Here is a 101,123-nt window from a genome sequence, read left to right as displayed (position 1 = left end):
GTCGGCGACCGGCACGCCCTGCGGGTTCTATCCGCGCTTGCGGAACATCGAGATCACCGCCAGCACCAGGAAGATCACGAACAGGATCCAGGCGATGTTGCTGGCGGCACCGGCGATGCCGGAGAAGCCGAGCACGGCGGCGATGATGGCGATGACGAAAAAGATGACGGCGTAATGCAGCATGGCGCTCCTCGCAGATGTCCGGGCCGTTGGATGGCGTGGGTCCATCCTCCCGATCTGGCGGTGTGCAACCAGTGATGGCGACCTATGCGGCAGATGAAGCCTTCAGCCTGCGCAGCCCTTCCTCGATGCTGACCTGCGGCACGTAGCCGAAGTCGCGGCGCGCCGGTTCCATGCTGTACCAGTGCGGCGTGCACAGCTGCTCGGCCAGGAAGCGGGTCAGCGGCGGTTCGCCGCGCAGGCGCAGCAGCGGCCACAGGCGCTCGCAGACAGCGCCGATGCGATAGGCGGTCCTGAAACTGATCGCCTTGTCCACCGTCGGCGCCCCCACCGCCTGCAGCAGCTTGTTGACCAGCTCGCGCATCGGCAGCGGCTCACCGTTGGAGATGAAGTAGGCCTTGCCTGCACATGCAGCGCCCGGAGCCAGTGCCTCGAAGGCGAGGAAGTGCGCGAGCGCGGCGTTGTCGATGTAGGTGGTATCGACCTTGTTGTTGCCATCGCCCACCAGGCGCAGGCGGCCCTGCCGTGCACGTTCGGCCAGGCGCGGCACCAGCTGCTGGTCGCCCGGGCCCCAGATCAGACGCGGGCGCAGCGCCACCGTCGCCAGCGAGACATCGTTGGCGGCCAGCACGCGCTGTTCGGCAATCGCCTTGGTCGCCGCATACGGTGCCTGGAAATCCTCGCCGTAAGGCACTTCGTCGGCGCCGAGGCCTTCCACCGGATGAGTGGCGCGGTGCGTCACGCTGGGCGTGGAGGTGTAGACCAGCCGGCTGATGCCATGCGCACGGCAGGCGGCGATCACATTGTCGGTGCCGACCACGTTGGCCTGGTGGTAGCTGTCATAGCTGCCCCAGGCACCGGCCTTGGCACCGTTGTGGAACACCGCATCGACGCCGGCCACCGCGTGCAGCACCGCTTGCGGATCAGCCAGGTCGCCACGGATCTGGCCCACGCCCAACGCCTGCAGTTGCGGGTAGTGGCTGCGGTTGAACGCCAGCACCTGGTGGCCACGTTCGACCAGCCCACGGCACAGTGCCTGGCCGAGGAAACCACCACCACCGGTGACCAGGATCTTCATGCGCGCTTCTCCAGTTCGGCGCTGGCCCAGACGGCGAGCTTCTCGCGGCCGATCTTGGCGTTGTGACGGATATCGACGGGGAACGCTGGGTGTACCAGGAAGTGCTGCAGGCTGGCCTCAGGCGTGCGCGCTGCGGCATGCGCACGCAGCGCTTCCTGCAGTGCCGGGCTGTCGGATTGGCCACGCTGCAGCTCTACGCACAACACCGGTACCTGCGCCCCGGCCACGCCGACGCCGACCAGCGCGGTGCGCGCCACGCCTGCGACGGTGTTGAACACCGGCTCGACCTGTTCGGTGTACAGCGGTCCGCGCGCGGTCTCCACGCGCTGCGTCTTGCGTCCACAGAACCACAGGCGGCCCTGCGCATCGAAGTAGCCCACGTCGCCCATGCGATGGACGATGCGGGTGCTGCCATCGGCCAGCGTCTCGCGGATCTTCGCTGCGGCCGTGGCCTGCGGGCGGTTGAAGTAGCTGTCGGTGGCGGTCGGCCCAGCCACGGTGATCTCGCCTACCTCGCCGGTGGCCAGCACGCGTGCCTGCGACCAGTCCGGCAACGGTGCGTCATCGATGGCGATGATGCGCACTTCGTTCGGTTCAACCACGCTGCCCACGCAGGTCCCGGCACCCGCCTCGGTGGCGGCGCGCGTACGCTCCAGTTCGCGGCCTTCAACCACCGCCACCGGCAGGCACTCGGTGGCGCCATACGGCGTCCAGAACTGCGCATTGGCGGGCAGCAGGCTGCGGATGATGGCGACCACGTCCGGCGGCACCGGCGCACCCGCCGAGGTCACCCGGGTGACCGTCGGCAGCGGCCGGCCATGCTTCGCCAGCACCCGCATCAGCGCCGGCGAGCCGAACAGCTGGGTCACGCCGAAACGCTGGATGGCGTCGTGCAGGCGCGCCGGGTCGGCCTGCGCCGGCCGGGTCGGGTCCATGTCCGGAATGACCGAGGTCAGCCCCAGCGCAGGGTCGAACAGCGCGAACGGCGGAAAGGTCGGCAGGTCCACCCCACCCGCTTCCATGCCGAAGGCACTGCCCAGCAGCTGGATCTGGCCAACGAAGTGGCGGTGCCGGTAGACCACGCCCTTGGGCACGCCGGTGGAGCCGCTGGTGAACAGGATCGCGGCCATGTCCTCGCCGTCGGTGGCGGCCAGCATCGGCCCACCGCTTGCGCCAGCGCGCTCCAGCGCAGCCAGGGTGGTCCCGCCCCAGCCGAGGCGGCGGCCGACGGTCACCAGACGGGTGGCTGACGGCGCCCAGCGCAGCACCAGCCGCGCCACATGCGCCAGCGGGATGCCGATGAAGGCCTCCGGCTGCGCCTCGTCCAGGCACTGCTTCAGCGCGCGCCTGTCGATGCCCGGGTCGACCAGCACCGGCACCGCGCCCAGCTTGAACAGGGCAAACATCAGCAGGAAAAACTCTGGCGACGGCCGCACCATCACCACCGTGCGCACCCCGCGGCCGATTCCGTAGCCGGCCAGGCCGGCCGCCATGGCGTCGCTGCGGGCGTCCAGCTGGCGGTAATCCAGGGTCACGTCGTAGGCGGCCATGCCGTTGCCGGCGCCACGGCGGCCAGGGCAGCGGATGGCGATCTGGTCTGGCCGTTCACGCGCCAGTTCAGGCAAGCGGGCGGCAATATTGCAGGGTCGGTTCATCCGTTCATTGTCGCCGCTTACGGAATTTCTTGCGCGGCGGCCCACTTCGTGGAAAATCCGCACCCTCGTTCCTGATTCCGACTGCCGCCCGAGGCGGCTTGCCCATGCAACATCCCTGCATGACCTGCGGCGCCTGCTGCACCCAGTACCGCGTGGCCTTCCACTGGATGGAATCGGACGAGGTCACCCCCGGCGGCGTACCGCACCAGCTGACCGAGGTGCTCGACCCGCATCGCCTGTGCATGCGCGGCACCCACTCCAAGCCGGTGCGCTGCGTGGCGCTGGATGCGCAGATCGGCGTGTATTCACGCTGCACCATCCACCCCAACCGGCCCAGCGTGTGCCGCGAGGTGGACGCGTCGTGGGAGTACGGCAAGGCCAGCCCGCAGTGCGACAAGGCGCGCATCGCCTATGGCCTGGATCCGTTGACGCTGGCCGACTGGCGCTGGCGCGATGACGCCGACAATGACGACGACCATCCGGACGACAACGGCAACAGCCCGTCCTCGCCGCCGCAGGCGCCGGTTGCCGCGTAGTGGTAATGCCGGCCGCTGGCCGGCAACCTCATGAACCCGTCCAGTGTGCCGACCAACGGTCGGCACCTACCCAATCCTTCTCCCGGTGGGTGCCGACCGTTGGTCGGCACGCCCCTCAGAGCGGGTTGGCGTCCAGGAACGCGCGGATCTCCGGCACCAGCACTTCGTGCTTGTCTTCCAGCACGTAGTGGCCGGCGTCCTCGAAGGCATGCACCTGGGCCTGCGGCAGCGCGGCCTGGAAGCCCTTCAGGAAATAATGGTCGAACACGAAGTCGCGCAGGCCCCAGCCGAGGAAGGCCGGGCGGTCGGCGAACGACGGCAGCGCCTTGCCGGCACGTTCCAGCAGCGACCACGCCTTGTCGGCCGGCGACAGCGGGATGTCCTGCATGAAGCGGATGGTGCTGATGCGGTTGGCGTAGCTGTTGTACGGCGATACATAGGCGCGGCGCACGTTGGCCGGCATCTTCCGCTCCACGCCCAGCCACGAGGCACCGGACGAGAACGCATTGAAGGTGCGGATGATCCACTCGCCGATCTTCCAGTGGCGGCCCAGCGCGATCTGCCACGGCATCTTCTTCGCTGCCGGCATCGGGAAGGCGGCGGTGTTGAGCACCACCAGGCGCTTCACCTGGTCGTGGTGCGACAGCGCCCAGCCGAAACCGATCATGCCGCCCCAGTCGTGCACGGCCAGGGTCACCGGGCCGGTGATGCCCAGGTGCTTCAGCAGCGCATCAAGATCGTCCACGCGCGACTGCAGCGTGTACTCATAGCCGCTGTCGTCCGGCTTGTCCGACAGCCCCATGCCGATGTGGTCCGGCACGATGCAGCGGTACCTGTCCGACAGGCCGGCCACCAGCGTGCGCCAGTAGTAGCTCCACGACGGGTTGCCGTGCACCATCACCACCACCTCGCCGTCGCGCGGGCCTTCGTCGAGATAGTTCATCGACAGGCCGGGGCGCACTTCGAAGCGCTGCGGGTGGGCGGGGTAACCGGGGAGATCGCGCATGCGGAGCACCTAAGGAGAATCGCGGCGCGGTGTAGAGCCGAGCCGATGCTCGGCTGCTCTCCGGTCCGCTGCGGAAGAGCCGCGCTGCGCGCGTGAGCCGAGCATGGCTCGGCTCTACAGGAGGTCTTACCAGACCACTTCAGCCATCGAACAGTTCAGGCCCGAGCCGATGCCCAGAAGCGCGATGCGATCGCCCTTCTTCAGCTTGCCCAGCTGCTTGAGCTTGCTCAGCACGATCGGCACCGAGGCCGGGCCGATGTTGCCGTGCTCGCCGAAGATGGTCATGACCTTCTTCGGGTCGATGCCGAAGTTCTTGATGAACGCGGCAGTGTGCGGCTGGCTGACCTGGTGGATCACGAACTGGTCCAACTCTTCCACGGCCCAGCCCAGGGCGATCTTGGCGGCGGTGAAGGTCTTCTGCGCCAGCTTGATGCCTTCGATCAACAGCAGGCGGGTGTCGGTGACCATGCGGTCCAGGTTGCCCAGGCACAGCTGGTTCCACTCGGTGGCCGAGCGGGTCACGCCGCCCTTGTAGCGCGGAGCATCCGGCACCAGCTCCGAACGCGCCATCACCATCGCGGCGGCGCCCGAACCGGTGGTCAGCGCCGCCAGCTCGTTGCGGAAATCGTCGGCGGTGACGTCCGGCGCGGTCATGCGCTCCAGGGTCTTTTCGTACACCAGGTTGGCAGTCTCGCCATCCACCACCAGCGCATAGTCGATGTCACCGCGCTCGATCATGCGCGCGGCGATATCCATGCCGTTGATGAAGGCCAGGCAGGCATTTGCAACGTCGAAGGTCATGCACTCGTCGCTGACGCCGAGGTTGCCCGACACGATGGAAGCCGTGGACGGCTCCAGGTAGTCGCGGCTGACCGAGGTGTTGACCAGCAGGCCGACCTGCGTCGCATTGATGCCTGCGTCTTCCAGTGCCTTGCGGCCCGCCATGGTCGCGGCATCGGACGCCAGCACGCCGTTGTCCCACAGGCGGCGCGCATGGATGCCGGCGATGTCGCCAAGCACATCGGTACGGATGCCCAGGCGATCCAACGTCGGCTGCAGGCGTTCGTTGATTTCCTTGGTCGTCAGCGTGTGCGGCGCGTCGACGTGTGCCAGGCCGGCGATCGAGACATTCTTGAAGAGCATCGAGGTTAGCGCCAAGGCTCAGGCAAAAGGGGGCGCTATTCTATAACCCCCCGGGCCTTCACCGCATCTTTACGAATTCAGCCTTGGCCGTATGGTGAAGCGTTCAGCGCGGCGGGCACTGGAACGCGGCAAAGCGCTGGCTGCCATCGGCGGGGGCCGCAGCGGCCTGCACGGCATTGGCGCCGGCGCTCGGGGCCTCGTTGCGGGCCAGGGTTTCCAGCTCTTCCTGTACGCGCAGCGGGTTGCGGTTGTAGAAGCCGACCTTGCTCTTCACGGTCACCACCACCTCGCCCTTGGCGATGCAGCCAGCCGGAACCGGTCCTGCCGGCAGCACGCGGGTCGCCTTGCCGGCCGGTTCGATCGGCACCCAGGTACAGGCGGTGACGGTGAGCAGCAGGGAGGAAAGCAGCAGAACGCGCATGGGCAGATCCTGGAGGGGTATGGGGGGATTCTGCCTGAACAGCCTGAATCGGGGGTAGCCGGGGCCTGGGTCGGCAGAGGGGTCGGAGCCCCCGCAGGGGGCTCTGACCCCGTCTTCGGGTCACCAGGTTGCCGGCCAGCGGCCGGCGCTACCGGGGAGGCCTGCCCGCCGTGGCGGGCAGGCAGCTCCCTTATTTCTTCACCGGATTGCCTTCGGCGTCGATCACCGTCACCTCGCCCAGGTTCAGCGCGCGTACGGCCGCTTCGGTCTGCTTGAGGTCACCCACCACCACCCAGGTCAGGGCCTGCGGCTTGATCTCGGCGGCGGCCTGCTGCACCTGTGCCGGGGTCATCGCCTCGATCTCGGCCTTGCGGCGCAGCACGTAGTCGTCCGGGCGCTTGAACTGCACGATCGAACCGATGGTCGAGGCCACCGCGCTGGCGGTCTCGTAGGCACCGGGCAGGCTGAGGGTCTGGATGTTGCGGATGCGGTTGACCTCGACGGCGGTGGCCGGCTTGCTGCCATCAGCGAACGCGGCGATTTCCTTGCGCATTTCCGCCATGGCCGGGCCGGTCTTGTCGATCTGTACCGGCGCACTGGCCATCCACGGGCGCTGGCCCACCGAGTTGATCGCGCTGCTGCGCGCACCGTACGACCAGTGCTTGTCCTCGCGCAGGTTCATGTTCAGGCGCGAGGTGAAATCGCCACCGATCACGCCGTTGGCGATGTCGAAGCGGGTCGAGCTGGTGGCGCTGGAGGGCGCCACCACCTGGCCAGCGAACAGGTTGGCCTGCACTGCGCCCGGCTGGTCGATCAGGAACACGCGCGGGACCTTCGGCAACGCCACGTCGGTGGCCGCCTTCACCTGCGGAGCCTCACCACTGGCCTTCCAGTCGCCCAGCTGCTTGTCCAGCAGCGGCACGATCTCGGCCAGGGTGGTGTCACCGACCACGATCAGGGTGCCGTTCTGCGGGCGCAGCCAGTCGTTGTGGAAGTCGACCAGGTCTTCGCGGGTCAGGCTGTTGATCGCCGCCTCGTCGCCGCTGCCGGTGAACGGAATGGCGTACGGGTGGCCCTTGCCGTACAGCAGCGGCGGCAGCACGCGCATCGCCACGGCACCCGGGTTGACCTTCTCCTGCTGGATGCCGGCAATCCAGCTGGCCTTGACCCGGTCGATCTCGCCCTGCTCGAAGCGTGGTTCGCGCAGCAGGTCGCGATACAGCGCCAGCGACGGTGCCAGGTTTTCCTTCAGTGCCGACAGGTCCACGCTCATCGAGTCCAGGCCGGCCGAAGCATCCAGGCTGGCACCCAATGCGTCGGCGGCATCGGCGAAAGCCAGCGAACCCAGCTTGCCGGCGCCTTCGCTCATCAGGCTCATGGTGAAGTTGGCGGTGCCCGGCTTGCGGCCCTGGTCGGCGCTGAAGCCGCCCGGGAACTGGTAGCTGAACTGCACCACGGGAATCTCATGGCGCTCGGCCAGGATCACCTGGGTACCGTTCTTCAGCGTGGCGCGCTGCAGCGCCGGGAATTTCAGCTGCGGGAACTCGCGGGTCTGCGGTACGCCGGCCTTGCGGTCCACCTGCTCCGGCAGGGTGCTGTACTTCGGGTCCACCGCCGGCACGTTGAACGGCTTCGGCGCCTGGCTGGGGTCTTCCTTCAGCGCCACGCGCTCGCCCGGGGCGATCACCAGGGTGTGGCTGCCCTTGTCCAGCCACTGCGCACCCAGCCGGCTCAGATCAGCAGCACTGGCCTTCTCGATGTTGGCCAGCGAGGTACGGAAGCAGCCCGGATCGCCGGTGAACACCGCGCATTCGGCCAGCGCGTCGGCCTTGCCACCGAAGCCGCCGATGCGCTCGATGCCACGGATGAAGCCGGCGCGTGCACCGGTCTTGGCGCGTTCCAGCTCAGCGGCGGTCGGGCCCTGCTTGATCAGCCGGTCCAGTTCCTCGTCGATGATCTTCTCGACCTTGGCCGGGTCTTGGCCCTGCTTGACCGTGGCCATGATCACGAAGTTGGAGCCCAGCTGCGACGCCGACAGGCCGGAAGCAATGCTGTCCACCAGCTTGTCCTGGTGCTGCAGGCGCTGGCTCAGGCGCGATGACTTGGCGCCACCCAGCACCTGCGCGAACAGCTGCAACTGATCGATATCAGCAGTGCCGACCTGCGGCACGTTCCAGGCGCGGTAGATGCGCGCCTGCGGCACCTTGTCGGTCATCGTCTCGCGGGTGTCGGCGCTGCGCTTGGCCACGTTCACCGCCGGCTGCGCCATGGTCGGGCCGGCCGGGATGCTGCCGAAGTACCGGGCGACTTTTTCCTTGGCGGTGGCCAGGTCGATGTCACCGGCCAGCACCAGCACCGCGTTGTTCGGGCCATACCAGGTACGGAACCAGTTCTTCACGTCGTCCAGCGACGCGGCGTTCAGATCGTTCATCGAACCGATCACGCCGTGGTGGTAGGGGTGGCCGACCGGGTACAGCGCCTTGTTGAGCTGGTCCCAGGCCTGGCCGTAAGGCTGGTTCTCGCCCTGGCGCTTCTCGTTCTGCACCACGCCACGCTGCTCGTCCAGCGCCGCCTGGTCGATCGCACCGACCAGATGGCCCATGCGGTCCGATTCCATCCACAGCGCCATGTCCAGTGCGGTGGTGGGCACGTTCTCGAAATAGTTGGTGCGGTCGGTGTTGGTCGTGCCGTTCTGGTTGGTGGCACCCACCTGTTTGAACGGCTCGAAGAACTCGCCGTCGTGGTTCTCGCTGCCCTGGAACATCAGGTGTTCAAACAGGTGCGCGAAGCCGGTGCGGCCGGCCGGTTCGTCCTTGCTGCCCACGTGGTACCAGACGTTGACCGCGACGATCGGCGCCTTGCGATCGGTATGCACGATCACGCGCAGGCCATTGGGCAGCGTGAACTGCTCATACGGAATATCGACCTTGGCCGGCGCGGCCGGCTTGGCCGCCAGCGCATGGGAAGGCACAAGCGTGCCCAGGGCGGTGCTGAGGGCGACGGCCAGCAGTGCAGCGCGCGGGCGAAGGGCGAGAGACATATCCGGGTCCTTGGTCACATAGGTGAACTCCGATCCTAGCGTGCGCACGCCATGGCAGGAATCGGTCGCCAGTCACTGGGGGTGTTTGCCCCTGTGCGCCATCCGCCTGGCCTTCCCAGGCCGGCGTGGGCAGTCACATGCGCCCGCAGCAGGCGTCCGGACAGTGTCCGCGGCGCATCGAATGGACAGGTGTCCGCCCACCGGACACTTTCCGACCCAAACAAAACCCTTTCAAATCAATGACTAAAAGTTGGCACAGGGATTGCTTGGTACTTCCTGCGCCAGGAAGGGCTTCAGACGAAAGCTGACTGAAGACTGAACAAATGCAGGGAATCCAAAATTTTCCTTGCGTGCCCAGAATTGGTGTAATACATTACTACCACACCACTGCTCACCAACACTAAACAGGCCCCGTCATGAACGCCAAGACCATTGCCATCGCCATCGCCCTGATCGCCGGCACCGCGGTTGTTTCGTCGGTGCAGGCCTCCGAATCCATCAAGACGCTGTCCACCGTGCAGGTCCGCCCGGCCGCCGACCAGCTGGCCCAGCAGGCCTGGGAACAGGCCAGCGGCATCCCGACCCTGGCCACCGTGGAAGTGCGCCCGAGCGCCGACCAGCTGGCCGAGCGCAACAGCTACGTGGCCGCCCCGGTTGCTGCCGCAATGCCGATCACCACCCTGGCCTCGGTGGAAGTGCGCCCGAGCCTGGAACAGCGCGTCGCTCTGGCCGCCGAACTGGAAGCCCAGCGCTACGCCGCCACTCTGGCCGCCGCTGCCACCAACGTCGCCCACTCGGTCATCGTCAACCTGCCGGCACTGCAGGTGCGCCCCAGCGCTGCCGACCTGCAGGCCCTGGCCACCGAAACCGCCCAGGTCCTGCTGCGCCCGTAACCGGTGCCGCCCTGCCTCGCGCAGGGCGTGCGCCGTAAAGGCGGCGGCCGTCGCAGGTACACTGCGCCGATGAATGCCGCGCCCCAGTTCCACGTGATCCTGTTCCAACCGGAAATCCCGCCCAACACGGGCAATGTGATCCGGCTCTGTGCCAACACCGGCGCGCAGCTGCACCTGGTCGAGCCGCTCGGCTTCGCACTGGAAGACAAGCAGCTCAAGCGCGCCGGCCTGGACTACCACGAGTACTCGCGCCTGCAGGTGCACCCCGACCTGGATACCGCGCTGGCGCGGATCGCACCGAAGCGGTTGTTCGCACTCAGTACGCGTGCCAGCGTCCGTTATGACAGCGTGGCGTTCGAAGACGGTGATGCGTTCCTGTTCGGCCCGGAAAGCCGCGGCCTGCCGCAGGACGTGCTCGATGCCCTGCCCGATGGCCGCCGCCTGCGCCTGCCGATGCGGCCGGACAACCGCAGCCTCAATCTTTCCAACACCGTTGCCGTGGTGATGTACGAAGCGTGGCGGCAGCATGGGTTCGCCGGGGGCGCGTAACGCCGCAGACCGCTGGTGGTGGGTGCGGACCGCCCTTGGTGGGTGCGGACCTTGGTCCGCACGGATGCATGTCCGCGCGCTGAAGGAATGTGCCAACCAAGGTTGGCACCTACCAAAAGCAGGTCAAGGTCACCGCAGAGATTCATGGAGCGATGTGCCAACCCAGGTTGGCACCCACCGGAACCAGGTTTCAGAACGCGTTGATGCCGGTCAGCTCACGGCCGATCACCAGCTGGTGCACGGTCTCGGTGCCTTCATAGGTGATCACCGACTCCAGGTTCAGCGCGTGTCGGATCGCCACGTGCTCGGTGGTGATGCCGGCGCCGCCCAGCAGATCGCGGCACTCGCGGGCGATGTCGATGGCCATGCGGCAGTTGTTCCACTTGGCCAGGCTGACCTGCTGCGGTTGCAGCTGGCCGGCTTCCTTCAACCGCCCCAGCTGCAGCGCAAGCAGCTGCGCAGTGGTGATGCGGCGGGCCATCTCGGCCAGCTTGATCTGCGCGCTCTGCGTGGCCGCCAGCGGGCGGCCGAACAGCACACGCTCCTTGGCATAGCCCAGCGCTTCATCCAGGCAGGCAATCGCCGCGCCGATCGGGCCCCAGCTGATGCCGTAGCGGGCCTGGGTCAGGCAACCCAACGGCCCCTTCAAGCCCCTCACGTTCGGCAGGCGGTGGCTGTCGGGCACACGCACGTCGTCGAAGAACAGCGCACCGGTCAGCGAGGCGCGCAGGCTCATCTTGTGCTTGATTTCCTGCGTGGTGAAACCGGCCATGCCCTTTTCCAGCACGAAGCCCTGGATGCCGTCCTCGGTCTGCGCCCATACGATGGCCAGATCGGCCACCGGGCCGCTGGTGATCCACATCTTGCTGCCGCTGATGCGCCAGTCGCTGCCGTCGCGCACCGCGCGGGTCTTCATGCTGGCCGGATCGGAACCGCCGTGCGCCTCGGTCAGGCCGAAGCAACCGATCAACTCGCCGCGCGCCATCGCCGGCAACCACTGCTGGCGCTGCTCCTCGCTGCCGTATGCGTAGATCGGGTACATGCACAGCGAGCTCTGCACCGACACGAAGCTGCGCAGGCCCGAATCGCCGCGCTCCAATTCCTGGCAGATCAGGCCATAGCTGACCGCGCCGAGGCCACCGCCACCGTACTCGGTCGGCAGGGTCGCACCGAGCAGGCCCAGTGACGCGATCTCCGGCACCAGTTCGTCGGGGAAACGCGCCTGGTCGAAGGCATCGCCGATGATCGGCAGCACCCGCTCATTGGTGAAGCGGGCGACGCTCTCCTGTACGGCGCGCTCTTCCTCGTTGAGCAGGGAACGGACATCGAACAGATCGTACGGATGCAAAGCCATGGCACTCACACGCAGTCAGGACCCGGCCATTGTCGGTCATCCGGGCAGAGCGTGCCGACCAATGTCGGCACCCACCCGGCTGCGGACGTACGCTGCACTGCAGCAATCATGAGGTGAACATCGCCGATCTAGCTCGATCACGCGCGGCCCGGTACCCTGACACATTCAAACAACCGTTTCGCTCGTGGCTGCACGCGCGATTCCCAGGCAACCGCCGGTGGCCCCGATGCCGGCACTACCCACGAGTCATGCAATCGATGAGCGCTGAAGCCAACGCCCTGCCCCCGCGTGAAGTAATGGAGTTCGACGTGGTGATCGTCGGCGCCGGCCCCGCCGGCCTGGCCACCGCGATCCGCCTGCGCCAGCGCGCGATCGAAGCCGGCCGCGAACTGTCGGTGTGCGTGCTGGAGAAGGGCTCCGAACCGGGCGCGCACGTCCTTTCCGGCGCCGTGATGGATCCGCGCGCACTGACCGAACTGTTCCCGGACTGGGCCGAGCGCGGCGCACCGCTGAAGCAGAAGGTCACCCGCGACGAATTCCTGTTCCTCAGCGAAACCGGCGCACGCAGCACGCCCAATGCGCTGCTGCCGGAGTGCTTCCACAACGAAGGCAACTACATCATCAGCCTGGGTGAAGTGACCCGCTGGCTGGCGCAGCAGGCCGAAGCGCTGGAAGTGGCGATCTTCCCCGGCTTCGCCGCAGCCGAGGTGCTGTACGGCGACAACGGTGAAGTGATCGGCGTGGCCACCGGCGACATGGGCATCGAGAAGGACGGCAGCATCGGCCCGGCCTTCGAACGCGGCATGGCACTGCAGGCCAAGTACACGATCTTCGCCGAGGGCGCACGCGGCCACCTCGGCCGCCAGCTGATCGCGCGCTACAAGCTCGATGAAGGCAAGGACCCGCAGGCCTACGGCATCGGCATCAAGGAACTGTGGCAGATCGACCCGGCCAAGCATGAGCCGGGCCTGGTGGTGCACGCCGCTGGCTGGCCGCTGGACAGCGATACCTACGGCGGTGCGTTCCTGTACCACGCCGACAGCGGCAAGGTCGCCATCGGCTACGTGGTCGGCCTGGATTACAAAAATCCGTGGCTGAGCCCGTTCGAGGAATTCCAGCGCTTCAAGACCCATCCGTCCATCCGCAAGCACCTGGAAGGCGGCACCCGCATCGGCTACGGCGCACGCGCGATCACCGCCGGTGGTCTGCTGTCGCTGCCCAAGACCGTGTTCCCGGGTGGCGCACTGGTCGGCTGCGAGGCCGGCTACCTCAACGCCAGCCGCATCAAGGGCAGCCACGCGGCGATCAAGACTGGCATGCTGTGCGCCGACGCCGCGTTCGACGCGCTCGCCGCCGACCGCCAGCACGATGAGCTGAGCGCCTACCCGAAGGCCTTCGAAGCCAGCTGGCTGTTCACCGAACTGCAGCAGGCCAAGAACTTCAAGCAGTGGTTCAAGAAGGGCCAGACCGTGGCCACGCTGATGACCGGCGTGGAGCAATGGCTGCTGCCCAAGCTGGGCGTGCGCAACCCGCCGTGGACGCTGCACCGCACCCAGCCGGACCACGTCTGCCTGGAACCGGCGTCGAAGCACACCCGCATCGCCTACCCCAAGCCCGATGGCGTGCTGACCTTCGATCGTCTCAGTTCGGTGTTCCTGAGCAGCACCAACCATGACGAGAACCAGCCCAGCCACCTGACGCTGAAGGACCCGAGCATTCCAGTGAAGGTGAACCTGGCCGAGTACGCCGGCCCGGAAGCCCGCTACTGCCCGGCCGGTGTATACGAGTTCGTCGGCGAGGCGGACAACGCGCGGCTGCAGATCAACGCGCAGAACTGCGTGCACTGCAAGACCTGCGACATCAAGGACCCGACCCAGAACATCGTCTGGGTGACCCCGCAGGGCGGTGGCGGCCCGAACTACTCGGGCATGTGATTGCTCCGGGCTGCGACGGCGTGTCGCAGCCCGCCTGCCCCGCTGCGTCGCTATCCTGCCCGCCCATGCGCGCTTTCTGCCTGCCCATCACCGTTGTCGTGGCCCTGGCGGCCACGGCCTGCCAGCGCCCGCCTGCAGCGCCCGCCACGCCGGAACAGGCGCACCAGCAGGCCATGCAACGCGCGTTCGAGTTGTGTGCCGGCTGCCACACCGTGCAGCCTGGCGGCATCCACCGCTTCGGCCCGAACCTGCACGGCGTGATCGGCCGTCGCGCCGGCAGCCTGCCCGACTACGGCTATTCCGACGGCATGCGCCGCGCCGACATCACCTGGTCCGCGCAGACCCTGGATGCGTTCCTGCAGTCGCCTACCCATGTGGTACCCGGCACCCGCATGTACAACGCTTTTCCCAGCGCCGAACGCCGTGCGCTGGTGATCGCCTACCTGCAGCAGCAGTCGGCTCAGTGAGCCAGGCGCTGCAGTTGCTGCTGCAGCCGCGCCACGAACGCCGCCACCGCCGCGAACAACGGCGCCGGATCGGTCTCGGCGGCATCCTGCAGGCGCTCGACCAGTGCATTGGCCTGCCCGGCCAGTGCCGTCGCCCCCACCGCACCCAGTCCACCTGCCTGGCGATGCAGGTGCAGCGCGGCGGCGGCGCGGTCGCCGGCCTGCAACGCGCCTTGCACGGCAGCCAGGTCACTTTCACTGGCCTGCAGCAGGCTGTCACGCAGCTGCTCGGCCACGACACGCGAGCCGAAGCGTTGCTGCAGGGCTGCCAGATCGGGCACAGCGTCGGCATCGTCGGCTACGCTCTCCGGTACCGGCGCCTCGAACACCTGTCCCTGCGCCTGCGGCAACCAGCGCAGCAGTGCCGCGCGCAGCGTGGCCAGTGACAACGGCTTGGCCAGCACTTCGTCCATCCCGGCTTCGCGGCAACGACGCGCATCGTCATCCAGCACGCTGGCGGTCAGCGCCAGCACGGTCAGCCGTGGCTGACCGGTGCGCCCCTCCCGCTCGCGCAGCAGGCGGGTGAAGGCAAAACCGTCCAGCACCGGCATCCGGCAATCGGTAATGACCAGATCGAAGTGCTCCGATGCCAGCCGATCCAGGCCCTGCTGGCCGTCCCCCACCAGCACATGCGGCACCCCCAGCTGCTGCAGGCGCCAGGCCATCATCGCCTGGTTGGTCGGATGGTCTTCGATCACCAGCACGCACGCCTGGCGCAGTGCCGCAGGCAGCAGCGCGGCCTGTTCCTGTTCGGCGGCCAACGCTTCCACGTCGCCGCTGCCCGCTTCCACCAGCGACAGCCGCACCTCGGCGCGGGTGCCCTCGCCCAGCGTGCTGTGCAGCGACAGATCGCCGTCCATCATCTGCACCAGGCGCTGGCTGATGCTCAGGCCCAGGCCGGTACCGCCGTGGTCGCGCTGGATGTAGGCACCGGCCTGGGTGAAGGGCGCGAACAGGTGCTGCAGCTGTTCCGGCGCGATACCGATGCCGGTGTCGGTGACGCTCAGGCACAGTGCTTGGCTGCCATCTTCGGCGGTCGGGCCCAGCACCTCCAGCTGCAGGCGCACCTCGCCCTGCGTGGTGAACTTGATGGCGTTGCTGAGCAGGTTGAAGACAATCTGGCGCAGGCGCACGCCGTCCACTTCATGCGCCGGTGCCAGCTGCGGATCGATCTGCACATGCAGGGCAAGGCCGCGTGCGCTGGCCTGTGCGGAAAGCAGGCGACACACACTTTCCAGCAGGGGCCGCAGCGGCTGCGGCACCGGCTCCAGGCGCATTGCGCCGGCTTCCAGCCGCGAGTAGTCGAGGATGTCGTCGAGGATCTGCCGCAGCATCTGCGCCGAGTCCTCGATCACTCCCAGGATGCGCTGCTGCTCGGCATCCAGCGGCGAATGTGCCAGCACTTCCAGCATGCCCAGCACGCCGCTCATCGGCGTGCGGATCTCATGGCTCATGGTGGCCAGGAAGCGCGATTTCGCCTCGGCGGCCTGTTCGGCCTCGGCTTTTGCCGTGGTCAGGGCATCGGCCTGTGCCCGGGCTTCGCTGGCGTCCACCCAGTAGCCACTCCAGGTCACTACGCCGGCCTCGGCGGCATAGGGTTGCGCCTGGGTACGCACCCAGCGCGGGCCTGCGCCATCGCCACGCAGGCGGAATTCCAGCACGAGCGGTGCGAACTGGTGCGCGGCCTGTTCGACGGCCTGCAGGATGCGGCCGCGATCATCCTCTTCAACACGTTCCAGAAGCATCCTGCCGTCCTGCTCGGCCTGTTGCCGGGTGATCCCGAACAGGGCCTGCAGGTCACCGGCAATGAACGGGAAGCTGAGTCTGCCATCGGCGTCGCGGCGGGCCTGGTACACCACAGCAGGCAGGTTGTCGGTCACTTCGGCCAGGCGCTGCTCCAGCTGGCGCCGCCCGGCCACTTCACGGCGCAGGCGCCAGTAGCCGATGCCATGCACCAGCAGCGCGGTCAGCAGCACCAGCAGCAGTGGCACGCCCCAGCGCAGCGCACTGCTCCAGTCGATGCCGTTGCGATACTCGACCGCCAGCCAGTCACCGCGCAGCGCCTCGCGCTCGCGTGCGGTCATCTGCAGCAGCAGCCGGTCGAAGGTGGTGGCCAGGGCGGCATGGCGGCGCTCCACCGCCAGCACCAGCTGGTCGTTGAAGCCCGCCGGCGCAGCCACCTGCAGGCGGCCCGGGAAGCGGTCGCGCAGCAGATGATCAACCACGGCCAGATTGCCCACGTAGGCGTCGGCCTCGCCATCGATCAGTCGCTGCAGCGCCTGTTCCGCACTGCGCGCGGCGATGATCCTGGCCTGTGGCGCCTGCTGCAGCACGTAGCCACGCACGCGCTCGGGATCAGAAAGCAGCACGCGCTTGCCCTGCAGGTCCGACAGGCCCAGCAGCGCCGCCCCGTCGTGGCGGCTGACGATTACGTTGGGCACGCTGATGAAGGGCTGGCTGAACACCCACTCCGGGCCCAGGTAGCGTGAATCGGCCGGAATGCCCATCACAGCCTGCACCTCGCCACGGCGCGCCTTCTCGCGCACCTCGAACCAGTCATGGCTGTTCTGCGGCTGCAGATTGGCACCGGCCTGCGTCAGCCGCTGCAGGTATTCGCTGGCCAGGCCACTGGGCCTGCCCTTCTCATCGGCGAACGACAGCGGCGCTGCGTTCGGTGCAAAACCGACCTTCAACGGCGTCTCCAGCACCCGCTGCTCGGCCTGGCTCAGTGCCAGCTGTGCCGATGCCGACCACTGTGGCGGAGGCAGCCAGCGCTGTGCCAACGCGTCGCGCTGGGCCTGGCTGGTCGCGGCCAGGGCGACATCCAGCGCTTCGGCCAACGGCTGCTTGCCGTTGGGAACCCCGAAATGCAGCCGCTCGGGAGGCAGATCACTGGGCCTCAGCAGCACCACACCCTGCAGACGCTCACGCGCAATCAGTTCGTTGGCGACATAGGCGTTGCCGATATAGACGTCAGCTTTGTCGTCTCTGACCATCTCCAATGCCGCAAGCGAGCTGTTTGCGACAAGCTGCCGCGCGCGCGGGAAACGCGCGCGCACCTGCGGACCGGTCAGGAAATCCTGCTCGATCACTACCCGCAGGCCATCCAGATCGGGGGTGTCGGAGGCACGCAGATCGTCCGGCCGCCCCACCAGGGCCAGCGGCGACTCGCCATAGGCGGCGGTGTAGACCATGCAACGGGTACGGTCGGCGCTCAGAGCGACGTTCATGACTACATCGATCTCGCCACGGCATGCCGCATCCAGCACGGACGTCCAATCGGGGTAGCGACGGGCTTCGACCTTCACACCCAGATGATGGGCAAGAAGCGACAGATAGTCCGGGCCCAGGCCGACCTGCTGGCCATCCCGGAGGAACTCAAACGGTGGCCAGCCGCTGTCATACTGGCCCACGACGATGCTCGGATGGGCGGCAAGGTACTCGCGCTGCGGGGGGCTGAGCGGCAGCAGCCCCGGCGCTGCCTGCGCCAAGGCCACTGGCGGCACCAGTGCGGCCAGCAGCAGGACCAGCCCGCGAACAGCCCAGCTACGCATCGGCGACGATCTCCTAGAATCCTGCCAGGGTCCGCGATGGTCGCGGTCCGGCCTGCCCGGTAGCCATACTAGAGCATGAGCTTGCGCATCATCATCGCAGACGACCACCCGGTGGTCCGTATCGGTACCCGCGCCGTCATCGAATCGAGCGGGGTCGGCCGCGTGGTGGGTGAGGCCGACAGCGCGCAGGCGCTGATGGCCCTGCTCGGCAGCCAGCCCTGCGACCTGCTGGTGACCGACTACTCCATGCCGGGCAGCCCACAGGCCGACGGCTTCGCCATGATCGGCATGATCCGCCGCCGCTACCCGGACCTGCCGGTGCTGATGCTCAGCGTCTCCAGCAACCTGGCAATCCTGCGCATGGTGCTCGACAGCGGTGTGCTCGGCCTGGTCGACAAGAGCTCGTCGATGGACGAACTGCCGCAGGCGATCCAGTCGGTCTACCGGGGCCAGCCCTACATCAGCCGCAGCCTGCGCGAGCGGGTTGAGGCCGCGGGCAGCTGGCGCATGCGCGAGGGCGATGGCAAGCCCCTGTCACCACGCGAAGTGGAAGTGCTGCGGCTGCTCGGCACCGGCATGACGGTGAAGGAAATCTCGCTGCAGCTGCACAAGAGCGTCAGCACCATCAGCCGCCAGAAGGGCGACGCCATGCTCAAGCTGGGCCTGAAGGGTGACGCCGAGCTGTTCGACTACCTGCGCGACGGCAAAATCTGAACCCCGTCCATCGGGCGAATGAACTTTCAGCCTTGCTTCATGCCGCCTGCCGCTAGATGAATGCGCAAGCCGCACGGTGGACCAGGCAATGTTCCGGCAATGTTGGAACGCCAGCGTGGACATCACGGCAGCCGGGGCGCCCGCGCCCTCCCTGCCCAGCGTGGCATGCACCTCACAGGAGAACGAACATGCTCAGTACTTCCACACTCAGCTTCCGTGGTCTGGCGATGGCCCTGGCACTGGTGGCCGGTGTTGCCGTGGTCAGCGATGCCAGCGCGATGTCGAGGAAGGACAAGCGCACCCTGGTCGGCGCCGTGGTCGGTGGCGTTGCCGGCAACCTGCTCTCCAACGGCGATCCTGCCGCCACCGTCGGTGGCGCCGTGGCTGGTGGTGCGATCGGCAACCTGACCACCTCCGACCGCCACGACCGTCGTTACTACGACAATCGCCGTTATGACAACCGCTACGACCGCCGCTACGATCGCGGCTACTACCGCAGCGGCTACTACGACCGCGGTGACGACCGCCGCTGGCAGCGCCAGCGCTACTACGACAACCGCTATTACCACGATCGCGGCCGCCATCGCGGCTGGTAGGCAGCGCGGCTGCATCACCGCAGCGGATGCAGGGACGGGCGGGTCGATGACCTGCCCGTTTGCGTTGGCCGCGGTCATGGCGTTGAATGCGCATCCTTGGATGTGACTTTCCCCTTTCGGGCTGCGGCATGACGTCTTCCTCCCACCGCGTGCAGGGCCTCAACAACGACGAGGTTGCTGCCGACTGGCCACCGATCAGCACGCAGGACATTGACTGGCTGCGCCAGCGCTACCCGCAGCTGGACGCGCGCAGCCGCCCCCGATGGCACAGCCCGCGGCCACTGTCGGCCGCCGCCATCGTCAACGGCGTGGACGGCGCGGTGTTCATCAAGCGTCATCACCACAGCGTGCGCAGCGCGGCGTGCCTGCAAGAGGAGCACCGCTTCATCGCCCATCTCGCCGCTGGCGGCGTGCCGGTGGTGCAGGTACTGCCGGCAACCGATGGCCACACCGCCATTGAACGCGGCGACTGGACCTTTGAACTGCACGCCGTCGGTGCCGGTGACGACCTGTACCGCGACGCCGTGTCGTGGTCGCTGCTGACCGATGTCGCACAGGCCCGCGAAGCGGGCCGCATGCTGGCCACGCTGCACCGCGCCGCCGCCAGCTACCACGCCCCACAGCGCAGCACCTACCTGCTGGTTGCGCGCGATGACCTGATCCGCGCCGACGATCCGATCGCGGCGATCAAGGCCGATCTGCCTTCACGCCCGGGGCTGGCCCGCTACCTCGCCCGCATTCCATGGGAAGCGCAGCTGCAACGCGACGTGCTGCCGTGGCATGCCGGCCTGGCCGCGCGGCTGCGCGACGAGCCACGGCTGTGGGCACACAACGACTGGCATGTTTCGAATCTGCTGTGGCACGAAGGGCAGGTCAGCACCGTGCTGGACTTCGGCCTGGCCTCGCCCACCAGTGCACTGTTCGACCTCGCCACCGCGATCGAGCGCAACGCGGTGGCGTGGCTGGAACTGGAGCGCGGCATGGAGGCGGTGCGCATCGATATCGCGCTGGCGCTGCTCGAGGGCTACCGCCAGCTGCTGCCGCTGTCGGCCGCCCGCGTGCACCTGCTGGCCGACCTGCTGCCGATGGTCCATTTCGACTTCGCACTGTCCGAAGTGGAGTACTTCGAAGGCATCACCGGCTCGACCGCGAATGCGGACGTGGCCTGGCAACCCTTCATGCTGGGCCATCCGATGTGGTTCCACAGCACCCCCGGAAAGGCACTGCTGCAGGCCCTGCACGCGGCAGCCTGAAGGACACCGGCTCGCAAATCCGTACCATTTGTAGTGAAATGGTCACCTGAAGCGGGGGTGCCTGGATCTGCCAGGCTGAGAGAGTCCCTTGGAACCTGATCCGGTTTGCACCGGCGTAGGGAGCTTTGAGCCGCAGCCACACCCCCGTCATGGGCCGGTGCACCTGCGCGCCGTCGCTTCGTCTCCCTTGTTGTCCGAAGACGAACCGAATGAACCGCTGCCTGCGCCCCACCCTGCTCTCCCTCGCCCTCTGCGCCGCGCTGCCGCTGCATGCCAGCGAGGCCGAGGCATCCCCCGATGCGGCTGCCACCGGCGCCGAACGCTCGCCAACTGAACTGGCAGCGGTGCGCGTGCAGGCCGGTAAACCGAAGACCGACACCTCCCACGTGAATGCCTTCGGTGGCGGCAGCTGGAAGGACACACCGGCCTCGGTGAACGTGCTCGAGCGCGATTACCTCGATCGCCGCCAGGTGCGTTCGCTGTCCGAACTGGCCAGCAGCGATGCCTCGCTGGGCGACGCCTATGCGCCGGTGGGCTACTACCAGAACATCGCCATCCGCGGCTTCGCGCTGGACGCGGCTACCGGCTACCGCTTCAACGGCCTGTCCATCGCCGGCGAGCAGCGCCTGGCGCTGGAGAACGTGCAGTCGGTTGAGATCCTGAAGGGCGAGGCCGGCCTGGCCGCAGGCGTGATGGCGCCGGGCGGCATCATCAACTACATCGGCAAGCGCCCGGCCGAAGTGCGCACCGCCACGCTCGGCACCGATTCGGAAGGTTCGCGCTACGTCGCCGTCGATGTCGGCCACTGGATCACCCCGCGCCTCGGCCTGCGCCTGAATGCCGCGTGGGATTCCAGCAATTCCTATGTCGAGCACGCCGATGGCCGTCGCAACTTCTACTCGCTGGCCGCCGACTGGCTGATCGGCGAACGCGGCAAGCTGGAGGTGGATGCCAACTACCAGACCAGCTCGCAGCGTTCGGTGTCCGGCTACCAGCTGCTGGGCGCACGCGACTTGCCGCGCGGCGTCGACCGCGAGCACCTGCTCGGCTACCAGCCATGGCAGCGCCCGGTGGATATCGCCAGCACCAACATCACCGCGCTGCACACCTACGATTTCAACGACGCCTGGCAGTCGCGCGTCTCGGTCGGCCACAGCCGTTCGGTGATCGATGACAATGTCGCCTTCGCCTACGGCTGCTACTACGCCGCGCAATGCGCCGATGGCAGCGTGCCGGGCAACTACTTCGCGCCCAACGGCGACTACGACATCTACGACTACCGCAGCCCGGATGACACCCGCCGCAACCAGCAGGCGCGTGCCGAACTGCGTGGCCGCTTCGAGACCGGCAGCGTCGGCCACCAGCTGACCCTCGGTGCCGACTACTTCCGCCGCACCGTGGACAAGCGCCCGAGCGTCAACGAGTACGTGGGCACCAGCAACATCCACGAAGCACCGGTGCCGGTGTTCGAGCCGTCGCCAAAGATGCCGGGCCCGTCCGCACACCGCCTGGACAGCCGCCAGACCGCGTTCTTCGCGCTGGACCGGATGAGCTTCGGTGACGACTGGCAGTGGCTGGCCGGTGGCCGCTTCGTGCGCCTCAATGAGCGCGCCTATGACAAGCGCGGCACTCCGCAGCGGCACAGCCGCCTGTCGCGCTTCCTGCCACAGACCGCGGTAGTGTGGAAGGCTACCGACCAGCTCAACGCCTACGCGAGCTACGTGCGCGGCATTTCACTGGGCCAGGAAGCGCCGTTCTGGACCAGCAACGCCGATACGTTCCTGCCGTCGGTGCAGTCGCGGCAGCTGGAGGTGGGCGTCAAGTACGTGCCGGTCGAGGCGCTGACCCTGGCTGCGGCCGTGTTCCGCATTTCGCAGCCGTACCAGTACGCCAAGCCGGACAACAGCGACGTGGGCTACACCTTCGTCGAGGAAGGCACGCAGACCCACACCGGCCTGGAACTGACCGCCAACGGCCAGCTGACAGACGCGCTGCAGATCGTGGCCAGCGCCAGCGTGCTGCAGGCGCGTGCGCGCGATACCGGCACGCCGGCCTACGAGGGCCACCAGCTGGTGAACGTGCCGAAGGTGCGCGCCAGCGTGCACGTGGCCTACGCACTGCCGTTCGTGCAGGGCCTGGACGTGACCGGTGGCTGGCGCTATGCCGGTGCCAACGTGGCCCGTGCCGATGGCGGCGTGCGCGCGCCCGACTACTCGGTGTTCGACGCCGGCCTGCGTTTCCAGCATCGCCTGAACGAGCGGTCGGTGACCTGGAACCTGTCGGTGGACAACGTGTTCAACCGCTTCTACTGGCGTGATACCGGCAGCAGCGGCGGTGACTACTACCTGTTCCCCGGCGCACCGCGACAGGCCCGCCTGTCGGTGACGTTCGCGCTGTGAGCGGGATCGTGCTCGAGTGGACCGCTGCACTGTGCAGCGTGCTCGGCGTCTGGCTGATGGCCCGGCGCCGCTTGTCGGCGTGGCCGGTGGGCCTGCTGTCGGTCACGCTGTACGGACTGGTGTTCGCCGAGGCCAAGCTGTACTCGGACACCCTGTTGCAGGTCGCCTTCGGCGGCTTCCTGGTCTACGGCTGGCTCAACTGGCGCCAGCACGCCGCCGATGAGGGCAGCATCCGCATCGTGCCGCTGGCGCGCGGCAAGCTGATGCGTGACCTGGCCATCGGCCTGTGCGGTGGCGTGGCGCTGGGAGCCGGCATGCACAGCTTCACCGACGCCGCGCTGCCGTGGCTGGACGCGATGCTGACCGCGCTGAGCCTGGTCGGCCAGTGGTGGCAGGCACGCCGCCACGTGGCCTGTTGGTGGGTGTGGATCGCGGTGGACGTGGTCTACGTGGGCGCGTACCTGTTCAAGTCGCTGCACGTGACTGCCGCGCTGTACGTGTTCTTCCTGGGCCTGGCCGTGTTCGGCCTGCGCGCATGGAGCGCGGCCGCGCGTGAACCACAGATGGCAACGCAGTAGAGCCAGGCCATGCGTGGCTGGGGCTTACCGGTAGTCGCCAACCTTGGTTGGCGCGCGTGCCGACCAGGGTCGGCATCTACCCAGCACATCAACGCATGGCGTGGATCTACCGGGTAAGCAGCAGGCCCAGCCGCAGCGGCTGGCGCATGTCCGCCGGCGGGGCTGCCTGCAAAGGTGCCGCCTGCAGCGTCGCGCGCAGGTCTGCGTCAACCTGGGCATCACCCAGGCTGTCGAATTCCAGCTTCGAGATGCGGCCATCCGCCGCGATCCACACGCTCACCGGCAGCGGCGTCGGTGCGTCCGGATGTGCCTGCAGCCATTCCAGCACGCGCTGCGCCTGCGGGTCCTGCTCCTGCTGCAGGCGCTGCTGCAACTGCCCCCCCACGGCGGCGGCATAGGCCATCCAGTGTGCAGGGGCTTCCTGCGCGGACGCCGCGGCGCTCCCCAGTGCCAGCGCACCGAACAACGCGGCCAGCGGCCGCCACCAGCGGCGTGCGTCGGTCCTGTTTCTGGTCTTGACCATCGCCTGCCTCCTGCACTCCCATCCAGCGCGCCATGGTCGGCGCCATAGATGACAGGCAGATGGCGGGCCGTGATGGCCCGGCGCGATCAATCGCCCAGGTCGGCCAGCACCTTGCGCGAGGGCGCGAAGAAGGTCACGCCGGTGGTGGCGGTGGAGAAATCCAAGATGCGGTCGTGCAGCGGCGCAGGATTGCCGATGAACATGCGCTCGAGCATCTTCTCGATGACCCACAGGCGGCGCGTGTAGCCGATGAAGTAGGTGCCGTACTCGCCACGGCCCGGATTGGCGAAGGGCATGTTGTCGCGCAGGATCTCGTGCTCGCCGTCGGCGTCTTCGATGGTGCACAAGGTCTTGTGCGACTTCTGCGCATCCGCCGGTGCGTCATCCAGCTCGATGTTGTCGTGCTTGGTGCGGCCGATGATGGCTTCCTGCGCCTCGGTCTTCTGTGCGCGCCACGCATCAAGGTTGTGCAGATATTTCTGCACCACCACGTAGCTGCCGCCGGCGTGGTCCGGATCCTCGTCGCCGACAATCGTGGCTTCCGGCAGCGACAGCCCTTCAGGGTTCGCAGTGCCATCGACGAAATCGAGCAGGTCGCGGCCATCGAAGTAGCGGAAGCCGGCCACGTCATCGACCGTCTCCACCGCATCGCCGTAGGCCATCAACAGGTTGCGCTCGAACGCCACGATCAGGTCCATCGTGCGTGCACGGATGTGGTACAGCAGGTCACCCGGGGTGGACACAGCGGTATGGGTCGCGCCCTTGATCTCGCGGAACGGCTTGAGCTCGCGCGGCGGCGTGGTGCCCACCAGCGGCTGCCACACGCGGTGGCCGATGGCCACGTTGCAGGTGAAGGTGCGCTCGATCTCGCGGATGGCGGTGTTCTTGATCAGGTCATCGGTGCTGGCCAGCACCTCGCGTGCCTTGGCGATCGACGCTTCGTCATCCTTCACCTTCAGCACCAGGAACGCCGCCGAATGGGTCAGCGGCGCGGTGATCTGCTGCGGCTCGTTGTCGAGCGTGTGATTGAGGGCGGTGATCGGTGCGGGCTGGGAGTTCACGGCGGTTCCTGCTGGCTTGAGGCGGGCGCATCGCGTGGCGATGTGCGGGCGATCATAGCGGAACCGCCTGACCGGGGACGGAGCGGTTCTCGTTCCGTCCACCAGCGAAGGTACGAAGACCTCAATCCACATCACTCCAGACCGCCAACTCGTAGCCATCCAGATCGCGGAACTGGAAGCGGCGGCCACCGGGGAACGCAAACGCCGCCTGCACTACCTGGCCACCGGCGGCGAGCACGCGCTGCTGGGCATCGGCAAGGTCCGCGCAGTAGAGGATCACCAGCGGACCACCCTGTGCGCGCACCGGCGCGTCGGCGGCGAATCCCCCTTTCAGGCGGCCGTCGTCGAACTCGGTGTAGGCCGGGCCATAGTCGGTGAAGTGCCAGCCGAACACCTCACCGTAGAAGCGTTTGCTGCGCGCGATGTCAGCGACGTTGAATTCGATGTTGTCGATGCAACGTTCGGCATCGTGGGTTGTTGCGGGATTCATGGCGTAGCTCCGTGGTGGGAGCCTAGTGTCGATCAATGCGGCACGGCGGTCTTGAACGAAACGGCCATCATTGGCCCCACTCCAGACGCAGTTCGCGTGCGGTCATGCCACTCAGCTCACGCGCCTCGCGACTGAGATGGGCCTGGTCGGCATAGCCGGTCTCGGCGGCCAGCATCGCCAGCGAGTGCTGCGGTTGCGCGCGGCTGTGGCGCAGGAAGCGTTGCAGGCGCAGGATCCGCTCCAGCGTCTTGGCCCCGTAGCCGAACTGCCACTGGCTGAAACGTCGCAGGCTGCGCGGGCTCAGGCTCAAGTGCGCCGCCAGCGTATCCAGCGTGGCGTCACTGGCGGCCAGCGCCCGGAACAGGACATGTGCACGCTGCGCCGGGGTATCGAGCGCGGACGCACCCATATGCTGCTGCAGGCAGTGCGCCATTCGCTGCAGGCGTTGCGCAGGTGCGGTGTCACCAATGGAGGCCGCCGCCTTGCTCGCCCACGCTCCCTTCAGATCAGCCAGCGGCACCGCCTGGCCGATGATCTCGGCCAAGGGCAGGCCCAGCGCCGCCAACGCCTGGCCGGGGCGGAAGCGCGCGCCCAGCACCTGCGCGCCCGGTGCCAACGCCGGGTGCGCGGCCACACGGTCCGGGCCAACCACGAACAACGCACCGTCGCGCCAGAGGATATCCACGCAGCCATCGGGCAGTACGGTGATGTGCCCATCGGTATCGGCAGGAAGCTGGCTCTGCCACAGCTGACCAAAGTGGCCGCGCAGCGGCGCAGGCGCCGGATGCTCCTGGTAGGCCGTGCCAGTACCTGCGAGGGGGGAAGGGTCGCCCATACCGCATTGTGGCGCCACAGGGCCCATAAAAGTGAAGCCCGGCGCGAGGCCGGGCTTCGGTTGGCGTGTGGGAGAGAGAGAGAGAGTCACACGCCAGCACAACACGCACTAACGACAGGCGTTTGTTACCAGGTGAAGCGCGGGCCCACGAACCACTCGCGGTCGCCGGCCTTGGCCAGCTTCACTTCGCCGCTCAGGCCCCAGTTCTGGTTGAACTTGGCGGTGGCGCCGACACGGCCGTAGAACTCGCCGTCCGGGTTGTAACCGTGCTTCTTGCTGAAATCTTCGTAGCCGGCCATCACGTAGCCTTCCACGTACGGGTTGAACGCGGTACGCACGCCCACTTCAGTGGAGTAGCCGTTGAAGTCCAGGCCGCGCTTCTCGTCGTACTTCTGGTACGCAACACGGGCCACCAGGTCGGTGTTCGGTGCGATGCCATAGTTGTAGCCGACACCCAGGCGCCACTGGTCGACGTCATTCTTGAACTTGTCGGTTTCCTGGGCGCTGTAGTCGCCGAAGACATGGAAGTTCGGGTGCACCGCAACGGAACCCTTCACCTTCCAGCCATCGGCGTCGCCGCCCTTGGCATCGGTGTTCACGTAGCCGCCTTCAACGTAGTTGTACGACAGGCCGTCGGTTGCCGATGCAGCGAACGGCAGGGCAGCCAGAAGACCCAGGGCAAGCAGCGAATTCTTGTTCATCGGGACACACCTTTAATTATTTTGGTTTCGTCGACCGCCTCCCGGGAGGGGGAGAGAGAGGAGGCGGTCGACAGGTGTGAATTATCCGTTAGGGGGTCTAATCGACCCTGAATATTGAACTGACTGGTATATAAATATGGTTCCCGTTCAGGGAACTCAGCGCGGGCCAGGTAGAACTCCAGCGCGACACCGGCGCGCTATCGTGGTCGTCTGTGCTTGGGGTTGGGGAACCTGATGAAGCCGTCATCCGTTGCATCGCACGTTGCGCCGCGCCGCCTCTTCGGACTCCTGCAGGTATTGCTGCCCTTGTTCCTGCTTGCTTCTACACTGCCCGCGCAAGCCGCCGCGCGCACGCCTGCCGCAGAACAGGTGGTCATCCAGACCGAGGATGTCACACGCTTCTTCGAGGTGCTCGATGCCAACCAGGGACGGCCGAGCGCGCAGGATCTGCAGCGCCACTACCTGGATCCGGGCAGCAATGCATTGCACGGTTTCACCGCAAGCCGCATCGGTTCGATGGAACGGTTGGCGCGCGCCATCCAGGACAGGCCGGCGTTGTTCGAGAAGGCACGCCGCTGCGCGACCGCCCTGCCCACCATCCGCACCCGCGTCGCCGATGCCCTCGGCCGGCTGGGTACGCTGCTGCCGGATGCACGGTTCCCAGCGGTGACGGTGCTGGTGGGCCGCGGCAACAGCGGCGGCGTCACTACGGCCACCGGCGTAGTCATCGGACTGGAAGCGCTGTGCAACGCCGACTGGATGCAGGCTGATGTGAGCGATCGCTTCGTGCACCTGATCGCCCATGAATATGTGCACATCCAGCAGCCGGGCGCGGAGACGGAGGTAGCACAGCCGACCCTGCTCTATCAGACGCTGCTGGAAGGAGGCGCCGAGTACGTGGCCGAGCTGATCTCCGGGCAGCCGGCCAACGCGCATCTGCGCCGCTGGACACAGGGCCGGGAATGCGCGTTGGAGCTTCAGTTCGCACAGGACAGCACCGGCACCGATCTTTCGCAATGGCTGTACAACGGCCCAGGCGATGAAGTGCGTCGCGGCGATCTTGGCTACTGGATCGGCTACCTCATTGCCGCTGCCTACGTTGCACGCGCCGCCGACAGACGCAGGGCCATTGCCACGCTGCTGGAGGTGCGTCCTGAAAGTGCGCCGGTACTGCTGGCCGCAAGTGAATGGCGTCCCGCATGTGCGCGGGTGGAAAACGCGAAGGGATGATGCCGCCTTCAGACTGATGAATTGGCCACATCGAGCAGGCACAAGGCCATCGCCACCCTGCACATCAGCTCGCCTGATCTCACTCGTTAAGCTTTGCTGACGAGCAGATTTCACAGCACATCCACGTCTTCCAATTCCAGCTGAAAGCGCTTGTCAGCGCGGGGAACAAACGCCGCTATATTCCAGCTTCCCCAGACGAAGGAGGGAGTGCAATGAACCTGAACCCGCAACACATGAAGACGGCCCGCGCACTTGCTGTAGCGCTCATCGCAACCGTCAGCCTTGGCGCCTGTGCCTCTTACAAGAACGAGTTCGCCACCATCAACTCGCGCCTCGACCAGCTCGATGTAAAGGTGCAGGGCGCCGCACAGAGCGCTGAATCCGCCAACCAGTCCGCACAGCAGGCCAACCAGCGTCTGGACCAGATCGAAGGTCGCGTGCAGCAGCTTGAAAGGGCACCGGCTGGCCGCAAGCCGCGCGGGTAACCGCTCCCTCACCGTTTGAACTGATCCATCTCTGTATCGGGAGCCAGTGGCCTTCGCCGGCCACTGGCCTCCCTCCACTCAAGATTGCATTGCAAGGAGCCGTCCCATTCGTACCTCCTCCTCCCCTGCACGCCGCGCCCTGCACGCCGCAATGGCCATGGCGCTGGCCATCGCGTGCAGTGGCGTAGCCAACGCAAAGGGCGCGAAGGACGACGCACCCGCACAAACGGTTTCGGCTGCGGATGAACTGCCGCCGGACCAGCACGTTTCCGAGACGGTGATTGAACTGGCCGGCTGGGTTGTCGCCAGCAAGGACAATCAGGGTTATCCGTTCGCCGTGATGGACAAGGCCGCAGCACAGGTCCTGGTGTTCGGCGGCGACGGCAAGCTGCGCGGCGCCGCCCCGGCGCTGTTCGGTTCGGCCGTCGGCGACCACTCTGCACCCGGCGTGGCCAAGCTCGCACTGAGCGCGATTCCGGGCCGCGACCGCACCACGCCCGCCGGCCGCTTCATCGGCGGTTACGGCCCCTCCGACGATGCCGGACGCGTGCTGTGGGTGGACTACGATTCGGCCGTCTCACTGCACCCGCTGCCGCCGGGCACGCCGAAAGAGAAGCGCGCCGAACGACTGGCCTCGCCCTCGCCGGACGACAACCGCGTCACCCACGGCTGCATCAATGTTTCCGCCGCGTTCTACGAGCAGATCGTGGCGTCCACGTTCCAGAAGGGGGGCGTGTTCTACATCCTGCCGGACAAGGATTCGATCGCGAAGACGTTCCCGGAGTTCGCGCAGAGCCGTGGTGATGTAAAGGACGAAGACGAAAAAGGCACGCGGCGCGCGAGCAAGTAAAACGCCCATCGGCGTACTGGAACTCAGGAAGCCGCGGGCCAAGGCGGCGTGCGCAGCCGTTCTACTGCGGCCCCCTGATGGCCTCACGTGTGAGGCATTCGCTGGCCAGCCAGGCTCCGCGGTGTCGGTGTCGGATCCGACGTGTCGCTGTCGCTATTGCCTTGGTGGTACAGCCGCATCCAGCACCCTCAACTTCGATCCATGTCGCATATTGCCAAACCCACTGCGGCCGTTGCGCCGCCTCATTCTGCGGCTACTTAACAGCATGCAAGAATGCTGAAAGCGTCTTCGTTCCAACGCCATTTGCAACTCTTCTGATTGGCGTTTCGCAGCGACAGCGGTACAGATGACGGGCCACCGGAAAAGGGTGGCCGGGCCTCGAAAACCCGTTAGATCACGAACGTTGTTTGCGCCGGCCGGCCGGCGTCACCCAGTGTGGCGCCGGTCGGCAATCCGTCTGCCGGCCATGGCGGGCGGAGCGTGGAGGCCCTGTGCCTGCCGGTCTGTTCGTGATCTCCCGGTTTTCGAGCCACGTCTCCGCCCGCCACCTTTGCGTGGCGGCTACCGTCTGTCCTGCACGGAGCACCTGCCATGAGCACACCTGAATCCTCCCGCCTGCGCGCGCAGTACGTGTCTGCCAACGCCGACGCGCCCTCGGAGGCACCGCACGCGCGCGATCCCCTCGGTTTCATCGCCACGCTCGACCGCATCGGCAAGGGTGCCGCCGCCGATGGCCACCCCTGGCCCGAGCGCCACCAGATGCCCGGCCGGCGCATGGGCTTGGGCGATGCCGACTGCGCCGTGGCGGGCCAGCGCGTCACCCTGGAACTGCTGTTGGCTGCCTCGGCGTCCGTCAGAACGGCGCCGAGGCCGAGTACGTGGGCGACCGCGTGCTGGAAGGGCTGGCCATGGCCTCGCTGGCGTTGAACGCACAGATCGGCACGCGGATGCGCCCGGAGGAGTAGCGCCGGAGCAACGTCCGGCGCTGCCATCGATCACTCGCAGGCGTCGCCTTCGTTCTTCAGCATCGCTTCGTCCAACGGCCGCTCGCGCTCGATCAGCGCGCGTTGTTCGGCACTCGGCTCGCCCAGCCACCAGACCTTGCAGCGCGCGGTCAGGCGCCCGACCATCTTCGTCTGCGTGGGCGAGTACAGCATCGCCAACGCAGTGCCGGGGCAGTCGTGGGCCTGGCAGGCGGTGTAGAACCACCAGGTCTCGCCCTGCAGCTGCATCGGCTGCCCCGGTGCGCTGGGGCCGCTGAGCAATCGCTTGCGCAGCGGCGGGATCTGCGTGTCGGAGGACTCGGCGTCCTGCGTGCCCTTCATCAGCGCATCGAACGCCGCCAGCACCTTCGGGTCCTTGCGGCCGCAGTCGTCCACGCTGTTGCCACCGACCAGGGTGAAGAAGTAGGTCGCCAGCGGATTGTCCGCGCAGGTCAGCTTGGCCTCTGCGGCCGGGGGCGGCTCGCTTTCCGGCTCGCCTTCGTTGTCCCACACCGAGGGGTCCACACCGTCTTCGATGGACGGCGCGCTCTCAACCGCAGTGGCGGTGGCGGCCGGTGCTTCGGCGGGCGCGGCGGCGGCCGCCGCAGGCGTCGTTCCGGTCGTCTTTTCCGGCGCCTGCCCGCAGGCGGCCAGCAGCGCCACCATCGAAGACATCGCAATCGTCTGAATCTTCATTCCCTGTCCTGTTCCATCCATCCGGTATCCGGAGCAGATACGCGTTGCGCACCCGCCGGAGACACGATTGTACGGATACCGGCCGCGTGCGGCGGCGACCGGCAGGCCGCCGCCGCTGTATCGATCAGGGCGGCAGCGTCTTCTGCACGCTGATCTGGATGCCCTGGTTGTCGCGGCTGCTACTGTCCAGCTGGTTCTGGTACTCGGCGCGCAGCGTCCAGCCCTTCAGCGTCTGCAGGCCGATGCCGGCGCCCAGCAGCGTGTGGTTGCGCGACTGGCGATCGAGCGTGGCGCGGTAGACCGGCCCGGACATCAGGTCCACATAGCGCATGAAGGCCTGGCTGGAGCCCTGCATGTCGTGGCCGAACTCGGCGCGCAGCTGTGGCGTCCACATGCCGTAGTCACGCTTCACCAGCCACTGTGCCAGCACACCAGCGGTGGCGGTGCTGGTGTTGACCGTCTGCCGCTGGTAGTCGAGTGCGTACACCTCGTCGCCATGTTCGCGGTAGCCATCCAGCGTGGCCCGTGCCAGATCCAGGCGGCCGTACGGGGTCAGCAGCAGTGCATCGCTGCGATGCTGGTAGCCGGTGGAGAACGAAGCGAACCACTGCGTACCATCGCGGCTGCCATGGGCGGTGTTGCCGTTGTCGGTGATGAAGCGGCGCGCGTCGAACTTCAGCCACTGGTAGCCCAGCAGGCCATCCACGTAGAACCCGCCTTCGGGATGGAAGCTGCCGTAGGTGGCCACGCTGTAGCCATCCACGGTACTGCGGCTGCCGTTGCGGCCGATGTCCGAGGCATCGTGGCCGTAGCCCAGTCCGGCACCGAGCGTCAGCGACGGACCGATCTGGCGGTCTGCACCCAGGCTGATGCCGGAGGTGGTGAAGTCGATGCCGTCGCTGCTGGCACCTGGCTTGAGCTTGCCGAAGTTCACCGCGCCGCCGGTCCAGAAAGCGAATCCATCGGACGGTGTGGCGGCAGGCGTTGCGTCGCCCTGCACTGCGGGCGCTTCGATCATCGACAGCCCTTCACCGCTGGCACCGATGCCCTTGCGCAGCAGATCATCCTGCTGTGTGCGGCGCTGGCTGCTGGCCGAGCTGAAGGTGATGCCATTGCTGAAGCCGGCGCTACCGCCACCGGCGCGCAGGCTTTCCAGGCGGCGCTGGAAGTTGTTGATCTGGCCGATCGCCATGCGCCGTGCACCTTCGGCCTGGGCTTCCAGCACGCCCAGCACTTCGGCATCACGCGAGGGATCGCTGCGCGGCTTCACCATCACATCGACCGTGCCCGGTGCCGAGGTGGCGTAGGCATTGCTGAGCGTATAGGTGATGCGCACCGCACCACCGAACGTCGCCGCCGAGGTGAAGGCCAACGTGTAGCCGGCGCCGCTGGCAGTGATGGTGGCGTTGCCCGCATCCGCCGGCGACACCGAAACCACCGCAGCGGCGGTGAACGGACCACCACGCGCGGTGGACGTCAGATCGACCTTGACCTCGCGCCCGGCAATGGCAGTGGCGGTCAGCGCCGACGCCACCGGCCGTGGGTTGACGGTCACGCTGATCCGCGCCGGTGCCGACGCACCGAACGGATTGCTGAGCGTGTACTCGAAGTCCACCACGCCGGAAGCATCGGCGTCAGCGCTGTAGACGATGCTGGCGCCCTGCACCACCGCCGTGCCGGACGAGGGTGCGCGGCTGATGGTCACCGCAGTGAACGGCCCATTGATCGCCCCGGCCTCGGCCTGCACGGTCACCGACTGCCCGGCCAGCACCGTGGCACTCTGCGCCGCTGCCACCGGCACCGCCAGCGGCGTCACGCTGATGCTGACCGTAGCCGGCGCAGAAGTGCCCCCTGGACCGGTTGCGGTGTAGGTGAAGCTGTCGTTGCCGAAGAAGTTGCTGCCCGGCGTATACGCCACGTTGAGTCCGTTCACCGTGGCCGTGCCGTGCGAAGGCGCCTGCGCAATGGCGATGCTGGTGATCGGGCCGGTGTCGTTGGCGGTGACGTCGATGCTGGCCGGTGCATTGGCCGGCGTGGTTGCTGCATCGTTCACCACCACCGGTACCGGCTGGTTGATGGCCACTGTGAACGGCTGGCTGCCGGTGAAGCCGAAGCTGTCGGTGGCGGTGAGGGTAAAGCTGTAGCTGCCCGGTGCGGTGGGTGTGCCGCTGAGCACGCCGGCACTGCTGAGCGCGATGCCCGGCGGCAATGCGCCTGCGCTGACGCTGTAGGTGAAGCTGCCGCTGCCGCCGCCTGCACTGACGGTCTGGCTGTAGGCCACGGCTACCTGTCCGCCCGGCAACGTGGTCTGCACGAACACGATGGCCGGTGCGTTGACGGTCACGGTGTAGGCCTGGCTGCCGGTGAAGCCAAAGCCATCGGTGGCGCGCACGGTGAAACTGTAGCTGCCGGTGGTGGTCGGCGTACCGCTGATCACGCCGGCGCTGCTCAAGGCGATGCCCGGCGGCAACGTGCCGGTGGTCAGGCTGTAGGTGTAGCCGCCATTGCCGCCGCTGGCGCTGAGCGGCTGGCTGTAGGCGATGCTGCCGGTGGCGGCGGGCAACGTCGCCGGCGTGATGGTGATCGTCGGCGCGGCCACGCTGAAGGCGTAGGCCTGGCTGCCGGTGAAGCCGACGCTGTCGGTGGCGGTGACGGTGAAGTTGAAGTTGCCGGAGATGGTGGGGGTGCCGCTGAGGTTGCCGGCACTGCTCAACGCGATGCCCGGCGGCAGTGCACCCGCCGACAGACTGTAGGTGTAGCTGGCCACACCTCCGTTCGCGGTGAGCGCCTGGCTGTAGGCCACGCCGCCCGAGCCGCCCGGCAGCGTCGTCGGGGCCAGCGTGATGGTCGGTGCGTTGACCACCAGGGAATAGCTGCGGCTGCCGGTGAAGCCATTGCCATCGGTGGCCTGCACGGTGAAGGTGAAGGTGCCGGCCACGGTTGGCGTACCCGACAGCACGCCTGCGCTGCTGAAGCTCATGCCGACCGGCAGCGCGCCACTGGTCAGGCTGAAGGTGTAGGTGCCGTTGCCCCCGCTGGCCGTTATCGCCTGCGAGTAGGCCACGCCACCGGTCGCCGCTGGCAGCGTGGTTGGATCGACCACGACGGTCGGTGCCGACACCGACAGTGTGTAGTTGTTGACGATGAAGAACGGTGCGCCGGTGCCGGTGGTGCTGTCGCTCGCTCTCACACTGAAGTTGAAGGTACCCGCCTGCGTGGGCGTGCCGCTGAGCATGCCGGCCGGCGAGAACGACAGTCCATTCGGCAGGGTGCCGGTGAGCTGGTAGCTGTAGCCCGGGTTGCCACCACTGGCGACGAAGGTGGTGCTGTACGGCGTACCCGCGGTGGTGCCTGCCACCGTGCTCGGCGCCAGTGACAGCACCGGCGCGCCGACCGCGCCGCTGTAGGCCTGGCTGCCGGTGAAGCCACCGCCGTCGGTGGCGGTCACGGTGAAGTTGTACGGGCCGGCCTGGGTGGGCGTACCGCTCAATTCACCTGTTGCAGCGTTGAGGCTGAGGCCGACCGGTACCTGCCCCGCGCTGACGGCATAGGTGAAGGTGGTTGGCTGGCCGGAGCTGGCGGTGATGGTCTGGCTGTAGGCAACCCCCGCCAGCGGCGGCGGCAGGCTTGCCGGCAATACCGTGATGGTGGGTGCGGCGATGGACAGGACGTAGTTCTGGGTTCGCCTGAAGGGCGCGCCGGTACCGGTGGTGCTGTCGGTGACGCGCACCGAGAAGGTGAAAAGACCGGACACCGTCGGCGAGCCGGACAGCGTACCGGTGGGTGACAGGGTCACCCCGTTGGGCAGTGCACCGGCGCTGATGTCAAAGGTGTACGGCGCGGTGCCATTGCCCGCGCTGAAGGGCACGTTCAACGGTGCGCCGGCCGTGCCGGAGAGGGCACCTGCCGTCGGCGTCAGCGTCAGCGACGGCGCAGTCACGTTGAGGGTGTAGGGCTGGCTGCCGGTGTAGGGGCCGCTGCCTCCACTGCTGTCGGTGGCGGTGATCGTCAGCGGGAACGTGCCCGCAGCCGTCGCCGTACCGCTGATCACGCCTGCAGCGGACAGGGACACGCCCGGCGGCAAGGCGCCTGCGGTAACCGCATAGGTGTAGGCACCGCTACCGCCGGCAGCGGTCAGGTTCTGGTTGTAGGCGACGCCGGCACTCACCGTTGGCAGCGTGGGCGGGGTGATCGTGATCGTCGGTGCATTCACCGTCAGCAGCAGCGGGCCACTGGTGGCGCTGACCGGTCCGCTGCCACCACTGTTGTCGGTCACGGTGACCGTGAAGTTGAAGCTGCCGCCCGCGCTCGGCGTGCCGGACAGGGTGCCGTTGCTGGCCAGAGTGATGCCCAGCGGCAGACTGCCCGATGCAATCGCGTAGGTGTACGGCGCGACGCCTCCGCTGACGCTGGCCAGCGACTGGCTGTAGGCCACGCCGACTGTCGCCGTCGGCGGGTTGGTCGGTGCATAGGTGAGCGTTGCTGCGGCAATGGTCAGCGTCAGCGGGCCACTGGTGGCGCTGAACGGCCCGGTGCCGGTGCTGCTGTCGGTGGCGCGTACGGTGAAGTTGAAGGTGCCGTTGGCGCTGGCCGTGCCGGACAGCGTGCCATTGCTGGCCAGGGTGATGCCCGGCGGCAGGCTGCCGCTGGTGATCACATAGGTGTACGGCGCAGTGCCGCCGCTGGCGCCGGCCAGCGACTGGCTGTAGGCCACCCCGACCGTGCCGGCTGCCGGGCTGGACGGTGCGTAGCTGATGGTGGCCGGCGACACGGTGATGGTGACGGTGGCCGGCGCCGAGGTGCCGCCGGCGTTGGTGGCGGTGTAGGTGAAGCTGTCCGGCCCGGAATAGCTGGCGGTGGGCGTGTAGCTGATGGTGGTGCCGCTGGCGGTGGCCGTGCCGTGCGTGGCCTGGGCAGCGACCGCGACCGAGGTGGCCGCGCCGCCGGACAGGCTCAGGGTGATCGGGTTGTTGCTGCTGCCGTGGGCCACGGTGGCGCTGACCGCGCCGGCCACCGGCGGCACCACGTTCTGCACGTTGATCGACAGGTTGGCTGGCGCGAAGAACGGCGTAGGCGTGCTGCTGTCGGTGACGCGCACGGTGAAACTGGTCAGCCCCAACGCCGTGGGCATGCCGCTGATGGTGCCGTTGCCGGCCAGTACCAGGCCCGGCGGCAGGCTGGTACCGGCGTCGAGGGAGTAGGTGTAGGGCCCATTGCCGCCGCTGGCCGCCAGCGCGAAGGTGTATGGCGAATTGATGACTGCCGGGGTCGGCGTGTTGGTGACGGTGATGGTCGGTGCTGCCACCGTGATCGAGTAGCTTGCCGTACCGGTGAGCGGCGTTCCCGCCGTGCTGTCGCTCGCAGTAACCGAGAAGGCGAAGGTGCCCTGCGCGGTCGGCGTGCCGGACAGGCTGCCGCTGCTGCTCAGCGTCATGCCGTTCGGCAACGTGCCGGGGGGGACCGTGTAGGTATAGGGCGCGACGCCACCGCTGGCGCTGAAGGAGGCACCGGCGTAGGGCGTGCCGACCGTCGCCGGGGGTACCGTGGCCGGCAGGATCGTGATCGGCGAGGCAGCGGCCTGGATGTGCACCGTGACCAGCACGTTGTTGGTGCCGGTACCGTCGTCGAAGGCGAAGGTGTCGGTGGTCGATCCGTTGCCACTGTGGGCATAGGAGATTCTCGAGGCGGCGTGGCTGGTGACGGTGGCCGTGCCATTGCTGGCCGGCGTCGTCACGCTGCCGATACCGAAGCCTGCAACGCCCTGGCAGCTGGACGCATCGATGGTGATGGTGCTGCCGGCGGCCATCGGCGCGCCTGCACTGGCATTGACCGGCGTGAAGGTTGTACAGGCCGCGCGCGCGATATCAGGCAGGGCGAGCGAGATGCCCAGCAGCAGCATCGCCCCCAGGTGGCCCCAGAAACGGCGGACGAGCCCATAGCGCATCGCGTCGCGATGCATCGACTCTGCGTGCCACATGTTGTGCCCCCTGCATGCCCGCCTTCCCGACGGGCGCTGCGCCGTTTGGCGCGAGTGAGAAAACCGCCGTGGCTCCCGCACCGGCAACCGCGGTTCCTGACCTCCCCACCCTGCAGGCTCCCTGGCCCTGCCTGGCGGTCCTGCCCCCCTTTAATCCCTGCATCCCTTGGGCGGGCAGCGCGATATTCTTGCCCACAGATACCGGCACTTGTCAACACCAAGGATAATGCGCCAGAGTTACTTGCCGGCCGGGGGCTGAGTGCCGGCGCCTATCCCAGGGGGAATATCGTATGTCGGAACCCTTTCTCGGGCAGATAATGCCCGTGGCGTTCAACTTCGCGCCCAGGTACTTCGCATTCTGCAATGGCCAGGTGTTGCCCATCGCACAGAACCAGGCGCTCTTTTCGCTGCTGGGCACATCCTACGGCGGCAACGGCACCACCAATTTCCAGCTTCCGGACCTGCGTGGCCGCACGCCCCGGGGATCCACCAACGGCAGCAACATGGGCGAACAAGGCGGCCTGGAGAACGTCACCCTGATTGCCGCGCAGATTCCCGAGCACACGCACGTTTTCGGCGGCACCACCGGTAACGGTACGACGCGCATTCCGCAGGGCAATGTGCTGCTTGGCAAAACCGGAACGCAGAATGTCTACGGCGCGTCCAGCGGCGCACAGGTGCCCTTGAACGTGCTCGATGCCAGCGGCCAGACGCAGCCACATGCGAACCTGCAGCCGTACCTGGCCATCAACTTCTGCATCGCACTCCGGGGAATCTTCCCCTCGCGCAACTGACCGGAGTTTCTGCCATGTCACAACCCTTTGTTGGCGAGGTCCGTCTGTTCCCCTACAACTTCGCGCCGGTGGGCTGGTTCGACTGTGATGGCCGATTGCTGCCCATTTCAGAATACGAAGTGTTGTTCACCCTGCTCGGTACCACCTACGGCGGCGATGGTGTTTCCACCTTCGGCCTGCCCAATCTGTGTGGACGGGTACCCATCCACCAGGGCACCGGCGTCGGCCTCGGTACCTATGTCCTGGGCCAGGCAGCCGGCAGCGAATCGGTCACCCTGATCAACACGCAGCTGCCCGCGCATACCCACGCGTTCAATGCGGTGAACACCGCAGCCAGTTCACCGGCGCCCGGGCCGACATTGCAGCTCGGCGCAGTCAGCGGCGACACGCTGTACACCGACAGCACCAGCGGCCTGGGCAGTGGCAACCTGGCGCCTGCATCGGTGAGCGCCGTTGGCGGCAACCAGCCACACGACAACACCATGCCCTCGCTGGTCGCCCGCTACTGCATCGCATGGGCCGGCGTCTTCCCGTCGCAAGGCTGACGATCATCGACCGCCTATCAGGACCCACACCATGAGCGATCCCTTTACCGGCGAAATCCAGATGTTCGGCTTCAACTTCGCCCCTTACAACTGGGCGATGTGCCAGGGGCAGCTGATGCCCATCCAGCAGAACACCGCATTGTTCTCATTGCTGGGAACCACCTTCGGCGGCAACGGCAGCAGCAACTACCAGCTGCCGAACTACACCAACAACATCGCATGCGGCCAGGGCGCGGGCCCCGCCCTGACCCCGCGCGCCATGGGCGAGACCTTCGGCAGCGACAGCGTCACGCTGCTGTTCAGCGAGATGCCCAACCACACCCATGGCGCACGCATCTACAACCAGCCCGATACCGCGCACCGCAGTGGCGTGCCGGCCAGCGGCAATGCATTGATCACACCGGAGTCGAGCCCGATCCTGGCGGCGACACCGACGGTTACCAGCACCTTCCCGCTCACCACGGTGGGCGCTGCGGGAGGGAGCCAACCCCATGAGAACCGGCAACCGTATCTCACCCTGAACTTCTGCATCTGCCTGTCCGGCGTGTTTCCGCAGCGGCCGTGACCGTGAACGCGACGCTGGCCTTTCCCCTGCAGCGGGCAGCCTGGCTGCCTGCAGCGGGGGAGGGCCTTCCGGCAGGCATCAGCGTGCGCGAAGCACAGGACGGTGACCTGCCCTTCCTGCAGCAGCTCTATGCCGAGTCACGCGCAGCCGAGCTGGCCAACGTGCCGTGGCCGGATGCGCTGCGACAGGCGTTCCTCGACAACCAGTTCGCGCTGCAGCACCTGCACTACACCCGGCACTACCAGCCCGCGCATTACCTGCTGGTGGAGCAGTGCGGCAAGCCGATCGGGCGCCTGTACCTGCACTGCGACGAGCACGAGGCCACCCTCATCGATATCGCCCTGCTGGATGCCGTACGCGGCCGTGGCATCGGCTCGGCACTGGTGCGCTGGGTGCAATGCATGGCGCGCGCCGTGCAACTGCACAGTGTCGTGCTGCATGTCGCCTGGGAGAATCTGGCAGCGCGCAGGCTCTACGAACGCCTCGCGTTCCGCACCGAGGGGGATACCGGCAGCCACCTGCGGATGCGCTGGGTGGCCACGGCTGTCAGTTGAACAGCGCCTGGTAGATGAAGCCGGTTCGATCGCGTGCGATCGGTACCAGGAATATGCCGAATTCACCGAGGCCGTCGTGGCGCATGGTGTAAGTGCGCTGTGGGAACAGCACGGCCGATTCATTGCGGAACAGCAGCGAGAACGGCGCGCGCATCTGGCCGGTCAGGCGCTGATCGGGCAGCGGTGCGGCCTCGACGAGCACGAACGGTACGCCGGTATTCTCGATATCGGCACTGAAGGTTTCGTTGAGATGACCTGCGAACTGGTCCAGCTGGAAAAAGTGCATGCGTCCCCTCCCCCGGTTGTCAGCGAGCATGCCGAAGCGGCCGCACGCTTTCAATGGGGCCAGCGCCAACGCCTGGCGGGCGCGGATGGGGGATACTCGCCGTTCCATTCACCGGCGCACCAAAGGACGGAGCCCATGCGTATCTGCCTGCTGCTGTTCGCCCTGTCCGGCCCGTTGCTGGCTGCCGGCAACCCGCCAGCCACGCCCGTCGCCACCCGGCTACCGGATGCCCCCCTGCCGCCGTCATTGCACCGCGTGCTGCGTGACTACGAGCAGGCATGGCGCAAAGGTGATGCCAAGGCGCTCGCCGCGCTCTTCGCCGTGGATGGTTTCGTGCTGCAGAGCAATCACCCACCGCTGCGCGGGCGCAGCGCGATCGAGGCCGCGTATGCCGGCCAGGGCAGCAGCCCGTTGCGGTTGCGCGCCTTGGCGTATGCGGTGGAGGGGAACACGGGTTACATCATCGGTGCGTACAGCTACGGCAACAACGTGGGCGATACCGGCAAGTTCACGCTCACGCTGAAGCGCGTGGGCGATGGGCCGTGGTTGATCTTCTCCGACATGGACAACACCAGCGCGCCGCCACGGGCGCGGTGATCGGGCGTTGCAGTAAATCCACGCCATGCGTGGATATGCAGCGCGCGTGGTGCCAAGCAAGCTTGGCACCCACCAAAGCCTGTCTCCCGTCCGGCACCCGCATGTGTACTCCCAGATGAAAAACCCCGGCACGTAGCCGGGGTTTTTCGATTCACTTGAACAGCGTGTCCGGGTATTCCGGTTTCTGTTCCCGCGCCAGCAGCGCGCGCAGGCCTTCTTCCGGTGTCTGCTCGCCGTGCAGCACGGCACGCACGCGGTCGGAGATCGGCAGGTCGATGCCATGGCGGCGTGCCTGTCGCATCACTTCGTCGGCGGTCTGCACCGACTCGACCACCTGGCCGATCTCGCGCACGGCGTCCTGCAGCGTCTGGCCACGGCCCAGGGCCAGGCCCAGGCGGCGGTTGCGCGACAGGTCGCCGGTGCAGGTCAGCACCAGGTCGCCCAGACCGGCCAGGCCCATCAGCGTTTCCGGCTTGGCGCCGATCGCAGCGGCCAGGCGCAGCATCTCGTTGAGGCCACGGGTGATCAGGCCGGCACGGGCGTTCAGGCCCAGCTGCATGCCATCGGCCACGCCGGTGGCCACGGCCAGCACGTTCTTCATCGCACCGCCCAGCTCGGCACCGACCATGTCGTCGCCGGTGTAGGCGCGGAACGCCGGGCCATGCATCGCCTCGGCCACCGTCTGTGCGAACTCGGGCACGTCGCCGTGCACGGTGATCGCGGTCGGCAGGCCCTGGGTCACTTCCTTGGCGAACGACGGGCCGGTGACGACGGCCAGCGGCACGTCCTCGCCCAGCACTTCGCGCGCCACTTCATGCAGGAAGCGGCCCGAACCGGGTTCGAAGCCCTTGGTGGCCCAGGCCACGCCGGCACCGGCCGGACGCAGCGGCGCCAGCGCACGCACGGTTTCACCGAAGGCATGCGACGGGGTCACCACCAGGATCCAGGCCGCGCCCTGCACCGCCGACGCCAGATCGGTGGTGGCACGCAGGCTGTCCGGCAACGGGATGCCCGGCAGGTAGCGCGGGTTCTCGTGGCGCTGGTCGATGGCTTCGACCACGGCAGCGTCGCGCCCCCACAGCACGGTCGGGTGACCGTGCCGTGCGAGCAGGCTGGCCAGCGCGGTTCCCCAGGAACCGGCGCCCAGCACGGCGATCTTGTCAGCGGTAGTGCTCATCCGTGACGTCGCGGCAGGAATCAGGCGTTGCCAGCCGGCTCGGAGTCAGCCAGCGACGGTGCGTCGCCCTGCTCCTGGCGCTGGCGCAGGGTTTCTGCGTACAGGCCTTCGAAGTTGATCGGCTGCAGGAAGAACGGCGGGAAGCCGCCGGCCTGGATCAGGTCGCTGATCAGCTGGCGCACGTACGGGAACAGGATGTTCGGGCACTGCGTGCCGAGCAGCACGTCGATCGACTGCGGGTCCAGGCCGACCAGGCCGAACACACCGGCCTGCTTCACTTCGGCCACGTAGGCGGTGCGATCGCCGGCCTGGCAGGTCAGGGTGACGGCCAGCACGACTTCGAAGGCGTTCTCACCCAGGCGCTGCACCTGCTGGTTCAGGTTCAGCTGCAGCTCCGGCTGCACCTGGTCATTGAAGATGATCGGAGCGTTCGGCGACTCGAAGGAAACGTCCTTGACGTAGATCTTCTCGACGGTGAAAGCAGGGCCGGTAGCGGCATCGACCGGCGCAGCGGCGCCGTTGGTGATCTCTTCGGACATTTCCAGTAACTCCAATGAATGCAATGAAAACGAGGGTCGAATTACTGCGATGGGGGCGGCATCAGGCCCATACAAGGCCGGATACGCCACCTGCGGCAATCAGTTGCGGCCCTTGACCAGCGGCAGCTCGGCCTGCTGCCAGGCGGGGATGCCGCCGTCGAGCACATAGACTTTCTCGAAGCCGGCCTTCTTCAGCGCCTTGGCTGCGGTTTCCGACGCGTTGCCGCTGCGGCACACCAGCACCACCGGCGACTGCTTGGCGTTGGCCACCAGCTTGTTGTCCGGGCCGAAGGCACTGGCCTGGGCGTTGCGGCTGCCGGCAATGTGGCCCTTCTCGAAGTCACCGCTGGCCGACAGGTCGACCACTACCGTGCCGCCCGCGTTCATCAGCTGGGTCAGTTCGGCGGGCTTGATGCCCTTGAAGCCCCGGAACAGGCGGCGGATCTCGGTGACGATGATGGCCACGGTCAGGCCGACCAGGGCCGCGGACAGCATCGGGTTTCGGCCTGCAAAGGCCAGCAACTCTTCGTAATTCACTCAGGTCACGGGTCGATTAAGCGGGCGCCGATTGTCGCACAAGCCGGACGCGGCCCGTCACTGCCCCTTCCACAGGTCCGGCAGGCCGGCGGTCTGCCACCAGCGCTTGGCCTCGGCATCCCAGCGCCAGCGCTCGACCACCACCACGGTGCGCTCGGCCTGGGTGTTCTGGTTGATCACCCCGATTTCAACCCGGCGCTCGACCAGGCCCCCGTCCAGCGCGGCGCTGCTGCGCTCGCGGTACGACGACACGCGCAGCTGTGCGTAGCGGTTGAGTTCGAACTCGGTGGGCGGCTTTTCCTTGCGCAGCTTGGGGTCGAGATAGCCGATGGCATCGTCCATGCTGCCCCAGCGGATGGTCGCCCCGTAGGCGATCTGGGTCTCTTCCAGCAGCTTGCGCTGCTTGCGGCTGAGATCGTCGGCCGAAGCCATGGCACTGGCCAGCAGCAGGGAGCAGATCAGGAACTGGATCAGGCGGCGCATCGGTGGTTTCCCCAGAACGTCAGCCTGCCATCCTACCCTTTGGCGAAGGCAACGAAGCGACCGCTGAACTCGGCGGCGGGCTTGCCATCGGCACCGGGCTGGGTGGCGATGATGCTGATGCGGGCCTTGCGGCGCTGCCGGAAGGTGTTCAGGAAGGCATCCCAGCCACTGGCTTCGGCCGCTTCGGCATGCGCGTGCAGGTCTTCGTAGACCGGCGCCAGGTAGCGCAGGTTGCTGTCAGCCACGTAGACCTCGGCATCATGGCCGGCCAGGCGCAGGCGCAGGCTGACCAGCGCCCAGCCGGACAGGGTCAGTACCGAGGCCAGGCTGCCGCCGAAAGCATTGCCCTTGTCGTTGACGTTGGCGGCCAGCGGCGCGGTGATGCGCAGCACGCCATCGGCATAGCCGTCGAGCTGGATCTGCATGGCGCGGACCGCCGGCATGCAGTCCAGCACGTCCTGCAGGGCGGCCAACGAGGAAGTCAGAGCATCAACGGACATCGGAGCAGCGACCACGACAACGAAGGGCCCGCATAATGCAGGCAATGGCCGACCATACGATACCCACTGGCGCCGCCGGTTCCGAGGCGGGCTGGACCTTCATTTCGCTGCGGCCGCAGGGCCAGAATACGGCGCTGCGCCGCGCCGTTGCTGGGCTGGGCGGACATGTACTGGCCCTGGCGCCCTGGCGCCTGCAGCGCCTGCACGGCACGCCAGTGGTGCACCAGCTGCAACGCGCGCTGAACTGTGATCGGGTGGTATTCACCAGTCCGGCTGTGGTGGCCGCAGCCGCGGCGCTGTTGCCGCTGGCCAGTGCGCAGCACAGCCCATGGCTGACGGTGGGTGAGGGCACCGCGCGCGCCCTGCGGGCGCACGGCATCACCGAAGTGCATGCACCGCAGCGGATGGACAGCGAAGGCCTGCTCGCACTGCCGGTCCTGGCCGAGGTGCAGGGCCTGCGCATCGGCCTGGTCACCGCCCCCGGCGGGCGCGGCCTGATTGCTGCACACCTGCAGGACGCCGGAGCCATCATCGAGCGCGCCGACGTCTATCAGCGTCGGCTGCTGCGCCTGTCGCCACGCGCACTGGCTCGATTGGCGCATTCAGCATATCCGTGGGTGCTGGCGGTCAGCAGTGGCGAAGCGCTGCAGCATTTCTGGCACCAGCTTCCGCCGACATTGCAGCAGCGCCTGCAGGCCTGCGCCAGCACGGTGGTGGCCAGTGAGCGGCTTGGCGAACAGGCGCGTGCATTGGGCCTGCAGCGCGTGGCACACGCGGCCGGTCCAACGGCGGCACAGCTGGCAGCAGCCGCACACGCCACGCTCACCGGCCCGGCAGCGACCTGAACAGGGACGGGCGTCACGCTTGCCGCTGTCGTCGGCAACAGTGATGCTGTGCACAACGCGGCCTGCCGGCCCCCGCCCGGCGACGTTGCCGACAAGGAAGCCCGATGAACGACACACCGCCCGTTTCCCCGCCCCGTCGACCCGTGCGTTGGCTGCTGCCGCTGGCCGGGGTGGTCGTGCTTGGCGCGGGTGGCTATGCCGGCTGGTACCTCTGGCAACAGCAACAGGATGAACAGCACGCACAGGCGCAGACTACAGCCGTGCAGCTGCAGGGATTGCAGGCCACGCTGGACGCGCTGCGCCGTGACCAGCGCGCGACCAGCCAGCGCCTGCAGGATGCGGCGGCCACCAACCGCGTGCTGCGCGACGAGATGCTGGGCCTCTCGCAGCGCAGTGCACTACTGGAAGAGAACCTGTCCAAGCTGGCCGACAGCGCCAACCAGGGCCGCCAGGCGGTACAGCGCGATGAGGCCGAGCTGCTGCTGACCCAGGCCGCGCAGCGCCTCAACTACGCCGACGACGTGGACGGTGCGCGCCGCCTGTACGCACAGGCTGCCACCGCGCTGGCTGATCTGCCCGACAGCGAAGGCCTGAACCTGCGCCAGGCGCTGGTGCAGGAGCGCGACGCACTGGATGCGCTCGGCAGTGGCCCGCGCGCGCAATCCCTGCAGCGCCTGGATGCTCTGGCCAAGGCCCTGCAGGGCCTGCCTTCTCAGGTGAGCGCCGACGCGGCGACCCACACGGCAAGACCGTGGTGGCAATCCACGCTGGCCCCGTTCGTGGATATCACCCCCAGCCGCCAGAATGGTCCGCTGACCATCGCCGAACGCCGCAATGCCGACGATGCACTGCAGCTGGAACTCACTCTGGCACGTGCCGCGATCGAACGTGGCGACCGCACCGGCCGCGATACCGCATTGGCGCGCGTGGAACACTGGGCGCAGCAGCGTTGGCCGGATTCACCGGCCCTGCGCGCGCAACGTGCTGAACTGAGGGCCCTGCGCGAACTTCCGCTGCAGTCCAGCAACTCCATTCTTGGCAGCACCCTGCAGCAGCTGCGTACCCAGACCGACCGGAGGTAAGCCCACATGAAACCCCTGCAATCCCTGGTCGTGCTGTTGCTGGCCGTAGCCATCGGCGTGGTCGCCGCGCAATGGCTCGGCGCCGATGACCTCAACCGCTTCGGCGAAGTGACCCTGCGCTACGGCGGCTACGACTACCACAGCAACCTGCCGAAGGTGGCGCTGCTGTCGGTGATCGCGGTGCTGGTGCTGTGGCTGCTGTGGAGCCTGATCGCTGCACCGTTCCGCGCCTGGGGCCGCTACCGCCGCAAGCAGGGCCGGGTGCGCCTGATCGACGGCCTGCAGGCCTACGAACATGGCCAGTGGCAGCGCGCCGAAAAGCTGCTGGACGGCGCCGCCAAGGACCCGGAAGTGAGCGCGGTGGCACTGGCCAATGCCGTACGCAGCGCGCAGGCACGTGCCGATGGCCCCGCCGGTGAAGCGCTGCTGCAGCGCCTGGGTGAAAGCGATGCCACCCTGCAGGCGCTGCTGCGTGCGGAACAGCTGCTGGCGCGCGATCTTCCGGTGGATGCGATCAATGCCCTGGACGTGGCGGCGATCCAGCCGCTGCCGCCACGTGGCCTGTGGCTGCGCACCGAAGCGCTTGCCCGCGCGGGTCGTGCCCACGAGGCCTACGGCCAGCTGGGTGCGCTGCGCCAGAGCAAGGTGCTTCCGGCCGAGTCGAACAGCGAACTGGAAGCCCGTCTGGCCGCACAGGCGCTGCTGGAAGCGGCCGACGTCAACGCGCTGGCCGCGCAATGGGAAACCACGCCGAAGGCGCTGCGCCCCACCCCGGACGTGGTGGGCGCCTATGCCAGCCGCGCGGTGGCACTGAACTGGGACGAGCCCGCGCTGCTGGCACTGGAACAGGCCCTGGACCATCGCTGGGACGACGCACTGGTGGCGCTGTATGGCCGCCTGCCCGCAGAGCGGCTGGCCACGCGCCAAGCCAACCTGGCGCGCTGGCGTAACGTGCATGACGACTCGGCCGCGCTGCGCCTGGCCCAGGGCCGCGTGGCACTGGGCCAGCAGCAGTGGGACGCCGCCGATGCGTTCCTGCATGAGGCCATCGCTGCCGGTGCCGGTGCACCGGCGTGGGAAGCGCTGGGTGAACTGTTCGCCCAGCGTGGCGATCACGCACTGGCGGCGCAGTGCCTGGCCAATGCGTTGCGCCTGCAGCGTGGCGAGGACAGCGTGGAGCTGGTGCGCGGCATTGCGGCCCCGGCGCGCGCCACGGTGGAAGAGCAGCCGATCGCGGTGCAGCCGCCGGTGTATGACGCCAACGAGGAACGCGACGAATTCGGCAACCCGCGGTTGCCGTGATTGGTAGTGCCGGCCGCTGGCCGGCTTTCACCGGTGAATTTGGCACCGTGCCAAGCAAGCTTGGCACCCACCAGAGCAACAATCCGAGCAACAACGAAAACGCCGCCCATCGGGCGGCGTTTTCATATGTGGAACCCGGTAGTCGCCAACCTTGGTTGGCGCGTGGTGGATGCGATCAGCGTTCGACGATCGCCACCACGCCCATGCCGCCGGCGGTGCAGATCGACACCAGCGCGCGGCCGCCGCCGCGCTCGGCCAGCTGCTTGGCCGCCGTTGCGATCACGCGTGCGCCGGTGGCGGCGAACGGGTGGCCGGTGGCCAGCGACGAACCCAGCAGGTTGATCTTGTCCGGGTCGATACGGCCCATCGGTGCGTCCAGGCCCAGGCGATTGCGGCAGTAATCCTCGCTCTCCCACGCACGCAGGGTGCACAGCACCTGCGCAGCGAAGGCTTCGTGGATCTCGTAGATGTCGAAGTCCTGCAGGGTCAGGCCATTACGCTTCAGCATCTCCGGCACGGCCACGGTCGGCGCCATCAGCAGGCCTTCGCCATGCACGAAGTCCACCGCCGAAACGTGCGCATCGCGCAGGTAGGCCTGCGGTTCGTGGCCGTGTGCGCGTGCCCATTCCTCACTGGCCAGCAGCACCGCAGCGGCGCCATCGGTGAGCGGGGTGGAGTTGGCGGCGGTCAGCGTGCCGCGGCCGGAGACCTTGTCGAATGCCGGCTTCAGCGTAGCCAGCTTTTCCAGCGAGGTATCCGGGCGCAGGATGTTGTCGCGCTCGACGCCACGGAACGGGGCGATCAGGTCGTTGAAGAAGCCACGCTCATAAGCGGCAGCCAGTTTCTTGTGCGAGGACACCGCCCACTCGTCCTGCGAGTCGCGCGAGATGTTCCATTCCTTGGCCATGTCTTCGCAGTGGTCGCCCATGCTCTTGCCGGTGCGCGGCTCGGCCACGCCGGGGAACTCGGGCTTCAGTTCGGAGAACTTGAAGCCGGCGGTCAGCGCGCGGATCTTGTCGCCGGTGCTCTTGGCACGGTTGGCAGCCAGCAGGCGCGCACGCAGCTTCTTGCCATACACGATCGGCACGTCGGAGGTGGTGTCCGAACCGCCGCCGATGCCCGATTCGATCTGACCCAGCGCGATCTTGTTGGCGACGGTGATGATGCTGTCCAGCGAAGTACCGCAGGCACGCTGCAGGGTGATGCCCGGGGTCAGCGGCGACAGGCCGGAGGACAACGTGGCTTCTCGGCCCAGGTTCCAGTCGCTGGAGTGCTTGATCACCGCACCCATCGCCACTTCACCCAGCTGCTGGCCGTGCAGGCCGAACCGTTCGACCAGCGCGCCCAGCGTACGGACCGACATGCCGAGGTTGCCGACATCCGAATACGCGGTGTTCTGGCGGCAGAACGGAATGCGGACGCCACCGAGGATGGCGACGGGACGAGCGTTGGGCATGGAGATACCTGGCATGGATGAGGGTGTCTGCAACATGGCCTGCACGACGGAGCAGGCATAATGGAGCCAAGTGTAGCTGCCGCCCTGTGATGGGCCAACCGTGGAACCATGAGCAAACCCGACCCCGCGATGAATGCCCTTGGCGTGCTGGCCTTGGAACTGGCCGGCGGCGAAATCCCCGGCCAGGCGGTACTCAGCGCCGAACAGGCCGGTGAACTGGCCGATCGCGTCGGCCGCGACCTGTCCAAGCTGGTGCCGCAGGTGGCCGAGCTGGACCTGGTGTTCGCCGCCGCCCATTTCGACCCGGCCGAGGTGCTGCGCCCGGGCTGGCCGATCCACCGCCGCCTGGAAGAACTGCAGATGCGTGCGCCGGGCCGCAACCAGGGCCCGCGCCTGCTGGCGTTCGGTACTGACGCCCAGGGTGACGTGCCGCTGCCGTTCCAGGCCGATGCCAGCCTGGTGGGTGGTGGCCTGCGTGTGGTGCCGTTCCTGCTGACCGGCAGTGACGTGGCCACCACCAATGCGGTGGCCGAGGCGCTGGAAGATACGCTGCTGGCCAACGGCATGGCCCATGCCGACACCGCGTTGATGGCGCAGAACACCTTTGGTGCACGCATCGAGCATGCGCGCTACTTCACCGTGAATGATCTGGCCGCGATGATGTCGATGCAGTACGACAACCAGGGCCTGGCCGCGCTGTGGCCGCTGATCGAGACCGCGATCATGGCGCCGGGCGAGGACGAGTGGCTCAATGCCGCGCCCGAGCCGCTGCTGCGCTATACCCATGGCGAAGCACGCATGGCGCTGTTCGACCCGGCCGGCTGGTGCGCGCACTACAACCACGGCAACAACGACTGCGACCGCCTGAAGGGCATCTACGAGCAGTTCCTGATGCGCCAGCGGCAGATGGCCGCGGTGCTGGAAGCGCACGGCGTGCCGGTGCTGTTCGTGCACTGCGAGGCCGGGCAGGACGCGCGCGAACTGCTGGCGCGCTGATAGGAAACGGCCGCCGCGTGTTGTAGAGCCGAGCGTGGGCTCGGCTCTACAGAAAGCGATGCAAAGAAAAACGCCGGCTTGCGCCGGCGTTTTCTGATGGCTTATTGCGCCTTCTGGATCACCGCACACGCCAGGCGCGCGCCGGCGTTGCCGGTCGGCTGGGTCTTGTAGTCGTCCGCATCGGCGTGGACGATCAGGCCGCGGCCGATGATGTCGAAGTCATCACCCTTGCCGATGTTGACGTTGCTCGACACCGGGCCGTCGATGGTGGCCACGCCCTTGTCGTCGGCCTTGATGTTGGGCATGTCGCCGCCGTGGTGCGGATCGGTGGCCACATTGCCGTGATCCTGGTGGCCCGAGTTGAAGTGGCCACCGGCGCTCATGCCGTCCGGCGCGCTGCAGTCGCCCTTCTCGTGGATGTGGAAGCCGTGCTCGCTGCCCGGCTTCAGGCCGCTGATCTGGCCGGTCACGTGGACCTTGCCGTCAACCACCTTGAAGGTGACGCTGCCCTTGGCCTCGTTGCCCTGGGTCGGTGCCAGCTCGGCGGTGGCCGAGGCGTCGGCCGCCGGGGCGGCAGCGGGTGCCGGTGCTGCGGCCGGTTCAGTGGTTGCACCCTCGGCCGGCGCGGCCGGCGGGGTTTCAGTCTGCGGAGCGGCCGGCTGCTGGCCGCAGGCCGCCAGGCCCAGCGCGGCGATGGCCGCAAACAGCGAAGTGTGGATCAGACGCATTGGAATCTCTCCCTGGATGAAGCCTGCGGTGATCAGCGGACAACCCGGATCACGCCACAGGCGATGCGGACACCGGCATTGCCGGCGGGCTGGCTGCGATAGTCGTCGGCGTTGGCATGCACGACCAGTGCACGTCCGGCGATATCGGTGGCGGCGCCTCCGCCAAGGGTAACGCCCTTGAGGTGGATATCGACGTTGGCGCGGCCCTGGGCATCGGCACGCAGGTTGTCCATGTCGCCCAGGTGGTGCTTGCCGGTGCCGGCGCGACCATGCGCGGCGCCACCGGGGTTGAAGTGGTTGCCGGCGCTGCTGGCATCCACCGCGCTGCAGTCGCCGCGCTCGTGGATGTGGAAACCGGCCTGCTGCATCGGCTGCAGGCCACCGATCAGGCCGGTGATGTGGATGCCAGCCGGTTCCACCATCAATACCAGGCGGCCACTGACGATGCTGGCCGAAGCTGGCGACAGATTGGCCTCGGCCTGCTTGGCGGTACTGACCACGGTTGGCGGCGGCGGTGTGGGCTGCGGCTTCTTCGGCGCGCTGCCACAGGCAGACAGCAACGCGGCAGCGGACAACAGCAGGATGGCAAAGGACAGACGCATCGAAGACTCCTTGCAGGTGACACTACGGACGGCATCGTCCATGAACGATCAACGGTTCGGCAAGCGGGCGCGAGGATCGCGTGCAGGGACCGTTCAATGGCCCCCGCGGCGGCGGCCAGCGCCCAGCTTGCGGGTAAGGGTATTGCGGCCCAGGCCCAGGCGGGCAGCGGCTTCGGCACGGCGGCCATGGGTGATCTGCAGCGCGGCCTCCAGCAGGGCATGGTCGACCCGCTCGCGCACCTGCGCGTGCAGCCCTTCCACGCCTTCGGCCAGCTGACGGCGTGCCCATTCGGCCAGCAGCGCTTCCCACTGCCCCGGATCGGCACCGCTGGTGCTGCTGCGACGACCGCGCGTACGGTTGAGCGCGGTATCGACGTCGGCCACGCCGATGGTGTCGGCGGCGGCCAACGCCGCCATCCGCCAGCACACGTTTTCCAGTTCGCGCACGTTGCCCGGCCAGTCGTGTTCGCGCAGCGCCTGCAGTGCGGCAGCGGTCAGGCGCTTCTGCGGCGTATCCAGCTTGCGCGCGGCGGCGGCCAGGAAGGTGCTGGCCAGCTGCGCGATGTCCTCGCGGCGCTCACGCAGCGGCGGCAGCTGCAGGCGCACCACGTCCAGGCGGTGCAGCAGGTCGGCGCGGAACTTCCCCTGTGCAACCAGCCCTTCCAGATCCTGGTGGGTGGCGGCAACCACGCGCACGTCGACGCGGATCAGTTCACGGCCACCGACGCGGAAGAACTCGCCCTGCGCCAGCACGCGCAGCAACCGGGTCTGCAGCGGCAGCGGCATGTCGCCGATCTCATCGAGGAACAACGTGCCGCCATCGGCCTGCTCGAAGCGGCCGATATGGCGGCGCTGCGCGCCGGTGAAGGCACCAGCCTCGTGGCCGAACAACTCGCTTTCCAGCAGCTCGGACGGGATTGCAGCGGTATTGAGCGCGACGAACGGCCCCTGCGCGCGCGGCGATTCGCGATGCAGCGCATTGGCCACCAGCTCCTTGCCGGTGCCGGTCTCGCCGGTGATCAGCACCGCCAGCGGCGCCTGCGCCAGGCGGCCGATGGCCCGGAACAGCGCGCGCATCGGCGGGGTATCGCCCACCAGTTGCGGCGGTTGGTCGCTATGCGCTTCGGCCGCAGGTGTGGGCGCCGCCAGTGCCGGTACAACGGCCGGCAGCACACGCTGCGCCAGCGCCACCGCATCGTCCAGATCGAACGGTTTGGACAGAAATTCGTGGGCGCCACCACGGAAGGCACCGGCCGTGCTGGCCACATCGGTGTAGGCCGACATCACCACCACCGGCAGCTGCGGCAGCGCGGCCTTGAGCTTGTCCAGCAGCACCAGGCCATCGTCGCCGGGCATACGCACATCGGTGAACAACAGCGCCGGCGGCGGGCCTTCGCTCAATGCCTGCAGGGCGGGGGCGGCGCTGTCGAAATCGACGACCTGGTAGCCCGCCTCGCGCAGCGCGGTGCACAACACGAAGCGCACGGCACGATCATCATCGACCACCCAGATGCGCTGCCGGGACGAAGAAGATTCAGACATCGCGCGGGGCCTCCTCGGCCGGGGCGGTGCCGTTGCCGATCGGCAGCAGCAGGGTAAACACGGTATGGCCCGGGCGCGAGCGGTAGGTGAGCGTGCCGCGATGCTCGCGCGTGACCTGCTGGGCCAGCGCCAGGCCAAGCCCGGTGCCTTCGGCGCGGCCGCTGACCAGCGGCAGGAACAGGTGTTCGGCCAGTTCTTCGGGCACGCCACGGCCGTCGTCGGCGATCTCCAGGCGCAGCGCCAGGGTGTGCAGCTGTTCGGCAATGCGCACGCCATGTTCAACGCGCGTGCGCAGGGTGATGACCCCGGCGCCGGCCTGGATGGCGTTGCGCACCAGGTTCCACACGGCCTGGGTGAGGCGGTCGGCGTCGCCGGCGAGTTCGGGAATGCTGGGGTCGTAGTCGCGCTGCAGGCGCACCGCCCAGCCTGCCTCGCTTTCGGCCAGGCGCAGCACGCGCTCCAGCGAAGCGTGGATGTTCAGCGGGGCGTGCGGCGCGGCCGGTGCCGGCGACAGCAGCTGGTCGAGCAGGCCGTTGAGGCGCTCGATCTCCGAGCCGATCAGTTCGATCAGCTCACGTTCGCTGGCATCGCGCTGGGCCGCGCGGCGGGCCAGCAGCTGGGCCGCGCCCTTCAACCCGGCCAGCGGGTTGCGCAGCTCATGGGCCAGCCCCTTCAGCGCCGCACTGAGCGCGCTGGGCAGGGCCTGGGTCGGGTCGAGCCCGGGGAATTCATCGACCGGATGCGCCTCCAGCAGCCAGCCGCCATCGTCGCGGCGGCTCATCCAGCCCTCGGCGAAGCGCGGCGCCTCGCCGGGCACCGCCAGCGCCAGCCGGTTCAGGCGCAGGCTGTCGCGCTCATCGCGGGCCAGGAAATGGGCCAGTGCCTCGCCCTGCACTTCCAGTGCAGCCAGCGGCCGACCCAACAGGCGCCGGACGCTGACGCCCAGCCAGCGGGCGAAGGCCGGATTGCAGCCGGCAATGCAGCCATCGGCCCCGGCCCAGGCCAGCGGCGTGCCCAGGGCATCGAGTGACGGCGGGGGTGCGGGGTCGGGCATTGCACCAATGTAGTGCAAAACCGAGGACGAGCATCAGATCACGTCGAGTACGTCACCGGACGTCGTGCCCGGGAATTACCTGTCAGGCTTGCTGATCGGATACTAACGCCTTACGATACTATCGATAGCCGTTACTACCATGCAGATCCAGTCGTTTGCCTGCAAACGCACGCAGGCGCTGTTCGATGGCCAGCGCGTGCCGAGGTGGTACCACTTAAGGAGTCGCGCGCATGCGAACCGTCCCCTACCCCGCTCCCGGCGAGATCCTGCTGCATGAGTTCCTGGAGCCACTTGGCATTACCCAGTACCGCCTGGCCAAGGCCATTGGCGTGTCACAGCGCCGGATCGGCGAGATTGTTACCGGCCAGCGCGCCGTGACGGCAGATACCGGACTGCGGCTATCCCGTTACTTCGGCGTGTCCGACAAGTTCTGGATCGGTCTGCAGGCCGATTTCGATGCGGCGATGACCAAGGAGAAGCTGGCTGAGGTCCTGGCGCGGATCGAGCCTTACAACGCGGTGGCATGAACCTGTCCGGGGTCAGATCCCTTCCCAGCAGGGAAGGGCTCTGACCACAGCAGGTCGAGCAAGCTCGATCACTACCGGATGCATGGCCGGTCACAGCATCATGTTCAGGCCGACGAACACGCTGCGGCCCGGGGCCGGCGAGAACATCGGGCGGGCGCTGTCCCAGAAGAAGCTGTCGTACCAGGCGTAGGCGTACTCGCGGCCGGTGACGTTCTTCAGCTGCAGGTCCACACTCCAGCGCGGGTTGATCTGGTACGCGGCGCTGAGGTCGAGCACGGCGAAGCCGCCGAACTTGCCGGCCACGTTCCGCTCTTCCAGGTAGTAGTCGCCCTGCGCGCGCGCCTGCAGGCCCAGCCGCAGTGCATTACTGGCCTGGTAGTCCACTCCCAGGTTGCTGATGTGGCGCGGCGTGGCGGCCACTTCGCGGCCCTGCAGGGAAACGCTGGCATCGCGGTCGTCGCGGGTGATCTTCGCCTCCTGGTAGGCGTGCGAGAGCCACACGGTCCAGTCAGCGCCCAGCTGCGCGCTGATCTGCGCGTCCACGCCACGGCGGCGGGTCTTGCCCAGGGTGACCGTGGTGCCGGTGGCTGGCATGTTGGACACCTCGTTTTCCGCGTCCTGCTGCCACACTGCCAGCCGCGCCTGGGCGCCGCGGAAAGGCTGGAATTTCAGGCCCAGCTCCATGCCGGTATTGGTGGAGGGCTGCATCGGCGCCTGCCCCGGGGTGAGGTAGGCCGGCGCGGTGGAACCGGTCAGCACCTGGAAGGTGCGGCCCCAGTTGGCATAGACGTGGGTGTTCTCGCCCAGGCTGTGGATGACGCTCAGCTTGGGCTGGCCGATGCTGCCGTAGTCCTGCAGCCGGCCGCTGACGCCGTTCATCAGCCGGGTGCGCCCGCTGAAACGGTCCACGCGATAGGCCGGCACGATCTTCCAGGCATCGGCGGGCTGGTAGATGGCCTGCACATAGGCGCCCCAGTTGTCGAAGCTGTGGCGATCATCGTTCTGCACCCGCGCCGGCGGCTGGTGGTAATCAGTGGGTTCGGCGTAGGCGTAGCGCTGGCGGATATAGCCGTTGTCCTGCTGTTCGTAGTTGAGGCCACCCTCCACGGTGAGCGCGGGGCCGGCCTGCCAGGTGAGCGTGCTGATCAGGCCGGCCTGGCGTTCGTCCCACACACGACGCTGGCGTGGCAGATTGCCGGTGGGCAGGTCGCTGAAGGTCACCCGGCGGTCGTCCTCGTAGCGGTTGTAATAGAGCCGCGTGCCGAAGGTGAGCGCGTCGGACAGCTTCAGGTCCACGTGCGCAGCGATCTGCCGCATGTCGCGGTCATCGCCATCGTTGGCATTGCGCAGGTCGCTGCCACGGCGGTGCGTGCGCAGTTCCTCGGCGGTCATGAAGCCCGGTTCGTCGGCTTCGTGGTGGTAGGCGCGCGCGGTCAGGCCCACGCGCAGGCCGTCGTCCAGTGAGCCGTAGAACCACTTGCCACCCAGCGAATACTTCTTCGAGGTGTCGTGGTCGCGGTAGCCATCACTGGCCTGGGTGCCAATGAAGTAGTTCTGCGCGAAGCCATCCGCTTCGCGCCCCATCGCCAGCTGCGTATCTCGGGTGTTGTAGCTGCCGTAGGCCAGCCGCGCGTCGGTGTAGTTGCCGCCCTGGCGGGTACCAAAGTTCACGTTGCCGCCGATGTTGTGCAGCCCGTAGCGCGGGTCGTTGGTACCGCGGACCACTTCGATGTAGCTGATTTCCAGCGGGAACAGCATGTCGATGAAGCGCTGGTTGCCGCTGTTGACGTTGCTGGGAATGCCGTCGATCAGGGTCTTGATGGCATTGAGGTAGCCCTCGCCGTTGAAGGCGCGGAAGCTGACCTTGCCCGATTCGGCGCCCTGCCGGGTTTCGGTGAGCTGGATGCCGGGCATCTGCCCCAGCAGTTCCCAGCTGTGCGAGACGTTGCGGTCTTCGATCTGGTCTGCACCCAGCACGTCCACCGAGGTCAGCACCTGATGCGCGCTGAGCTGGCCTTCGCCGTGCTGGTGCACCTGGACCTTGCCTAGGGTGAGCGCGGCGTCGGCCGATTGTGCGAGTACGTTGGGGGCAAACGGCGCGGCTGCGAGGGCGGCCACCAGCGTGGGGGTCTTCATCGGGGCGGAAGGGTGCGGACAAAATGTAATTATATAACATTTCGTCCGCAACTCTTTGTAGAGTCGAGCCCTGCTCGACTGCCGCAGCCAAAAGCAGTCGAGCATGGCTCGACTCTACAAGGGCGGTGAAGCAGTCGAGCGTGGCTCGACCTTACAGGCGCGGGTGCCGAATGATGCGATTACACCGGGTAGCCGGTGGCTTCCCTGGCCTTCTTCCAGGCGCTTTCGAATTCGCGCGCGGAGATTTCGTCGTCCTCGTCGAAATCCAGGAACGACACCGGCTGGTCGGCCAGCAGGAAGCGGTCGTCGCTGTGGGCATGCTCGTCGGCCCAGACCATCTTGGTACCGTAGATTTCCACCTGGCGCACGATCTTCTCGCCGCGGGCTTCCATCAGCACGTTGCCCTTGCCCAGGCCCGATTCGGCCCAGTGCTTGTAGTACTTCTTTGCGGCGGACTTCGCGCCGGGTCTTGCGTTGTGCTTTGCGTAGGTCATTGCAGGGGTCCTGGCCGCAGGCGCGGCCGGAAAGTTCGGAATGGCGCCATTATCGCCCGACCTCGCAGCGCGCAGGTGAGCGCTTCATTGAGCCGGCGCCGGCAACGCTACGCCCTTCGGCCACAGCATCCAGATGTTGCCCTTCTGCTTCATGTCGCCGGCCAGCTTGCCAGCGGCATCGCCGCTGCCCCAGTACAGGTCGGCGCGCACTTCACCGGCAATCGCACCGCCGGTGTCCTGCGCGGCCACCGGGCGCACCACCGGGCTGCCGTCGGGGCGCGTGGTGGACAGCCACAGCAGGCTGCCCAACGGCACCACGGTGCGGTCCACTGCCACGCTGTACCCGGCGGTAAGCGGCACGTTCAGTGAACCGCGCGGGCCTTCCGGGCTGTCCGGGTTGCGCACGAAGAACACGTAGCTGGGATTGCTGCGCAGCAGTTCCGGCACGCGCGCGGGATTGGCCCGGGCCCAGGCGCGGATCGCGTCCATGGTGACGTCTTCCTTTTTCAGCTGGCCCTGGTCCACCAGCCAGCGGCCGATGGCACGGTAGGGGTGGCCGTTCTGCTCGGCGTATGCCAGACGCACCTGCTTGCCATCGGCCAGGCGCACCCGGCCGGACCCCTGGATCTGCAGCAACTGCAGGTCCATCGGGTCGGTCAGCCAGGCCAGCACTGGCGCCTTGGCGCCCTTGGCCGCGATGGTACCGGCGTCGTCGTAGGGCTTGAGCGCCTTGCCCTCGACGCGACCACGCAGACGCTTGCCCTTCAGTTCCGGGTAGAGGCTGTCCAGCTGCACCACCACCAGATCATCCGGCGTGCCGTAGACCGGCACCGTCGCCTTGTCGGTGCGGGTGAGGCTGCCGGGGTAGATCGGCTCGTAGTAGCCGGTGATCAATCCGTCGGCCTGGTGGCCACCGGCACGCAGCGCGTAGACATCAAGGTCGCGCTGCAGGAACTGGCGGATCGCGGCTGGATCCTTGTCTGAAACCGCTGCGGCCGTGCTGCAGGGTTTGGCCCAGACCCCATCGTTCTTCAGGCGGGTGCAGCTGCTGCGCCAGGCAACGAAGCCGGCCTTCAGATCACTGTCGGAGACCGGAGGCAATGCGCTCCATGTGGTCCTGGCGTAGGTCGCGGGCGACGGGGCAGGCGACATTGCTGGTGGTGTTCCCAACGTGGAGCACCCCGCCATCAGTACGAGGGCACCCAGGCTCCAGTACCTGCGGTTCGATTGGGTGTTGAATGTGGTCATCGGTCAAATGTAGTGCAAACGACACGCTGCAGAGCAGCTTTTCATGAGGTTTACCAACTCATCCGCTTCAGGATCGCATTGCCCGAAAGATGATGCTTGACCACGGCACCGATATGCAGGAACAGGAGCCCGGCAAGCAGGACGCATGCATATCGATGTGCAGTATTGAATGCCATTGTCATCTGCGGGTCGGTAACGGGTTGTGGGAAGGTCACCAGGTTGAACACGTTGATCTCCCGCTCCATCATCAGCACGCCGGTCAGCAGCACAACGATCGTGACAAGATACAACGCGGCGTGAGCAATCAACGCGGCCCATTCCGCAGCGCTGGCGGGTGCATCCCCGTGATTTGAGACGGCAATCACCACGCGTACGGCAAACAACGGAATCAACACCGAGGTGATGGATACGTTGAAGAAGGCGATGGCTTCCGCGACGGTATGCGGCACGTCAAGGAGCGCCACGCAGAAACCACTGATGGTGGCCCAAAGGATGATGACCGCAGAGATCCAGTGCAGCAGAACCTGGGCTTTGGAGTAGCGCATGAGAGGCAATTCGCTCGATTGACGATGTCGGGCGACCTTAGGCATTCACCTCCTTGAACAACATCGAATGGATTGCAAAAAGTTCCCACAGCCATCCATTCCGTGATTCCGATCAGATTGCCGAGGGATTAGCCCGTTGCCGGCTGCAAGCCGGCAGCCCTCTTTACGGCGTCTGCAACAGCAGCGAGTGCAGGATGCGCGCGTCTTCGGCATCCAGCGTCTTCGGCAGATCGTCGCGACCACGGAAACGGCGGTGGAAGGCGGCGACGGTAGCCTCGCGGTTGTCCAGCGGATAACCGAAGCGGGCCAGCGCATTCCACGCGTCGAAGCCCTCCGGCGCAGCGCCATCGGCCGCACGCGGCCAGACGCCGAATCCGGCCTCGACCAGCTGCTGCCAAGGGAAGAAACGGCTTGGATCCTGCTTGCGCGTCGGCGCCAGATCGGCGTGGCCGATCACCTGGCGCGGGAGGATGTTCAACCGTTCAGTGAGGTCGCGCAGCAGCACGATCAGCGATTCGATCTGCGCTGGGCTGAACGGACTGCGGCCATCGTTGTCGAGCTCGATGCCGATCGAGGCTGAATTGAGATCGGTGATGGTGCCCCAGCGTCCGGCACCGGCATGCCACGCACGGCGCTCATCAGCGACCAGCTGGTAGCGATGGCCATCGGCACCGATCAGGTAGTGCGCACTGACGCGGCCACCGCTGTTGGCGGTACGCAGCGTATGCAGGCTCTGCTGCACCGATCTCTGCTCGGTGTGGTGGATGACGATGATGACCGGCGTGCGCGCGTTCTGATTGGGTGACGGCACCCAGGTGGCGAGCGGATTGCGGGTTTCCTGCGGTGTGGACGCACAGGCGGCCAGCAGCAGGCAGGCCGAGAGCATCAGGACAGTGCGGATCGGGTGCATGGCCTGATTGTGCGCGATCAGGCGCGATGATGCATGCCGCCGTGCCGAGCAAGCTTGGCACCCATCAGAGCAGGAGCAGTGCCAGGCAAGCCTGGCACCCACCCAACGCAAAAGGCAGCCCCGCAGGGCCGCCCGTCATGCATCAGGCCTCGTAGGCCGATTCACCGTGCGAGGTCACATCCAGGCCGGTGCGCTCTGCTTCCTCGGTCACGCGCAGGCCAACCACGCTGCGCACCACCAGCAGGATCAGCGTGGTCACCACCGCCGACCAGACCACCGTCAGGCCAACACTGACCACCTGCACCCACACTTGGTGCGCGATATCCAGATCGGCCTTGGTGCCGCCCAGCGACTGCGCACTGAACACGCCGGTGAGGATCGCGCCGACGATACCGCCGACACCGTGTACGCCGAACACGTCGGCGGTGTCGTCCACCTTCAGCAGGCGCTTGAGACCGGTCACACCCCACACGCAGACCACGCCGGCGACGAAGCCGATGACGATCGCGCCGAGCGGGCCGACTGTGCCGCAGGCCGGGGTGATGCCGACCAGACCGGCCACCGCACCCGAGGCGGCGCCCAGTGCCGACGGTTTGCCCTTGCTGATCGCTTCCACCAGCGTCCAACCGAGTACGGCAGCGGCCGTGGCCAGCACGGTGTTGAGGAAGGCCAGCGAGGCGACGGTATCGGCGGCAGCGGCGGAACCCGCGTTGAAGCCGAACCAGCCGACCCACAGCAGCATCGCGCCGATGTAGGTAAACGGCACGTTGTGCGGCTTCAGCGCGGTCTGGCCATAGCCCAGGCGCTTGCCGACGAACCACGCGGCGACCAGACCGGCCACACCTGCGTTGATGTGGACCACGGTGCCACCGGCGAAATCGATCGCGCCCATCTCACCCAGGTAGCCGCCACCCCAGACGATGTGCGCCATCGGGATGTAGCTGAGGGTGAACCACAGCGCCGAGAAAAGCAGCACGGCACGGAATTTGATGCGTTCGGCGAAAGCACCGACGATCAGCGCGGTGGTGATGCCGGCGAAGGTCGACTGGAAGGCGACGAACAGGTAATCCGGCAGGCCCTTGATCGGCGTGTTGCCGACCGAGTCGGGCGTGAAGCCCTTGAGGAAGGCGAACTCGGTAAACGAGCCGAAGAACGGATTGCCCGCGCTGAACACCGCGCTGTAGCCGTAGGCCACCCACAGCAGCAGCACCAGCGAGAACACCACCAGGATCTGGCTGAGCACCGACAGCACGTTCTTCGAACGCACCAGGCCGCCGTAGAACAGCGCCAGGCCCGGCACCACCATCAGCAGCACCAGCAGAGTGGAAGTGAGCATCCAGGCCACATCGCCACGGTCATAGGCGGCCGCCGCTTCGGCCACGGCCGGCGCAGCGGCGGCGGCGGCGACCGGATCCTGCAGTGGTTCAACGGCCACGCTTTCGCTCGGCAGCGGCGATACCTGCACCTGGGCGTGAGCACTGCCCGGCCAGGCACCCGCGGCCAGCGCGCTGAGCAGCATCAACAGGCACACCAGATGGAACCGGGCTTGCCACCCGGTGAGAAGGCGCATCTTCATGGGGGAGTCTCCGGAAGGGGGTTACAGCGCGTCGGCACCGATTTCGCCGGTGCGGATGCGGATGACCTGTTCGACGGCAGTGACGAAGATCTTGCCGTCACCGATCTTGCCGGTGCCTGCAGACGACTGGATCGCTTCGATCACCGCGTCGGCACGCTCGTCGGTGACCACGGTTTCGATCTTGATCTTGGGCAGGAAATCGACGACGTACTCGGCGCCGCGATACAGCTCGGTGTGGCCCTTCTGGCGGCCGAAGCCTTTCACTTCGGTCACGGTGATGCCCGACACGCCTGCGTCGGACAGGGCCTCGCGGACCTCGTCGAGCTTGAACGGCCGGATGATGGCGGAGATCAGTTTCATGCGCATGTCCCGAGGGTGGATGGGGCCAGCGCGCCAGTGCGCGTTGGCATCAGGCAACCACCGGCCATCAGAGTGATGACCGTGGCTGTTGCACCGGACACTTACAGGGCCGGGACGGCCGTGCCTCTCTCCTTGCACGACCGACGCGGGAGGGAGGGCGGCCCTGGTCGCGTATCCGGTCTTTCTCTTGCCCCTGTTTCAGCGGACTAACAGTCCGCTCTACTGCAGCGGGCCAGCGGCCCGCTCTACCACGGCGGACCGGGGCCCGCCCTGCGGCTCCCCAACCGCGAAGACGGAAGCGATGGCGGCGGGSGGGDGGGGGAAGCCCGCCGCCATCGCGTCCGGTCAGCTGGCGTAGTACAGCTGGTACTCCAGCGGGTGGGTGGCCGCGCGGAACTTGGTCACTTCCTGCATCTTCAGCGCGATGTAGCCGTCGATGAAGTCATCGCTCATCACGCCGCCGGCCTTCAGGAACTCGCGGTCCTTGTCCAGCGCTTCCAGCGCCTGGTCCAGCGAGGAGCAGACCTGCGGAATCAGCTTCTCTTCTTCCGGCGGCAGGTCGTACAGGTCCTTGTCGCTCGGTGCACCCGGGTCGATCTGGTTCTTGATGCCGTCCAGGCCGGCCATCATCAGCGCGGTGAAGGTCAGGTAGCCCGACTGGATGGGATCGGGGAAGCGCATTTCAATGCGGCGCGCCTTCGGGTTGGAGACCCACGGAATGCGGCACGAGGCCGAACGGTTGCGGGCCGAATAGGCCAGCATCACCGGTGCTTCGTAGCCCGGCACCAGGCGCTTGTAGCTGTTGGTGCCCGAGTTGGCGAAGGCATTGATCGCCTTGGCGTGCTTGAAGATGCCGCCGATGTACCACAGCGCCAGCTGGCTCAGGCCACCGTAGCCGTCACCGGAGAACAGGTTGGTGCCGCCCTTGGACAGCGACTGGTGCACGTGCATGCCGCTGCCGTTGTCGCCGACGATCGGCTTGGGCATGAAGGTGACGGTCTTGCCGTTGCGGTGCGCGACGTTCTTGATGACGTACTTCATGCGCAGCAGTTCGTCGGCCTTCTGCACCAGGGTGCTGAACTTGGTGCCGATCTCGCACTGGCCGGCGGTGGCCACTTCGTGGTGCTGCACTTCCACTTCGATGCCGACCTGTTCCAGGGTCTTGCACATCTCGGCGCGCAGGTCGTGCAGGGTGTCGGTCGGCGGAACCGGGAAGTAACCGCCCTTCACGCCCGGACGGTAGCCGCTGTTGGCACCGTCGTACTTGGCGCCGCTGTTCCAGGCGGCTTCTTCGGAATCGACCTTGAAGAAAGTGTTGCCCATTTCATTGGCGAAACGGACCGAGTCGAAGATGAAGAATTCCGGCTCCGGGCCGAAGAACGCGGTTTCGGCGATGCCGGAGGACTTCAGGTAGGCCTCGGCGCGCTTGGCGATGCCGCGCGGGCAGCGACCATAGGCCTGCATGGTGGCCGGGTCCAGGATGTCACAGCTGATCACGATGGTCGGATCGGCGTAGAACGGATCGACATAGGCGCTGGACGGATCCGGCAGCAGCACCATGTCCGACTCGTTGATGCCCTTCCAGCCGGCGATCGAGCTGCCATCGAACATCTTGCCTTCTTCGAACAGCGACGGCTCGACGATGCTGACCGGGAAGGTCACGTGCTGCTCGACACCACGCATGTCGACAAAGCGCAGATCGACGAATTCGATCTGGTTGTCCTTGATCAGCTTCTCAACGTTTTCCACGGACATCGGTACGACCTCGGATGGGGATGAATGCCTGCTGATGTAGAGCAACGACCGTGCCAACTTTTTCATTGGCGCAAGTCATTGATTTGAAAAAGGGTGCCCCGGATGGGTGCACAACGGTTCGCACCAAATGGGTGCATTTGCACCCGAACGCACCCCTTTGGTGCGGCGGTGATCGTCTATCCTCTCGACCTTCTTCTTCCTGCCGCGCGTGCCCGCACTGTCCATGTCCGACCTGCTCTCCGCCCTGCTGCTGGGCATCCTCGAAGGCTTGACCGAATTCCTGCCGATCTCCAGCACCGGCCACCTGCTCATCGCCCAGCACTGGCTGGGTGCCCGCTCGGACTTCTTCAACATCGTCATCCAGGCCGGCGCGATCGTTGCCGTGGTGCTGGTGTTCCGCCAGCGCCTGCTGCAGCTGGCTACCGGCCTCAACCAGCGCGAAAACCGCGAGTACGTGTTCAAGCTGGGCGCCGCCTTCCTGGTCACCGCCGTGGTCGGCCTGGTGGTGCGCAAGGCCGGCTGGTCGCTGCCGGAGACGGTCAGCCCGGTCGCGTGGGCACTGATCATCGGCGGTGTCTGGATGCTGCTGGTGGAGGCCTATACCGCGCGCCTGCCCGACCGCGACCAGGTGACCTGGACGGTGGCGATCGGCGTCGGCCTGGCGCAGGTGGTGGCCGGTGTGTTCCCCGGCACGTCGCGCTCGGCCTCGGCCATCTTCCTGGCCATGCTGCTGGGCCTGAGCCGCCGCGCGGCCGCCGCCGAGTTCGTTTTCCTGGTCGGCATTCCCACCATGTTCGCCGCCAGCGCCTACACCTTCCTGGAGATGGCCAAGGCCGGGCAACTGGGCAGCGAGAACTGGACCGAGGTGGGCGTGGCCTTCCTTGCCGCGGCCGTCACCGGCTTCGTCGTAGTGAAGTGGCTGATGGGCTACATCAAGTCGCACCGGTTCACCGCCTTCGCTTTCTACCGCATCGCGCTGGGCGCGGCACTGCTGCTGTGGTTGCCGTCCGGCAGCTGAACAGCGCCGGGGCACGGTAACCCCGATGCCGGCCCCCCCCCGKTTCCGCCMCGGTTCCCCAAGGAGAATCACCATGAACCGCAAGCTCACCCTGCTCCTCCCGCTGGCCCTGATGGCCGCCTGCAGCCAGACCCCGGCACCGGTGGCGACGACGTGGCCCCGGCCGCGACCAAGGCAGCAGACCAGCAGACGCTGGCGCACCTGGACGCGCAGCGCCTGCAGAGCCAGCACTGGCTGCTGCAGCAGGCCACCGCCGCCGACGGCAAGCGCATCGACGCGCTGTTCGCCCGCGAAGACAAGCCAGTCACCCTGGACTTCGCTGATGGCCGCCTGTCGGTCAGCAACGCCTGCAACCACATGGGTGGCGGCTACACCCTGGCCGACGGCAAGCTGACGGTCAGTGCGATGGCCTCGACCATGATGGCCTGCACCGACAAGGCGCTGATGGCGCTGGACGAGGCCGTGTCGAGCCGCCTGCAGGGCGAGCTGAAGGCCGAGCAGGATGCCGATGGCAAACTGACCCTGACCACCGCCAAGGGCGACAAGCTGGTCTTCAACCCGGAACCGACCGCTGAAACCCGCTATGGCGGCGCCGGCGAGACCGTGTTCCTGGAGGTGGCCGCCAAGACCGAGAAGTGCTCGCACCCGCTGATCCCGGATTACCAGTGCCTGCAGGTGCGTGAGGTCAAGTTCGACGACAAGGGCCTGAAGCAGGGTGAGCCGGGCAAGTTCGAGAACTTCTACGGCAACATCGAGGGCTACACCCACGAGGACGGCGTGCGCAACGTGGTGCGCGTGAAGCGCTACGAAGTGAAGAACCCGCCGGCCGATGCGCCGTCGCAGGCGTACGTGCTGGACATGGTGGTCGAGTCGGCCATCGAGAAGTGATGTAGAGCCGACTGTCATTCGGCTGACTGGTGAAGGGCGGCCKAAAGGCCGCCCTTCTTCGTTGCGCAGTGTAGAGCCGAGCCCATGCTCGGCTGCTTTTACGCTGAGTCGAGCACGGCTCCACGCTACAGAATGCAACGCCGGCCAGCGGCCGGCGCTACCGGAGTTGCGGTTACAGCGCCGGGTTCAGCGTGTAGGTGCCGTGCAGTGCGGCTTCGGCCAGCACATGGCCGTGCATGGCCCGATACGCGTCGGCGGCGGTGAAGCGCGCCGGAAGCTCCAGCGAGGCCACGTCCAGCGCGAACACGCGGAAGAAATAGCGGTGCACGCGCTCGTCGTTGAACGGCGGATACGGGCCGTCGTAGCCCAGGTAGTCACCGGCCATGTCCGGGTTGCCCGCGAACCAGCCGGTGAAGTCGTTCAGGCCCTGGCGGCTGCCGGCCGGGCCGGCCGGTGCGGGCTTGCCCTTCACCACGAAGCCATCGCTGCAGCTGCCGGCTGCAATCTCCTGCACTGTGGCCGGAATGTCGGCCATCACCCAGTGAACGAAGTCGCAGCGCGGTTGGTCGCGTGGGACGGTCATGTCGCTGCGGCCAACCGTCTCCGGCACGGTCGGCACGTCCGGGTCCACGCACACCAGCAGGAACGAACGGGTGCCGGCCGGCGCCCCGCTCCAGGCCAGGTGCGGGTTGCGGTCCGGTGCGAAGCCGTTGGCATCACCGGCAGCGAACGCGCGGTCGATCGGCGCGCCATTGGTCAGGCTGTGGCTGGTCAGCTGCATTGCACTCTCCTCACTCTTCCGGGTAACCCAGGCGCACCGCAACCGGCGTGAGCTTGGCGAAGGCGGCGCTCATCACGTCGCGGTAGTTGCGCCAGTGGCCGGCCGGCAGGCGCGGGGCACCCAGCTGTGCCGCCGGCGGCATCGGCCGCTCGAACAGGCGCCCCAGCAGTTCGGCCATCGCCTGCGGATCGTTGCCGATCTGGTCGATGCGCAGCAGCACGTGCGGGTACAGGTCTTCCTCGTGCAGCGTGGCGATCTGGGTCAGCGCGCGGGTCAGCCATTCACTGGCTTCGGCCAGCGAGGTCATCGCCAGCGGCGCGGCAGCACCATAGGCCACCCAATCCAGCAGCATGTCGCGCGGATCGCGCAGCACCAGCACCAGGCGGCCCTGCGGCAGCTGCGGGCGCAGCGCCCACAGCAGAGCGTTGTCCCACCACAGCAGCCAGTCGATCACGGTGTCGCTCTGCAGGCCACGTGCCGGCAGCTGTTCACGCCAGCGCTGCACCAGCCGCTCCGGGGTCAGCACGCCGGACGCAAGGTCCTGCAGCGTGTTGTAGTTCTGGAATGCATCATCAGGCGGCGTGCTGGTGTAGCGGTCGCTGCGCAGCACCGGGCTGGCAGCGGCCAGACCGGTCGCCACGCGCTCCACGCCCGAACCCGGCGCACCCCACAGGAAGATCGGCGCGGAGCTGACATCGCCATCGATACGGCCCTTCTCCGGCCAGCTCGGCGGTGCCTTGGCCTGGGGCGGCAGCGGCAGGCGCTGCGGTGCCTGGTCGGTCTGCAGCGCCATCCACGTCTGCAGCGCCTGCTCCGGCTGCCCCGCACGGTCCTGGATCTCACCCAGCCAGGTGCGGAGGTCGGCGCGATGGCCTTCCGACGCGATATCGATCAGCGCCTGCACGCGGGCGACTGCGGCAGCAGGATCGCGCTTCAGCAGGCCTTCGACCAGACGGGTTTCGCCGCTGACGCGGCCCGGCTCTATCGTGACGATGCGCTCGGCGATGGCTTCAGCCTGCGCATGCTCGCCCACCATGTCATGCAGGCGCAGGCGTGCCTCCAGTGCCGGCAGGTGGCCCGGCATTGCCTCCATCCAGCGCTCGACGGTTGAGGCGGCAACAGGGCTGCCCACTTCTTCCACGGCCAGGCGTGCCAGCCACAGGTCGTGCAGCTGTGGATGCTGCTCCAGGGCGGCGTCGAGGCGCGCACGCGCCTCGTCTTCGCGGCCCAGGCGCTGCCAGGACATCAGCAGCAGCTGCAGCACCTGGCGGTCGTCGGGGATCGATTCCAGCAACGGCAGCAGATGGTCCAGCGCCTGCAGGGGCTGGCCGCCACGCAGTGCCAGTTCACCGGCCAAGCGGCGCATCGGCGGCGTATCCAGGCCATCCTGCTGCAGGGCAATCCGCATCGCTTCGGCAGCGGCCTCCAGGTTGCCCTGGCGCAGCGCCAGCTGCACGACCAGGCCATGCAGCGAGCGGATGGCCGGGTTCAGTTCCAGCACGCGGCGGAATGCCTGCTCGGCAAACGCCAGCATGTCCTTGCCCAGATAGGCGAAGCCGAGTGCATACAGCACGCGGGTGTCATTGGGCTGCGCCTGGTTGGCCGCCGACAACAGCGTGAGCGCACGGTCCGGATCGTCGCGGCGCAGCGCGATCATCCCGTCGATGGTCAAGAGTTCCGGGTGATCCGGCTCAACGCGCGAAGCCAGGGTGGACAAGCGCTGGGCTTCATCGAAATCGTTGCGGCCGATCGCCAGGTGCGCCTGCATCAGGTAAGCGGAGAAGGAGTTCGGATCGAGCCCGGTAGTGCGTGCCAGCGCTTCGTCTGCGCCTTCGTATTGACGCAGGGCCAGCAGCAGGCCGGCGTGCTGCAGGTGCAGCTGGGCGTCATCCGGTGCCAGCTGCAACGCCTGCTGCAGGGCCTCCATGGCATCCTCGGCCTTGCCCTGCTGCTGCAGCGCAAGCGCCAGCCAGCGGTGGGCCGCGGCCTGGCCGGGTTCATCACGGGTCCACGTATGGGCCAGCTGCACGGCCTGGTCGGCCTGGTTCTGGCGCAACGCTTGGATGATCTGGTCTTGCATGGCAGTCCGGTTCAAGTGCAAACCCGCATTGTAGCGGGCTGCGTGCCACTCCCGGTTCAGCCCTGCAGCACCCGCTGCAGGCGTTGCGCCACCCAGCGCTCGGAGAAGCCGTCGCCACGCCAGTTCTCGATGAAACCACAGTGACCGCCCCAGCAGGCGGTTTCCAGATGTGCCTGGCGCGGCAGCTGCCAGTTGCTGAAGGTCGCGTACGGGATTACCGGATCGTCCTGGGCCATCAGGATGTCGGCCGGCACCTGCAGGGTGGACAGTCGGTCGCCGGCAATCGAGTAGCCGTCGAAATAGGCCTGCAGCGAGCCGAAACTGGTATGCCGCTCGACCAGCCAGGCGGTCAGCGCGCGGATGTCCAGCTTCAGCACGCGGTCGTCGCAGTCGCTCAGCTCCGGGAACAGATCGCGCTTGCGGCGCAGCGAGCCGGCCCATTTACGGCGGAAGTACCAGTCGTACATCGCCGGGCCGTTCTCGATGCTCTCCATGGTCAGCGCCGGATCCAGCACCGGGCACACCGAGGCCACGCGCTGCAGCGGCACGCCGGCGGCCGGTGCACGCAGGGCCAGGCGCAGCACGAAGTTGCCACCCAGCGAATAGCCGGCGGCCACCAGCGGCAGCTGTGGCCAACGCTGGGCGATATCGCCGGCAGCATGCACCACTTCGTCGATCAGGTTGGAGTGGAAGATGCCGGGATTGAGATGATGGGTGTTGCCGTGGTCGCGGAAGTTCAGCCGCACCACGTCGAAGCCCTGTTCCAGCATGCGCGCGGCGGCCATGCGCATGTAGCTGGATTCGGCACTGCCTTCCCAGCCATGCAGCAGCAGTGCCATGCCCTGTGGTTCGCGGCCTTCGACATGGCTGTGCCAGCCCTGCAGGCGCACGCCGTCGCCGCCGTCGAGGATCAGCTCTTCGCTGACCGCACCGGTAGCCGCCAGCAGCAGCAGGCCACGCTGCAGGCGCATGCGGCTGGAGCTGAGCATCGACTGCAGGTGCGGATTGCGCAGCCAGCGCGGCGGCTGGTAGTCAGCCGCATGCAACGTCGGCGTACCGGCGTCCAGGACAGGTGGCGGGATCAGGGCCACCGCGTCGTCACTCGGTGCTCATGGCCGCCACGATGCGCGCGCGCGAGGTTTCCGCGATGCGCCGACGGCCTTCCAGGTCCTGGGTGCCGATCGGCTCCAGGAAATGCACTTCGGTATGCCGCGCCGGCTCACCCAGCAGGCGCAGGAAATTGGCGGCGAAACTCTCGCCCGGGCCGAACGCGACGATGGTCTGTGCGTCGCCCTTCATCCCGTACACCAGCGCCACCGGCTGCACCGGCACGCCGGTTTCAACCGCGGCCTGGAAGATGCGGGCATGGAACGGCCCCACTTCGTGGCCACCACGGGTGCGCCCTTCCGGGAACACACCGACCGCCTTGCCGGCACGCAGGCGATCAGCCATAACCTGCATCACCCCACCAAGCGATTCGGTGTTGCCACGTTGATGGAAGATGGTCTGGCCGCGCGCGGCGAGCCAACCAACCAACGGCCAGCTGGCGATCTCGCGCTTGGCAACGAAGCCCATCATGCGCTGGCTGTGCAGGATGGAGATGTCGACCCAGCTGACGTGGTTGGCGACGAACAGCACGGCTCCCGGCAGCGGCTGGCCCACCCGTGACAGGCGGAAGCCGAAGATCCACATCAGGCCCCCCTGCCACCAGTTCACCACCTTCGCCCCGAAGGTATCCTCGCCCACGCGCAGCTCGCCCCACGGCGGAAGCATGCCGATCAGGATCAGCGGCAGGAACACGGTGATGTGGACCAACAGCAGCGGTACGCGGTACAGGTAACGGCACACACGCGCCACGCCGCCACGGGGGGCCGGAGTGGGGGAAGTCATCCGCGCACGATACCGGAGCGCCGCAGCAGCTGCCAGCCGATTTAGGCCATAACCGCCATTGACCAGGGCAATCGGCGGGGAACGCTGGGTTCTGCCGCCGTCAACACGCCCGCCGGGCGCTCAACCGTGGCCGGCGGCCACCACCGCCAGGGTCAGCCGCGAGATGCACACCAGCCGGCCCTGCTCGTCCTCGACGCGGATCTCCCACAGCTGGGTGCTGCGGCCCACGTGCAGCGCGCGGGCCGTACCGGTGACCGTGCCCGAGCGGACTGCACGCACGTGGTTGGCGTTGATTTCCAGGCCCACGCAGATCTGCTTGCCGGTATCCACGCACAGGTTGCCGGCACTGCTGCCCAGAGTCTCGGCCAGCACCACCGAGGCGCCGCCGTGCAGGATGCCGTAGGGCTGGCGGGTGCGTTCATCCACCGGCATGGTGGCCTGCAGCCAGTCTTCGCCCGCGGCGCTGAAGACGATGCCCAGGGATTCAATGGCCGTGTTGCGACTGAGCGCATTGAGCTGCTCGATGGAAACGGCTTCGCGGAACACCTGGGTCATGCGGGCACCTTCAGAGAATGGGAACGAGGCCGGCACCGAATGCGGTCAGCATTCGCACCAGCAGCCACTTGGGGCCGACGTTGACTTCGGGGAAGTCGCCGACAGCGACGTAGCAGCGATGGAAATCCGGGTCCTGCCGTGGCAGCGGCTGCGGGCAGTCCGGACCGGGCTTGAATTCGTAGTCGGTGGCATAGCGCCACGGCCAGAAATCGAGGATGGGCAGCGCTTCGGAAGCCTTGCCGACGCTGTAGTTCAGCCCCGACAGCACCGGCGGCTTGGCACGCGGCGCCACCGTCCAGGAGTTCTGCGGATGGGTGTCGCGCAGGATGCTCTCGGCCAGCTGCTCGGCAAAGACCGGATCGTCGATGATCACCGCGCCTTCGGTGTTGTAGTTCTCGCTGCGCGGATCGAAGTTGTGGGTGCCGACCACGCCGATACGGCGGTCGACCACCAGCGACTTGGCGTGCAGGCCCATGCGCGCGCCCTTGCGGGTGACCGGCAGCGGCTTGTTGACCGCCTTGCTGCCCAGGAACGAGGGACGCGTCTCGGTACGCAGCAGGCGCGTTTCCACTTCACTGCCTGCGGCACGGCGGCGCTCGCGTGCGTTCTGGTAGGCACTGCCAGTGCGCGGATGGTTCACCGTGCGGGGTTTGCGGGTCGTGGGCAGGTCCCCTCCGCTGATGCCATCGCTGCTTCCGCCTGCATTGCTGCCGGCGGCACTGCCGCCGATCAGGGGATTGCGGCCGCCGTCATCGTCACCCTCAGGCGCGGCGATCGGGTCGGGCAGCAGGTTGCGGTAGTCGACCGGCGCATCCAGCGGGAACGGCTTGTATTCGAAGATGTTGAAGCCCAGTTCGCGCATGTTGCGCCGCTTGTACTTGTACGACAGCGCATACACGATCGGGTTGTCGGTGGCCGCCAGGCTGTTGCTGGACACCACCACGCGCGGTGGCTGCGGCCGCTTGCGCAGCTCGCGGAACAGCTTCTGCGCCGGCTTGGACAGCACCAGGTACGGCGTCTGCAGGATCACTTCCTCCTGTGCGCTGGCAATCAGCGCATCCAGCTGCGGCTCGGTCACATGCTGGCCGGCCAGCGGCGCATCGGCCTTCTCGCGGCGATGCTTGCGTGGCAGGTCGGCCACATAGCGCACCGACGCCACCGGCAGTGCGGTATCGACGAAGGAACGGGTGACGAAGTCGTTGTCGTTGGCTTCGGCGCTGACCCGCTGCACCCGTTCCGGGCGGCGGAAGGTGGCCGGTGGCAGGGTGGGCACGCCTTCACGCAGCAGCGTGCGCCCGACGTCGTTCAGCCGTTCGGCCGGCACGCTGCGGTGCGCACGCCAGAAGGCATCGAAGTTGGCCGCCATCGCGCGCGCTTCCGGGCCAGCGATCAGCACGTCGCGGTCGCGGAAGTTGTACTCGCGGTCCCAGTCGTAATAGTCGTCCTGGTAGTTGCGGCCACCGACCACGCCGATCGCATCATCGATCACCAGCAGCTTGTTGTGCATGCGCTGGTTGAAGCGGCGGAAGCAGCACAGCACGCTGCCGGCGTAGTCGAAGTAGTTCAGCCGGGCCTTGCCGAAGGTCGGGTTGTAGACCCTCAGCTGGAAGTTCTCGTGGGCACCGGACAGCGCGCCGAGGATCTGCAGGTCGGAAATCGCCGAGAGCTGGTCGATCAGCACCCGCACCTTCACTCCGCGGCGCGACGCAGCCAGCAGTTCATCGATGACCAGCCGGGCGCTGTCATCCTTGTCGAAGATGTAGGTCTGCAGGTCGATGCTGCGGGTGGCGCTGCGCAGCAGGTTCAGGCGCGCCACCAGGGCGCCCTCGCCCTCATCCAGCAGGGTCGCGTAGTGGCGTGGCCGTTCCGGCGTGGATTCGGTGAACGCGCGGCCGGCCAGGGCCCGCAGCGGCGAGTCCTGTGCACAGCGATCGGCACGCTGGCAATCAACCACGGTCGAGCGCGCCTGCACGGCGATCGCTTCGGCACGATCGCGCTCGGCATGCGAGAGCGATGCGCAACCGCTGCCCAGCAACACGGTTGCCAGCGCCAGGACACGCAGCAGGAGGTTCACGGTTTCGGCGCCTCGCTCAGGCGCGCACGCAATACGAAGGTCACTCGGTCACTCAAGGCAAGCTGCCAGCTGTCCATGCCATACCGGCCTCGCTGAACGGTACCGCGGCTGACGACGTCGCAATCATAGCCGGGTCGGGCGCAGTCCGCCTTCTCGACCTTCAGTGTCTCGGGGTGGCTGACCCCGCGCAGGGTCAGCCGGCCGTTGATGTCGCCACCACTTTCCACGGTCTCGGGCCAGTACGGCAGCGAGTCGAACTCGACCACCGGATGACGACCGGCATCGAAGAACTCCTCGCCACGCATCCAGCCGGTATAGCGCGATTTGCCGGGGATCTCGACCGAGCGCGTGAACATCTTCAAGTGCACCTGGTGGCGGCCATCGGACAGGATCTCGATGCGCCCTTCGAAGTGCGGGAACAGGCCTTCGATACGCTGGCCGAAGCGCGTGCGTACCTCGAAGCCGATCTGCGAACGCTGGGTATCCAGGCGCAGTACCCGCTGCGCCTCGGCCACCACCGGCGGCAATGGCGTCGGCGGTGGCGCAGCAGCCCAGGCCGGCCCCAGGGCCAGCAGCGCGGGCAGCAGATAGCGGCTGCGCCGCGCCGGGCTCATCGGATCACGGCCACCAGAATGCGTTCAGGCTGGCCACGCCGGGCTCGATCGAGGCCTCGCGCGGGAAGCCGAGCACGGCGATGCCGGCCGGTGGCATGCCGCGGTAATCACTGCTGGTGCCTTCGGTCATCAACGCCACCAGGCGTTCCAGGCCGGGGTTGTGGCCGACGATCAGCACCCTGTCCAGGTCACGACGGTCGTCCACCAGCGCCGCCAGGGTGCCGGGAGTGGCTTCGTAGATGCGGTCTTCCAGACGCTTCTCGACATAACCGATGGTGCCGAGCACGGCTTCCAGGGTCTCGCGGGTACGCCGCGCCGGTGAACACAGCACGCAGTCCGGCAGCAGGTTGTTTTCCTTCAGCCACTTGCCGGCGGCTTCGGCTTCGGCCAGCCCCACCGGCGACAACGGCCGGTCAAGGTCGGCCTGGCCGGGGGTAGCCGGTTCGGCATGGGCATGGCGCAGCAGGATCAGTTCACGCATCGCGAGGTTCCATGTAAAGGGTGGAGGCTTGCAGTACTTACAGCTTCAGCCAGGACAGCAGGGGTTCCCAATCGGCCTGGTGTTCGCGCACCTGCGCCGAGCGGTAGTCGAACAGGCTGCGGCCCAGGCCGGTCATGACCACGTAGCTCTGGCTGTCGCGCMGCTGCGCGACCACCGGGTACGGCCATTCGGCCAGCATCTGCAGCGCCTGCTGCGAGGTCTGGGTCCAGGGCTTGGTGCGGTTGAGGACCAGCCCGACCGGCAGCTTGCGGCTGTGCACGCGCGCGTTCTGGGCCAGGCTGTTGAGGAAGCCAACGATGGCTTCGATGTCCAGCGCCGAGGGCAGCACCGGCACCACGACCGCGTCGGCAGCGTCAAGGAAATGGGGGATATCGTCGGCCAATGCACCCGCCGGCGCGTCGATGATGACGGTTTCGGTGCCGTCGGGCAGCTTCTGCGCCCACTGCTTCTTCCGATACACATCGATGGGGAGCACTGCGCTTTCCAGCCCGGCACGGCGCTGTGCCCAGCGGGTGCTGGAGCCCTGCGGGTCGGCATCGGCAATCACCGTGGCCTTGCCCTGCAATGCCGCGTACGCGGCCAGGTGGGTGGCGACGGTGGTCTTGCCCACCCCGCCTTTGGAACCGGCCACCAGGATCGTCTTCATGCCAGCCTCGCTTCCGGGTACGTGCCCCGAGCGTACACCGGCGGTGGTGACGGGAGGTAGCACCGCGCTGAACCTGTGCCCATCGCCTTTGCTATCGTGGCGCCCCCGAAGGATCGAACTGGCATGAGCGAACTGCAGGACCTGAGCGCGTTGATCCGCGCCAACACCCCCCTGATCGTGATTGAAACCCAGGACGAGGGTCGTATCGTCGAACTGTTCCGGCAGACGCTGATGCATGTGTGGCGGGCCCTGCACCGCTGGTCGATCACCGAGGGCCTGCGCCGCATCGACCTGGACAGCGAAGACCCGGCGGTCGGGCCGCCCGATGCCAGCGCGGCGCTGCAGATGATCCGCCAGGCCGAGCAGCGCGGGGTCTACCTGCTGCTCGATTTCCACCCCTACCTGGGCTATGCCAGCCACCAGCGCGCCCTGCGCGATCTGATCCAGCGCCGCCACAGCGAGCCACACGTGCTGGTGCTGATCGGCGCCAAGGTGGAACTGCCGGCCGAGCTGGAAGCATTGGCAGTACGCTTCAACCCGCGTCTGCCCGATGCCAACGCCCTGTTGAAGATGTTGCGCGAGGAGGCCGATGCCTATGCGCGCGAACACGGCGGACGCCGTGTCGAAGTCGACAGCGAGGCGGTGAAGAAGATCCTGAAGAACCTGCAGGGCCTGAGCCTGGTCGATGCGCGTCGCATCGCGCGCCAGCTGATCTATGCCGATGGCGCGCTGCGCGACGACGACCTGCCGCAGCTGGCACGCTTGAAGTTCGAGCTGCTGAACCGCAGCGGGCACCTGTTCTTCGAGCATGACAGCGCACGCTTCGGCGACGTGGCCGGCGCCAACCGGCTCAAGCGCTGGATCAACCAGCGGCGGGTGGCATTCATCGCCGGCTCGGCCCCGGCCGGGCTGGATCCGCCGCGCGGCATGCTGCTGCTGGGCGTGCAGGGCTGCGGCAAGTCGATGCTGGCCAAGGCCACCGCCGCCGGCTTCGGCGTGCCATTGCTGCGCCTGGACGTGGGCGCGCTGTACAACAAGTACCACGGCGAAACCGAGGCCAACCTGCGCCAGGCACTGGCCTCGGCCGAGCAGCTGGCGCCCTGTGTGCTGTGGATGGACGAAATCGAGAAAGGCCTGGCCAGCGGTGGCGAGGACGGCGGCGTGTCACGCCGCGTGCTGGGCTACCTGCTGACCTGGATGGCCGAGCGCAAGGCGCCGGTATTCATCGTGGCCACCGCCAACCAGGTGCACGAGCTGCCTGCCGAACTGCTGCGCAAGGGGCGCTTTGACGAGATCTTCTTCGTCGACCTGCCCTCGCCTGAAGTACGCGTGGAGCTGCTGCGGCTGCATCTGGGCCGCCGCCAGCTCAACGCCGACGACTTCGCGCTGCCCGCGCTGGCGGCGGCCGCCAATGGGTTCTCCGGTGCCGAGATCGAGCAGGCGATCGTGGCCGGACTGTATGCCGCGCACGCCGAAGGCCGGCCGCTGGATACCGAGCTGCTGATGACCGAAATCCGCGCCACCCGGCCGCTGTCGGTGCTGATGGCCGAGCAGGTGGAGGCGCTGCGGGCGTGGGCGTCGGGGCGGACGGTTTCCGCGGACGATTGAGGTTTCCCGCGAACGGCGCAGCCCCTCGTGGTTGGTCGCTCAACGCAACAACCGTGGTTGGCCGCGGTTTGTAGAGCCGAGCCCACGCTCGGCTGCTCTTCGATCAGAGTTCCAGTAGTCGATTCCGATGCAGATTCATCCACGCCTGGCGTGCATCTGCCGTGTCGACCTAGGTCGACACCTGCCAACAGCCGCAGGAAACTGCCTGAGGCCGGGTGCAACCCGGCCGCCCCCCAACCTCAGGGCCACGCCGGCGGTGCGGCCGCCCAGGCCTGTTGTACTTCGGCCAGCGACGCACGCTCGTCCTCGCGCCAGTGCGGCAGCAGCTGCGCATACTGGGCACTCGTGCTCCACTGCGTCGGTTCAGTACGTACTGCGGCCGCATACCACTGCACCGCCTCCTGCTTCTGCCCCAGTCGCCACAGCGCCAGCGCATAGGTGGGCGGCACCCAGCTGGGCTTCGTTCGCGCATTGCCGGCCGATGCCTGCCACTGTTCCAGTGCCGTCTCCGGCTTGCCCTGGCGCAACAGGTCCCAACCGTAGTTCCAGCGCACGCTGCGACCGACGCTGCTCTGCGCCGGCGCCTCCTTCAGGGCCTCACCATACAACTGCTCGGCCAGCTCGCCACGGCCCTGCGCACCGGCCACCGATGCCAGCTGCACCGTCGCCTCGACCGCGCGCCGGCCTCGTTCACGCAGCTTGACCAGCTGGGCGACCAGATCGTCGCCCTCGCCCTGCACCGCTACCATCGGCGTAGCCGCCGGGTCGTTGTCGAAGTAGAACTCCTGCGGTGCCGGCAACACCGGCGCAGCCCACGCAGTGACCACGCCCGAGGCCAGCAGCATGCTGGCCAGGACCTTTCCTGGAACTGACATCCCTTCTCCCCAGGCCGCAACTGCAGCCTCCCTCTCTCTACCCGATCCTAACCCCAGCGCCGCCGCGGGCGCGAGTGCCGGGGCCACCACGGCCCCGCTGCTACAATTCGCGCCTTTCCCGCCGCGTGCCTGCACGCGGCCGGTGCCAGCCGATCCTACCGGGCCAGCCATGACCAGTACCGCGCAACTCACTTCGCCCTCTTCCGCCGACCTGCTCGACCGTGATTACACGCTCGACCACAAGTACACCCGCAACGAGGGGCGGATCTACCTGAGCGGCGTACAGGCGCTGGTGCGGCTGCCGCTGATGCAGCGCCTGCGCGATGCCGCCGAAGGCATCGACAGTGCCGGCTTCGTCAGCGGCTATCGTGGCAGCCCGCTGGGTGGCTTCGACCTGGAACTGTGGCGCGCGCGCAAGCATCTTGAGGCGGCGAAGGTGAAGTTCACCCCCGGGCTGAACGAGGACCTGGGCGCCACCATGGTGTGGGGCACCCAGCAGACCAACCTGTTCCCCGGCGCCAACGTGCAGGGCGTGTTCGGCATGTGGTACGGCAAGGGTCCGGGCGTGGACCGCTGCGGCGACGTGTTCAAGCACGCCAATGCGGCGGGCACCTCCCGCTACGGCGGCGTGCTGGCGCTGGCCGCCGATGACCATGCCTGCCGCAGCTCGACCCTGCCGCACGGCAGCGAGGACGAGTTTGTCAGCGCGATGATGCCGGTGCTGAACCCGGCCGGCGTGCAGGACATCCTGGACATGGGCCTGCTGGGCTGGGCGATGAGCCGCTATACCGGCCGCTGGGTCGGCTTCAAGACGATCGCCGAGACGGTGGAATCGTCGGCCTCGGTCGAGGTCGATCCGATGGCACGCCGCATCGTGCTGCCGGAAGATTTCGAGATGCCGTCGGGCGGCCTCAACATCCGCTGGCCGGACCCGCCGCTGGACCAGGAGATGCGCCTGCACCGCTATGCGGTAAAGGCCGCGCAGGCCTTCGCCCGCGCCAACGGCATCGACAAGGTGGTGATGGACGCGCCGCGCGCGCGGCTGGGCATCGTCACCACCGGCAAGAGCTACCTGGACGTGCTGCAGGCGCTGGAATACCTGGGCCTGGACGAAGCGGCCTGCGCCGACATCGGTATCCGCGTGTACAAGGTCGGCATGACCTGGCCGCTGGAACCGCAGGGCATCGCGCGCTTCGCGCAGGGGCTGGAAGACATCATCGTGGTGGAGGAGAAGCGTGCCTTCATCGAGCGCCAGATGAAGGAGCAGTTCTTCAACTGGCCGGCCAGCTGGGGCCAGCGCCCGTCCATCGTCGGCAAGTACGACGAGAGCGGCGAGTGGATCCTGCCCTCCACCGGCGAACTGACCCCGGCCACCATCGCCGGCGTGATCGGTCGCCGCATCCAGAAGTTCTTCAACAACGAATCGATCGGGCAGCGCCTGCAGTGGATGCAGGAAAAGGAAGCCGAGCTTGCGCTGCCGCGCGCCAGCTTCCCGCGCGTGCCGCACTACTGCTCGGGCTGCCCGCACAACACCTCCACCACCGTGCCGGAAGGCTCGCGTGCGCTGGCCGGCATTGGTTGCCATTACATGGTGACCTGGATGGACCGCAGCACCGACACCTTCACCCACATGGGCGGCGAAGGCGTGACCTGGGCCGGGCAGGCACCGTTCACCGATACCCCGCACGTGTTCCAGAACCTGGGCGACGGCACCTACTTCCACAGCGGCTCGCTGGCGATCCGCCAGGCGGTGGCGGCCGGGGTGAACATCACCTACAAGATCCTCTACAACGATGCGGTGGCCATGACCGGCGGCCAGCCGGTGGACGGCCCGCTGAGCGTGCCCGACATCGCCCGGCAGATGCGCGCCGAGGGCATCCACACCATCGTGGTGCTGTCGGACAACATCGGCAAGTGGACCGGCCAGCGCGAGCACTTCCCCGGCGACGTGGAGTTCCACGACCGCAGCGAGCTGGACGCAGTGCAGAAGCGCCTGCGCGAGGTGAAGGGCGTTTCGATCCTGATCTACGAACAGACCTGCGCCACCGAGAAGCGCCGCCGCCGCAAGCGCGGCAAGCTGGAAGATCCGCAGAAGCGGGTGCTGATCAATTCGCTGGTCTGCGAAGGCTGCGGCGACTGCGGCAAGAAGAGCTTCTGCGTGTCGGTGCTGCCGAAGGACACCGAGTTCGGGCGCAAGCGCGAAATCGACCAGTCCAACTGCAACAAGGACTATTCGTGCGTGAATGGCTTCTGCCCCAGCTTCGTGACCGTGCATGGTGGCCAGCCGCGCAAGGGCAGCAAGCGCGATGCCTCCACGCTGCTGGACAACCTGCCGGCGCCGACCGTTCGTGGCACGCTGGAACAGCCCTGGAACATCCTGATCACCGGCGTGGGTGGCACCGGCGTGGTGACCATCGGCGCGCTGCTGGGCATGGCCGGCCACTTGGAAGGCAAGGGTGCTTCGGTGCTGGACCAGACCGGCCTGGCGCAGAAGGGCGGCGCGGTGACTACGCACATCCGCATCGCGCGGCGCCCGGACGATATCCACGCCGTGCGCATTGCCGCCGGCGAGGCCGACCTGGTGCTGGGCTGCGACATGGTGGTGGTGAACGATTACTGGGCCCTGTCGAAGGTGCGCGCCGGCCGCTCGCAGGTGGTGTTGAACACCTACGAGGCGATGCCGGGCACCTTCACCACCCGCCCGGACATGCAGTTCCCGGCGGCCGACATCATCGCTGGCGTGCGCGTGGCGCTGGGCGGCCAGGAGCCGCTGCTGCTGGATGCCACCCAGCTGGCCACCGCGCTGCTGGGCGATGCCATCGCCGCCAACCTGTTCATTCTGGGCTATGCCTGGCAGCAGGGCCTGGTGCCGCTGTCGTTCGATTCGCTGATGCGTGCCATCGAACTGAATGGCGCCGCCGTGGCGATGAACCAGCAGGCCTTCGCCTGGGGCCGCTTGGCCGCGGTCGACCCGCAGGCCGTGCAGCAGGCCGCCGGCCTGGTGCGCAACCGCCACACCGATACCGAGTCCACCCCCGGCCCGCTGCACCCGCTGCCACCGGGCGAATGGGAAGGCAACGAATGGGGTGCCACCGCCGCACCGCGCAACACCGGCGACGAACGCGAACTGCGCGGCCTGCCCTCGCACGGTGGCGACGTGGCGTTCCTGCCGCTGGACGACGCACGCCTGTCGCGTTCGCTGGATGAAATGATCGAACGCCGTGCCGCGTTCCTGGTCGACTACCAGGATGCCGCCTATGCCGCGCGCTACCGCGATCTGGTGGCACGCGTGCGCGCGGCCGAAGGCGAGCGCATCGGCGGTTCCACCGCGCTGACCGAGACCGTGGCCCGCTACCTGTTCAAGCTGATGGCGTACAAGGACGAGTACGAAGTGGCCCGCCTGTACACCAGCGGCGACTTCCAGCGCCGCCTGCAGCAGCAGTTCGAGGGTGACTACCAGCTGCGCTTCCACCTGGCGCCGCCGCTGTTTGCGAAGAAGGACGAACAGGGCCGCCTGCTGAAGAAGGAATACGGCCCGTGGATGTTCAAGGCCTTCGGCCTGCTGGCCAGGCTGAAGTTCCTGCGCGGCGGCCGACTCGACGTGTTCGGCCGCACTGAAGAGCGCCGCATGGAACGCCAGCTGATTGCTGATTACGAGGCGACGGTGCAGATGCTGCTGGACGGGCTGGAGGACGACCGCCTGTCGCTGGCGGTGGAGATTGCCAGCGTGCCCGAGCACATCCGCGGCTTCGGCCACGTCAAGGAAGCCCATTTCGCACAGGCCAAGGCACGGGAAGCGGCGCTGCTGGCGCAGTGGCGCAACCCGAAGGCGCTGCATATCGTGCAGGTCGCTTGAAGGTGGTGCCGGCCGCTGGCCGGCCTCTTCCTGGCCATCGATTGCCGGCCAGCGGCCGGCACTACCGGCGGTTCAGCCCAGCCGCCACAGCAGCAGCCGGTTGTTGGCCGGCATCGCCACGTCGCGCAGGCGGGTGAAGCCGTTGTCCTCAGCCAGCGCCTGCACGGCCTCGCTGTCGCGGATGCCGCTGCGCGGATCACGCGCCTTCAGCCAGGCATCGAACTGCGCATTGCTGTCGCTGGTGTAGCGGCCGCCATAATTGAACGGGCCATACACCGCCAGCAGCGCACCGTGGCGCAGCAGCGGCGGTAGCGCGCCGAACAGCGCCTGCACGTACTCCCAGCCCATGATGTGCAGCGTGTTGGCGCTGAATGCGGCGTCGAACGTGCTGCCCTCGGACAGTACCAGGCCCGGCGCGGGCGGTAGCTCCACCTGCAGCGCCACGGGCGACAGCAGATTGAGCAGCGCCGCCTCGGCGCGCCAGGCCTCGATGCCAGGCAGATGGTCCGGATGATCGCTGGGCTGCCAGCGCAGCCACGGCCAGCGCTCGGCGAAGAAGGCGGCGTGCTGGCCGGTGCCGCTGCCGATTTCCAGCACCCGATGGCGGTCGCCCATCCACGGGTCGAGTGCGGCGGCGATCGGTTCGCGGTTGCGCTCGCAGGCTTCTGAATACGGCTTGCTCGACATCAGGGACGGTGTCCAGGCGGAGTCGGCCCCATTGTGCACGAGGGGGTGTTGCTCGGCAGGGCGGCGCCCTGCACCTGCCGAAGCCGGAACAACGGCAACAGCCGAAGCAACAGCAACGACGGGCTTCCTGCGGGATGGCGGGATGGGTCCGGTTACGGGGGACGCCGTGAATACGTCCCTGTAGGCTCGGTCGCGCCATCCATGGCGCTCACGCCCCCGCAACCGGACCCACCCCGCCTTCGACAGTTTTACGTGGTCTGTTGGAACGGCTCTTGGGGTCAGATCCGTTTTCCGCAGKAAAACGKATCTGACCCCGGATTCATTTCGATATCTGACAGATTGTGTCGACCAAGGTCGACACCTACCAACAGCCGCAGGAATCTGTCAGAGGTGGGGCGGTGTCGGATTGCGGGGTGTCAGCCGCATGGATGCGGCTGCCAAGCCTCCATGGACGGATTCACGGCGTCCCCGCAATCCGACACCGCCCCGCCAACCCACGGAATGCCMGCTTTTGMCGTTGMCGTTGCCCTGGCTTGAAGCAGGTGCAGGGCTGCAAGCCCTGCCGCCCCCCACCAACCATGACTGCAGTCACTTGCCCGAAGCCGCCGTGCTGGCGAAAGTCGAGGAGTTGACGTGATCGGTCCGGCCCGTTGCCAACCGCACGCAAGCGAGAGAGAGAAACGCTGTGCAACGACGTGAGTTCCTGGCTTTTTCCGGTCTGGGCCTGGCGGGCCTGCTGCTGCCGCATTCCCGTGCCATCGCCGCCGAGCAGCTGCTCGCCCCGGTCGATACCGCCCAGCGTCGGCGCCTGGCCGAGGTCGCGCTGGCGGCCGCACACAGCGCCAAGGCCAGCTACTGCGACGTCCGTATCGGCCGCTATCTCAACCAGTCGGTCATCACCCGCGAGCACCAGGTCGGCAATGTGACCAACCGTGAATCGTCCGGCGTGGGCGTTCGGGTGATCGTCAACGGGGCCTGGGGCTTCGCTGCAACCCATCAACAGACCGAGGCCGCCGTGCGCGCTGCGGTCGAGCAGGCTGCGGCAATCGCCCGCGCCAACGCCGGCATCCAGACGCGGCCGGTGCAGCTGGCGCCGACGCCCTCGGTCGGCGAGGTACGATGGCAGACGCCGGTGCGCAGGAACGCGATGGCGGTGCCCATCCAGGACAAGGTCGAGCTGTTGCTGGCGCTCAACACCGCGGCGCTGAATGCGGGTGCCGACTTCATCAATTCCACCCTGTTCCTGGTCAATGAACAGAAGTACTTCGCCTCCAGCGACGGCTCCTTCATCGACCAGGACATCCACCGCATCTGGCTGCCGTTCACCGCTACCGCCATCGACAAGGCCAGCGGCAGGTTCCGCACCCGTGCCGGGCTGTCCTCGCCGATGGGCATGGGCTACGAGTTCCTGGACGGCGATGCACGCGGCAAGGTACAGCTGCCCGGCGGCATCACCGCCTACCGCGATTCCTACGACCCGGTCGAGGATGCCATCGCCGCCGCCCGCCACGCGCGCGAGAAGCTGAAAGCGCCGTCGGTGAAGCCCGGCAAGTACGACCTGGTGCTGGACCCGTCCAACCTGTTCCTGACCATCCACGAGAACGTTGGCCACCCGCTGGAGCTGGACCGCGTGCTTGGCTACGAAGCCAACTACGCCGGCACCAGCTTCGCCACGCTGGACAAGCGCGATGCCGGCTTCCGCTGGGGCAGCGACATCGTCACCTTCTTCGCCGACAAGACCCAGCCCGGCAGTCTCGGTGCAGTCGGCTACGACGACGAAGGGGTGAAGACGCAGCGCTGGGATCTGGTGCGCGACGGCGTGCTGGTCGATTACCAGGCCACCCGCGATGAAGCCCATATCCTCGGCCGCGACGCCTCGCATGGCTGCAGCTATGCCGATTCCTGGTCCAGCGTGCAGTTCCAGCGCATGGCCAATGTCTCGCTGGCACCGGGCAAGCAGCCGCTCAGCGTGGAGGACATGATCAAGGATGTGGAGAACGGCATCTACATCCACGGCCGGGGCTCGTATTCGATCGACCAGCAGCGCTACAACGCCCAGTTCGGCGGCCAGCTGTACTACCAGATCAAGGACGGAAAGATCGCCGGCATGGTCGAGGATGCGGCCTACCAGATCCGCACGCCGGAGTTCTGGAACGCCTGCACCGCCATCTGCGATGAACGCGACTTCCGCCTGGGCGGTTCGTTCTTCGACGGCAAGGGCCAGCCCGGCCAGGTCTCGGCGGTCTCGCACGGTTCGTCCACCACCCGTTTCAACGGCATCAACATCATCAACACCGCGCGCAGTCTCGGCGCTTGAGCCACCCATCCTTCGACATGGAGAGCAGCCTTGCAAAGACGTGACTTCCTGGCCCTGACCGGGCTTACCGCGGGCGGGCTGATCGTGCCCTCCTTCTTCGGCAAGGCGATTGCCGCCGAACAGCTGCAGAGCACGCTGGACCTGGGGCTGAAGAAGCGCCTGGCCGATGCGGCGCTGGCCGCCGCCCGCCAGGCCGGTGCCACCTACTGCGACGTGCGCATCGGCCGCTACCTGCGGCAGTTCGTGATCACCCGCGAGGACAAGGTGCAGAACGTGGTGAACACCGAATCCACCGGCGTGGGCATCCGCGTGATCGTCAACGGCGCGTGGGGTTTTGCCGCCACCAACGCACTGGGCGCTGCCGATGTAGCCAGGGCCGCGCAGCAGGCGGCCGCCATCGCCAAGGCCAACGCCGGCGTGCAGACCGCACCGGTACAGCTGGCCAAGGCGCCGGGCGTGGGCGAGGTGAGCTGGAAGACGCCGATCCGCAAGAACGCCATGGAAGTGCCCATCAAGGAGAAGGTCGACCTGCTTCTGGACGTCAATGCCGCGGCGATGGGCGCTGGCGCCAGCTTCGTCAATTCGATGCTGTTCCTGGTGAACGAGCAGAAGTACTTCGCCTCCACCGATGGTTCCTACATCGACCAGGACGTGCACCGCATCTGGGCACCGATGACGATCACCGCCATCGACAAGTCCAGCGGCAAGTTCCGTACCCGCGAAGGCCTGTCCTCGCCGATGGGCCTGGGCTACGAGTATCTGGATGGTGCGGCCGCCGGCAAGGTGGTCAGCCCGAATGGTGTGGTCAACTACAGCTCTTCCTACAACATGAAGGAAGACGCCATCGCCGCCGCCAGGCAGGCGCAGGAAAAACTGAAGGCCCCGTCGGTGAAGCCGGGCAAGTACGACCTGGTGCTCGACCCGTCGCATACCTGGCTGACCATCCACGAGTCGATCGGCCACCCGCTGGAGCTGGACCGTGTGCTCGGCTACGAGGCCAACTACGCCGGCACCAGCTTCGCCACCCTGGACAAGCGCGAACAACATTTCCAGTACGGCAGCGAGCTGGTCAACATCTTTGCGGACAAGACCCAGCCGGGCAGCCTCGGCGCGGTGGCGTACGACGATGAAGGCGTGAAGTGCAAGCGCTGGGACCTGATCAGCAATGGCAAGCTGGTGGATTACCAGACCATCCGCGACCAGGCCCACATCCTCGGCAAGACCGAGTCCGACGGCTGCTGCTACGCCGACTCGTGGTCCAGCGTGCAGTTCCAGCGCATGGCCAACGTGTCGATGGCACCGGGCAAGAAGCCGCTGAGCGTGCCGGACCTGATCAAGGACGTGGAGAACGGCATCTACATCATCGGTGATGGTTCGTTCTCGATCGACCAGCAGCGCTACAACGCGCAGTTCGGCGGCCAGCTGTTCTACGAGATCAAGAACGGCCAGATCACCCGCATGCTGGAAGACGTGGCCTACCAGATCCGCACGCCGGAGTTCTGGAACGCCTGCACCGCCGTGGCCGACGAGCGTGACTACCGCCTGGGCGGTTCGTTCTTCGACGGCAAGGGCCAGCCGGGCCAGGTCTCGGCGGTCTCGCACGGTTCGTCCACCGCGCGCTTCAACGGCATCAACGTCATCAACACCGCACGCAGCCTCGGCTGATCGGTCAGGAGCCCTTACACCATGAGTATCTTCACCGAAGCCCAGGCCAAGGCCATCCTCGACAAGGTCATCGCCCTGTCCAAGGCCGACGAATGCACCGCCGTGCTGGCTGGCGCGATCAGCGGCAACATCCGTTTCGCGCTGAACAATGTCTCCACCAGCGGCATCGTCGACAACACCGAGCTGGCGGTCACCGTCGCCTTCGGCAAGCGCGTCGGCACTGCCTCGATCAACGAGTTCGACGACGCCGCGCTGGAACGCGTGGTGCGCCGTGCCGAAGACCTGGCGCGCCTGGCCCCGGAAAACCCGGAGTTCATGCCGGCCATCGGCAAGCAGAGCTACCGCGCCAGCCCGACCTTCAGCGAGTCCACTGCGGCAATTGATCCGGCCTTCCGTGCCAAGGTTGCCGCCGATTCGATCGCGCCGTGTCGTGGCAACGGACTCATTGCCGCTGGCTTCCTGGAGGACGGCCAGGGCTTCCAGGCCACTGCCAACAGCAATGGCAACTTCGCCTACCAGCGCACCACCAACTTCGATTACACCTGCACCGTGCGTACCGAAGACGGCCGTGGTTCGGGCTGGGTCGGCCGCAACCTGAAGGATGCGGCGGACTTCAAGGCCGAGCAGGACATCCGCATCGCCATGCGCAAGGCCACGGAGTCGGCCGAGGCCAAGGCGCTGGAACCGGGCAAGTACACGGTCATCCTGGAGCCGGCCGCAGCCGCCGGCCTGATCAGCTTCATGATGAACTTCTTCAGCGCGCGCTCGGCCGATGAAGGCCGCAGCTTCCTGTCGAAGAAGGGCGGCGGCAACAAGCTGGGCGAGCAGGTGTACGACCCGCGCGTGAGCATGTATGCCGACCCCTGGCACCCGGAAGCGCCGGTGCTGCCGTGGGATGGCGAAGGCATGCCGCGCGAGCGCATGGCCATCATCGAGAACGGCAAGGTGGCCAACCTGGACTACTCGCGCTTCTGGGCACAGAAGCAGGGCAAGACCGCCAAGGCGACGCCGGGCAACCTGCTGATGAGTGGCGGCGACAAGAGCACCGCCGAGCTGGTGCGTGGCACCCAGAAGGGCATCCTGGTCACCCGTACCTGGTACATCCGCATGGTCGATCCGCAGACCGTGCTGCTGACTGGCCTGACCCGCGATGGCACCTTCTACATCGAGAACGGCCAGATCAAGCACCCGGTGAAGAACTTCCGCTTCAACGAATCGCCGGTGATCATGCTCAACAACATCGAAGAACTGGGCAAGCCGGTGCGCGTGGCCGGGGATGAATCCAGCTACGTGATGATGATCCCGCCGATGAAGCTGCGCGATTTCACCTTCACCTCGCTGTCCGACGCGGTCTGATGGATCGCCGGGCCTGCCTGCGCTGGTTGGCCGCTGCCGCTTCGGCGGCGGCGCTGCCAGCGTTCGCGCAGGCGGGCCCGCGCAGTTCGCGCTACGACTTCTGGTTCACCCGCCTGCAGTACGACTCCGGCGACTGGGACGTGGACGCGCGCATGCCGTCCAACCTGATCACCTCGCTGATCGACTACACCTCGCTGCGCGTAGACCCGCAGGAACACGTGGTAGCGCTGGCCGACCCGCGCATGCTGGAAGCGCCGTTCTGCTACCTGGCCGGACACACGCTGGTGGAGTTCAACGCCGCCGAGCGGCAGAACTTCGTGCGCTATGTGCGTAATGGCGGCTTCGTCTTCGTCGACGACTGCAACCACGATATCGACGGCCTGTTCGCTACCTCGTTCGAAGCGCAGATGGGTCGCCTGTTCGGACCCAAGGCACTGCAGAAGCTGCCCAACAGCCACCCGCTGTACCGCAGCTTCTTCCGTTTCCCCGACGGCCCGCCCGCCACCAGCTTCGAGCTCAACGGCTGGGGCGACGATCTGGTTCACGACTACCTGAAGGGCATCGAAGTCGACGGCCGCCTGGGCCTGCTCTACAGCAACAAGGACTACGGCTGCGAGTGGGACTACGACTGGCGCAACAAGCGCTTCCTGGCCGAAGACAACACCCGCTTCGGCGTCAACATCGTGATGTACGCGTTGAACAATTGATAGGACCTGCACGCCCATGACCACCCCCGACCTCGATTCCCTGCTGCCGCGCCTGCACGATCTGCGCGCTGCGCTCGCACGCGCGGTGGTGGGCCAGAACACCGTGGTCGAACAGCTGCTGATCGGCCTGCTGGCCGGCGGCCACTGCCTGCTGGAAGGTGCGCCCGGGCTGGGCAAGACCCTGCTGGTGCGTTCGCTCGGCCAGGCATTGGAACTGCAGTTCCGGCGCGTGCAGTTCACCCCCGACCTGATGCCGAGCGACATTCTCGGCACCGAGTTGCTGGAGGAAGACCACGGCACCGGCCATCGCCATTTCCGCTTTCAGCAGGGCCCGATCTTCACCAACCTGCTGCTGGCCGACGAGCTCAACCGCACCCCGCCCAAGACTCAGGCGGCGCTGCTGGAAGCCATGCAGGAACGCACGGTCAGCTATGCGGGAACCACCTATGCGCTGCCCGCACCGTTCTTCGTGCTGGCCACGCAGAACCCGATCGAACAGGCCGGCACCTACCCGCTGCCGGAAGCGCAGCTGGACCGCTTCCTGCTGCACGTGCTGGTTGATTACCCCAGCGAGGACGAGGAACGGCAGATCCTGGAACAGACCACCGGCGGTGCCACGGATGGGGTTCCGAAGGTGATGGATGCCGGGGCCGTGATCGCCTTGCAGGCGGCCGCGCGCCAGGTGCATGTCAGCCCCGATGTGCTGGCCTGGATCACCCGCCTGATACGTGCCAGCCGACCGGGTGACGGCGCACCTGCGGCAATCAACCAGTGGGTGAAGTGGGGCGCTGGCCCACGTGCCGGCCAGTCGCTGGTGCTCGCTGCGAAGGCGCGCGCACTGCTGCAGGGCCGATTCGCCGCCACCCGCGAGGACGTGCAGGCGCTGGCCGCTCCGGTGATGCGCCATCGCCTGCTGCTGTCGTTCGCCGCCGAGGCCGAGCAGAAGCGTGCCGACGACGTGGTCGCCACGCTGCTGCAGGCCGTGCCGTTCCCGGGTTGATCCACGCGTGAATGCAGGTGCGCCGCTGACGTTGCCTCCGGAACTGCGTGCGCGCCTGCGCTTGCTGCGGTTGCGGCCGCGCCTGGCCAGCGGGGCGAGCGGCATCGGCCAGCACGCCAGCCGCAGCCGCGGTGCCGGCCTGGAATTCGCCCAGTACCGTGCCTACGAGCCGGGTGACGAACTGCGCCAGATCGACTGGAAGCTGTACGCGCGCTCGGACCGCTTCTTCGTGCGCGAATCCGAACGCGAAAGCCCGATCACGGTCTGGCTGCTGCTGGATGCCACCGCCTCGGCCGGCCAGGCCGACCATGCAGCACCGCAGCGCACGCGCCTGGACCACATGCGTGGCGTCGCCGCGTGTGTGCTGGAACTGGCCCTGCAGCAGGGCGACCGCTTCGGCCTGCTGGCAATCAACGGTGATGGCCTGCAACTGGTGCCGGCCGCCAGTGGTGCACGCCAGCGCGATCGCATCCATCTGCAACTGCATGCCCTGCAGGCCCGCGGCGCGTGGCCGGTGGCCGAGCGCCTGCGCCCGCTGTGGGAGCGCGTGCGCCCCGGCGATCTGCTGCTGGCCATCGGCGACGGCTTCGACGAAGGCGGTATCGCCTTGCTGGAACAACTGGCTGGCGCGCGCCGCGAGGTGATGCTGCTGCAGATCCTGACCGCCGACGAACGCGACTTCCCGTTCGATGCCGGCCATCGCTTCCGCGATCCGGAAACCGGCGACGAACTGCTGGGCGATGGCGCGGCAATCCGCAGCGATTACCTGCAGCGCTTCGCTGCCGCGCGCACCACCCTGCAGTCACGCTTGCAGGCCACCGGCATCGCCAGCGCGACCGGCTGGCTCGACCAACCGCTGGACCAGCCACTGCAGGCCCTGTTCGGCCGCCGGGGCAGCGCATGAACCTGCTGTTCCCGCTGGGCCTGGCCGCACTGGCTGCCTGGCTGCTGCCGCTGCTGATCCACCTGGCCCGCCGCCATCCGTACACGCCGCTGGATTTCGCGGCCCTGCGCTGGCTGCGCGCGCAGATCCGCCCGCGCCAGCGCATCCGTTTCGATGACTGGTCGTTGCTGCTGGTGCGCCTGCTGTTGCTGGCAGCGCTGGCTCTGCTGCTGGCGCGGCCGGCGTTGACCGGCCCCGCGCCGGTCAACACTGCGTGGACCGTGGTAGCGCCGGGACTGGATGCCATGGCACTGCGTGGAACGGCCGAGGAAGGCAACTGGCACTGGCTGGCAGCTGGCTTCCCCACCATTGACCAGGCACCACCGGTCTCCAGCGCTTCCCTGCCCAGCCTGCTGCGGGAACTGGATGCCCAGCTGCCCGCCGGTACCGCCTTGACAGTGCATGTGCCCGATCCACTGCCCAGCCTGGATGGCGCGCGGCTGCAGCTGTCGCGCGAGGTGCAGTGGCGGCCACAGCCGATGCCGATCGCGAAGCGGCATCCTGCGGCGGCCTCGCCGCGCCTGCGTGTACACGTCGGTACATCGTCCGCAGCCCAGCACTGGCTGGATGCGCTGCAACGCGCCTGGGGCGCGCAGGCGGCGCTCTCGCCGCTGTCAGCAGATGCACTGCCCGAACTTGGCGAGACAGGCGTATGGGGCCGCAGCGAGCCGTTGCCTGCCAACTGGCAGGGATGGTTGCGCGACGGCGGCCACGTACTGGCTGCAAGCAAGCCCGGCGCAGAGGCGAATGTACTGCTACGCGACGCCAACGGTGCACCGCTGCTCTGGCACCAACGCATCGGCCAAGGTCATCTGCTGTCGCTGCCTGGCGACTGGAATGCCGCCAGCAACGCAGCACTGCGCGATCCGCAGCTGCCGCGTGCCCTGCTGCTGGCCCTGCAGCCCCCAGCGTCACCGCGCCTGGGCGATGCACGGGACCAGGCACCGCGCGCGGCCGCACTACCTTCGACGACGCCCCCGGTGCGTGAGCCCACCCCCTGGCTGTTGCTGTCCGTCGTACTGCTGTTCGCGCTGGAACGCTGGATGGCCAGCAGCGCCCGGCGCAGGGTGGCCGCATGAACACCCTGCAGCACGCCTGGCAACGCGCGCGCCGCCGCCGTGCGCTCATCACCCTGCTGCTGGGCCTGCCGTGGGCACTGGCTGCGACCGTGCTGGCGCTGCGCTTGGCCGGCTTCGATATCGCCTGCGTGGTCGGCACGCTCAGCCTGCTCGCCTGCGCGGCGCTGGCCACTGAGCACGCCCGTCGGCTGGACCGGCAATGGCTGCAACGCCAGCTCGATGCCAGCGGCACCAGCGAGGACAGTGCCGATCTGCTGTTCGCCGATGCCGCTACGCTCAACCCGCTGCAGCAGCGCCAACGCACGCACGTGCTGGCCGCGCTGGGGCGCAACATGCCGGAGCTGCGACCGCGCTGGCCGCGCGTGGTGCTGGCCCTGTGCTGGATTGCGGGCCTGGCCATCGCACTGCTGGCACTCGGCTGGCCGCGCTCCAACAGCGGCCCTGCCGCCGTTGCACCCACGGCGCACGGCGGCATCACCCCCGCGGGCCCACTGCACCTGCAGTCCACCCGCCTGCGCATCGACGCACCGGCCTATACCGGCCAGGCCACGCTCACCCAGAATGCGCTGGATGCCAAGGTTGCTGCCGACAGCCAGCTGTCGTGGTCGTTGCGCTTCGACCGCGCACCGGACAAAGCGTGGCTGCAGTTCCATGATGGCCGACGCCTGCCGCTTAACGAGCAGGACGGCCAATGGCAGGCGCAGGACGTGGCACGCGCGCCGGTGCTGTATCGCGTGGTGAGCGAACCGGCACTGGCCGAGACCCGCCTGCATCGGCTGGACGTGGTGGCCGACCGTGCGCCCAACGTGCGCGTGCTGGAACCCGCTGCCAGCCTGGTGCTGGGCTCGCCCGGACAGCGCCAATGGTCGCTGCGCTTCGAGGCCAGTGACGACTACGGCGTGGCCGCACAGGCAACGCTGTCGATCACCACCACCCAGGGCAGCGGTGAGAACATCACCTTCGTGCGTCGCAGCGTCAGCCTCTCCGGTAGTGGCGAGCCGACCGCACGACGCTTCGCGCATACGCTCAACCTCGCCGCATTGGGTGCGCAACCTGGCAACGATGTGATCGCCCAGCTGGAAGTGCGCGACAACCACACGCCCACACCGCAGACCGGACGCAGCAGCAGCGTGATCCTGCGCCTGCCCAGTGCCGAGGTTGCGCTGGATGCCGAGCTGGAAGGCCGCATCAAGAAGACACTGCCGGCCTACTTCCGCAGCCAGCGACAGATCATCATCGATGCCGAGGCATTGATCCGGCAGCGACATGGCCTGGCCGCTGATGACTTCATCAAGCGCAGCGATGCGATCGGTGTCGACCAGCGCATCCTGCGCCTGCGCTACGGCCAGTTCCTGGGCGAGGAAAGCGAGGGCGCACCGAAGCCGCCGCCGACCAGCGACCTGCCCACCAGCGATGCGCCGACCGCAGATGGCCATGACGACGATCACGAGCACGACCATGGCGCGCAGGCCGGTGGGCACGACGACCATGGCCATGATCATGGCGGCACAGCCAACGCAGATACCCCACCGGTGTTCGGCAGCGCCACCGACGTGCTCTCCCAGTACGGCCACACCCACGACCATGCCGAGGCGGCCACCCTGCTCGACCCGCAGACCCGTGCGACGTTGAAGGCAGCACTGGACCAGATGTGGTCGGCCGAAGGCGAGCTGCGCCAGGGACGTCCGGAACAGGCCCTGCCATTCGCCTACAAGGCGCTGGGCTTCATCAAGCAGGTGCAGCAGGCCGAGCGCATTTACCTGGCCCGGGTCGGGCCGGAGCTGCCACCCATCGACGAAAGCCGCCGGCTGGGCGGTGATCGCGCCGGGCTGTCCAGCCGTGAACTGCCCTTGGCTGCACGCGCGCCGCCGGACCCGGCCATTATCGAAGCCTGGCAGCGTCTCGGCGAGGACATCGGCACACCCGATCTCGATGCGCTCGCCAGCTGGCAGCAACGCAACGCCACCTACCTGCCCGATGCACTGGACCTGGCTGCGGCCATCGAGCAGCTGCGCATCGAGCCCGGCTGCCGCGACTGCCGCCAGCGCCTGCGTGCGCAGCTGTGGCGTGCCCTGCAGCGTCCGTTGCCGCAGGTGATGCGGCGCAGTGCCGCCGACGCGATGGGGCAACGGTATCTCGACGCGCTGGAGGCGCAGCCATGAACGCCTCCGGTTCGAGCCTGTGGATTGCGCTGGCACTCGCCCTGGTCGTGGTCATCGCCAGCGTGCGCCAGTTGCGTGGAAGCACAACGCACCCAGGCCATCGGTGGATCATGATCGTGCTGCAGATCATCGTCGCCACGTTGCTGTACTTCTGCCTGGTACCTCCTACGCATCAGCGACCTGCCGCCGGCCTGGTCGTGCTCGGCGCCGAGGCCGACAAGGCGGCTGCGCTGCCAGCCAGCGAAGGTCCGCTGCTGCTGCTGCCGGAAGCGGGCGATGTACCTGGTGGGCAGCGTATCCCCGACCTGGCCACCGCGCTGCGCCAGCATCCAGCGTCCACGCTCACCCTGGTCGGTGCTGGTCTGGTCGCACGCGATCGCGACGCGGAACTGCCGCGTGAGGTGCGCTGGCAGCCGGCACCCCCACCGCGCGGCTGGGTCGCGCTGCAGCCACCGGCCGGTGTTGCTCCCGGCGGACGCTTCGAGGTACAGGCGCAGGCGCGTGGCGCGGCAAAGGCGAAGGCCGAGCTGCTGGACCCGGCCGACACCGTGGTCGATCGCGCGGACGTTGCCGAGGACGGCCGCGTCCAGCTCACCGGCATCGCCCGCGCCGAAGGCCGCAGTGTGTTCCGGATGCGCCTGCTCGACGCGGAAGGCCATGTGGTGGACAGCGTGCCGGTGCCGCAGCAGACACTGTCGGCGGCACCCCTGCGCCTGTTGGTGCTTGCCAGCGCGCCCGGGCCGGAACTGAAGTATCTGCGCCGCTGGGCCACGGACGCGGGCCTGCGCGTGCAAGCGCAGGCCGACACCGGTGCCGGGCTCAGCGTGGGTGATGGCGTGGTCTCGCTCGATGCTGCAACGCTGGCGCGCAGCGACCTGCTGCTGCTCGATGAGCGCCGCCTGGCGGCATTGAGTGGAGGCCAGCTGGCCGCGGTTCGCGAGGCCCTGCGCGATGGACTGGGCGTGCTGGTGCGCAGTGCTGGCGCACCTTCGGCCAGCGCGCGCCAGCACCTGCATGATCTGGGGCTGCCGGTGCAGGGTGACGGCAGCAGCCACCCCCTCGACCTTCCTGGCGATGGCGAAAGCGCGATGCTCGCCGCGCGCCGTGGCCCGCTTGCCGCCGGCACGCTGCCGACCGGTTACGGCGAAGAAGCCGACCGCAGCTCGCACAGCGCCGCGCTGCCTTCGCTGGAAGCATTGGCGCTGCAGGCACCGGGCAGCAATACGCTGCTGCACGATCGGGGTGGCAAGGCCGTCGGCGGCTGGCGTGCGGCCGGCAAGGGCCGCATCGGTCTGCTGCCGCTGACTGACAGCTGGCGCTGGGTACTGGCCGGGCGGGATGACCGCCACGGCGAACTCTGGAGCAGCGTGGTGGCCGCGCTGGCGCGTGCACGGGGAGGCGCTGATGCACTGTGGTCACCGCAGCCGATCAGCTGGGCGGGGGAACGACAGGTGCTATGCGGCGTGCAGGCGCCACTGCAGGTCTTCAACAAGCGTGGCGACGATGTACCCCTGATCGTCGATGGCGCGACGTCGGCGCTGCGCTGCGCCGGCTGGTGGCCCCGTGAGGCAGGCTGGCAGCGCCTGCAGCATGGCGACAACGTTGTCTGGCGCTATGTGTTCGATCCCAAGGAGGCACCTGCATTGCATCGGCAGGCGATGATCGATGCCACCACGCAGGCGCTGGTCCGCAGCGCACCGGCGAATGCACAGGCCACGCGGCCGGTGCCGGGTTCGCGCTGGCCATGGTGGCTGGCCTTCGTGCTGTGCGCCGCGCTGCTGTGGTGGTTGGAGCGGCGGCGCGTGCGCGGCTCTCGATTGACGCATTCAGCGCCATAGGACAGGCGACAGCGCGTAGCCCTCCACCTCGACAGCAGCCGTCTCCCTTACGCGCATATCAACCTGCGTGCCCGGATCAGAGAGTGCCGGCCCCCTCGGGTTTGCCCTGCACGGGCCACCCGAGGCAGACTGATGCGCGGACGGACAGCTCCATTGGAGGGAGCCATGATCGACACGATGTCGTGCGCATCACCCACATCCCCACACCCCGCCATCGCACCTCAGCCGCCTTCGGCCGAGGTGCGTCGATGAGCTTCTTTATCATCGTCAAGATCATCCTGCTGCTCGTGGCGCTGGTGGCTTGGCTGAACTACCAGTCGCGGCGCAAGGACAACCAGAATGCGCTGGCCGACCTGCGCCGCACGCAGGTAGTCCGTGAGCTGCAGGACGACGAAGCACTGGCCTTGGAGCCCCTCCGAGTCGCCCACGGTCTTGCGTGGGAAACCGGTGTACGTCGCCTGCAGGGTCGCTTCAGCCGCCATGGCATCATCGCCAACGGCGTCGAGACGCTACACGACACCCTCGGCGGTGTGGACGTGCTGCTGCCCTACGATGCCCCCTTGTTCCTGGCCGAGGACAACGTCGCCGACGTCGTGCTGACGGCGCGTCAAGCCATCGTCGTGCGGCTCAATGATTTTTCCGTTGTCGAAGGACGCAGCCGCAGCCTGCATGATGGCCGCGCTGACGGGCTCCCGCCTGGCGCCCCACCACTGCCCGCGCCCCCGTCCATGCCCGCCCAGCCAGTCACGACGCTGGAAGAGCGTGCCGAGACCCTCGAGGAAACCCTGCTGCGGCAGCGGCCCGCGTTTGGGTGGTTGCCAGCCGGCTTCTGGATCCTCGCACTTTCACTGCTGCTGACGGCCACCGTCGCCGACGTGGGAGATGCGCTGCCGCTGGTCATGCTGCTGGCCGTTGCAGCGGCCCTGGCTGGTATCGTGTGCCAGGTGCGGCCACCGTTGCGCAAGGTCCGGCCTGGGCGGGTCCATCGCGTGCAGGGCGTGCTGCATCGGCTGGACATGCCCAATCCGAGGAATGCCGCACTGCGGCTGCAACGCTTTTTCGTCGGCGACAGCCTTCAGGTACAACTCCCGGCGCACTGGCAGCAATGCGGGCGCCTTCCGCTGCAGCAGACCGTGCACCTGGATATCGCCCAGGCCACCGGCGAGGTCCTGTCGATGGGCCCTCACTGGTCGCGGGTGGATGAACAGCGCCGTTTCCCACCCATCCGCTGGGGCGGCACCCTGCTGCTCCTGGTGATTGCGCTGCTGGGGGCGGTGACCGCGATGCTGGCCGGTGATTCCAACGATCTACGCCTGGCCTGGCATGGCCTGCAGGGCACCCAGACGCGGACTGACAGCAACGCCGACAGCCTGCTGCAGGATCCTCCGCAGCCTGGTGACCGCGTACGGCTCAACGGAGAAGGTCAATGCGAGCTCGCGTTGACCCGGCTGGCCGATACCGGCACGGAGGTGGTGCTTCCGGATTGCACGCGGATGCACTGGGGCGCCACGGCAGTGGTGCTGCCTGCGCTGTCGGTGCCCGACCCACTGCTGTTGCTGTACCGCGGCAATTTCGTCAATGCGCAGAAGGACGGTTATACGTCAATGCTACGCATGCTGATGATGCAGCAGATCAGCGACCCCTATCAGCAGGCGCTGATGGCAGCGCGTGGCGAGCAGCAGATAGTGACGGCGCTCGGCCGCATGGTCGATACGGTCGAAGCCGCCTGCACGGTCGGCCTGCCCGATTGTGCGGGGCTGCAGCAGTCCATCGTGCACGCGCTCGGTGCTTCAGTGGACGTGGACGGTCAGGACACCGCGTTGGACGACTGGGCGAAACTGGCCATGCACATGCGCCGGCTGGCCGCAGAGGGCGAAGACGGGATGTCCATGACCGAGGGCGACCTCGGCACCCTTCGCGGCATCGCCCGCGAGCATGCCGGTGCCGCCATCGCTACCCGGTTGGCAGCGCTCACCCCGCAGTTGATCAGCCTGCAGCGCGGCGGCGTGGTGCTGGAAATGCCCGATGACCTGCGCTCCGGGGTGCATCACGCACCGCAGGAGCCCGTACGTTCCGACACGCTGCTCGATCATTGGCAGGAAGCAGAGGCGGTGGTCACAACCCCTGTACCGTTCTCGTTGCAGGGACTCGTGCTGTCCACCTGGCAGGACGCAGGCGGTCTGCGCCTGCGCGTGGAGCCCGGCGCCTCCGATGACCGCATCCAGCGTGCGGCGGCCAGCAGCCTGATGCTGCTGCTGTCACTGGGGCTGATCGTAGTGCAGGCCGTCCTGCTGGCGCGCAGCATCCTCCGCGCCCGCGCCCGGCGACGCGCGCTCGACGCCGACCTGCAAGCACGCCCGGCACCGGGCCAACCGGCCTGATCGTCGCGGCTATTTCGCTGGCGATGCATCGCCGGCACCCTGCTCCTGGGAGAACTGCAACGCGCGCCGCTGCTGCTCGGCGCTGAGCGCCGGCGGCGGCCGTGCGACCGCCGCCTGGATCTGGTCCGGACCACCGGTGAGCTTGTTCAGCCCGCGGCCCGCCGCCAGCACACCCTTGACCACGCCCATCATGATGTAGCCGCCGCCCAGGCTGACCTGCTCGGGCGTGGGCGGTTCCTGCCAATCGCGGCTGAAACGGTTGTCGCCGAACTTCACCGGGTTCTTGAAGCGGTACAGGTCCAGCGGCTCGTCTTCCGGCTTGAGTGCGCGCACTTCGCCAAGGGTGGTCACGTTGTCATGCGGCAGGGCGGTGGAAACCGGTCCGGTGGTTGCCGTCGAAGCATCTGCCGGGGGAATGGGCGCAGGATCGGGGACCGCTACCGGCACTGCCTGCTGCGCCTGCGCGATGCCCGCCAGCAACAGGCTGGCCAGCAGTCCTCCCTGCGTTCCACGTCGTGCCACAGCCACCCACCCTGTTGGTTGCGTCCAGCGCCCAAGGATACGGATGCGGGCTTCAGATTTCGTTGCCGGTGCGGCGATTGTTCAGCCTGCGGAACAGCTGCGACGCCGGGGGCTCTGAACAGTTCACTGCATCCCACGCCGATGTCTCACATCCTGAGACGTGGATGTGGTGCCATGTGACCCCTCGCAATCCGTCCCGGCTCCACTTTCCATGGCCTACGAACTCGCCAAGCGCACCGCCGATGCCGAGCAGAAGCTCGCCACCCGCGACGGCCTGCCCGCGCGCGACGGCGCCCTGCTCAGCGCGCGCCTGCAGCGCCGCTACCAGGACCGCATCACCGGCAGCTTTGCCATTCCGGGCCGCGAAGGCCGCTACGCGCCCATTCCCGATTCGGTTCCGCCGGCCCTGGCTGCCGCGCTGAAGGCCCGTGGCATCGAGCAGCTCTACAGCCACCAGGCCGAGGCGTGGGAGGCCAGCCAGCGCGGCGAGCACGTGGCCATCGTCACCCCCACCGCCAGCGGCAAGTCGCTGTGCTACACCCTGCCGGTGGTCAGCGCGGCGATGCAGGACAAGGCCAAAGCGCTGTACCTGTTTCCGACCAAGGCACTGGCCCAGGACCAGGTGGCCGAACTGCTGGAACTCAACCGTGCCGGCGACCTGGGCGTGAAGGCTTTCACCTTCGATGGCGACACCCCCGGCGATGCGCGCCAGGCGATCCGCCTGCATGGCGACATCGTGGTGTCCAATCCGGACATGCTGCACCAGGCCATCCTGCCGCACCACACCAAGTGGGCGCAGTTCTTCGAGAACCTGCGCTACATCGTCATCGATGAAGTACACACCTACCGCGGCGTGTTCGGCAGCCACGTCACCAACGTACTGCGCCGGCTCAAGCGCATCTGCGCGTTCTACGGCGTGCAACCGCAGTTCATCCTGTGCTCGGCCACCATCGGCAACCCGCAGGCGCATGCCGAGGCGCTGATCGAGGCAACGGTCACCGCGATCACCAAATCCGGCGCGCCCAGTGGGCCCAAGCAGGTGCTGCTGTGGAACCCGCCGGTGATCAACCCGGACCTGGGCCTGCGCGCGTCGGCGCGTTCGCAGAGCAACCGCATCGCCCGCATCGCGATCAAATCCGGGCTGAAGACGCTGGTGTTCGCACAGACGCGGTTGATGGTGGAAGTGCTGACCAAGTACCTGAAGGACATCTTCGACCACGACCCGCGCAAGCCACCGCGCATCCGCGCCTACCGCGGCGGCTACCTGCCCACCGAGCGACGCGAGACCGAACGTGCGATGCGTGCCGGCAACATCGACGGCATCGTCAGCACCTCGGCGCTGGAACTGGGCGTGGACATCGGCAGCCTGGACGTGGTGATCCTCAACGGCTACCCGGGCAGCGTGGCCGCCACCTGGCAGCGATTCGGCCGCGCCGGGCGCCGCCAGCAGCCCGCGCTGGGGGTGATGGTGGCCAGCTCGCAGCCGCTGGACCAGTACGTGGTTCGCCATCCGGACTTCTTCGCCGAGGCCTCGCCCGAACACGCCCGCATCGCCCCGGACCAGCCGCTGATCCTGTTCGACCACATCCGCTGTGCAGCCTTCGAGCTGCCGTTCCGGGTCGGCGATGGCTTCGGCCCGATCGATCCGGAAGTGTTCCTGGAAGCGCTGGCCGAAACCGAGGTGATCCACCGCGAAGGCGAGCGCTGGGAATGGATCGCCGACAGTTATCCGGCCAACGCGGTCAGCCTGCGCGCGGTGGCCGATGGCAACTTCGTGGTGGTCGACCGCAGCGATGGCCGCCAGCAGATCATCGCCGAAGTGGATTACTCCGCCGCCGCGCTCACCTTGTATGAAGGCGCCATCCACATGGTGCAGTCCACCCCGTACCAGGTGGAAACGCTGGACTGGGAGGGCCGCAAGGCCTATGTCACCCGCACCCACGTGGACTACTACACCGACAGCATCGACTTCACCAGGCTCAAGGTGCTGGACCGCTTCGATGGCGGCGTGGCCGGCCGTGGCGATTCGCACCATGGCGAAGTGCACGTGGTGCGCCGCGTGGCCGGCTACAAGAAGATCCGCTATTACACCCACGAGAACATCGGCTACGGGCCGGTGAACCTGCCCGACCAGGAACTGCACACCACGGCGGTGTGGTGGCAGCTGCCGCAGGCCTTGCTGCTGCGCGCCTTCGCCAGCAAGCAGGATGCGCTGGATGGCTTCCTCGGCGCCGCGTATGCGCTGCACATCGTCGCCACCGTAGCGGTGATGGCCGATGCGCGTGACCTGCAGAAGTCGGTGGGCAACGGCGATGGTTCCTGGTTCGCGATTGCCGACCAGAGCGGCCGTGGCCAGCTGCGCGGCAGCGAGGGCGATCCCGGTGTGGTGGAACTGCTGCAGGAGTTCGTGCCCACCGTGTATCTGTACGACAACTTCCCCGGCGGCGTCGGCCTCAGCGAACCGCTGTGGCAGCGCCAGGCCGAGCTGGTGCAGCGCGCGCGCGAACTGGTGCAGCGCTGCGACTGCAAGGCCGGCTGCCCGGCCTGTGTCGGCCCGGTGCTGGCCGCGCAGGAAGAGGATGACACCTCGCCGCGCGCGCTGGCGCTGCGTGTGCTGGACCTGTTCGATGCCGAGGCCTGCCGGCACGTGCCCGACGTGGTGGTGACCACCCGCGACCCGATGGAGCTGCTGGCCCCGTGAGCCTGAGCCTGGACAAGCTGCGCCTGCTGCGGAAGCAGGCCGGTGACCCGAAGGCAGTCACGCCGGCTGCGCCCGAGCCGCCGCCCGCAGCACCTGCGGCACCGGTTGCCGCCAACGATGCGCGGCAACCACCGGCCGAGCGTTCGGTGTTCGCCTGGGTCGAACAGGAAATCCGCCACAAGCCGACCGGTGCAGCGGCCTCCACACCGGCACCCGCACCGCTGCGTCGGCCGGAAGTGGGCAGCCTGCATCGCCTGCTCGGCCTGCGTTCGCGGGGTGGAGCCGCGCCGGCACGCGCCAGCGCGCAGGATCGCCAGCTGCCCGGTGAGGAGATCGCACCGGGCCTGTTCCTGATCGAATCGCTGCAGCCGCAGCCCATTCCGTCGCAGCCGCTGTCACTGGATTTCGCCCGCCGCGAAGGCGAACACGTGGCCCCACGCGATCTGCTGTTCTTCGATACCGAGACCACCGGCCTGGCCGGCGGCACCGGCACCCGTGCCTTCATGATCGGTGCCGCCGACTGGCATGTGTGCCCGCAACGCGGCGAAGGCCTGCGCATCCGCCAGCTGCTGATGGCGACGATGGCCGCCGAGGATGCGATGCTGGCCACCTTCGCCCGCTGGCTGCAGCCGTCCACCGTGTTCTGCAGCTACAACGGCCGCAGCTACGATGCGCCGCTGCTGAAGGCGCGCTACCGGCTGGCCCGCCAGCGCTGCCCGATCAGCGCGTTGGATCACGTCGACCTGCTCTATCCGACCCGCCGCCGCTATCGCGGCACGTGGGAGAACTGTAAGCTGTCCACCATCGAACGCCAGCTGCTGCGCGTGGTGCGCGAGGACGACCTGCCCGGTTCTGAAGCGCCGGGCGCATGGCTGCGCTTCCTGCGCGGCGGCGACGCGGTGAACCTGCGCCGGGTGGCCGACCACAACCACCAGGACGTGGTGACCCTGGCCCTGCTGCTGCAGCGGCTGGTACGGGAAGAACAACGTGAGCGCGAAACCCTGGCGCTGGTCGGGCAGTAGGCGTTGACGCAGCCTGACGGTGGCAGCGGTGACACTGCCGCCACCATCCACGCCTGGAGCCCGACGATGCGCCTCAACCCTCTGGTCCTGCTCGCCATCCTGCCCTTGGCCGCCTGCAGTCACGCCGGCAGCAGCACCACCCACGATCCCGCGCCAGCGCCCGTGGCCGATGCCGCGCACGAATGCAGGCCGGAGGCGCTGGAGGCCTTCACCGGCAAGACCGCCGACGAAGCCACGATCAAGAAACTGGTGGCTGACAGCGGCGCGCGCGGTGCACGGGTGGTCAAGCCGGGCATGGCGGTGACCATGGACTTCCGCCAGGACCGCGTGACCGTGCAGGTGGATGCGCAGAACCGCATCGAGCGCGCCAGCTGCGGTTGATCGCCTCAGGGTAGTGSCGG

General features: G+C 67.5%; 86 protein-coding genes, 2 pseudogenes and 1 riboswitch. Of the genes and pseudogenes, 41 read left to right on the top strand and 47 right to left on the bottom strand.

What is annotated here, in order from left to right:
• Positions 1-27 precede the first annotated feature (27 nt).
• From D7Y61_RS11990 to oleC, 3 genes are all read right to left on the bottom strand, one after another.
• The gene (locus D7Y61_RS11990) at positions 28-183 is read right to left on the bottom strand and encodes a DUF1328 domain-containing protein (protein ID WP_049429804.1); all 156 of its coding nucleotides are present in this window, start codon (positions 181-183) and stop codon (positions 28-30) included.
• An 82-nt stretch (positions 184-265) separates the two neighbouring features.
• Positions 266-1,258, bottom strand: a complete 993-nt coding sequence (gene oleD / locus D7Y61_RS11985) for a 2-alkyl-3-oxoalkanoate reductase (protein ID WP_180866425.1) — start codon at positions 1,256-1,258, stop codon at positions 266-268.
• On the bottom strand, positions 1,255-2,913 hold the full coding sequence (gene oleC / locus D7Y61_RS11980; protein ID WP_180866424.1) for an olefin beta-lactone synthetase: 1,659 nt from the start codon (positions 2,911-2,913) through the stop codon (positions 1,255-1,257). Before oleC ends, oleD begins: the two co-directional genes overlap by 4 nt.
• 104 nt (positions 2,914-3,017) lie before the next feature.
• On the opposite strand from oleC, the gene D7Y61_RS11975 reads away from it, so the two are divergent.
• Positions 3,018-3,449, top strand: a complete 432-nt coding sequence (locus D7Y61_RS11975) for a YkgJ family cysteine cluster protein (RefSeq protein ID WP_029380125.1) — start codon at positions 3,018-3,020, stop codon at positions 3,447-3,449.
• A 115-nt stretch (positions 3,450-3,564) separates the two neighbouring features.
• On the opposite strand, the gene D7Y61_RS11970 is transcribed toward D7Y61_RS11975, so the two are convergent.
• The 4 genes from D7Y61_RS11970 to D7Y61_RS11955 all read right to left on the bottom strand — a co-directional run bounded on the left by D7Y61_RS11970 (position 3,565) and on the right by D7Y61_RS11955 (position 9,059).
• Positions 3,565-4,455 carry an alpha/beta fold hydrolase gene (locus D7Y61_RS11970; protein ID WP_180866423.1) on the bottom strand — a complete coding sequence of 297 codons (891 nt, stop codon included), beginning with the start codon at positions 4,453-4,455 and terminating at the stop codon, positions 3,565-3,567.
• 126 nt (positions 4,456-4,581) lie between these two features.
• Positions 4,582-5,598 carry a 3-oxoacyl-ACP synthase III gene (locus D7Y61_RS11965; protein WP_004135358.1) on the bottom strand — a complete coding sequence of 339 codons (1,017 nt, stop codon included), beginning with the start codon at positions 5,596-5,598 and terminating at the stop codon, positions 4,582-4,584.
• Between the two features lie 103 nt (positions 5,599-5,701).
• The gene (locus tag D7Y61_RS11960) at positions 5,702-6,019 is read right to left on the bottom strand and encodes a DUF4156 domain-containing protein (protein ID WP_005407628.1); all 318 of its coding nucleotides are present in this window, start codon (positions 6,017-6,019) and stop codon (positions 5,702-5,704) included.
• 190 nt (positions 6,020-6,209) lie between these two features.
• Entirely contained in the window at positions 6,210-9,059 is a 2,850-nt protein-coding gene (locus D7Y61_RS11955) for a M16 family metallopeptidase (protein ID WP_180866422.1), read from the bottom strand.
• Between the two features lie 416 nt (positions 9,060-9,475).
• Between D7Y61_RS11955 and D7Y61_RS11950 the strand changes: the two genes are divergently transcribed.
• Together D7Y61_RS11950 and D7Y61_RS11945 are read left to right on the top strand one after the other, a co-directional pair.
• Positions 9,476-9,952, top strand: coding sequence for a hypothetical protein (locus tag D7Y61_RS11950; protein WP_180866421.1), 477 nt, complete (start codon positions 9,476-9,478; stop codon positions 9,950-9,952).
• Positions 9,953-10,021: 69 nt separating this feature from the next.
• A complete protein-coding gene (locus tag D7Y61_RS11945) occupies positions 10,022-10,501 on the top strand; it encodes a tRNA (cytidine(34)-2'-O)-methyltransferase (RefSeq protein WP_005407625.1) in 480 nt (159 codons plus the stop codon).
• 190 nt (positions 10,502-10,691) lie between these two features.
• Here the strand turns inward: D7Y61_RS11945 and D7Y61_RS11940 are convergent, their stop codons facing one another.
• Entirely contained in the window at positions 10,692-11,855 is a 1,164-nt protein-coding gene (locus tag D7Y61_RS11940) for an acyl-CoA dehydrogenase family protein (RefSeq protein ID WP_180866420.1), read from the bottom strand.
• 257 nt (positions 11,856-12,112) lie between these two features.
• On the opposite strand from D7Y61_RS11940, the gene D7Y61_RS11935 reads away from it, so the two are divergent.
• Positions 12,113-13,789 (top strand): electron transfer flavoprotein-ubiquinone oxidoreductase, encoded by a 1,677-nt coding sequence (locus D7Y61_RS11935; RefSeq protein WP_180866419.1) that lies wholly within the window; start codon positions 12,113-12,115, stop codon positions 13,787-13,789.
• A gap of 65 nt (positions 13,790-13,854) precedes the next feature.
• A complete protein-coding gene (locus D7Y61_RS11930) occupies positions 13,855-14,256 on the top strand; it encodes a c-type cytochrome (RefSeq protein WP_180866418.1) in 402 nt (133 codons plus the stop codon).
• Here the strand turns inward: D7Y61_RS11930 and D7Y61_RS11925 are convergent.
• Positions 14,250-17,849, bottom strand: coding sequence for an ATP-binding protein (locus tag D7Y61_RS11925; RefSeq protein WP_180866417.1), 3,600 nt, complete (start codon positions 17,847-17,849; stop codon positions 14,250-14,252). The genes D7Y61_RS11930 and D7Y61_RS11925 overlap by 7 nt on opposite strands.
• 75 nt (positions 17,850-17,924) lie before the next feature.
• Here D7Y61_RS11925 and D7Y61_RS11920 point away from each other — a divergent pair, with 75 nt between their 5' ends.
• From D7Y61_RS11920 to pnuC, 5 genes are all read left to right on the top strand, one after another.
• Positions 17,925-18,563 carry a response regulator transcription factor gene (locus D7Y61_RS11920; protein WP_180866416.1) on the top strand — a complete coding sequence of 213 codons (639 nt, stop codon included), beginning with the start codon at positions 17,925-17,927 and terminating at the stop codon, positions 18,561-18,563.
• Between the two features lie 188 nt (positions 18,564-18,751).
• Positions 18,752-19,159, top strand: coding sequence for a glycine zipper 2TM domain-containing protein (locus D7Y61_RS11915; RefSeq protein WP_180866415.1), 408 nt, complete (start codon positions 18,752-18,754; stop codon positions 19,157-19,159).
• 128 nt (positions 19,160-19,287) lie between these two features.
• Positions 19,288-20,412: a phosphotransferase enzyme family protein gene (locus D7Y61_RS11910; RefSeq protein ID WP_180866414.1), complete on the top strand. Its 1,125-nt coding sequence runs from the start codon at positions 19,288-19,290 to the stop codon at positions 20,410-20,412.
• A 43-nt stretch (positions 20,413-20,455) separates the two neighbouring features.
• Positions 20,456-20,551, top strand: a riboswitch (TPP riboswitch).
• A 70-nt stretch (positions 20,552-20,621) separates the two neighbouring features.
• On the top strand, positions 20,622-22,811 hold the full coding sequence (locus D7Y61_RS11905) for a TonB-dependent receptor (protein WP_180866413.1): 2,190 nt from the start codon (positions 20,622-20,624) through the stop codon (positions 22,809-22,811).
• 8 nt (positions 22,812-22,819) lie between these two features.
• Positions 22,820-23,389 (top strand): nicotinamide riboside transporter PnuC, encoded by a 570-nt coding sequence (gene pnuC, locus D7Y61_RS11900; RefSeq protein WP_180866412.1) that lies wholly within the window; start codon positions 22,820-22,822, stop codon positions 23,387-23,389.
• A gap of 106 nt (positions 23,390-23,495) precedes the next feature.
• On the opposite strand, the gene D7Y61_RS11895 is transcribed toward pnuC, so the two are convergent.
• The 5 genes from D7Y61_RS11895 to D7Y61_RS11875 all read right to left on the bottom strand — a co-directional run bounded on the left by D7Y61_RS11895 (position 23,496) and on the right by D7Y61_RS11875 (position 26,999).
• A complete protein-coding gene (locus D7Y61_RS11895) occupies positions 23,496-23,912 on the bottom strand; it encodes a hypothetical protein (RefSeq protein ID WP_180866411.1) in 417 nt (138 codons plus the stop codon).
• Between the two features lie 86 nt (positions 23,913-23,998).
• The gene (locus D7Y61_RS11890; protein WP_180866410.1) at positions 23,999-24,973 is read right to left on the bottom strand and encodes a Dyp-type peroxidase; all 975 of its coding nucleotides are present in this window, start codon (positions 24,971-24,973) and stop codon (positions 23,999-24,001) included.
• 121 nt (positions 24,974-25,094) lie between these two features.
• Positions 25,095-25,463: a VOC family protein gene (locus D7Y61_RS11885; RefSeq protein WP_180866409.1), complete on the bottom strand. Its 369-nt coding sequence runs from the start codon at positions 25,461-25,463 to the stop codon at positions 25,095-25,097.
• Between the two features lie 67 nt (positions 25,464-25,530).
• Entirely contained in the window at positions 25,531-26,298 is a 768-nt protein-coding gene (locus D7Y61_RS11880) for a helix-turn-helix transcriptional regulator (protein WP_180866408.1), read from the bottom strand.
• A 125-nt stretch (positions 26,299-26,423) separates the two neighbouring features.
• Complete coding sequence (locus tag D7Y61_RS11875; protein ID WP_004134798.1) at positions 26,424-26,999, bottom strand: Ax21 family protein; 576 nt, start codon at positions 26,997-26,999, stop codon at positions 26,424-26,426.
• Between the two features lie 297 nt (positions 27,000-27,296).
• Here D7Y61_RS11875 and D7Y61_RS11870 point away from each other — a divergent pair, with 297 nt between their 5' ends.
• The 4 genes and pseudogenes from D7Y61_RS11870 (at position 27,297) to D7Y61_RS11855 (ending at position 30,529) form a co-directional block, all read left to right on the top strand.
• Positions 27,297-28,229, top strand: a complete 933-nt coding sequence (locus tag D7Y61_RS11870) for a DUF2268 domain-containing putative Zn-dependent protease (RefSeq protein WP_345776231.1) — start codon at positions 27,297-27,299, stop codon at positions 28,227-28,229.
• 212 nt (positions 28,230-28,441) lie between these two features.
• Positions 28,442-28,714: a hypothetical protein gene (locus tag D7Y61_RS11865; protein ID WP_010487149.1), complete on the top strand. Its 273-nt coding sequence runs from the start codon at positions 28,442-28,444 to the stop codon at positions 28,712-28,714.
• Between the two features lie 157 nt (positions 28,715-28,871).
• The gene (locus D7Y61_RS11860) at positions 28,872-29,564 is read left to right on the top strand and encodes a hypothetical protein (protein WP_180866406.1); all 693 of its coding nucleotides are present in this window, start codon (positions 28,872-28,874) and stop codon (positions 29,562-29,564) included.
• A 591-nt stretch (positions 29,565-30,155) separates the two neighbouring features.
• Positions 30,156-30,529: pseudogene (locus D7Y61_RS11855) on the top strand (hypothetical protein).
• A gap of 30 nt (positions 30,530-30,559) precedes the next feature.
• Here the strand turns inward: D7Y61_RS11855 and D7Y61_RS11850 are convergent.
• Entirely contained in the window at positions 30,560-31,243 is a 684-nt protein-coding gene (locus D7Y61_RS11850) for an Ivy family c-type lysozyme inhibitor (RefSeq protein WP_180866405.1), read from the bottom strand.
• Between the two features lie 124 nt (positions 31,244-31,367).
• A complete protein-coding gene (locus tag D7Y61_RS11845) occupies positions 31,368-37,220 on the bottom strand; it encodes a putative Ig domain-containing protein (protein WP_180866404.1) in 5,853 nt (1,950 codons plus the stop codon).
• A 290-nt stretch (positions 37,221-37,510) separates the two neighbouring features.
• On the opposite strand from D7Y61_RS11845, the gene D7Y61_RS11840 reads away from it, so the two are divergent.
• Genes D7Y61_RS11840 through D7Y61_RS11825 form a run of 4 tightly spaced genes read left to right on the top strand, consistent with a single transcriptional unit; the run spans position 37,511 to position 39,678 of the window.
• Positions 37,511-38,014 (top strand): phage tail protein, encoded by a 504-nt coding sequence (locus D7Y61_RS11840; protein WP_180866403.1) that lies wholly within the window; start codon positions 37,511-37,513, stop codon positions 38,012-38,014.
• A 14-nt stretch (positions 38,015-38,028) separates the two neighbouring features.
• Complete coding sequence (locus tag D7Y61_RS11835) at positions 38,029-38,559, top strand: phage tail protein (protein WP_180866402.1); 531 nt, start codon at positions 38,029-38,031, stop codon at positions 38,557-38,559.
• Between the two features lie 31 nt (positions 38,560-38,590).
• Positions 38,591-39,124, top strand: a complete 534-nt coding sequence (locus tag D7Y61_RS11830) for a phage tail protein (protein ID WP_180866401.1) — start codon at positions 38,591-38,593, stop codon at positions 39,122-39,124.
• The gene (locus D7Y61_RS11825; RefSeq protein WP_180866400.1) at positions 39,121-39,678 is read left to right on the top strand and encodes a GNAT family N-acetyltransferase; all 558 of its coding nucleotides are present in this window, start codon (positions 39,121-39,123) and stop codon (positions 39,676-39,678) included. The genes D7Y61_RS11830 and D7Y61_RS11825 overlap by 4 nt, the downstream gene beginning before the upstream one ends.
• Here the strand turns inward: D7Y61_RS11825 and D7Y61_RS11820 are convergent.
• Positions 39,671-39,964, bottom strand: a complete 294-nt coding sequence (locus D7Y61_RS11820; protein ID WP_180866399.1) for a DUF6916 family protein — start codon at positions 39,962-39,964, stop codon at positions 39,671-39,673. The two genes, D7Y61_RS11825 and D7Y61_RS11820, sit on opposite strands and share 8 nt — an antisense overlap.
• A 135-nt stretch (positions 39,965-40,099) precedes the next feature.
• Here D7Y61_RS11820 and D7Y61_RS11815 point away from each other — a divergent pair, with 135 nt between their 5' ends.
• Positions 40,100-40,561, top strand: a complete 462-nt coding sequence (locus D7Y61_RS11815; protein WP_180866398.1) for a YybH family protein — start codon at positions 40,100-40,102, stop codon at positions 40,559-40,561.
• Between the two features lie 151 nt (positions 40,562-40,712).
• Here the strand turns inward: D7Y61_RS11815 and D7Y61_RS11810 are convergent, their stop codons facing one another.
• The 5 genes from D7Y61_RS11810 to D7Y61_RS11790 form a co-directional block, all read right to left on the bottom strand.
• Complete coding sequence (locus tag D7Y61_RS11810; RefSeq protein ID WP_107231405.1) at positions 40,713-41,738, bottom strand: NAD(P)H-dependent glycerol-3-phosphate dehydrogenase; 1,026 nt, start codon at positions 41,736-41,738, stop codon at positions 40,713-40,715.
• A 20-nt stretch (positions 41,739-41,758) separates the two neighbouring features.
• Positions 41,759-42,277, bottom strand: coding sequence for a protein-export chaperone SecB (gene secB / locus D7Y61_RS11805; protein WP_180866397.1), 519 nt, complete (start codon positions 42,275-42,277; stop codon positions 41,759-41,761).
• Between the two features lie 99 nt (positions 42,278-42,376).
• On the bottom strand, positions 42,377-42,814 hold the full coding sequence (locus tag D7Y61_RS11800; protein WP_004153552.1) for a rhodanese-like domain-containing protein: 438 nt from the start codon (positions 42,812-42,814) through the stop codon (positions 42,377-42,379).
• 57 nt (positions 42,815-42,871) lie between these two features.
• Entirely contained in the window at positions 42,872-43,297 is a 426-nt protein-coding gene (locus D7Y61_RS11795) for a hypothetical protein (RefSeq protein ID WP_180866396.1), read from the bottom strand.
• A 32-nt stretch (positions 43,298-43,329) separates the two neighbouring features.
• Positions 43,330-43,797, bottom strand: a complete 468-nt coding sequence (locus tag D7Y61_RS11790) for a YiiD C-terminal domain-containing protein (RefSeq protein ID WP_008266702.1) — start codon at positions 43,795-43,797, stop codon at positions 43,330-43,332.
• 35 nt (positions 43,798-43,832) lie between these two features.
• Here D7Y61_RS11790 and D7Y61_RS11785 point away from each other — a divergent pair, with 35 nt between their 5' ends.
• The 3 genes from D7Y61_RS11785 (at position 43,833) to D7Y61_RS11775 (ending at position 47,026) form a co-directional block, all read left to right on the top strand.
• Positions 43,833-44,642 (top strand): uroporphyrinogen-III synthase, encoded by an 810-nt coding sequence (locus tag D7Y61_RS11785; RefSeq protein ID WP_180866395.1) that lies wholly within the window; start codon positions 43,833-43,835, stop codon positions 44,640-44,642.
• 104 nt (positions 44,643-44,746) lie between these two features.
• Complete coding sequence (locus D7Y61_RS11780; protein ID WP_180866394.1) at positions 44,747-45,724, top strand: uroporphyrinogen-III C-methyltransferase; 978 nt, start codon at positions 44,747-44,749, stop codon at positions 45,722-45,724.
• A 6-nt stretch (positions 45,725-45,730) separates the two neighbouring features.
• Positions 45,731-47,026, top strand: coding sequence for a heme biosynthesis HemY N-terminal domain-containing protein (locus tag D7Y61_RS11775; protein ID WP_180866393.1), 1,296 nt, complete (start codon positions 45,731-45,733; stop codon positions 47,024-47,026).
• Between the two features lie 175 nt (positions 47,027-47,201).
• On the opposite strand, the gene D7Y61_RS11770 is transcribed toward D7Y61_RS11775, so the two are convergent.
• Positions 47,202-48,497, bottom strand: a complete 1,296-nt coding sequence (locus D7Y61_RS11770) for an acetyl-CoA C-acetyltransferase (protein ID WP_029550824.1) — start codon at positions 48,495-48,497, stop codon at positions 47,202-47,204.
• Positions 48,498-48,590: 93 nt separating this feature from the next.
• Between D7Y61_RS11770 and D7Y61_RS11765 the strand changes: the two genes are divergently transcribed.
• Complete coding sequence (locus D7Y61_RS11765; RefSeq protein WP_180866392.1) at positions 48,591-49,478, top strand: hypothetical protein; 888 nt, start codon at positions 48,591-48,593, stop codon at positions 49,476-49,478.
• A gap of 101 nt (positions 49,479-49,579) precedes the next feature.
• Here D7Y61_RS11765 and D7Y61_RS11760 read toward each other — a convergent pair whose 3' ends face one another.
• From D7Y61_RS11760 to D7Y61_RS11745, 4 genes are all read right to left on the bottom strand, one after another.
• Positions 49,580-50,206, bottom strand: a complete 627-nt coding sequence (locus tag D7Y61_RS11760) for a superoxide dismutase family protein (protein ID WP_180866391.1) — start codon at positions 50,204-50,206, stop codon at positions 49,580-49,582.
• Between the two features lie 32 nt (positions 50,207-50,238).
• The gene (locus D7Y61_RS11755) at positions 50,239-50,808 is read right to left on the bottom strand and encodes a superoxide dismutase family protein (protein WP_180866390.1); all 570 of its coding nucleotides are present in this window, start codon (positions 50,806-50,808) and stop codon (positions 50,239-50,241) included.
• A 93-nt stretch (positions 50,809-50,901) separates the two neighbouring features.
• Positions 50,902-52,350 carry a nitrogen regulation protein NR(I) gene (ntrC, locus tag D7Y61_RS11750; protein WP_180866389.1) on the bottom strand — a complete coding sequence of 483 codons (1,449 nt, stop codon included), beginning with the start codon at positions 52,348-52,350 and terminating at the stop codon, positions 50,902-50,904.
• Entirely contained in the window at positions 52,343-53,404 is a 1,062-nt protein-coding gene (locus D7Y61_RS11745; RefSeq protein ID WP_180866388.1) for a two-component system sensor histidine kinase NtrB, read from the bottom strand. Before D7Y61_RS11745 ends, ntrC begins: the two co-directional genes overlap by 8 nt.
• Before the next feature lie 230 nt (positions 53,405-53,634).
• Here D7Y61_RS11745 and D7Y61_RS11740 point away from each other — a divergent pair, with 230 nt between their 5' ends.
• Positions 53,635-53,931 (top strand): HigA family addiction module antitoxin, encoded by a 297-nt coding sequence (locus tag D7Y61_RS11740; RefSeq protein ID WP_108767277.1) that lies wholly within the window; start codon positions 53,635-53,637, stop codon positions 53,929-53,931.
• Positions 53,932-54,021: 90 nt separating this feature from the next.
• Here D7Y61_RS11740 and D7Y61_RS11735 read toward each other — a convergent pair whose 3' ends face one another.
• The 8 genes from D7Y61_RS11735 to glnA all read right to left on the bottom strand — a co-directional run bounded on the left by D7Y61_RS11735 (position 54,022) and on the right by glnA (position 62,955).
• Positions 54,022-56,067, bottom strand: a complete 2,046-nt coding sequence (locus D7Y61_RS11735; protein WP_180866387.1) for a TonB-dependent receptor — start codon at positions 56,065-56,067, stop codon at positions 54,022-54,024.
• Positions 56,068-56,246: 179 nt separating this feature from the next.
• Positions 56,247-56,561, bottom strand: a complete 315-nt coding sequence (locus tag D7Y61_RS11730) for a hypothetical protein (protein ID WP_180866386.1) — start codon at positions 56,559-56,561, stop codon at positions 56,247-56,249.
• Between the two features lie 84 nt (positions 56,562-56,645).
• Entirely contained in the window at positions 56,646-57,809 is a 1,164-nt protein-coding gene (mltA, locus tag D7Y61_RS11725; protein ID WP_180866385.1) for a murein transglycosylase A, read from the bottom strand.
• Between the two features lie 50 nt (positions 57,810-57,859).
• Positions 57,860-58,399, bottom strand: coding sequence for a cytochrome b (locus D7Y61_RS11720; protein WP_219627894.1), 540 nt, complete (start codon positions 58,397-58,399; stop codon positions 57,860-57,862).
• 118 nt (positions 58,400-58,517) lie between these two features.
• A complete protein-coding gene (locus tag D7Y61_RS11715; RefSeq protein ID WP_180866384.1) occupies positions 58,518-59,264 on the bottom strand; it encodes an N-acetylmuramoyl-L-alanine amidase in 747 nt (248 codons plus the stop codon).
• A 142-nt stretch (positions 59,265-59,406) separates the two neighbouring features.
• Positions 59,407-60,840 (bottom strand): ammonium transporter, encoded by a 1,434-nt coding sequence (locus D7Y61_RS11710; protein ID WP_180866383.1) that lies wholly within the window; start codon positions 60,838-60,840, stop codon positions 59,407-59,409.
• Positions 60,841-60,861: 21 nt separating this feature from the next.
• A complete protein-coding gene (locus tag D7Y61_RS11705) occupies positions 60,862-61,200 on the bottom strand; it encodes a P-II family nitrogen regulator (protein ID WP_004134334.1) in 339 nt (112 codons plus the stop codon).
• A gap of 345 nt (positions 61,201-61,545) precedes the next feature.
• Positions 61,546-62,955, bottom strand: coding sequence for a type I glutamate--ammonia ligase (glnA, locus tag D7Y61_RS11700; protein ID WP_180866382.1), 1,410 nt, complete (start codon positions 62,953-62,955; stop codon positions 61,546-61,548).
• Positions 62,956-63,178: 223 nt separating this feature from the next.
• Between glnA and D7Y61_RS11695 the strand changes: the two genes are divergently transcribed.
• Positions 63,179-63,973 (top strand): undecaprenyl-diphosphate phosphatase, encoded by a 795-nt coding sequence (locus tag D7Y61_RS11695; RefSeq protein ID WP_180866381.1) that lies wholly within the window; start codon positions 63,179-63,181, stop codon positions 63,971-63,973.
• 73 nt (positions 63,974-64,046) lie between these two features.
• Positions 64,047-64,861, top strand: a pseudogene (locus D7Y61_RS11690) (META domain-containing protein).
• A 172-nt stretch (positions 64,862-65,033) separates the two neighbouring features.
• On the opposite strand, the gene D7Y61_RS11685 reads toward D7Y61_RS11690, so the two are convergent.
• From D7Y61_RS11685 to D7Y61_RS11645, 9 genes are all read right to left on the bottom strand, one after another.
• Entirely contained in the window at positions 65,034-65,642 is a 609-nt protein-coding gene (locus D7Y61_RS11685; RefSeq protein WP_180866380.1) for a YbhB/YbcL family Raf kinase inhibitor-like protein, read from the bottom strand.
• A 10-nt stretch (positions 65,643-65,652) separates the two neighbouring features.
• A complete protein-coding gene (locus D7Y61_RS11680) occupies positions 65,653-67,722 on the bottom strand; it encodes a tetratricopeptide repeat protein (RefSeq protein ID WP_180866379.1) in 2,070 nt (689 codons plus the stop codon).
• 56 nt (positions 67,723-67,778) lie between these two features.
• On the bottom strand, positions 67,779-68,768 hold the full coding sequence (locus tag D7Y61_RS11675; protein ID WP_180866426.1) for a YheT family hydrolase: 990 nt from the start codon (positions 68,766-68,768) through the stop codon (positions 67,779-67,781).
• 52 nt (positions 68,769-68,820) lie between these two features.
• Entirely contained in the window at positions 68,821-69,612 is a 792-nt protein-coding gene (locus tag D7Y61_RS11670; RefSeq protein WP_180866378.1) for a lysophospholipid acyltransferase family protein, read from the bottom strand.
• 120 nt (positions 69,613-69,732) lie between these two features.
• Positions 69,733-70,167, bottom strand: coding sequence for a hotdog fold thioesterase (locus D7Y61_RS11665; RefSeq protein ID WP_180866377.1), 435 nt, complete (start codon positions 70,165-70,167; stop codon positions 69,733-69,735).
• A 10-nt stretch (positions 70,168-70,177) separates the two neighbouring features.
• Complete coding sequence (locus D7Y61_RS11660) at positions 70,178-72,241, bottom strand: phospholipase D-like domain-containing protein (protein WP_180866376.1); 2,064 nt, start codon at positions 72,239-72,241, stop codon at positions 70,178-70,180.
• The gene (locus D7Y61_RS11655) at positions 72,238-72,855 is read right to left on the bottom strand and encodes a YceI family protein (RefSeq protein ID WP_180866375.1); all 618 of its coding nucleotides are present in this window, start codon (positions 72,853-72,855) and stop codon (positions 72,238-72,240) included. Before D7Y61_RS11655 ends, D7Y61_RS11660 begins: the two co-directional genes overlap by 4 nt.
• Before the next feature lie 4 nt (positions 72,856-72,859).
• Positions 72,860-73,336: a SixA phosphatase family protein gene (locus D7Y61_RS11650; protein WP_005407539.1), complete on the bottom strand. Its 477-nt coding sequence runs from the start codon at positions 73,334-73,336 to the stop codon at positions 72,860-72,862.
• 37 nt (positions 73,337-73,373) lie between these two features.
• Positions 73,374-74,003, bottom strand: coding sequence for a ParA family protein (locus tag D7Y61_RS11645; RefSeq protein ID WP_180866374.1), 630 nt, complete (start codon positions 74,001-74,003; stop codon positions 73,374-73,376).
• Between the two features lie 123 nt (positions 74,004-74,126).
• Here D7Y61_RS11645 and D7Y61_RS11640 point away from each other — a divergent pair, with 123 nt between their 5' ends.
• Entirely contained in the window at positions 74,127-75,611 is a 1,485-nt protein-coding gene (locus tag D7Y61_RS11640) for an AAA family ATPase (protein ID WP_180866373.1), read from the top strand.
• Between the two features lie 239 nt (positions 75,612-75,850).
• On the opposite strand, the gene D7Y61_RS11635 is transcribed toward D7Y61_RS11640, so the two are convergent.
• Complete coding sequence (locus D7Y61_RS11635) at positions 75,851-76,486, bottom strand: tetratricopeptide repeat protein (protein ID WP_180866372.1); 636 nt, start codon at positions 76,484-76,486, stop codon at positions 75,851-75,853.
• Between the two features lie 169 nt (positions 76,487-76,655).
• Here D7Y61_RS11635 and D7Y61_RS11630 point away from each other — a divergent pair, with 169 nt between their 5' ends.
• Positions 76,656-80,342 carry an indolepyruvate ferredoxin oxidoreductase family protein gene (locus D7Y61_RS11630; RefSeq protein ID WP_180866371.1) on the top strand — a complete coding sequence of 1,229 codons (3,687 nt, stop codon included), beginning with the start codon at positions 76,656-76,658 and terminating at the stop codon, positions 80,340-80,342.
• A 72-nt stretch (positions 80,343-80,414) separates the two neighbouring features.
• Here the strand turns inward: D7Y61_RS11630 and D7Y61_RS11625 are convergent, their stop codons facing one another.
• Positions 80,415-81,029 (bottom strand): DUF938 domain-containing protein, encoded by a 615-nt coding sequence (locus D7Y61_RS11625; protein WP_180866370.1) that lies wholly within the window; start codon positions 81,027-81,029, stop codon positions 80,415-80,417.
• Between the two features lie 685 nt (positions 81,030-81,714).
• On the opposite strand from D7Y61_RS11625, the gene D7Y61_RS11620 reads away from it, so the two are divergent.
• The 10 genes from D7Y61_RS11620 (at position 81,715) to D7Y61_RS11575 (ending at position 96,477) form a co-directional block, all read left to right on the top strand.
• Positions 81,715-83,346, top strand: coding sequence for a metallopeptidase TldD-related protein (locus D7Y61_RS11620; protein WP_180866369.1), 1,632 nt, complete (start codon positions 81,715-81,717; stop codon positions 83,344-83,346).
• Between the two features lie 30 nt (positions 83,347-83,376).
• The gene (locus tag D7Y61_RS11615) at positions 83,377-85,011 is read left to right on the top strand and encodes a TldD/PmbA family protein (protein WP_180866368.1); all 1,635 of its coding nucleotides are present in this window, start codon (positions 83,377-83,379) and stop codon (positions 85,009-85,011) included.
• A gap of 21 nt (positions 85,012-85,032) precedes the next feature.
• Positions 85,033-86,367, top strand: coding sequence for a TldD/PmbA family protein (locus tag D7Y61_RS11610; protein ID WP_180866367.1), 1,335 nt, complete (start codon positions 85,033-85,035; stop codon positions 86,365-86,367).
• Positions 86,367-87,074 carry a DUF4159 domain-containing protein gene (locus D7Y61_RS11605; RefSeq protein ID WP_043400817.1) on the top strand — a complete coding sequence of 236 codons (708 nt, stop codon included), beginning with the start codon at positions 86,367-86,369 and terminating at the stop codon, positions 87,072-87,074. Before D7Y61_RS11610 ends, D7Y61_RS11605 begins: the two co-directional genes overlap by 1 nt.
• 16 nt (positions 87,075-87,090) lie before the next feature.
• Positions 87,091-88,074 (top strand): AAA family ATPase, encoded by a 984-nt coding sequence (locus D7Y61_RS11600; protein WP_180866366.1) that lies wholly within the window; start codon positions 87,091-87,093, stop codon positions 88,072-88,074.
• Between the two features lie 7 nt (positions 88,075-88,081).
• Positions 88,082-88,978 (top strand): DUF58 domain-containing protein, encoded by an 897-nt coding sequence (locus D7Y61_RS11595; RefSeq protein WP_180866365.1) that lies wholly within the window; start codon positions 88,082-88,084, stop codon positions 88,976-88,978.
• The gene (locus D7Y61_RS11590; protein WP_180866364.1) at positions 88,975-90,096 is read left to right on the top strand and encodes a BatA domain-containing protein; all 1,122 of its coding nucleotides are present in this window, start codon (positions 88,975-88,977) and stop codon (positions 90,094-90,096) included. The genes D7Y61_RS11595 and D7Y61_RS11590 overlap by 4 nt, the downstream gene beginning before the upstream one ends.
• Positions 90,093-92,258 (top strand): hypothetical protein, encoded by a 2,166-nt coding sequence (locus D7Y61_RS11585; RefSeq protein WP_180866363.1) that lies wholly within the window; start codon positions 90,093-90,095, stop codon positions 92,256-92,258. The genes D7Y61_RS11590 and D7Y61_RS11585 overlap by 4 nt, the downstream gene beginning before the upstream one ends.
• The gene (locus D7Y61_RS11580) at positions 92,255-94,096 is read left to right on the top strand and encodes a hypothetical protein (protein WP_180866362.1); all 1,842 of its coding nucleotides are present in this window, start codon (positions 92,255-92,257) and stop codon (positions 94,094-94,096) included. The genes D7Y61_RS11585 and D7Y61_RS11580 overlap by 4 nt, the downstream gene beginning before the upstream one ends.
• A gap of 248 nt (positions 94,097-94,344) precedes the next feature.
• Positions 94,345-96,477 carry an IgaA/UmoB family intracellular growth attenuator gene (locus D7Y61_RS11575; RefSeq protein ID WP_180866361.1) on the top strand — a complete coding sequence of 711 codons (2,133 nt, stop codon included), beginning with the start codon at positions 94,345-94,347 and terminating at the stop codon, positions 96,475-96,477.
• Positions 96,478-96,486: 9 nt separating this feature from the next.
• Here the strand turns inward: D7Y61_RS11575 and D7Y61_RS11570 are convergent, their stop codons facing one another.
• The gene (locus D7Y61_RS11570; RefSeq protein WP_180866360.1) at positions 96,487-97,005 is read right to left on the bottom strand and encodes a hypothetical protein; all 519 of its coding nucleotides are present in this window, start codon (positions 97,003-97,005) and stop codon (positions 96,487-96,489) included.
• A gap of 205 nt (positions 97,006-97,210) precedes the next feature.
• On the opposite strand from D7Y61_RS11570, the gene D7Y61_RS11565 reads away from it, so the two are divergent.
• The 3 genes from D7Y61_RS11565 to D7Y61_RS11555 all read left to right on the top strand — a co-directional run bounded on the left by D7Y61_RS11565 (position 97,211) and on the right by D7Y61_RS11555 (position 101,103).
• Entirely contained in the window at positions 97,211-99,700 is a 2,490-nt protein-coding gene (locus D7Y61_RS11565) for a DEAD/DEAH box helicase (protein ID WP_180866359.1), read from the top strand.
• A complete protein-coding gene (locus D7Y61_RS11560) occupies positions 99,697-100,722 on the top strand; it encodes a ribonuclease H-like domain-containing protein (RefSeq protein ID WP_180866358.1) in 1,026 nt (341 codons plus the stop codon). The genes D7Y61_RS11565 and D7Y61_RS11560 overlap by 4 nt, the downstream gene beginning before the upstream one ends.
• Positions 100,723-100,788: 66 nt before the next feature.
• Positions 100,789-101,103 (top strand): I78 family peptidase inhibitor, encoded by a 315-nt coding sequence (locus D7Y61_RS11555; RefSeq protein ID WP_049461562.1) that lies wholly within the window; start codon positions 100,789-100,791, stop codon positions 101,101-101,103.
• The last annotated feature ends 20 nt before the right edge of the window (positions 101,104-101,123 follow it).

It is taken from the genome of Stenotrophomonas maltophilia, assembly GCF_013464485.1.
GTDB classification, from domain to species: Bacteria; Pseudomonadota; Gammaproteobacteria; order Xanthomonadales; family Xanthomonadaceae; genus Stenotrophomonas; species Stenotrophomonas maltophilia_AW.
The sequence above is the reverse complement of the archived record's forward strand: the minus strand, read 5'-3'. Positions and strand labels throughout refer to the sequence as shown.

Coding starts and splice junctions, on each gene's coding strand:
- D7Y61_RS11555 (WP_049461562.1), top strand. CDS start 100,789: ATGCGCCTCAACCCTCTGGTCCTGCTCGCCATCCTGCCCTTGGCCGCC.
- oleD (WP_180866425.1), bottom strand. CDS start 1,258: ATGAAGATCCTGGTCACCGGTGGTGGTGGTTTCCTCGGCCAGGCACTG.
- D7Y61_RS11820 (WP_180866399.1), bottom strand. CDS start 39,964: ATGCACTTTTTCCAGCTGGACCAGTTCGCAGGTCATCTCAACGAAACC.
- D7Y61_RS11585 (WP_180866363.1), top strand. CDS start 90,093: ATGAACACCCTGCAGCACGCCTGGCAACGCGCGCGCCGCCGCCGTGCG.
- D7Y61_RS11910 (WP_180866414.1), top strand. CDS start 19,288: ATGACGTCTTCCTCCCACCGCGTGCAGGGCCTCAACAACGACGAGGTT.
- secB (WP_180866397.1), bottom strand. CDS start 42,277: ATGTCCGAAGAGATCACCAACGGCGCCGCTGCGCCGGTCGATGCCGCT.
- D7Y61_RS11665 (WP_180866377.1), bottom strand. CDS start 70,167: ATGACCCAGGTGTTCCGCGAAGCCGTTTCCATCGAGCAGCTCAATGCG.
- D7Y61_RS11845 (WP_180866404.1), bottom strand. CDS start 37,220: ATGTGGCACGCAGAGTCGATGCATCGCGACGCGATGCGCTATGGGCTC.
- D7Y61_RS11720 (WP_219627894.1), bottom strand. CDS start 58,399: ATGCCTAAGGTCGCCCGACATCGTCAATCGAGCGAATTGCCTCTCATG.
- D7Y61_RS11975 (WP_029380125.1), top strand. CDS start 3,018: ATGCAACATCCCTGCATGACCTGCGGCGCCTGCTGCACCCAGTACCGC.
- glnA (WP_180866382.1), bottom strand. CDS start 62,955: ATGTCCGTGGAAAACGTTGAGAAGCTGATCAAGGACAACCAGATCGAA.
- D7Y61_RS11935 (WP_180866419.1), top strand. CDS start 12,113: ATGAGCGCTGAAGCCAACGCCCTGCCCCCGCGTGAAGTAATGGAGTTC.
- D7Y61_RS11655 (WP_180866375.1), bottom strand. CDS start 72,855: ATGAGCCCGGCGCGGCGCAGCCGCTATCTGCTGCCCGCGCTGCTGGCC.
- D7Y61_RS11780 (WP_180866394.1), top strand. CDS start 44,747: ATGAACGACACACCGCCCGTTTCCCCGCCCCGTCGACCCGTGCGTTGG.
- D7Y61_RS11730 (WP_180866386.1), bottom strand. CDS start 56,561: ATGACCTACGCAAAGCACAACGCAAGACCCGGCGCGAAGTCCGCCGCA.
- D7Y61_RS11960 (WP_005407628.1), bottom strand. CDS start 6,019: ATGCGCGTTCTGCTGCTTTCCTCCCTGCTGCTCACCGTCACCGCCTGT.
- D7Y61_RS11940 (WP_180866420.1), bottom strand. CDS start 11,855: ATGGCTTTGCATCCGTACGATCTGTTCGATGTCCGTTCCCTGCTCAAC.
- D7Y61_RS11715 (WP_180866384.1), bottom strand. CDS start 59,264: ATGCACCCGATCCGCACTGTCCTGATGCTCTCGGCCTGCCTGCTGCTG.
- ntrC (WP_180866389.1), bottom strand. CDS start 52,350: ATGTCTGAATCTTCTTCGTCCCGGCAGCGCATCTGGGTGGTCGATGAT.
- D7Y61_RS11630 (WP_180866371.1), top strand. CDS start 76,656: ATGACCAGTACCGCGCAACTCACTTCGCCCTCTTCCGCCGACCTGCTC.
- D7Y61_RS11670 (WP_180866378.1), bottom strand. CDS start 69,612: ATGACTTCCCCCACTCCGGCCCCCCGTGGCGGCGTGGCGCGTGTGTGC.
- D7Y61_RS11765 (WP_180866392.1), top strand. CDS start 48,591: ATGAGCAAACCCGACCCCGCGATGAATGCCCTTGGCGTGCTGGCCTTG.
- D7Y61_RS11775 (WP_180866393.1), top strand. CDS start 45,731: ATGAAACCCCTGCAATCCCTGGTCGTGCTGTTGCTGGCCGTAGCCATC.
- D7Y61_RS11685 (WP_180866380.1), bottom strand. CDS start 65,642: ATGCAGCTGACCAGCCACAGCCTGACCAATGGCGCGCCGATCGACCGC.
- D7Y61_RS11810 (WP_107231405.1), bottom strand. CDS start 41,738: ATGAGCACTACCGCTGACAAGATCGCCGTGCTGGGCGCCGGTTCCTGG.
- D7Y61_RS11990 (WP_049429804.1), bottom strand. CDS start 183: ATGCTGCATTACGCCGTCATCTTTTTCGTCATCGCCATCATCGCCGCC.
- D7Y61_RS11830 (WP_180866401.1), top strand. CDS start 38,591: ATGAGCGATCCCTTTACCGGCGAAATCCAGATGTTCGGCTTCAACTTC.
- D7Y61_RS11635 (WP_180866372.1), bottom strand. CDS start 76,486: ATGTCAGTTCCAGGAAAGGTCCTGGCCAGCATGCTGCTGGCCTCGGGC.
- D7Y61_RS11795 (WP_180866396.1), bottom strand. CDS start 43,297: ATGCGCCGCCTGATCCAGTTCCTGATCTGCTCCCTGCTGCTGGCCAGT.
- oleC (WP_180866424.1), bottom strand. CDS start 2,913: ATGAACCGACCCTGCAATATTGCCGCCCGCTTGCCTGAACTGGCGCGT.
- D7Y61_RS11875 (WP_004134798.1), bottom strand. CDS start 26,999: ATGAACAAGAATTCGCTGCTTGCCCTGGGTCTTCTGGCTGCCCTGCCG.
- D7Y61_RS11755 (WP_180866390.1), bottom strand. CDS start 50,808: ATGCGTCTGTCCTTTGCCATCCTGCTGTTGTCCGCTGCCGCGTTGCTG.
- D7Y61_RS11865 (WP_010487149.1), top strand. CDS start 28,442: ATGAACCTGAACCCGCAACACATGAAGACGGCCCGCGCACTTGCTGTA.
- D7Y61_RS11955 (WP_180866422.1), bottom strand. CDS start 9,059: ATGTCTCTCGCCCTTCGCCCGCGCGCTGCACTGCTGGCCGTCGCCCTC.
- D7Y61_RS11950 (WP_180866421.1), top strand. CDS start 9,476: ATGAACGCCAAGACCATTGCCATCGCCATCGCCCTGATCGCCGGCACC.
- D7Y61_RS11640 (WP_180866373.1), top strand. CDS start 74,127: ATGAGCGAACTGCAGGACCTGAGCGCGTTGATCCGCGCCAACACCCCC.
- D7Y61_RS11835 (WP_180866402.1), top strand. CDS start 38,029: ATGTCACAACCCTTTGTTGGCGAGGTCCGTCTGTTCCCCTACAACTTC.
- D7Y61_RS11790 (WP_008266702.1), bottom strand. CDS start 43,797: ATGTCCGTTGATGCTCTGACTTCCTCGTTGGCCGCCCTGCAGGACGTG.
- D7Y61_RS11610 (WP_180866367.1), top strand. CDS start 85,033: ATGAGTATCTTCACCGAAGCCCAGGCCAAGGCCATCCTCGACAAGGTC.
- D7Y61_RS11880 (WP_180866408.1), bottom strand. CDS start 26,298: ATGGGCGACCCTTCCCCCCTCGCAGGTACTGGCACGGCCTACCAGGAG.
- D7Y61_RS11760 (WP_180866391.1), bottom strand. CDS start 50,206: ATGCGTCTGATCCACACTTCGCTGTTTGCGGCCATCGCCGCGCTGGGC.
- D7Y61_RS11735 (WP_180866387.1), bottom strand. CDS start 56,067: ATGAAGACCCCCACGCTGGTGGCCGCCCTCGCAGCCGCGCCGTTTGCC.
- D7Y61_RS11895 (WP_180866411.1), bottom strand. CDS start 23,912: ATGGTCAAGACCAGAAACAGGACCGACGCACGCCGCTGGTGGCGGCCG.
- D7Y61_RS11590 (WP_180866364.1), top strand. CDS start 88,975: ATGAACCTGCTGTTCCCGCTGGGCCTGGCCGCACTGGCTGCCTGGCTG.
- D7Y61_RS11705 (WP_004134334.1), bottom strand. CDS start 61,200: ATGAAACTGATCTCCGCCATCATCCGGCCGTTCAAGCTCGACGAGGTC.
- D7Y61_RS11850 (WP_180866405.1), bottom strand. CDS start 31,243: ATGAAGATTCAGACGATTGCGATGTCTTCGATGGTGGCGCTGCTGGCC.
- D7Y61_RS11580 (WP_180866362.1), top strand. CDS start 92,255: ATGAACGCCTCCGGTTCGAGCCTGTGGATTGCGCTGGCACTCGCCCTG.
- D7Y61_RS11605 (WP_043400817.1), top strand. CDS start 86,367: ATGGATCGCCGGGCCTGCCTGCGCTGGTTGGCCGCTGCCGCTTCGGCG.
- D7Y61_RS11740 (WP_108767277.1), top strand. CDS start 53,635: ATGCGAACCGTCCCCTACCCCGCTCCCGGCGAGATCCTGCTGCATGAG.
- D7Y61_RS11745 (WP_180866388.1), bottom strand. CDS start 53,404: ATGCCCGACCCCGCACCCCCGCCGTCACTCGATGCCCTGGGCACGCCG.
- D7Y61_RS11915 (WP_180866415.1), top strand. CDS start 18,752: ATGCTCAGTACTTCCACACTCAGCTTCCGTGGTCTGGCGATGGCCCTG.
- D7Y61_RS11695 (WP_180866381.1), top strand. CDS start 63,179: ATGTCCGACCTGCTCTCCGCCCTGCTGCTGGGCATCCTCGAAGGCTTG.
- D7Y61_RS11785 (WP_180866395.1), top strand. CDS start 43,833: ATGCAGGCAATGGCCGACCATACGATACCCACTGGCGCCGCCGGTTCC.
- D7Y61_RS11860 (WP_180866406.1), top strand. CDS start 28,872: ATGGCGCTGGCCATCGCGTGCAGTGGCGTAGCCAACGCAAAGGGCGCG.
- D7Y61_RS11680 (WP_180866379.1), bottom strand. CDS start 67,722: ATGCAAGACCAGATCATCCAAGCGTTGCGCCAGAACCAGGCCGACCAG.
- D7Y61_RS11965 (WP_004135358.1), bottom strand. CDS start 5,598: ATGCTCTTCAAGAATGTCTCGATCGCCGGCCTGGCACACGTCGACGCG.
- D7Y61_RS11930 (WP_180866418.1), top strand. CDS start 13,855: ATGCGCGCTTTCTGCCTGCCCATCACCGTTGTCGTGGCCCTGGCGGCC.
- D7Y61_RS11770 (WP_029550824.1), bottom strand. CDS start 48,497: ATGCCAGGTATCTCCATGCCCAACGCTCGTCCCGTCGCCATCCTCGGT.
- D7Y61_RS11575 (WP_180866361.1), top strand. CDS start 94,345: ATGAGCTTCTTTATCATCGTCAAGATCATCCTGCTGCTCGTGGCGCTG.
- D7Y61_RS11905 (WP_180866413.1), top strand. CDS start 20,622: ATGAACCGCTGCCTGCGCCCCACCCTGCTCTCCCTCGCCCTCTGCGCC.
- D7Y61_RS11920 (WP_180866416.1), top strand. CDS start 17,925: ATGAGCTTGCGCATCATCATCGCAGACGACCACCCGGTGGTCCGTATC.
- D7Y61_RS11650 (WP_005407539.1), bottom strand. CDS start 73,336: ATGCGTGAACTGATCCTGCTGCGCCATGCCCATGCCGAACCGGCTACC.
- D7Y61_RS11625 (WP_180866370.1), bottom strand. CDS start 81,029: ATGTCGAGCAAGCCGTATTCAGAAGCCTGCGAGCGCAACCGCGAACCG.
- D7Y61_RS11815 (WP_180866398.1), top strand. CDS start 40,100: ATGCGTATCTGCCTGCTGCTGTTCGCCCTGTCCGGCCCGTTGCTGGCT.
- D7Y61_RS11945 (WP_005407625.1), top strand. CDS start 10,022: ATGAATGCCGCGCCCCAGTTCCACGTGATCCTGTTCCAACCGGAAATC.
- D7Y61_RS11885 (WP_180866409.1), bottom strand. CDS start 25,463: ATGAATCCCGCAACAACCCACGATGCCGAACGTTGCATCGACAACATC.
- D7Y61_RS11970 (WP_180866423.1), bottom strand. CDS start 4,455: ATGCGCGATCTCCCCGGTTACCCCGCCCACCCGCAGCGCTTCGAAGTG.
- D7Y61_RS11565 (WP_180866359.1), top strand. CDS start 97,211: ATGGCCTACGAACTCGCCAAGCGCACCGCCGATGCCGAGCAGAAGCTC.
- D7Y61_RS11840 (WP_180866403.1), top strand. CDS start 37,511: ATGTCGGAACCCTTTCTCGGGCAGATAATGCCCGTGGCGTTCAACTTC.
- D7Y61_RS11925 (WP_180866417.1), bottom strand. CDS start 17,849: ATGCGTAGCTGGGCTGTTCGCGGGCTGGTCCTGCTGCTGGCCGCACTG.
- D7Y61_RS11710 (WP_180866383.1), bottom strand. CDS start 60,840: ATGAAGATGCGCCTTCTCACCGGGTGGCAAGCCCGGTTCCATCTGGTG.
- D7Y61_RS11600 (WP_180866366.1), top strand. CDS start 87,091: ATGACCACCCCCGACCTCGATTCCCTGCTGCCGCGCCTGCACGATCTG.
- mltA (WP_180866385.1), bottom strand. CDS start 57,809: ATGACCACATTCAACACCCAATCGAACCGCAGGTACTGGAGCCTGGGT.